Genomic DNA, 110,849 nt, shown 5'->3' on the forward strand with positions numbered 1-110,849 from the left:
AGTGATTCATGACTGGGGTGAAGTCGTAACAAGGTAGCCGTAGGGGAACCTGCGGCTGGATCACCTCCTTAATCGAAGATCCCGGCTTTTCATAAGCTCCCACACGAATTGCTTGATTCACTAGCGAAAAGCGATTGGGTCTAGACCCGAGAGTGAGACGATTGGGTCTGTAGCTCAGTTGGTTAGAGCGCACCCCTGATAAGGGTGAGGTCGGCAGTTCGAATCTGCCCAGACCCACCAATTGTCAAGGGGCGTGGCCGGTCATGACCTCGAGAGAGGGTAGAGGGGCCATAGCTCAGCTGGGAGAGCGCCTGCTTTGCACGCAGGAGGTCAGGAGTTCGATCCTCCTTGGCTCCACCAACCACTCATCAATCGCTGAAAGCTCAGAAACGAGCATTTCCTGAAGGCAACGGCCCCAGTGAATGCTGATTTCTGGTCTTTGCGCCAGATTCGTTCTTTAAAAATTCGGGTATGTGATAGAAGTAGACTGATCGATTGTTTCACTGCAATCGATGAGGTCAAGGTAAATTTGCGAGTTCAAGCGCGAATTTTCGGCGAATGTCGTCTTCACCCCATCCAGGCAAGGCCGCGAGGCCGCAGATTGCTTGGGGTTATATGGTCAAGTGAAGAAGCGCATACGGTGGATGCCTTGGCAGTCAGAGGCGATGAAAGACGTGGTAGCCTGCGATAAGCTTCGGGGAGTCGGCAAACAGACTGTGATCCGGAGATCTCTGAATGGGGAAACCCACCCAGCACAAGCTGGGTATCTTGTACTGAATCCATAGGTGCAAGAGGCGAACCAGGGGAACTGAAACATCTAAGTACCCTGAGGAAAAGAAATCAACCGAGATTCCCTTAGTAGTGGCGAGCGAACGGGGACTAGCCCTTAAGCTTGCCTGATTCTAGTAGAAGGCTCTGGAAAGTGCCGCCGTAGTGGGTGATAGCCCCGTATACGAAAGGATCTGGCAAGTGAAATCGAGTAGGACGGCGCACGTGAAACGTTGTCTGAACATGGGGGGACCATCCTCCAAGGCTAAATACTCCTGACTGACCGATAGTGAACCAGTACCGTGAGGGAAAGGCGAAAAGAACCCCGGAGAGGGGAGTGAAATAGAACCTGAAACCGTATGCGTACAAGCAGTGGGAGCCCACTTTGTTGGGTGACTGCGTACCTTTTGTATAATGGGTCAGCGACTTATATTCAGTGGCAAGCTTAACCGAATAGGGGAGGCGTAGCGAAAGCGAGTCTTAATAGGGCGTTTAGTCGCTGGGTATAGACCCGAAACCGGGCGATCTATCCATGAGCAGGTTGAAGGTTAGGTAACACTGACTGGAGGACCGAACCGACTCCCGTTGAAAAGGTAGCGGATGACTTGTGGATCGGAGTGAAAGGCTAATCAAGCTCGGAGATAGCTGGTTCTCCTCGAAAGCTATTTAGGTAGCGCCTCGTGTATCACTGCTGGGGGTAGAGCACTGTTTCGGCTAGGGGGTCATCCCGACTTACCAAACCGATGCAAACTCCGAATACCGGCAAGTGTCAGCACGGGAGACACACGGCGGGTGCTAACGTCCGTCGTGAAAAGGGAAACAACCCAGACCGTCAGCTAAGGTCCCAAAGTCCTGGTTAAGTGGGAAACGATGTGGGAAGGCTTAGACAGCTAGGAGGTTGGCTTAGAAGCAGCCACCCTTTAAAGAAAGCGTAATAGCTCACTAGTCGAGTCGGCCTGCGCGGAAGATGTAACGGGGCTCAAACCAGGCACCGAAGCTACGGGTTCATCTTCGGATGAGCGGTAGAGGAGCGTTCTGTAAGCCTGTGAAGGTGAGTCGAGAGGCTTGCTGGAGGTATCAGAAGTGCGAATGCTGACATGAGTAACGACAATGGGTGTGAAAAACACCCACGCCGAAAGACCAAGGGTTCCTGCGCAACGTTAATCGACGCAGGGTGAGTCGGTCCCTAAGGCGAGGCTGAAGAGCGTAGTCGATGGGAAACGGGTTAATATTCCCGTACTTCTGGTTACTGCGATGGGGGGACGGAGAAGGCTAGGCCAGCTTGGCGTTGGTTGTCCAAGTTTAAGGTGGTAGGCCGAACACTTAGGCAAATCCGGGTGTTCAAGGCCGAGAGCTGATGACGAGCCTTCTTTTACGAAGGCGAAGTGGTTGATGCCCTGCTTCCAGGAAAAGCCTCTAAGCTTCAGGTAATCAGGAACCGTACCCCAAACCGACACAGGTGGTTGGGTAGAGAATACCAAGGCGCTTGAGAGAACTCGGGTGAAGGAACTAGGCAAAATGGCACCGTAACTTCGGGAGAAGGTGCGCCGGTGAGGGTGAAGGATTTACTCCATAAGCCCATGCCGGTCGAAGATACCAGGCCGCTGCGACTGTTTATTAAAAACACAGCACTCTGCAAACACGAAAGTGGACGTATAGGGTGTGACGCCTGCCCGGTGCCGGAAGGTTAATTGATGGGGTTAGCGCAAGCGAAGCTCTTGATCGAAGCCCCGGTAAACGGCGGCCGTAACTATAACGGTCCTAAGGTAGCGAAATTCCTTGTCGGGTAAGTTCCGACCTGCACGAATGGCGTAACGATGGCGGCGCTGTCTCCACCCGAGACTCAGTGAAATTGAAATCGCTGTGAAGATGCAGTGTATCCGCGGCTAGACGGAAAGACCCCGTGAACCTTTACTGTAGCTTTGCACTGGACTTTGAGCCTGCTTGTGTAGGATAGGTGGGAGGCTTTGAAGTGGGGACGCCAGTTCCCATGGAGCCATCCTTGAAATACCACCCTGGCATGCTTGAGGTTCTAACTCTGGTCCGTCATCCGGATCGAGGACAGTGTATGGTGGGCAGTTTGACTGGGGCGGTCTCCTCCCAAAGAGTAACGGAGGAGTACGAAGGTGCGCTCAGACCGGTCGGAAATCGGTCGCAGAGTATAAAGGCAAAAGCGCGCTTGACTGCGAGACAGACACGTCGAGCAGGTACGAAAGTAGGTCTTAGTGATCCGGTGGTTCTGTATGGAAGGGCCATCGCTCAACGGATAAAAGGTACTCCGGGGATAACAGGCTGATACCGCCCAAGAGTTCATATCGACGGCGGTGTTTGGCACCTCGATGTCGGCTCATCACATCCTGGGGCTGAAGCCGGTCCCAAGGGTATGGCTGTTCGCCATTTAAAGTGGTACGCGAGCTGGGTTTAGAACGTCGTGAGACAGTTCGGTCCCTATCTGCCGTGGACGTTTGAGATTTGAGAGGGGCTGACCTTAGTACGAGAGGACCGGGTTGGACGAACCTCTGGTGTTCCGGTTGTCACGCCAGTGGCACTGCCGGGTAGCTATGTTCGGAAAAGATAACCGCTGAAAGCATCTAAGCGGGAAACTTGCCTCAAGATGAGATCTCACTGGAGCCTCGAGCTCCCTGAAGGGCCGTCGAAGACTACGACGTTGATAGGTGGGGTGTGTAAGCGTTGTGAGGCGTTGAGCTAACCCATACTAATTGCCCGTGAGGCTTGACCATATAACACCCAAACAATCTGGCCGACCGGAAGGATCGGCACAGCGGGTGAGGTCGAAGCCGACTAAACCGAAAATCCGGCTGAACCGCAAAGCCACCGAGACACAGACATCACATGCCCGATTCGGGATGGCGCCGCAACGCGACATCCCAACCGAATTGCTTGACGACCATAGAGCGTTGGAACCACCTGATCCCATCCCGAACTCAGCAGTGAAACGACGCATCGCCGATGGTAGTGTGGGGTTTCCCCATGCGAGAGTAGGTCATCGTCAAGCGCCTATTGCAAACCCCCGAGCCAGCCATGGCTCGGGGGTTTTTGCTTGATGGCCTAGTGGCACTCTACGAGCTATCTAGGCTCGTTTAGAATGGGCGGCCGTTTCACCTGGGCAGTTGCCATGCATGATTCGAGTCGGTCTCACGACTTGAGGGAGTTTCCCTTGGACAAACTGGTCGCCTGCCATGAGTGCGACCTGCTGATGCTCAAGCCCGAGCTCGCGCCGGGTGAGCGCGCCGAATGCCCCCGCTGCGGTTTCGAGTTGTTCAGCCATCAGCCTCATATGCTGGGACGCAGTCTGGCATTGGTCATCGCCGCCTTGCTGCTCTATGTGCCGGCCAACTTCTTGCCGATTTTGCAGCTACGCCTTTTGGGGCAGACGAGCCAAGACACAGTCTGGAGCGCTGTTGTCGCTCTTTATGAAAGTGGCCTGCAGGGCATTGGGGTGGTCGTCTTTCTCTGCAGTATGGGGATTCCACTGCTCAAGCTGCTCTGCCAGTTAGCGGTCTTGTTGAGCATCCGCTGGGGTGTGGGGCGCGGTTATGGCTTGCTGCTGTATCGCATCTATCACCATCTACGCGAGTGGGGAATGCTGGAGGTTTACTTCATGGGCATTCTGGTTTCGATCGTCAAGCTGGTCTCCCTTGCCGACCTGGCCGTTGGGGCCGGCTTGATCTGTTTCGTCTGCCTGCTGCTGGTACAGGTCTGGCTCGAGATCACCATGTCTCCGCACCAGGTTTGGGAAGCCCTGTCTCGGGGGAGGACCCATGCGAGCCATTGATGCAGGTATCCTGGTTTGCCCGGAGTGCCATCAGCTCAATCGCCACGAAAGCGGTCTGCATGGACAGCAATGCATTCGCTGTGGTGCGCGCGTGCATGCGCGTCATCCGAATAGCCTGGCCCGCACCTGGGCACTGCTGATTACCGCCGCCATCCTGTATATCCCGGCCAATCTGCTGCCCATCATGACCGTCAGGTCCCTGGGCAAGGGAGAGCCGGACACCATCATGTCCGGTGTGATTGCCCTGGTGCATATGGGGTCCCTGCCCGTCGCGCTGGTAGTATTCGTGGCGAGCATTCTGGTGCCGACCTTCAAGCTGGTCGGCATTGCCCTGCTGCTGATTTCCGTGCAGCGTCACCAGCCGCTCTCCGCACGCCAGCGCATCTTCATGTTCCGCTTCATCGAGTGGATCGGCCGCTGGTCGATGCTGGATATCTTCGTCATCGCCATCCTGGTCGCCGTGGTCAATTTCGGCACCCTGGCCAGGGTCGAGCCGAACCTGGGAGCTGTGGCCTTCGCCACAGTGGTGATTCTGACCATGCTGGCGGCCCTTACCTTCGATCCTCGCCTGATTTGGGACAACACGGAGTCCGACGATGACCATGAGTGATCTGCCAGAGGCCAGAACCCGCCCGGCCTCCACCTGGTCGGCGATCTGGGTGCTGCCGCTGATCGCCCTGTTGATCGGCGCCTGGCTGGCCTGGAATGCCTATAGCCAGGCCGGCATCGAGGTCCAGGTACGCTTCACCAGCGGCGAGGGCATTCAGGTCAACAAGACCGAGGTGATCTACAAGGGAATGCCGGTCGGCAAGGTCGTGGAACTTACCCTGGATGACGAAGGCTCGAACAAGGGAGTGATCGCCACGCTGGAAATGAACAAGAAGGTCGAGTCCTATCTGCGCAGCAATACGCGCTTCTGGCTGGTCAGGCCGCGGGTCACCTTGGCCGGCATCACCGGTCTGGAAACCCTGGTGTCGGGTAACTACATCGCAGTCAGTCCGGGAGATGGCGAGCCGAGCAAGAAGTTCACCGCCTTGTCCGAAGAGCCACCGCTGCCGGATACCACGCCAGGCTTGCATGTCACCCTGAAGGCCGAGCGGCTGGGCTCGCTGAATCGCGACAGTCCGGTGTTCTACAAGCAGATCCAGGTCGGCCGGGTGAAGAGCTACCGGCTGGCCGAGGATCTGAGCACTGTGGAGATCAAGATTTTCATCGAGCCGGCCTATGCCCATCTGGTGCGCAAGCACACGCGTTTCTGGAACGCCAGTGGTATCACGGTCGATGCCGGGCTCGGCGGCGTCAAGTTCCGTACCGAGTCCCTGGCCAGCATCGTGGCTGGCGGCATTGCCTTTGCCACGCCGGAGAATCGCCAGGACAGCCCGCCCACCGATCCGCGCCTGCCGTTTCGTCTCTATGACAGCTTCGATGCTGCCCAGACCGGCATCAAGGTCATGCTCGAATTGAGCGATTTCGAGGGGCTGCAGGCCGGACGCACGCCAGTGGTGTACAAGGGCATCCAGGTTGGCATCCTGAAGACGCTGAAGATCGAGTCCGGCCTGTCCAGCGCCACGGCCGAGCTGACCATGGACCCGCTGGCCGAGGACTTCCTGGTCGAGGGAAGCGACTTCTGGGTGGTCAAGCCCTCGATTTCCCTGGGCGGTGTCACCGGCCTCGAGGCGCTGGTGAAGGGCAACTACATCGGCATGCGTCCGGGCGAGAAGGGCGCTGCGCTCAAGCGCGAATTCGTCGCCCGGCCCAAGGCTCCGCCGCTGGATCTTGGCGCCCCCGGTCTGCATCTGGTGCTGACCAGCGATACCCTGGGCTCGCTGGATATCGGCAGCCCGATACTCTACCGACAGATCAAGGTCGGCTCGGTGCAGAGTTACCAGTTGTCCCGCAACCGTCGCCGCGTGCTGCTGGGCGTGCACATCGAGCCGGAATACTCCAGCCTGGTGAATGGCTCGACGCGTTTCTGGAATGCCAGCGGCATCACCCTGACTGGCGGCCTGTCCGGGGTCGAGGTGAAGAGCGAGTCTCTGCAGAGCCTGCTGGCCGGCGGCGTCGCCTTCGAAACGCCGGATCCCGAGGCGCCCGCCAGTACCCGGCGGATTCCGCGCTATGCGCTGCATGCCGACCGCGAGAGCGCCCTGCAGGCGGGGATGGAGTTGCAGATCCGCGTGGACAGCGGCGATGGGCTGAAGGCTGGTACGCCGATCCGCTACAAGGGGCTGGACGTCGGCAAGGTGGAGCGGGTCGAGTTGAGCGAGGACCTGCAGTCGGTGCTTCTCAAGGCCCGGATCACCCAGGCCGGCGAACGCATCGCCCGCGCCGGCAGCCTGTTCTGGGTGGTCAGGCCCGAGTTGGGGCTGATGCGCACGGCCAACCTGGACACCCTGGTCAGCGGCCCCTACATCGAGGTGCGTCCGGATCCGGGCAACTCCCCCCGGCAGACCCATTTCGTCGCTGCGTCCCAAACGCCGGCCGCCTCCATCAAGGAGGCCGGACTCCGGCTGGTGCTCAGCACGCCGCGACGCGGTTCGCTCAAGGCGGGCGTGCCGGTCACCTATCGGGAGGTGACGGTCGGCAAGGTCACCGGATTCGAACTGGGTCCGAACGCCGACCGGGTGCTGATCGGCATCCTCATCGAGCCGCGCTACGCGCCGCTGGTGCGCAGCGGCAGCCGTTTCTGGAATACCAGCGGCTTCGGCTTCGATTTCGGCCTGCTCAAGGGGGCGCAACTGCGTACCGAGTCGCTGGAAACCCTGCTCGAGGGCGGCATCGCCTTCGCCACCCCGGAGGGCGAGCAGATGGGCAGGCTGGCGACCCCGGGACAGACCTTCCCGCTGTTCGATGAGGCGAACAGCGAATGGCTGCAGTGGGCGCCGAAGATCGCTCTGGAGAGGGAGAGGAAATAACGCCGGCTGTGGGGCGCATCGCCTTGAGCGAAGGGCCCGCCGCTGCGGCTTTTCGCCGTTTCCGAGGGCAGGCCTTCGACGCGAAGGCCTCTTCGATTCGGTTCCGGTGGCTTTCCGCCTGCCAGGTTTCCGGCCACAATTCCGCTATTGGCTTGCCCGCCGGCAAGCGTTAAACAAGCCCGAACCCCGCCGCTCGCCCGGCGGGGCCGTGAGGAGCCCGCAATGAGCAGCAAAGACCGCGTCATCATCTTCGACACCACCCTGCGCGACGGCGAACAGAGCCCCGGCGCCTCCATGACCAAGGACGAGAAGCTGCGCATCGCCAAGGTGCTGGAGCGGCTCAGGGTAGACGTGATCGAGGCCGGCTTCGCGATTGCCAGCCCGGGCGACTTCGAGGCAGTCAAGGCGATCGCCGAGAGCATCAAGGACAGCACCGTGTGCAGCCTGGCGCGCGCCGTGGATGCCGACATCGAGCGCGCTGCCGAGGCGCTGAAGAACGCCAATTCGGGGCGTATCCACACCTTCATCGCCACCAGTCCGATCCACATGCAATACAAGCTGCGCATGCAGCCCGACCAGGTGGTCGAGCAGGCCGTGCGGGCGGTGAGGAAGGCGCGCAGCCTGTGTGCCGACGTGGAGTTCTCCTGCGAGGACGCCGGCCGTTCGGAAATCGACTTCCTCTGCCGGATCATCGAGGCAGCCATCGCCGCCGGCGCGCGCACCATCAACATTCCGGACACCGTCGGCTACGCCATCCCGCACCAGTACGGCGAGATGATCGGCCAACTGCTCGCGCGCATCCCCAACGCCGACCAGGCGGTGTTCTCGGTGCACTGCCACAACGACCTGGGCCTGGCCGTGGCCAATTCGCTGGCCGCGGTGGTGGCCGGGGCGCGCCAGGTGGAATGCACCATCAATGGCCTCGGCGAGCGTGCCGGCAATGCCGCGCTGGAGGAGATCGTCATGGCGATCAAGACCCGCCACGACCTGCTTGGCGTCTACACCAACATCGACACTCCGCACATCCTCGCCGCCTCGCGGCTGGTTTCGGGAATCACCGGCTTTCCGGTACAGCCGAACAAGGCCATCGTCGGCGCCAACGCCTTCGCCCACGAGTCGGGCATCCACCAGGACGGCGTGCTCAAGCACCGCGAGACCTACGAGATCATGTCGGCGCAGTCGGTCGGCTGGCACACCAACAAGATGGTGCTGGGCAAGCACTCCGGGCGCAACGCCTTCCGTACCCGTCTGGAGGAGCTGGGCATCCAGCTCGCCGACGACGCTGCGCTGAATGCGGCCTTCGCCCGCTTCAAGGCACTGGCCGACAAGAAGCACGAGATCTTCGACGAGGACCTGCAGGCGCTGGTCTCCGAAACCCAGGACGAGGAGGCCCCGGAACACTACCGGCTGCACGCCCTGGAGGTCGTCTCGAAGAGCGGTACGGTGCCGCGGGCGCACCTGCGGCTCACCGTCGCCGGCAGCGACCAGGAGGCGACGGCCGAGGGTGCCGGCCCGGTGGACGCGATCTTCAAGGCCATCGAGTCGGTCGCCGCTTCCCAGGCCAGCCTGCAGCTCTATTCGGTCAACGCCATCACCGAGGGCACCGACTCCCAGGGCGAGGTCACCGTGCGTCTGGAGAAGGGCGGGCGCATCGTCAACGGCAACGGCGCCGACATCGACATCCTGGTGGCCTCGGCCAAGGCCTACATCAACGCGCTGAACCTGATGCGTGCCGGCGTGCCCAAGGCCCATCCGCAGGCGGCCGACGTTTGATCGACGAAGCCCGCCGCCGCGCCTATCTCGGCGCCATGCAGGTGGTCAGCTGGCTGCCGCGGGTGGCGCTGCCGTTCGCTGCGCCGTCGCGGCCGGAGCTGCTCGAACCGCTCGAGCCGCTCGAGCCGCAGGTGCCGCCGCCAGCTCCGGTGCGCCCTGGCGTAGAACTCAAGATCGTGCCCGAGGCTCCGCCGCGCCCGCGGCCGGTCGAGCGGGCGAAGATCGAGATACCGCGCCCTGCGGCCCGCGTCGAGGCGCCAGCCGCCGCCAGCGAGGGGGCAGTCGAGCCCGTCGAGCCCGTCGCGCCCAAGGCCGCGCCGCTGCCGCCGCCGCGCTTCGCCCTGCAGCTGCTGCGTGCCGGACGCTGCGCCCTGCTGGTCGAGCTGCCCACCGGCGAGCCCTTCCAGAGTCGCGACCCGGGCTATCTGCTGCTCCGCGATCTGCTGCGCGCCGCCGGTCTGGCGGACAGTCCGCGCCCGCTCGGCGAGCCGGTGCGCTGGCCGCTGCTCAGGGGCGGCAATCTGGACCAGGGGCCGCAGGCGGCGCGGGAGTACGTGCAGACCTTCGTCGCCGCGCGGCTGGAGGAGGAGGGCGACTGCGCCTGCCTGTGGCTGGTCGGCCTGCCGGCCCTGCGTTTTGCCGCCGCGCTCGAGGCCGATGCCTTCAATCGCGAACTGCAGGTCGAGGGCCTGCCGCCAGTCTGGGCGTTGCCCGGTCTGGAAACCCTGATGGAAGAGCCGGCCCGCAAGGCCGAGCTGTGGCGCGCGATGCGCCAGGTACGTGTGCGCTGGATATCTGCGAATGAGTGATGCGATTAGCTTCCGCCCGATGACCGAGGCGGATCTGGAAACCGTGCTGAAGGTTGAATACGCCGCCTTCAGCCACCCCTGGACGCGCGGCATTTTCCAGGATGCCCTGAAGTCCTACGAATGCTGGCTGATGTTCGAGGGCGGCCAGCAGGTCGGTCATGGCGTGATCCAGGTGATCCTCGACGAGGCGCACCTGCTGAACATCACCGTCAAACCGCAGAACCAGGGTCGCGGACTCGGCCTGCGGCTGCTGGAGCACCTGATGAGGCGGGCGCGAGAGCGTCAGGCCGCCGAGTGCTTCCTTGAGGTACGGGCCAGCAACGGCGGCGCCTACCGGCTCTACGAGCGCTACGGTTTCAACGAGGTTGGCCGGCGCCGAGACTACTACCCGGCCGCCAGCGGGCGCGAGGACGCCCTGGTGATGGTCTGCACCCTGCTCGATTGAGCGCTCAGGGCTCCCGGTCGCGCGACGAGTGCAGCGGCTCGGGGCCTTTGAGTTCTTCGTCGGAAAGAACCTCCTCGTTCTCTTCCTCGTCTTCGTCCGACGAAGCCTCCGTGTCTGTACGGCCATCCCAGGGCTGTCCGTCGAGGGGAAGGATACGTGCCGCCTCGGCCTCGTCCAGACCGCCACCCGCGCCGATCCGGTCGGCGGAGACGATGCTCAGATCCTTGTCGGCCGGCAGACCGTGACCACGTTCGTTCGGCGAGCGGGCGCCATCCTCAGGGATGAGGATCTCCGGGTCCGCATCATCCATGGTCGGCTCGCCGCCAGGCATTTCTCCACCCGTCATGCCGGCTTCACGAACCCGCTGTGGCGGGAACTCCTCATGCACTTCCTCGGCCGGTCGCACGTCGCCGATACGCCCTTGGCGCTCGTCCCTCCGGCTGCTGAAGTCCAGCGGCTCCAGCGAACCCATGCGATCCTCGAGGTCATCGATTTCCTGCGCCTGGGGTTTGCGATCTTTCATGGGAACCTCCTGCCGGGGCTGCGCTCTTGCTGAGTGTGACCCGTGCCGCCGCCGATGATTCAGGCGGGCCGCCGGCCGGCATGGACAGCCGCTCTGCGCCAGTGATGCATGTTTGGCGAAACTGAACCGCTGATTGGCGGTCCCAATCAATATGAACGGTCAATGCTCCCCCAGTGCGCAGGACCTTCAGAACTGCGCCTTCTTCTTCGATGTGGACGGAACGCTTGCCGAAATACAGCCCCGTCCCGAGCTGGTATTCATTCCTCCCGCCACCCTCGCTGCCCTCGACCGGCTGCAGGCCGTCGGCGTGCCGATCGCGGTGATCTCCGGACGCCGGCTGGCGGATCTCGACCGCCTGTTCGAGCCGCTGCGCCTGCCGGCCGCCGGGGTCCATGGCGCCGAACGCCGCGCTGCCGACGGTCGGCTGCGGCGGCTGGATCTGGATCTGGAGGCCCTGCGCCAGATCGAGGACGAACTGGTGCAGGCCTGTGCCCGGCACCCCGGACTGCGCCTGGAGAACAAGGGCCTGGCCTTCGCGCTGCATTTTCGCCTGGCGCCCGAGCTGGAGGAGGCCGCTCGCACCCTGGCCGAGGACTTCAGCCGGAGGCATGCCAGGCTGCTGACCCTGCAGCCGGGCAAGTGCGTGTTCGAGCTCAAGCCCCGTGGCGCCAGCAAGGGGGAAGTGATCCGCGAATTCATGCACGAGCCGCCGTTCAGTGGGCGGGTGCCGGTATTCATCGGCGACGACCTCACCGACGAGGCCGGTTTCCAGACGGTCAACGCCCTGGGCGGGCATTCGTTCAAGGTAGGTCCGGGCGAGACGATCGCGCAACGGCGGCTGGACTCCGTCATGGCGGTGGAAAAATGGCTGGACGAGCTGGTCCGGCCTCTCAAAACGGAGGTTTATCCATGAGCCGTCTAGTCGTGGTTTCCAATCGGGTCGCTCCCATCCGCCAGGGCAAGGCCACTGCGGGGGGGCTGGCCGTGGGCCTGCACGATGCCTTGCGGCAGAGTGGCGGCATCTGGTTCGGCTGGAACGGGGAGGTCAGCAAGCGACCGGAAACGGCCTGCGAGACCATCGGCAATATCACCTACGTCACCCTGGACCTCAGCAAGCCGGACTACGACCAGTACTACCGCGGCTTTTCCAATGCCACGCTCTGGCCGGTCTTCCACTACCGCATCGATCTGGCGCGCTACTGCCGCAAGGAGTACGAGGGCTACCGGCGGGTCAACGCCATGCTGGCGGAAAAGCTCAAGCCCTTGCTGCGCCCCGATGATATCCTCTGGGTCCACGATTACCACCTGATTCCCTTCGCCGCCGCCTGTCGTCAGCTGGGCATCGGCAACCGCATCGGCTTCTTCCTGCACATCCCCTTTCCGGCGCCGGAAGTCCTCACCGCCATCCCCCCGCACGAGGATCTGTTCCGAAGCTTCTGCTACTACGACCTGATCGGCTTCCAGACCGAGACAGACCGGCTGGCCTTCCAGGACTACATCAGCCGCGAAGCCGGTGGGAGGGTAGAGGCGGACGGCAGCCTGAGCGCCTACGGGCAGAGCTTTTGCGCCGGTGTCTATCCCATCGGCGTGATGCCCGACGAGATCCGCCGTCAGGCCGAGTCCTACCGGGGCCGCCGTCCCATTATCGGGTTGACCACGGAAGGCAGGCGGCGCAAGACGCTCATCAGCGTCGACCGGCTGGACTACTCCAAGGGGCTGGTCGAGCGCTTCCAGGCCTACGAGCGTTTTCTCGAGCACTTTCCCGAGCATCGGCACAACGTGGAGTTCATCCAGATCGCTCCGACCTCACGCTCGGACGTGAAGACCTATCAGGCCATCCGCAAGCAGCTGGAGACCGTGGCTGGACATGTCAACGGGCGTCTGTCGGACCTCGACTGGACGCCGCTGCACTATCTCAACAAGAGCCTCGACCGGCGTACCCTGATTGGGCTGTTCCGCACCGCCAATGTCGGTCTGGTCACCCCGCTGCGCGACGGCATGAACCTGGTGGCCAAGGAGTATGTCGCCGCGCAGAACCCGGCCGACCCGGGCGTGCTGGTGCTGTCGCGCTTCGCCGGTGCGGCCCGTGAGCTGAGCGCGGCACTGATCGTCAATCCCTACGACTGCCTCGGCATGGCCGAGGCTCTGGACCGCGCCCTACGCATGCCGCTGGAGGAGCGCAAGGAGCGCTACGAGGACATGATGCAGGCCCTGCGCGCGGCGGACCTGAACGCCTGGCGGGACACCTTCCTCCGCGACCTGCGTAGCTTTGGCCGGCACCGGGTGGTGACGGCGCGCCGGGCTGCCGCCTTCTGAGCCATGCTGCGCCGGCGAAAAGCCGGCCTGCCGGGCTTCAGCGCAGTTGTATCTGCAGGTCCGCCGCGGCCGGCAGCACCAGCGACAGGCCGTACCAGGTGAGCATCAGCGCCAGGCCGCCGAGCCAGACACCGAGGGCGATCTGCAGCACCTGGCTGCCGTTTCTGCTCCGGCGGCGCTCGGTGAAACGGGGTTGCTCAACCTCCAGGTCGAAGTCTTCCGGTTCATCCTCGCGGGCGCTGAAGCCTTCCAGTCTGTTTAGCTTGTTCATCAACTTGCCCTGCTGCGCCGTGCTCCGCTGTCGCTGGAGCCGGCCGTGTCGAGTACGAATGCAAAGGCGATCCGTGCTTGCGTGAGAGTCGGGGAATCATCTGCGGGGGATAAGGCATGTTGTCTGCAGGTTCCGGATGAATCTTACCGCATCTTGCCCGGATGTTTTCCCGCCGCACGGCGGAAGAGGGGATGAACCGGCGTTCCGGGACTTGTCGCGGTGGACCAAGACGTCGGAGGGCGAATGGAGAAACAGAGGGGATGGACAGGGTGCCCGGAAACAAGAAAGCCCGCACGAGGCGGGCTTTCTTGATACAGCGATATGGTGGCTACACCGGGACTTGAACCTGGGACATCAGCATTATGAATGCTGCGCTCTAACCGACTGAGCTATGTAGCCAAGTGGCGCGCATTATTCTCGCCGCAGATTCGGGTGTCAACCCTCATTCGATAAAAAAATCAGGAAAATCCGGATGTTGCCGGGCGTTCGAATCGTCAGCCTCGCACGAAGTACCAGGCTGACATTTGTTGATCAAGGCCCGGTTGTTCATTCCTGACGAGGTTGACGTGTACTACTCACTCCTTCCCGGCCGCCAGCAGCCCGGCCAGCAGGCTCTTCGGCATCCAGCCCGTCTTGTGCAGGATCAGGTAGGCGAGGGCGCCGATCACCACGCCCCAGAAGGCCGAACCCAGGCCGAAGAAGCTCATCCCCGACGCCGTGGCCAGGAAGGTCAGCATGGACGCCTCGCGGTGGTCTTCCTCGTTCACCGCGCCCATCACGTTGCTGGTGATGGCGCCGATCAGCGCCAGGCCGGCGAGCACGGCGACGAAGGTCTTCGGCATGGCGCTGAACAGCAGGATGATGGTGCCGGCGAAGGTGCCGCCGAGCAGGTAGAAGACGCCGTTGGCGATGCCGGCGACGTAGCGCTTGTCCGAGTCCTCGTGGGCGTCCCGGCCGGTGCACAGGGCGGCGGTGATGGCGGCGATGACGATGCTGATGCCGCCGAAGCAGGCCACGGCCAGCGAGGCCAGCCCGGTGGTGGCGAGCACCGGCCTGGCCGGGGTGTCGTAGCCGGCATTGCGCAGGATGGCCATGCCGGGCAGGAACTGTCCGGTCAGGCTGACCAGCACCAGCGGGATCGCCAGGCTCAGGGTCGAACTCCAGCTCCAGGCCGGCGCGATGAACTGCGGTGCGGCCAGGCTCGCGCCGATGCCGGCGAGGTTGCTGCCTTCCAGGCCGACGGCCAGGGCCACGCCGACGACCAGCAGCAGCACCAGGCAGTAGCGCGGGAACAGGCGCTTGAAGATCAGGTAGGCGAGGAGCATGCCGAAGGCCAGCGCCGGCATCGAGGCCACCGACTGGAAGGCGCCGATGCCGAACTGGAACAGGATGCCGGCCATCATGGCGTAGGCGATGCCTTTGGGGATGGCCTGCACCAGCCGGTCGAACCAGCCGGAGATGCCGATCAAAAAGAGGATCGCGCCGGCCGTGAGGTAGGCGCCCACCGCCTCGTTGAGGCTGAGCGCCGGGAACAGCGTGACCAGCATGGCGGTGCCGGGCGCGGACCAGGCGGTCACCACCGGCACCCTGAGCCAGAGGCTGAGCAGGATGCCGGACAGCGCCGCGCCGATGGAGATGGCCCAGACCCAGGAGGACATCATTCCGGCGGAAATCCCGGCGCTCTGCGCGGCCTGGAAGAAGATCACCAGCGGGCCAGAGTAGGAGATCAGCACGGCGAGAAAGCCGGCGGTGACGGCGGAAATCGACAAATCCTTGTGGATGCTGATGGGCTTCATGCGGGCTCGGCTCCTGGCGGCTGTGCGGACGAGGCCTCCACCTTATTGTCATTGCCCGGCTGGATAAACCTGCGAAAGCCGGCAACACTGTTCGGCCTTAGTGAACAAAGGCCCGCGCCATGGACCGCTTCCAGGCCATGCAGCTCTTCGCCCGCATCGTCGAACTCGGCAGCTTCAGCAAGGCCGCCGAGCAGCAGGGCATGTCCCGCGCCTCGGCCAGCGCGCTGATCCGGCAACTGGAGAGCCATCTCGGAGTGCGCCTCTTGCAGCGCACCACCCGGCAGGTCAGCGCCACCCTCGACGGGCGCTCCTACTACCAGCACTGCCTGTCGGTGCTCGGCGAGATCGAGGAAGTGGAGAGCGTGCTGTCGCAGAGCGCCGGGCACCCGCGCGGCCGGCTGAAGATCGACCTGCCGGCCTCGCTCGGCCGCCTGCTGGTGATCCCGGCGCTGCCGGACTTCTACGCCCGCTACCCGGAAATCGTCCTGGAAATCGGCATCGGCGACCGGATGATCGACCTGGTGCGCGAAGGGGTGGACTGCGTGGTGCGGATCGGCGGGCTGAGCGACTCGACGCTGATCGCCCGCAGCCTGCCGGCGCTGCCCCAGATCACCTGCGCCAGCGCCGGCTACCTGGCCCGCCACGGCCTGCCGTCCAGCCTCGACGAGCTGGAGGGGCACCGCTGCATCGACTACCTCTCGGCCACCACCGGCCGGCTGGCGCCGCTGGAGTTCGCCGTCGACGGCCGCATCGAGACGCGCAGCCTGCCGGCCAGCCTGGCGGTCAACCACGGCGAAGCCTACGTGGCGGCCTGCGAGGCGGGACTCGGCATCGTCCAGGTGCCGCGCTACCACGTCGAACGCCAGCTGGCCGCCGGCAGCCTGGTCGAGCTATTGCCGCAACACCCGCCGCCGGCCCTGCCGATGACTGTGCTCTATCCCCATCACCGGCATCTGACGCCGCGCCTGCGGGTGTTCATCGACTGGCTGGTGGCGCTGTTCGGCTGAGGGCCGGGCGGCAACCATCGACTCGCGGCTGGCCTTTGAGCCGAATAGCTCCCCTTAATCGGCTCACCGAATGAGCCGAATAGCATCCGTAATCGGCTCACCACCCGCCACCTTGGCGACCTGCTCGACAAGGGCTGCCTCGTCCGCCTGCCTGGCGGCGGGCGCAGCACCCGTTACCGGATCGACTGGCCGGCCGCCGGCGGGTCCGATATTCCCCTGTAGCAGTCATCGGCAAGACTGGAAGCGTCGCGAATGCCCGACACCCGGCGCCGCGTTTGCGGGTGTTCATCGATTGGTTGATGGGGGTGTTCGGGTGAGGGTGAAAGCGGGGTTTCATCCCAAGGCGAGCGGGAGCTCGGGCGCGTGGATGAGACCCAGGCTTGGTGCCTGGGGCCTGTGTCGTATCAGGCAATCGAGGCGAATCGCTCTATGCGAGGCTGCTCGCGGTGCCGGGCTTGCCACAGGTCGTAATCGGCCTGTACGCCAAGCCAGGTACGTGCCGTACCGATACCGGCCATTTCCAGGCGAACGGCCAGATCCGGGCTGACAGGGGCGTGTCCGTGCAGGATGCGAGACAGGGTTTCTCGCGCGAAGCCCAGCCGACGGGCAAGCTCGGCAATGCTGATATCCAGCTCGGGGAGCACGTCTTCGAGGAGCGTTTCCCCCGGATGCGGTGGGTTGAACATGACCATGTTGCCCTCCTGTTCAGTGGTAATCGAGGTAGTCGACCAGTTCGATATCGTTGCCGGCAAAGCGGAAAATCACCCGCCAATTGCCGCTGACGGTCAGCGACCAGAACTCCGCGCGATCCCCTTCAGGGGGTGGAGTCTCCAGCCCGGAAGGTCGAGGTCTCCCGGCGCTGTGGCTCGATCCATGAAGGCCAGCATGCGGGCCAGACGCTTGGCATGATCGGCGCGAATCCCCTTGGTCGAACCCGTTTCGTAAAAGAGGCGAAGCCCCTTGTGCTGAAAGCTGATGATCATGGGTTTGCAGTGTGACTTATCGCATCACGGTTCGCAATCGTAACGCATGCTCATCGGCAAGAACGGAAGCGTCGCGAATGAATTCGCTCCTACCGAAATGCTATCGACCTCACTTGAAAAGACTGGCAATGGACGCCCGAAACGCCTCCGGCCGCAGGGCTGGCCGCCATCCGATGGCTGGCCCTGTCCCCCTCGAATCCGTAACATCCGAAGCCTTTTTTCCAGCCATCCCTCTGCGGCCGGCTTCCCCGGCCAACCGTTCAGGTAAGTCATGAAATCGAAATCCCTGCGCGCCGATGTCCTGGCCGGGCTCACCACGTCTTTCGCCCTGGTGCCCGAGTGCATCGCCTTCGCCCTGGTCGCCCACCTCAACCCGCTGATGGGGCTGTATGGCGCCTTCATCATCTGCACCCTGACCGCCCTGTTCGGCGGCCGTCCGGGCATGGTGTCCGGCGCCGCCGGCTCGATGGCGGTGGTGATCGTCGCGCTGGTGGTGCAGCACGGCGTGCAGTACCTGCTCGCCACCGTGCTGCTCGGCGGGCTGATCATGGTCGCCTTCGGCCTGTTGCGCCTGGGCAAGCTGATCCGCATGGTGCCGCATCCGGTGATGCTCGGCTTCGTCAACGGCCTGGCGATCATCATCGCCCTGGCCCAGCTGGAGCACTTCAAGGACGGCGAGGCCTGGCTGAGCGGCACGCCGCTCTACCTGATGCTCGGACTGGTGGCGCTGACCATGGCCATCGTCTACCTGCTGCCGCGCCTGACCCGCGCCGTGCCGCCGGCGCTGGCGGCGATCCTCGGCGTCGGTCTGGCCGTCTACCTGCTCGGCCTGCCGACCCACACCCTCGGCGACATGGCGCACATCGCCGGCGGCCTGCCCGTCCCGGCCGTGCCGGACGTGCCCTGGAACCTGGAAACCCTGGGCATCGTCGCGCCCTACGCGGTGCTGATGGCGCTGGTCGGCCTGCTGGAAACCCTGCTGACCCTGAACCTCACCGACGAGATCACCGAGAGCCGCGGCTACCCGGACCGCGAGTGCACGGCGCTGGGCGCGGCCAACCTGGTGTCCGGCCTGTTCGGCGGCATGGGCGGCTGCGCGATGATCGGCCAGACCATGATCAACCTCGGCTCCGGCGGCCGCGGCCGGCTCTCCGGGGTGGTCGCCGGGGTGATGATCCTGCTGTTCGTGCTGTTCCTCTCGCCGCTGATCGAGCGCATCCCGCTCGCCGCGCTGGTCGGGGTGATGTTCGTGGTGGCGCAGCAGACCTTCGCCTGGGCCTCGCTGCGGGTGCTCGACAAGGTGCCGCTGAACGACGCGCTGGTGATCGTCGCGGTGACCATCGTCACCGTGTTCACCGACCTGGCCACTGCCGTGCTCTGCGGGATCGTCATCGCCGCGCTCAACTTCGCCTGGCAGCAGGCCCGCGAGCTGTACGCCGACACCCATCGGGAAGCCGACGGCAGCAAGCTCTACCGCCTGCACGGCACGCTGTTCTTCGCTTCCACGACGCCCTTCCTCAACCAGTTCGACCCCGCCGGCGATCCGCCCCAGGTGACCCTGGACTGCCGCCACCTGAGCTTCGTCGACTACTCGGCCATCGCCGCGCTGAAGACCCTGCGCGAGCGCTACGCCAAGGCCGGCAAGCACCTGCGCGTGCTGCACCTGTCCGAGCGCTGCCGGCAACTGCTCAAGCGGGCGGGGGTGCAGCATGAGTGAGGGGAGGGGCTGTGGGGCCGGTTTTTGTGGGTGCGATGGGGCGGCGCTGAAAACTGGGGACCGCCGTTGCCCAGTCGTTTGGTAGTGATCCCGGTCCTGCCGGATTTCTATGCGTGCTACCTGGAAATTGCCCTGGAGATCGGCTTCGCCGACTGGGTGCGCGAAGGGGGGAACCGCGTGGTGCGGCTCGGTGGGGCGAGCGATTCGGTGCTGATCGCCCGCAGTCTGGTCGAACTGCTGCTGCAATACCCGCCGCCGGCGCTGCCGATGACTGTGCTCTATCCCCATCACTGACATCTGACGCTGTGCCTGCGGGTGTTCATGGGGTTTGAGGAGCAACGGAACAGAAAGTGCACTTAAGCCCGGTGCCGGCCCGCAAACCCTTGTGGCGTCTGGTGAGTTCGGAAAAACCACCGTTTTCTGAATATGCTGAAACACTCATAAGCGCTCGTGCTGATGCTTGAATGACCTTTGGATATTCATTATTATCATGAATATCCGAATTATTCAGGCCGCCTATGTCTAGCATCCTTCCCCAACCATCCGCCTACTACGCCCAAGCACCAGAAGTGCAGCGGCATGAAATCGCGCGCATTCGCCAATTCATGCACGAATTGGAGCTGCACCGAGCGAACATGTATCGGCAGCTATCCATTCTGGCCACCCGAATAGCTACCCCAGAGCAGCAATTGGAGTACGTCGGCCTCATCCAAAAAATCCGTGAGACCGAGCAAGTACTCATCCAGCACAACGATTACTTGAACCAGATGCTGGCGATGGTTCCAATGGAGTACTCGCGGCAAATCCCCGACCAAGTGAAGCGCGAGATCTATCACCTCTATCACGCTGGGCGATACACCCAAGAACAGCTGGCAGCCCACTACGGTGTTTCTCAGTCCACAGTTCACCGGATCGTGGCTGGGGACGCTCCTCCGCAACTGGCAGGTGTGAACCCCAACAGCCTCGCGTAGCCAAGCATGCAGCCCATTCGGTCGCCTGAGCTTCGGGCTCAGGCCGGCGTTCCTTCGGGAATTCAACGATCTTCGTCATGGTGGCTCTCCTTGAGACGCTGACGTGCTCGCTCGGCTATGGCCTGCACCTGGGCGATATAGGCGGCATCCCCGGTCTGTTCGGCATCGGCCAGAAAAGCCGCGATGGCCTCGGTGGTGGTCAAGCTGTCGGCTGGGTCGTAGGCGTGTAGCTGGTCTGTCATGTGCAGGTCATCCGTCACGGTGGGGGGCTGATTCGGCGTGCATGTTTCGCGGCCTCCAGCCCTGCAAAGTCGCCTCCGGCGGCCCTCCGGGGGCATCTCGCCGCGCGTGGCAAGGGTGCGCAGGGGAAAAGCTCTCCCTGCACCCCTGGCCGAGGCTGGGGGTCACTCCTGGGGGTCAAGGCCGAGGCCGCTGCGTGGTGGCCTGCGGCCAGCCTTGACCCCCTCCGTTCCGGGTGCCTACCACAGCCCCGCGACAGTGTGGGGGTTTGGAGAGCAACGGAACCAAAAACCAACGTAAGGCGGGATTAGAGTTCGGCGCCGCCGTGAACACGGGAAGTTTTCAGAACTTTGATTTGACGAACGGGTTTTCTGCACGACTACCGCCGCCTTTCTCTGGCAAAGACGGCGCCCCTGGTCGGGTTCTGCAAAACGGTGGTTTTTCCGAACTCACCAGATGCCATAAGGGATTGCGGGCCGGCACCGGGCTTAAGTGCACTTTCTGTTCCGTTGCTCCCCAAACCCCTTCATCGACTGGCTCGGAACGACCCTTTTCTGCCCGTCATGGCCATGAAGCGTGCTGGCCATCTTGTGCCAATGAAATGGCGCGTCGCAGATTGATGACCACGAAATCCAGCAATCACAGGGCTTTCGACGAGTAGGCTTTGACGAGCTGGTACGTAAAATCATGAAAAAGGTCATTTTTGAACCATTAAGTGCTATTTTTCGACTTAAAGGATCAAATATGATCCTCTGTGCTATCATTTTTCCATGCCACCTAGAATAATTGATACGGGTCAAATATGATCAATTTTTCGCGTTTTTCAGGTATAACGGGTCAGATTTAGCCCGTATAGAGCATAAATCCTGTAGGAGGTCAGCTATGTCCCTCATGCATTTCCTGTATTCGCCGGCAGAGATAGCCCGCGAGGTGGGTAAGAATGCCCAGACTTTACGTCTATCGAAGAATCTTTCCCGGAAAACACTCGCAGAGCAGTCCGGAGTATCCGAATCCTCGATTAAGCGGTTTGAGCTCACCGGCTCAATCACCCTTGAGGCGATGATCCTTCTAGCCACCTCACTCGATGAGCTGACTCCGATATCGAGGCTCTTCAAACCGTCTCAGCCAAATTCTTATGAAGAGCTGAAAAACTCCAAGCGCAAGCGAGGCACTAAATGAGTAGCGAGCGGGCCTCTCGGAAGCTAAAGCACATCGAGTCCCTAGTTGTCACTACAAACGGTATCAAGGTTGGTGAACTATATAAAGCGGAAGCGAAAGGGATCTATTTCACTTACGACAAAGCATGGCTCATGAACGGGTACAACCTGTCCCCCTTCACGATGAAGTTTGACGACAAACCTCAGTTGGCTCAGGACAATCTGTTTCTCGGTTTGCACGGCCCGTTTGCAGACTCGCTCCCAGATGGCTGGGGGCTATTGTTGATGGATCGTTTTTTCAACAGCTATTTTGGTCAGGGCACTTCACTCACGCTCACCCAGCTGGATCGCCTGGCGTACATGGGAGATCGGGCAATGGGAGCTTTTGAATACCATCCAAAAGCCGAAAAGGAAGAGCTCACGGGGCCAATTAACTTGGCTCAACTCTTCGAGGCATCTGTTGAAATTCAAGAGGGCGAGACCACGAGAGTGCTCAAGAGCCTCCGCTTGGCGGGCGGATCACCAGGTGGTGCGCGCCCCAAAGCCATCGTTGCTCTCTCGCCAGATGGAGTTCGTGCAACGTCTGCATTCGGCCATATTCCCGATGGATATGATCACTGGATAGTCAAATTCAGGGCTATAGAAGAGGCTCCAGAAACAGGGAAAATTGAGCAGGCATACGCCCTAATGGCCAGGGAGGCAGGAGTCATCATGGCCCACTCCATGCTGTTGAATGTTTCGATGGCGAACGGCAACGTCGAAAGTTTTTTCACTACTAAGAGATTTGATCGTCAAGGTGACAGAAGGCTGCACATGATGACTGCTTCAGCCCTTATGTACGCAGATTTCAGAGCCCCGACCATGGATTACAGCGGAATGCTTAAGTTGACCAACGTGTTGACGAGAAGCGCCAAAGAGGTCGAGAAAATGGCCAGACTGATGATCTTCAACGCGCTGTCGCACAATTATGATGATCACACCAAGAATTTTGCGTTTCTCTACAACGAGTCCGAAAACCCAGGCGAAGAAGGTAGATGGACGCTTGCTCCAGCATACGATCTGACTTTCTCGGAAGCACGGGGTGAGCACACTACGGCATTTTCAGGACATGGGAAACCGACCAGGAAAATCATTCAGGAGCTTTGTAAAGATTACAAATATCTGAAGCCAGACGAGTACATCGATCAGACTCTGCTTGCACTATCTAAGTGGGAAGACATGTTTAAGTACCTGCAGATTCCAGTCTATGCAGGTGCAGGTATGTTCCGTGTCCTAGGCGACCTTCATAAAGACTTTGAGGGCCCCAAGCGTAGGCGCTGAATCAAAGATGACAAGGGGGGTGATGGACGCGATCAATGCACCGTGGGGGAGGGGGCGGTACGACCGGTTGGGGTGTCGGCCGTACTAGGTTGGGGAATGAAGTGAGAACTGCTGAGTCAGTCAGCGTTTTACAGCCAATACTTATGATCTATGGGGGGCAATAAGAAAACACTACTCATCGTCATCTGCAGCATTGGAGCTATTTGAGTATGCTTTGCCCTGCGTAACTTCGAGACCATCTCTATAAAGGGTGAATGCAGAAACTAAGTGCAATACGGTTTCTGCCTGTCACGGTCGTTCGGTAGGATATGCGGAGTACCCGCCACTGCGCACAACCACCCAGTCGACTCAGGAAGAAGCTTTATATTCATTCCTCCCAACTTGAGGTGGCGAACATGCCCTATTTTTTCAACACATCTTCGACATTGATAGTGTCTTTATCAACTTGGTAGTCCTCACCATTCATGACTTTGCGAAGCAAATCAACGGCTGCGTCGGTGTACTTATGGGTCCAGTTGGTCGATTTGTGACCCATCTTTACCTTAATGTGGTATTTATTGTCTGTGGCTGTCATGTCGAAGCCCGACTGCTCACGAAGAATTGTTATTAAGTCACGTGCTTTGTGCCAAGTCGAAAAACCAAGCTTCTGAGCCACTCCAGTAAGTACGTACTTATAGTTAAGGTTTACCTTCGACGGATCAGATAGCGATGTCACACCGAACAGCGTCGCAAAGGTTTCCCCTGACTCGACGGCGTGCTCAAGTTGTTTAAAGTCGATTTCTACATGCTTCTTGGGTATGTCGGAGCGGATTAAGTCGACTGATCTGGCCATAAGCGAACGAAGAAGCTTAGTGTTGATCTTCTCAAGGTCGCCTGCTTGACCAAATGCTTTAAATACCCATTCGAACGATGAGGCGCTGATACTCTTGATCCGAATGTTGACATCGGTGGCTACCGAAATCACCTTGTCACGGGCTGGATACGATTTATCGTCGATTTTTGGATCCCACTCCAAGATATAGATATTGGGAACTAGTTGATACTTGGCACGAACCATCCTATCTACATCATAGAGTATCGCTTTAATATTTGGATCCTCGGCACGGTAACCGATAAAAATCAGTGGGTGCTCTATGAAGTATGTCAGAAGCTTGGCGCTAAGATACTTGTGATCCTCCTCGAAGCGCGTATAGTCCGATTCGTTGATGACAATCGATTCCGGGATTGTACGGCAGCCATGAATCTTGAAAATTTCCCCAATCGACAGGTATCCCTTCCGCATAATCTGTTGCCCGATAATGCGCTCATAGTCGGGAAATAGCGGCTCAATAAGCTCGTCGTAGTTGGTCGTAATGATGGCGTGCGCGCTGATATTCTTCAGCGCATTGATCTCTGTATCACGTTCAACTGAGCCATATGAGCCCGTCGAGTCAGGTCCAAAGTCCTTCAGTAGTTCAGCGATCGCATGTTTTATGAAGATGTCACTCGGTGCCTCAGCTGTGAAGTAGGCGTCTGGAAAGTTCGACTTACCAGTACCCCACGCCCACTCACGGTATAAGTCGGAAAATACGGATCCTATTCTCTTGAGATCACCTTGGTGCATCTGCTTGTAGTAAGCGAAATCCTTGTCAATCAGCGGACAGTTTTTAGCAAGTAACGTGAGCAACTCCTCCCAGTTGGGGCCATCCGCATAACGTTTTGTGAAGCCTGAACCGACGAATAGGATTGGTTGACACTGAGCATTACTCAGAACCTCGGCGATATCGGCAGTAACTTCGTCCTGATATTGCTTGTAATCCATCGGCATAGGGCGCCCCTCGTTGTTTGCTGCGCCAGTATGCCCGAGCACGGTGTAAATGCGTAATGCACAGTAGCCTCGCTGCTTTCTACCTGTCACGGTTACTCAGTTGGGAGTATGGAGCCTCATCAGTCCGCACGATCTCCTGGCCAACTCTTCAACGCCATCCCGCCCCTAGCCCAGTAGGCGAAGCGGCCCCCGCCGCTCCGCGCCGTCCCCCTCGTCAATGCGGCGAAACAATGATCTTGACGTTGTGTTCCTTGTTGTTGACCAGTTCCTCGAAGCCGCGGCCGACGATTTCCTCCAGGCCGATGCGGCCGGTGATCAGCGGTTTGACGTCCAGGCGGCCGTCGGCGATGAAGGCGATCACGTCGGCGAATTCGCCGTTGTAGGCCAGGGCGCCGATGACCTGTTTCTCGGTGGAGACCAGTTCGAAGAAGTTGAACGAACTGGGTTCCTCGAAGATGCCGACCAGCACGCTCTTGCCGGCGTTGCGGATGACGTCGATGGCCAGCTTGGCGGTGTGCTTGTTGCCGATGCACTCGAAGCTGACGTCGGCGCCGAGGCCGTTGGTGCGGGCGCGGATTTCCGCCAGCGCGTCGCATTCCTTGGGATCGAGCACCAGGCTCGCGCCCACTTCCAGCGCCTTGGCCTTGCGTGCCGAGGACATTTCCAGGGCGATCACCTGGGCCGCGCCGGCCGCCCTGGCGCACATGATGGTGCACAGGCCGATGGTCCCGGCGCCGACCACCACCACGTTCTGGCCGAGCAGGCTGCCGGCCTTCTTCACCGCGTGCATGCCCACCGCCAGCGGCTCGATCAGCGCGCCGGCCTCGACGGGGAAGCCGGCCGGCAGCTTGTAGAGCAGTTCGGCCGGCACGTTCACCAGCTCGGCGAAGGCGCCGTTGTTCATCAGCCCGGTGAAGGCCAGCTGCTCGCAGAGGTTGTACAGGCCGCTGCGGCAGTAGTAGCAGGTGCCGCAGTGCTGGCAGGCGTCGGCGGCGATCCGCTCGCCGGGGGCGAAGCCGCTCACGCCGGCACCGAGCTTGACGATCTCGCCGCTGAATTCGTGGCCGAGGATGCACTGGCCCTGGATGCCGGTGAGCGGGTGGGGCTTCTCGACCGGGATGAACACCGGGCCGGCGACGTATTCGTGCAGGTCCGAGCCGCAGATGCCGCACCAGTCGACGCGGATCTGCACCCAGCCGGGCGGCGGGTCGGCGGGCAGCGGCACGTCTTCGACGCGGATGTCCTGACGGCCATGCCAGACGGCGGCGCGCATGGTTGCACCAAGGGATGTTGTCATTGTTCTTTTCTCCTTCAGGGCTTGCGATGAGCGGGCGACCGATCTCGGGGACCGGCCGCCGCCGGTTTCAGTGTTTGGCGAGGAAGGCCTGGATCAGCTTGTTGACCTCGTCGGCCGCTTCCATCTGCACCATGTGCGCCTGGCCGGGCAGGATCTCCACCTGCGCCGGCAGGCCCTGGGCATGGGCGGCGGGAATGATCGCGTCGTCGCTGCCCCAGATCACCAGCGCCGGATGGCGGCCCTGTTCCAGCACGCCGCGCAGGTCGATCTGCTGGCGGCCACCGGCGGACAGCCGCTCGACCAGCTGGCGCAGCGCCGCCTCGACGCCCTCCAGGCGCTTGTACTTGAGCATGTCTTCCAGCATCTGCCGGGTGACCAGCGCGGGGTCAGAGAACAGCTGCACCAGTTGCGGCTTGAGGGCGTTGCGGTTGCTCGCCTCGACGAAGCCGTTGAGGTAGTCGCCGTTGATCTCCGCGCCGAGGCCGGCGCTGCAGATCAGGGTCAGCGAGAGCACCCGCTCGGGTGCCAGGCGCGCCAGGTTCAGCGACACCGCGCCGCCCATCGAGTGGCCGGCGAGGTGCGCGCGCTGGATGTCCAGGTGGTCGAGCAGGGCCAGCGCGGCCCGGCTCAGCTCGTCGAGGTCGCCGCTCTTGAGCGTCTTGCCCGACTCGCCGTGGCCCGGCAGGTCGAGGGCGATCACCCGGCGGCCGGCGGCCAGTGCCTCGTGGTTGAACAGCCAGTTGTTCAGGTCGCCGCCGAAGCCGTGGATCAGCAGCAGCGGGGCGCCGCCCTCGCCGCGGTCGAAGAAGCGGATGGTGCGGCCGTCCAGTTCGACCTTCTGCGGCGCCGGGCCGCAGTCTTGCTCGTCTTCGCCGCCGGGCACGAACTCGGCCTGGAAGCGTTGCACCACGGCGTCGATCTCCTCGTCGGAGGCCTCGCCTTCCACCACCACGGCGAGCAGGGCGCCGACCGGCAGGGTTTCGTCCTCCTGGGCGACGATGCGCCGCAGCACGCCGGAGAAGGGCGCCTCGACGCTGCTGGAGATCTTGTCGGTTTCCACGTCGAGCACGTCATCACCCTTGGCGATGCTGGCGCCTTCTTCCTTGAGCCAGGCGTTGACCTTGCCCTCGGTCATCGAGAGACCCCACTTCGGCATGGTCAGGGTATGGATCTGGCTCATGCAACCTTCCTCTTGTCGACGATCTTCAGGACCGCGGCTTCGATCTTCGCCGCGTTGGGGATGTACAGGTCTTCCAGGGAGTCGGTGAAGGGCACCGGGGTGTGCGGCGCGGTGACCATCTCGATCGGCGCCTTGAGGGCGGCGAAGGCCTTCTGCGCGACCAGCGCTGAGATGTCGGTGGCCACCGAGCAGCGCGGGTTGGCCTCGTCGATCACCACCAGGCGGCCGGTCTTCTCGACGCTTTCGAGGATGCTGTCCTCGTCCAGCGGGCTGGTGGTGCGCAGGTCGAGCACCTCGCAGCCGATGCCCTGGCGCGCCAGGCTGGCGGCGGCGTCCATCGCCAGGTGGACCATCCGGCCGTAGGTGACCAGGGTCACGTCGTCGCCCTCGCGCAGGAAGTTGGCCTCGCCGAAGGGCACGGTGTAGAGCTCTTCCGGCACCTCGCCCTGCATGCCGTAGAGCATCTTGTGCTCGAGGAAGATCACCGGGTCGTTGTCGCGGATCGCCTGGATCAACAGGCCCTTGGCGTCGTAGGGCGAGGAGGGGCAGACCACCTTGAGGCCGGGGATGTGGGTCCACAGCGAGGTGAGCATCTGCGAGTGCTGGGCGGCGGCGCGCAGGCCGGCGCCGTACATGGCGCGCAGCACGAAGGGGGTGACCGCCTTGCCGCCGAACATGTAGCGGAATTTCGCCGCCTGGTTGAGGATCTGGTCCAGGCAGCAGCCGGCGAAGTCGACGAACATCAGTTCGCACACCGGACGCATGCCGCGGGTGGCGGCGCCGACCGCCGCGCCGACGTAGCCGATCTCCGACAGCGGGGCGTCGAGCACCCGGCCGGGGAACTGGTGGTAGAGCCCCTTAGTGACGCCGAGCACGCCGCCCCAGGCGTCCTGCTCGCCCGGTGCGCCGGCGCCGCCGGCGATGTCCTGGCCGATCAGGAAGACGGTCTCGTCGCGGCGCATTTCCTGGGCCATGGCTTCGTTGATGGCCTGCTGGTAGCTGATTTTTCTTGCCATGATGGTTCTCCTAGGAATGGGGGCTCAGGGGTAGGACACGTAGACGTCGGCGAGCAGATCGGCCGCCGGCGGCTTGGGATCGCTCTTGGCCTTGATCACGCTGTCCTCGATCTGCCGTTCCACCTCGCCGTCGATGTCGTCGAGTTGCGAGATGTCGAGCAGGCCGGCGGCGACGGTGTGGTCGCGGAACTGCTTCAGGCAGTCGCGCACCTCGCGCATCTCCTTGAGTTCGTCCATGTCGCGGTAGGTCTGGGCGTCGCCCTCGAAGTGGCCGTAGTAGCGGGTCAGCTTCACCTCGATCAGCGACGGGCCTTCGCCGGCGCGGGCGCGGGCCACGGCGGCACCGGCGGCCTCGTGGACGGCGAAGAAGTCGAAGCCGTCCACCGTCACCCCGGGCATGCCGAAGCCGGCGGCGCGGTCGGCGATGTGGTCGCAGGACACCGACCAGTTGGAGGCGGTGGCCTCGGCGTAGCCGTTGTTCTCGGCGACGAAGATGCACGGCAGGTTCATGATCGCGGCGAGGTTCATCGCCTCGAACACCGCGCCCTCGTTGGAGGCGCCGTCGCCGAAGAAGGCCACGGCCACCGCGTCGCTGCCCTTGAGCTTGGCGGCCAGCGCCGCGCCGGCGACCAGCGGCGCACCGGCGCCGACGATGCCGTTGGCGCCGAGCATGCCCTTGGACAGGTCGGCGATGTGCATGGAGCCGCCCTTGCCCTGGCAGACGCCGGTCTTCTTGCCGTAGATCTCGGCCATCATCCCGTGCACGTCCACGCCCTTGGCGATGCAGTGGCCGTGGCCGCGGTGGTTGGAGGCGATGCAGTCGTCGTCGCGCAGGTGGGCCATGACTCCGGCGGCGGAGGCTTCCTCGCCGGCATAGAGGTGGACGAAGCCGGGAATCTCGCCGGTGGCGAATTCGATGTGCAGGCGCTCCTCGAAGACGCGGATGGTGCGCATCACCCGGTAGGCATGCAGCAGCTGCTCGGCTGACAGGTGGGTGGTCATTGTTGTTCTCCTGGGTTGTTTCAACACGAAAGGTTCACGGGGTGTTGCGGGTGTTCGCGGCCGATGGACAGCAGGCGGTGGCGCGCCGCGTAGGCGAGGGCGGCCTCCACGTCGATGCTCAGCGGGCCGTGGGAATCGAGGGTGACGGTCGGCCGGTCGCCGGCGGCGAAGGCGATCTCGCGCTCGCCGTCCAGCGCCAGGGTGCCGCCGTTCAGGCTGGGCGCATGGGCCACGCCCGGCTCCAGGGTGCCGGCGGCGACCACCCCGCAGCCCTGCAGCAGGCCGGGGGCGAGCGGCGCCAGCAGGGCGTCGCGGGCCTCTGGGTGCAGGCGCATCCAGGCGCCTTCGGGGGCCTGCCGGGACACCGGGCACCACAGCCCGCAGAGCGCCGACAGGCCGATGGCGTGGGGTTCGGCGAAGGTCACGAAGACTTCGGCGAGGTCCTCGGCGCGGCTGATCGCCCGGCCGCCGACGAAGCGCAGCGGCGATACCGCCACGTCCACCAGCGCCCATTCGCAGAGGCCGCGGCGCGCCTCGCGGACCAGCAGGCGCTTGTTGCGGCGCAGGCCGATCTCCGGCGGAATCCGCCCGCTGGCGAAGAGCCCGCCGGCGAGCCCGGCGCCGGTCGCCTCGCGCAGCTCGGGAAAGGCGTTGTTGGTGCCGGTGGAGAGGGTCAAGAGGGGAATGTCGCCGACCTCGGCGGCCACCGCCTTGTGGGTGCCGTCGCCGCCGAGCACGGCGATCAGCGCGACGCCGCGCTCGGCCATCAGGCGCGCCGCCAGGCGGGTGTCCTCGACGGTCTGGCGCAGGCGGATATCGAGGATTTCCAGCTCCGGCCAGCGGTTGTCCAGGGCGTGGCGGCCGCGGCTGGCCTTGAGCACCGCGGCGGCGATGCCGGTCATGTCGGTCGGCAGCAGCACGCGCTGGATGCCGGTGGCGCCGAAGGCACCGAGCAGGCGCTGCACCACCGAGGCCTTGTCGGTGCTGGAGAACAGCCCGGCGTTGGCGGTCAGGCGGCGCAGGTCGCGGCCGGAGGCCGGGTTGGGAATGATCCCCACGGTCAGCGGAGGTTGGTTCATGGCGGCGTTCCCCGGAGTCAGAGCGAGAAGCCGCCGTCGACGGCGATGGCCTGGCCGGTGACGTGCGGGGCACAGGCCAGGTAGACGGCGAGCTGGCCCATGTCCTCGGCGGTCTGCGCCTCGCCCTGCGGCAGCAGGCTGGCCTGGTGGCGTTCCCAGGACTGCGCCTCGCTCTCGCCGGCCTGCCGCCAGCGGCTGGCCAGGCCCTGCTCGCCGCGCCACATGCCGGTGCCGACGATGCCGGGGCAGAGCGCGTTGACGGTGATGCCCTCGCGGGCGACCTCCTTGGCCAGGGCGTTGCTGAAGCCGACCACCGCGAACTTCGAGGCGCAGTAGTGGGACAGGTCGGGAAAGCCGACCTTGCCGGCGATCGAGGCGACGTTGACGATCCGCCCCCAGCGCTGCGCGCGCATCGGCTCCAGCTCGGCCTGGCAGCAGAGGAACACGCCGCGGGCGTTGACGTTCAGCACCCGGTCCCATTCCTCGACGGTCAGCTCGCCGACCTTGTGGATGCCGATCACCCCGGCGTTGTTGACCGCCACGTCGAGGCGGCCGAAGCCTTCGACGATCTTGGCGACCATGGCCTGCACGCTGTCCTGGCGGGCGACGTCGACCGCCAGCGCCAGGCTGCGCCGGCCGAGGGCCCGGACCTGGGCGGCGGTTTCCTCGGCGCCGGCCGGATCGAGGTCGGCCACCGCCACGTCGGCGCCGGCGCGGGCCAGGCTCAGGGCGATGCCCTGGCCGAGGCCGCGGCCGGCCCCGGTGACCAGGGCGACTTTGCCGGACAGGGAGAATTCGGGAAGGGATGACTCGGACATGGGGCACCTGTGCTTGTTGTTATGGGCCGGGGCTGCCGGCCGCTTCTGCCAGGGGAGAGAGCAAGGGCGGTGCCAGAGTGCTGGATGTTGCCGAAAAGCCCCGTGCTAGAGCGGTTTTCTCGGTAGGCTGGCGGGCTTGGCGGAGGCTCGGGCGAGACGCCGGGTGTCAGCGCGACGGCCGTTGCGCTGAGATGCCGAGACGCTCCGTCTCAGCGTCGGGCTTCTCCGCTCCGGCGCTTGTCGCTGCGGGGGGAAGGGTGCTTAATGGGGAAACAACAACAAGACGACGAGAAACGGAGACAGCATGCTTTCCGCACACTCGAAAGCCCACGTGGACTGTGTCAGCCGCGTGTTGAAGAACGCCTCCGGCCTGCCCCAGGCGCCGGTTCCCGCACCCATCCTCGATTCCTGGCGCCGCTCGGAGCAGCACCGGCTCGACCCCGGCTCCCTGCAGGGGCCGCGCATCCTCGACCAGACCCTGCTCAAGGAGTGCCGCGAACGCGCCGAGCTGTTCCTGCGCATCGCCAGCGAGGAGGTCGGCCGCCTGCACGGCCAGGTGCGCGGCGCCGACTACTGCGTGCTGCTCGCCGATGCCCAGGGGCGGACCCTCGACTACCGGGTCGATTCGGCGATCCGCAGCGACTGCCGCAAGGCCGGTCTCGACCTCGGCACCTGGTGGTCGGAGGGCGAGGAGGGCACCTGCGGGGTGGCCACCGTGCTGGCCAGCAAGATGCCGCTGACGGTGCACAAGCGCGACCACTTCCGCGCCGCCTTCATCGGCCTGACCTGCTCGGCGGCGCCGGTCTTCGACCCGCAGGGCGAACTGCTCGGGGTGCTCGACGTCTCGGCGGTGCAGTCGCCCGACGACCGCCGCAGCCAGACCCTGGTCCGCCAGCTGGTGGCGCAGAGCGCCCGGCAGATCGAGAACGCCTTCTTCATGCACAGCGCCGGCGGGCACTGGATACTGCGCGCCCACGCCGCGCCGGGCTACGTCGACAGCCAGCCCGACTACCTGTTCGCCTGGGACGCCGACGGCCGCCTGCTGGCGCTCAACCCGGCGGCGCGCCGCTACCTGCGCCAGCGCTTCGGCGAGGTGCCGGGCCACATCGCCGAGGTGTTCGATCCGGACGCCCTGCGTGCCGCCGGGGACGGGGTTGCCCAGCCGCTGCTCGGGCGCGGCGACGCGCCGGCCCTGTACGTCCGCCTGAGCGCACCGCCGCGCCAGAGCCGGCCGGTGCCGCGGGTCGCGGCGCGCGGCGCCGAGCTCGATCCGCGCATCGCCGAGCACCTGCGCCTGGCGGTACGGGTCAAGGACCGCAACCTGCCGGTGCTGATCCAGGGCGAGACCGGCGCCGGCAAGGAAGTCTTCGCCCGCCAGGTGCACGAGGCCAGCGCCCGCCGCGGCAAGCCCTTCGTCGCCCTGAACTGCGCGGCGATCCCGGAGAGCCTGATCGAGAGCGAGCTGTTCGGCTACGCTGCCGGCGCTTTCACCGGCGCCTCCAGCAAGGGCATGCGCGGCCTGTTGCAGCAGGCCGACGGCGGCACCCTGTTCCTCGACGAGATCGGCGACATGCCGCTGACCCTGCAGACCCGCCTGCTGCGCGTGCTCGCCGAGGGCGAGGTGGCGCCTTTGGGCGCGGCGCGGCGCCAGGCGGTGGACATCCAGGTGATCTGCGCCACCCACCGCGACCTGGCGGCGATGGTCGCCGACGGCAGCTTCCGCGAGGACCTGTATTTTCGAATCGGCGGCGCGCGCTTCGAGCTGCCGCCGCTGCGCGAACGCAGCGACCGTCTGGCGCTGATCAACCGCGTGCTGGAGGAGGAGGCGGAGTCCTGCGGCGAGCCCGTTGGCCTGAGCGCCGCGGCGCTGGAGTGCCTGCTCGGCTACCGCTGGCCGGGCAACGTGCGCCAGCTCCGCCACGCCCTGCGCTACGCCTGCGCGGTGTGCGCCGGCGGAGTGATCCAGCCGGGCGACCTGCCGGCCGAACTGCGCGGCGGGCGCCTGGCCACCGGCGAGGACGCCGCCGCCCTGGCCTCCGACCCGGAGCGCCAGGCGCTGCTCGACGCGCTGGTCCGCCACCGCTGGAAGCCGGGGCCGGCGGCCGAATCCCTCGGCATCTCCCGCGCCACCCTGTACCGCCGGGTGAACCAGCATGGCATCGAGATGCCGGGGAAAAGGCGCGGCTGAGGGCGGCTCCGGCCGCCCGGGGCCTTTTCTTCTTTAATGGAAAGAAGAGCCGTGGCTGCCAAGGCCGCTCGTTCGCCTGTCGGACGCCAGGCGTTCCTTGCCGGCATTCCGAACGGATCGCTGCATGTCCCGTCGAAATAGTCGGAACGGGATGAACCTGACCCACCACCACGCACTTGCAAGGAGTCTGTCATGTGGACCAAACCCGCCTTCACTGACCTGCGCATCGGTTTCGAAGTGACCCTGTATTTCGCCAACCGTTGAACGAGTGGCCCCGGCGTGCCGGGGCCTTCCCCAGACGGAACTGCCATGCATATCCGAATTCTCGGCTCGGCCGCCGGCGGCGGTTTTCCCCAGTGGAACTGCAACTGCCGCAACTGCCGCGGCCTGCGCGAGGGCACCCTGAGGGCCACGGCGCGCAGCCAATCCTCCATCGCCCTGTCCGACGACGGGGAGAACTGGATTCTCTGCAACGCCTCGCCGGACATCCGCGCGCAGATCGAGGCCTTCCCGGCCCTGCAGCCGGCCCGCGCAGTGCGCGACACGGCGATCCGCGCGCTGATCCTCCTCGACAGCCAGATCGACCACACCACCGGCCTGCTCAGCCTGCGCGAGGGCTGCCCCCACGAGGTGTGGTGCAGCGAGATGGTCCACCAGGACCTGACCAGCGGCTTCCCGCTGTTTCGCATGCTCGGCCACTGGAACGGCGGCCTGCGCTGGAAGCCCATCGAGCTGGACCGGCCGTTCGTGATCGATGCCTGCCCGGCCCTGCGCTTCACGCCGATTCCCCTGCGCAGTGCGGCGCCGCCGTACTCGCCGCACCGTAACGACCCGCACCCGGGCGACAACCTCGGCCTGCTGGTCGAGGACAGCCGCACCGGCGGCGTGCTGTTCTACGCCCCCGGCCTCGGCCAGGTGGATGCGCCGCTGCTCAACTGGTGGATGCGCCGCGCCGACTGCCTGCTGGTCGACGGCACCCTGTGGCGCGACGACGAGATGATCCATGCCGGCTGCGGCAGCAAGCTGGGCAGCGAGATGGGCCACCTGCCGCAGAGCGGCGCAGGCGGCATGCTCGAAGTGCTCGACGGCCTGCGCGGGCGCAAGGTGCTCATCCATATCAACAACACCAACCCGATCCTCGACGAGGACTCGCCCGAGCGCGCCGAACTGACCGCGCGCGGCGTCGAGGTCGCCTGGGACGGCATGAGCATCGAGCTGTAAGGCGGATCGTAGGGTGGGTTAGCCGCGTAGCGGCGTAACCCACCAACGATGCCGTCAGGCGTCGCGATTGCCGGCCTTGCAGCCGGTTGGTGGGTTACGGCCTCTGGCCTAACCCACCCTACGCAAGGTGCCAGGCACCACCAGAACAACAACGTGCCGCGCCGGTCGCGGCCGCCGAGGAGCCACGATGACCGAGCCAGCCATGAGCCCTGCCGAATTCGAGCAGGCGCTGCGCGCCAAGGGCGCCTACTACCACATCCACCACCCGTTCCACGTCGCCATGTACGAGGGCCGCTCGACCCGCGAGCAGATCCGGGGCTGGGTGGCCAACCGCTTCTACTATCAGGTGAACATCCCCCTGAAGGATGCCGCGATCCTGGCCAACTGCCCGGACCGCGAAACCCGCCGCGAGTGGATCCAGCGGATCATCGACCACGACGGCGCGCCCGGCGAGGAGGGCGGCATCGAGGCCTGGCTGCGCCTCGGCGAGGCGGTCGGGCTCAGGCGCGAGCAGTTGCTCTCCCAGGAGCTGGTGCTGCCCGGAGTGCGCTTCGCGGTGGACGCCTACGTCAACTTCGCCCGCCGCGCCAGCTGGCAGGAGGCGGCAAGCAGCTCGCTGACCGAGCTGTTCGCCCCGACCATCCACCAGTCACGCCTCGACACCTGGCCGGCGCACTACCCTTGGATCGAGGCCGGCGGCTACGACTACTTCCGCAAGCGCCTGAGCGAGGCGCGCCGCGATGTCGAGCACGGCCTGCGCATCACCCTCGCGCACTACACCACCCGCGAGGCCCAGGCGCGCATGCTGGAGATCCTGCAATTCAAGCTGGACATCCTCTGGAGCATGCTCGACGCCATGAGCATGGCCTACGAACTGAACCGTCCGCCCTACCACACGGTGACCGGCGAACGGGTCTGGCATCGGGGGATCGCCCTGTGATCCCGAATGTAGGGTGGAAAACGACCGCAGGTCTTTTCCACCGTCGCAGCCAGTGGTGGGAAAGCGCTGCGCGCGTTTCCCACCCTACGCAGGGGACATGCCCATGAGCGAGGACCTTCTGCAAAAGGTACCGGTGCTGCGCCGCGGCTTTCGCTTCCAGTGGGAGCCGGCGCAGGACTGCCACGTGCTGCTCTATCCCGAGGGGATGATCAAGCTCAACGGCAGCGCCGGGGCGATCCTCGCCGAGGTCGACGGGGTGCGCAGCGTCGCCGCGATCGTCGCCGGCCTGCGCGAGCGCTTCCCGGAGGCCGAGGGCATCGAGACGGACATCCTGGAATTTCTGGAGGTGGCGCGTGAGCGATTCTGGATCGAGCTTCGCTAAGCCCGGCTACGTGCCCGGCCCGCCGCTGTGGCTGCTCGCCGAGCTGACCTACCGCTGCCCGCTGCAGTGCCCGTACTGCTCCAACCCGCTGGACTTCGCCCGCCACGGCGAGGAGCTCTCCACCGCGCAGTGGATCGAGGTGTTCCGCCAGGCCCGCGAGCTGGGCGCCGCCCAGCTCGGCTTCTCCGGCGGCGAGCCCTTGGTGCGCCAGGACCTGACCGAGCTGATTCGCGCCGCCCGCGGCATGGGCTACTACACCAACCTGATCACCTCCGGCATCGGCCTCAGCGAGGCGCGCATCGCCGAGTTCGCCGAGGCCGGCCTCGACCATATCCAGGTCAGCTTCCAGGCCGCCGACGAGGAGCTGAACAACCTGCTGGCCGGATCAAGCAAGGCCTTCGCCCAGAAGCTGGCGATGGCCCGCGCGGTCAAGGCCCACGGCTACCCGATGGTGCTCAACTTCGTCACCCACCGGCACAACATCGACGATATCGAGCGGATCATCGAGCTGTGCCTCGAACTGGAGGCCGACTTCGTCGAGCTGGCGACCTGCCAGTTCTACGGCTGGGCCGAGCTCAATCGTGCCGGGCTGCTGCCGACCCGGGCGCAGCTGGAGCGCGCCGAGCGCATCACCAATCAGTGGCGGGAGAAGCTCGCCGCGCAGAAGCATCCGTGCAAGCTGATCTTCGTCACCCCGGACTACTACGAGGAGCGCCCCAAGGCCTGCATGGGCGGCTGGGGCAGCCTGTTCCTCGACATCGCCCCGGACGGCACCGCGCTGCCGTGCCACAGCGCGAAGCTGCTGCCGGTGCAGTTCCCCAACGTGCGCGAGCACAGCCTGCGGCACATCTGGTTCGACTCCTTCGGCTTCAACCGCTTTCGCGGCGACGACTGGCTGCCCGAGCCGTGCCGCTCCTGCGACGAGAAGGACCGCGACTTCGGCGGCTGCCGCTGCCAGGCTTTCCTGCTCACCGGCGACGCCGAGGCGACCGACCCGGTGTGCGGCAAGTCGGCTCATCACGGCCTGATCCTTGACGCCCGCCGCGAGGCGGAGGAGGCGCCGAAGGGGCTGGACGAGCTGGTTCAGCGCAACGTCCGCGCCTCGCAGATCATCTGCAAGGGCTGAGGGGCGAGGCCGATGGGGAGTGCCAAGAGGCCGATCGTTCCCACGCTCCCGCATGGGAACGCTGCCGTGGACGCTCTGGCGTCCGGGGAGCGTTCGAGTCGCGCGGGTATGGCTCCCACGCAGGAGCGTGGGAGCCATCGACAGGCTGAGGCTGCCGAGCCGCTGCCCTGCGGCGACTGGCCCAGTCGCTGGTCGGCCGGCGACGCCGCCGCGGCCAGCCGCGACTTCGCCGAGCTGCGCACCGGTCTTGGCGGGCTGCTCTGGCTGCAGTTCGACCCGCAGGAGGCGGGCTGCAGCCTGTGGCTGTGGCGCGAGGGCGCCGCGCGGCGGCTGACCCCGCCCGGCCGCTCGGTGCGCAGCCGGGTCTACGAATACGGCGGCGGCGCCTTCTGCGTCGTCGGGGACGGCGTGGTTCTGGTCGACGAGGCGGACCAGCAGCTCTACCGCCTGGGCGGCGCCGCCGGCAGCGTCCCCGAAGCGCTGAGCGCGCGTTCCCACTGCCGCTACGGCGACCTGCAGTTCACCCCGGCCTGGAACGCGGTGCTGGCGGTGGAGGAAAGCCGCGAACAGGACCGCGTGATCCATCGCCTGGTCGGTCTGGGCTTGGCCGACGGCACGCGGCGGGTGCTGGCCGAGGGCGCCGACTTCTATGCCGCGCCGCGGCTGAGCGACGACGGCCGGCGCCTGGCCTGGATCGAGTGGGACCGTCCCGAACTGCCGTGGACCGCCACCCGCCTATGCCTGGCGGCGGTACTTGCCGATGGTTCGCTTGGCGCCCGCGAGGTGCTGGCCGGCGCGGCGGGCGACGATTCGCTGCAGCAACCGATGTTCACCGACGACGGCCGGCTGACCTGCCTGAGTGACCGCGCCGGCTGGTGGCAGCCGTGGGCGGAGCGGGGCGGGCAATGGCATCCGGCTCCTGGGGCCGGCCACCCGGTGGGCAACGGCGCCGCCTTGTCCAGCACCGGCACCGCTGGCTGGAGCGAGCCTCGGCTCATGGCGGAGGCCGACCACGCCCCGGCGCCCTGGCAACTGGGCACTGTCAGCCACCTGCCACTGGAAGATGGCGGCTGGCTGCTGGCGCGCCTTGAAGAAGGCTGGGGCCTGCTGGTCGAGCGCACCGCCGATGGCCGCGAGCGGCGCCTGGCTGCCGAGTTCTCGCGCTTCCGTCAGTTGGCCAGCGACGCGCAGCACTTCTACTGCATCGCGGCGGCGCCCGACCGCCTGCCGGCCGTGCTGGCCATCGCCCGCGATTCCGGTCGCGTGCACGTGCTGGCCGGCGGGGAGCGGCCGCTCTCCGCGGAGGAGCTGTCGCGCCCTGCGTCGATCCGCTTCGCCACGGACGAGGGCGAGTCCGCCCAGGCTTTCTTCTATCCGCCGCGCAATGCCGCCTGCAGCGTGCCCGCGGATGAGCGGCCGCCGCTGGTGGTGTTCCTCCATGGCGGGCCGACCTCGGCCTGCTACCCGGTGTTCGATCCGCGCATCCAGTTCTGGACCCAGCGCGGCTTCGCCGTGGCCGATCTCAACTACCGCGGCTCCAGCGGCTTCGGGCGGGCCTTCCGGCTGCGCCTGGCGGGCGAGTGGGGGCGGATCGAGGTGGAGGACGCCTGTGCGCTGGCCCGCCATCTGGGCGAGGCGGGGCTGATCGACCCGGCGCGGGCCTTCGTCCGCGGCGCCAGCGCCGGCGGCTACACCGCGCTGTGCGCACTGGCCTTCCATCAGCTGTTTCGCGGCGGCGCCAGCCTGTACGGGGTCAGCGATCCGTTGAGCCTGCGCCGGGTCACCCACAAGTTCGAGGGCGACTACCTGGACTGGCTGATCGGCGATCCCGCGCGCGACGCCGAACGCTACCGGCAGCGCACGCCGCTGCTGCACGCCGGGCGCATCGCGGCGCCGGTGATCTTCTTCCAGGGCGGGCTGGACGCGGTGGTGGTGCCGGAGCAGACCGAGGCGATGGTCGCCGCCCTGCGCGCGCGGGGCGTGCCGGTGGAGTACCGCCTGTATCCCGACGAGCGCCACGGCTTTCGCCAGGCCGCCCATCTGGCCGATGCGCTGGAGCGCGAATGGCGCTTCTATGTGGATCTGCTGGATTGAGGGGCCAGGCCATGGGGGAACTGCCGGCGCTGCGCCAACGCAGCCTGCGCCTGGACAACGGCGTGCAGGCGACCCTGCTGCACGACCCGCAGGCCAGCCGCGTGGCCCTGGCCGCCGGGGTGGACGCCGGCAGCCTGCACGAACCCGAGTCCTGGCCGGGACTGGCGCACTTTCTCGAACATTGCCTGTTCCTCGGCAGCGCAGGCTTCGCCGAGGTCGGCGCCTTCGCCGGGTACGTGCACGGCCGCGGCGGGCGCTACAACGCCCGCACCCTTGGCCTTCATACCCAGTACTACCTGGAGATGCCGGCGGGCGAGCTGGTCCCGGCCCTCGAACGGTTCTGCGCCCTGCTGGCGCGGCCGCTGCTGCTGCCCGAGCGGCTGCTCGCCGAGCGCGAGGTGCTGCATGCCGAGTACCTGGCGCGTTGCCAGGACGGCGACAGCCAGCTGTTCGGTGCGCTGGCCGGTCTGCTCGATCCGGCCCATCCGCTGGCGCATTTTCATGCCGGCGCGCGCGACAGCCTCGATCCGCAGGCCCCCGGTTTTCTCGCCGAGCTGCGCGCCTGGCATGCCCGGCATTACCGGGGCGAAAACCTGCGCCTGCTGCTTTGCGGGCCGCAGTCCCTGGGCGAGTTGGAGACGCAGGCCTGCGCCATTGCCGGCGCGCTGCCGGGCGGCGTCCCTGTGCCGGCGCCCGCCTGGCCGTCGCCCTGGCCGACAGGACAGAGTCCTCTGCGCCTGGAGCTGGAGCAGCCGAAGCGGCGGCGCATGAGCCTGTGGTGGTTGCTGGCGCATATCCCCATGCGCGACGAACCGGCCCTCGAGCGGTTGCGCCAGGCGCTGCAGCGCAGCGACGCCGGCAGTCTGTTTGGCGTGCTGCGTGCCCGTGGTCTGGCGCAGCAGGCCCGTCTGGAGCTGCATCCGGTGGATGCCGGGCGGGCGCTGCTGGCCCTGCATCTGGAGCTGCTGGAGGAGGGCAGTGGCCGCGAGGAAGAGATCGCCGCCCTCTGCCGGGATTGGCTGGCCTGGCTGCAGGCGGCGCCGGAGCGGATCGGCGATCCGCTCCTGGCCGAAAACGGGCGCATCAGCCAGGCCTGGGACGAGTACGAGCGGGCGCCGCTGGAGCGCGCCGCGCTCTGGCTGGAGCGCTGGCAGCGCCAGGGCGGCGCCGTGCCGGCGCTGTGGCCGGCACCGACGGCCGGTGCCGAGCTGGGCGAATGGCTGAACCCGCTGGCGCAGCCGCCGCTGGTCCTGCAGTGCTGCCGCGCCGCCCTGCCGCAGGGCGAGTTCACTCCGCGCTTTCCGGTGCGCCGGCTGGTGATGCCGCTGGCCGAGCTGCCGCCGGTGCAGGAGGCGTGGCAGCTCGCGCCGGCCAATCCTTTCCAGGCGCCACCGCTTCAGGCCGCTGCGGGAGACTGGCCGGCGGTGTGGCGCAGCACCGGCGCGGAGCTGCTGCGTCCGGGCCATGCCGCATTGCTGCTCGTCTGGCAGGCGGCAGAGTCGGGCGTGGAGGCGCAACTGGCGGCGGAACTGGCGGAGCTGGCGCTGGCCGAGCGCTGGGCCGCGCTGCTTGGCGAAGCGCAGCCGTTCGGTCTCGATTGCCAGCTGTCGAGCGGTGCCGGACGCCTGAGCCTGTGCCTGAGCGGACCGCCAGCTGCTTTGCCGCTGGCGCTGGAGCGCCTGCTGGCGGCGTTGCGCGAGGGCGACGCGGCATGCTGGCGCGAGGCCTGGCAGCGGCGCCGCGACGCGCAGGCGCGGCAGATCCTCCTGCGCCGCCTGTTGGCCCATCCGGCAGCGCGGACGCGCCAGCCGGTCGACGAGGATGCGCTCGCCCGCCGGCTGGAGGCGCTGGACGAGGCCGGCCTGTCTGCACGGGTTGCCGAGTGCCTGATGGCCGCCGGCCTGTGCGGCTGGCGCATGGGCGAGGTGCCGCCCGCCGTGCTGCCGCTGCTGCAGGGAATGTGTCGTCCCGCGGCACCGGCTCCGCCGCGGCTGGCGGCCGGCGGCGAACGCGAACTGCATCTGGGGATCGCGGGGAGCGAACAGGCGGTCCTCCTGCGTCTGCTGGCGCCGCCCGGCGAGCCGCGCCGGGAGGCGGCCTGGCGCCTGCTGGCGATCCTCTGGCCGGGCGCCTTCCATCAGGCCCTGCGCGTCGAGCAGGGGCTGGGCTATGCGCTGTTCTGCCGTTTCGTCGACGCCGAGGAGGGCGCCGAGCTGCAATTGGGTGTGCAATCGCCGCACGTTCCGGCCGCGCGTCTGCAGCAGGCGATCCGGGAGTTTCTCGTCGTGCAGCAGCTCCGCCTCGCCGGTCTGGATGCCGAGCGACTGGCTTCGGCCCGTCGGGCGGCGCTGGAGGCCCTCGACGCGGGCAGCCGGCCGGCGCGACTGCAGCGCGCCGCCACGGCCTGGCGCTGCGGCCGGCCGGACGACTGGCCGCAGCGGCTGCGCGCCGAGCTGGAGCGGCTGCAGGTGGGGGACCTGCTTGCGGCGTTGGCGGGAGCGGACATTGGCTGGCGTTGGGTGATGTCCGGCTGAGAGGACAGCCCCGTGCGACATTCTGGCCGGCCGGCTGCCGCGCGATGTGACGAATTTGCCAACCGACCGGGCAAAGGCGCCAGCGGTTTTCTGGACAATACCGGTAACCATTGAGCTTTCCCCGGGACGATTTTTGTGGAACACGACGCGGACAAGCGGAGCGGACAGGAGCTGCAGATCGTGCAGGCCTTCTCCTCCGTGGAGGTTTCCGAGCAGATCATCCGCTCGGCCGACATCAAGGGACTGGTCGGCGGCATGCTGTCCGCCCAGGACGAGGTCGGCCGGAGCGCCGAGGAACTGGAGCGGGCGCGCCAGGAGAAGAAGGGCGGCAGCCTGATCGGCAACTGGTGGAAGGACCGCGACGACAAGCTGCAGGACGCGCAGATCGATCTGCAGAAGTCGATCGGCAGCCTGTCGCAGAAGTCCTCGCAACTGCTGATCGTCAATGCGGCGATCTCCAAGGTCCTGAGCGACCAGCAGCAGGTTCTCCTGCAGCAGCAGAACATGCTCAGGCAGCAGGCCGACCTCCTCGAGGAGCAGAACCGCAGGATTCTCGGTCAGCAGCGGGCGCTCGAGCAGCAGCAGCAGGAGATCGACCTGGCCAACCGGGGCCTGCTGGAGGCCCGGGACGTCACGGCGGAGCAGACCGACCGGCTGGTCGGCAGCGTGAAGCGCCTGGAGCAGGCCGAGTCGCAGATGGAGGCGCTCAACCAGCAGATGGTCGTCTGCGTGGCCGAGGATCTGGTCACCGCGGTCAGCGACTGGCGCACCCGGCTCGACGACCTGGGCCGCGACTTCACCCAGCGCCAGGCCGGGCTGGAGAAGAAGCTGTTCGACGAGTTCCGCGATCATATCGACCAGGTGCGGACGGAGCTGGAGGCCGCTGCGGACAGGGCCGCCGCCGGTGCGGTAGAGCTGGAGCGGAAGCTGCAGCAGCAGGCGCAGGCGGGCCAGGCGCGGATCGAGGCCCAGGAGGCGGCGGCCCGGCAACTGCGCGAGGCGCTGTCGGAGCGGCTGGCGAAGTTTCGCCAGGAAGTCGTCGCCACCCTGGAACAGAACGTCCTGCCGCTGCGCAAGGCGCTCGGCAACCTCGAGCTGCGCCAGGGGGCCTGGCAGCAGGAGCAGGCCCGGCTCCTGGAGGCGCAGCGCAAGGCGCTGCTGCAACTGGAGGGCGAGCTGAGGCTCCGGGGCGAGGCACTGGCGCAACTGGCGGACGAGTCGAAGCGCAAGGACGAGGCGCTGGAACGGCTGGAGAGCGAGCTGAAGGCCAGGGCCGAGGCGCTGGGCAATGTGGAGGCTCGTTTGCAGTTTCTGGAGGAGGCGCAGGATCGGAACGCCGGACGCAATCGCCTGGCCCTGGCAGCGGTCGCCGGACTGGCGCTGGTGTCGCTGGGCTGGCAGTTGCTCGGGCAGCTGGGAGGGAGGTAAGAGGGCTGCCTGCAGGCGGGCTGCCGGTATGTGGCTGTCAGTCCGACAGACATCCCGCTTCGTGAGTCCGCCACTGTGCAGGCAGTGTTCGCCGTGCTGTCCGGCGCATGCAAGATTGCTGACGAACACCGCGGACATCGTTGCCGCCTCCCATCGAGGGTATCGACCTCGGGAGCGGACAAGCCATCCATGGCTGTCTCGGATACATCGAAGGAGTTGGCCTATGCGGCCCTTTGCGGGAGGTAGAGTCAGGCGGCGATCTGCTGATTGTCCTGAAGGGGCAAGTGGGGCAGGGGAGAAAGCTTTTTGCCGGCTGGTGCGCTCTTGCGCATCATGCTGCGCAGAAGTGCGATGAATACTCCGAGCATGCCTCCCAGAAGCGCGCCCAGAGCGAGGATCAGGACTCTCTTGGGCTTGACAGGCTTGAGCGGCTCGATCGCCAGTTGATCGATTTTCACCAGGGATAGATTGGAAAAGTCGACCTTCAGGTTGCGAAGGCGGGCCGCCTCGCCAATCAACTGGTCCAGATCATTCAGAAACAGATCCTCGTCCTTGTCCTTGCGCTGCTTGAGCAGTTCGACCTGCCGGTTCGTTTCCAGCAGGCGCAACCTCTTCTGGATTTCAGCGATGCGTGGCGAGGTGAAGTCGTCGGAGCGGCGCTTTTCCAGCACATCACGCTCTGCCTCCAGTGCATCCACACCCATGAAATACAGGGGAATCTCCCGGTTGTTGACTTCCGTACGGATCATATTGCCCTGAGCAGACTTGCCGTTCTCTCCCATGGCATTCGGAGTGGTCGGCTTGCGGATATTCAGAGCGGTCGCAATGCGGATCGCCTCGTTCAGCTGGGCTATGCGATTGTCGCGACGGGTACGCAGCTCGTTGCGCAGGGCCTCCAGTTCATCCTGCAACTGGGCACGCTCAAGGGCGTCCGCCTCCAGCAATTTGGCAACCTGGGCATCCTTGGCCGACAGGTATCTGGCGCGTTCGGCTTCGATCCGGCGCTCCACCAGGGCCAGTTTGTTCTGTACGACCGTGGCAAAGTCGTCCTCGATCTTCTTGCGCTCCGAGGCAATGGCGAAGTCCACGAAGTCGTTGGTCAGGCGCACGCCGTCCACTCCTTCGGGGTAGGTGAAGGAAATTCCTACATGGGGCGACAGCCCTTCGTTTTTCTTCGGGTCGGGTTGCAGCATCTTGAATGCTTCCAGGTTGAAGACATCGAAGAACTGCCCAAAGGTTTGATTTGTCTTGAGGAGAAAGGCGAACTGCTCTTCGTGGGCTTTGAAGAAGGCGAGGCGATTCGTGTAGGACGCCAGCGCAGCCCCGACACGTTTTAGGGCGGTTTCAGCATCCAGGGAGTACACGCCGGTCGAGTTGAGCTCATCGAGTGCCTTGAGCACCGGAGGATGCAGCACGCTCCTGACCTCATAGTAGGGCCTGGCCAGAAAGGCGTAGGCGGCTGCCGTCGCACTGATCAGCAGCGCGACTGCGACTATCAGGAAGCGCTCGGACCACAGGCTTGCCAACAGCTCCCGAAGATCGATCTCGTCGGCGGGGGGAGGGGCTTTCACATACATAGGCTCCACTTTTTGCTCCTTTTGATATGCTGGCAAAAGGAAGGCATCTTATTTTCGTGTGGAACTTTTTCCAATATGAGATGTCGCCGCATCTGGCGGCTAAGATGTTGATCGGCTTGAAATTCTATTGGGCATCGAGGGCGGAGGGGTGAAGGGCTGCTCGATACGGTTGTGCATACAGGTGGGGGTTGCTTACCGCGCGTGAAGCTATGGCTGGGTCAGCCACCCTCTGCGAAGACAAGGTTTTCACAGGGGGTGACGAGGTACTTCGTTGGTCCTCGAGGGGCCGGGTCGGACGATCAGACGTTGAACCGGAAGTGCATCACGTCGCCATCTTTCACGATGTAGTCCTTGCCTTCCAGGCGCCACTTGCCGGCTTCCTTGGCGCCGGCTTCGCCCTTGTACTGGATGAAGTCGTCGTAGGCGATGACTTCGGCGCGGATGAAGCCTTTCTCGAAGTCGGTGTGGATCACCGCGGCGGCCTGCGGCGCGGTGGCGCCGATCTTGACGGTCCAGGCGCGCACTTCCTTCACGCCGGCGGTGAAGTAGGTCTGCAGGTTGAGAAGCTGGTAGCCGGCGCGGATCACGCGGTTCAGGCCCGGTTCCTCCATGCCCATGGACTCGAGGAACATCTGCTTTTCCTCGTCGTCGTCGAGTTCGGCGATTTCCGCTTCGATCTTGTTGCACACCGGCACCACGATGGCGCCTTCTTCCTCGGCGATGGCTTTCACCACGTCGAGATGCGGGTTGTTCTCGAAGCCGTCCTCGGCGACGTTGGCGATGTACATCACCGGCTTGCTGGTGAGCAGATGGAAGCCCTTGATCAGGCGCTTTTCCTCGTCGCCCAAGCTCTTCATCAGTGAGCGGGCCGGCTTGCCGGCGCTGAAGTGGGGAATCAGCTTTTCCAGCAGGGCCTTCTGCGCGAGGGCTTCCTTGTCACCGCCCTTGGCGTTGCGCGCGACCTTCTGCAGTTGCTTCTCGCAGCTGTCGAGGTCGGCGAAGATCAGTTCGAGGTCGATGATCTCGATGTCGCGCCTGGGATCGACGCTGTTGGACACGTGGAGCACGTTGTCGTCCTCGAAGCAGCGCACCACGTGGGCGATCGCATCGGTCTCGCGGATGTTGGCGAGGAACTTGTTGCCCAGGCCCTCACCCTTGGAGGCGCCCGCCACCAGGCCGGCGATGTCGACGAACTCCATGGTGGTCGGCAGCACGCGCTCGGGCTTGACGATCTCGGCCAGGGCGTCGAGGCGCGAGTCGGGCATCGGCACGATGCCGCTGTTCGGCTCGATGGTGCAGAACGGGAAGTTCTCGGCGGCGATGCCGGACTTGGTGAGGGCGTTGAACAGGGTGGACTTGCCGACGTTGGGCAGGCCGACGATGCCGCAGTTGAATCCCATGGTGTGTCCCTCGCAGAGCTGAAGTCGGTGGAAAAGGGTGGCTCAGGCTTTCCTGCTGTGCAGCTGCTGCATGGCGCGGGTCCAGTGGCCGTCGAGCATGTCCGGCAGCACGTCGAGGGCGAAGTCGATGCTGGCCTCGAGCTTTTCCTGTTCGCTGCGCGGAGCCCGGCTGAGCACGAAGCCGGAGACGAGAGTCTTGTCGCCGGGGTGGCCGATGCCGAGCCGCAGGCGATGGAAGGAATTCTGGTTGCCGAGCTGGGCGATGATGTCCCTGAGCCCGTTGTGCCCGCCATGGCCGCCACCCTGCTTGAGTCGGGCGGTGCCGGGGGGCATGTCGAGTTCGTCGTGGGCCACCAGGATGGCCGCTGGCGGGATGCGGAAGAAGTTCGCCAGCGCCGCCACGGACTGGCCGCTGCGGTTCATGTAGGTGGTGGGGATGAGCAGACGAACGTCGCGGCCCTGGTGGCTGAACTTGCCGACCAGGCCGAAATACTTCTTGTCGGCGCTGAGGCCGACGCCCTTGGCGGACGCCACGCGCTCGACGAAGAGGGCCCCTGCGTTGTGCCGGGTCTGCTCGTATTCATGGCCGGGATTTCCCAGGCCGACGATCAGTTGCACGGCAGTCATCGCAGGGGCCCTCCTGGACTCCGAGGAATTACTCGGCGCCTTCTTCCTTCACGCGGGAAGCGTGGATGTTGGCCACCGCCAGGTCGTTGCCGTGGGCCAGGGCCACCAGCTCGACGCCGGCCGGAACGCTCAGGTTGGACAGGTGGACGATCTGACCGACTTCGACGTTGGCCAGGTCGACTTCGATGAACTCCGGCAGGTCCTTCGGCAGGCAGGACACTTCCACTTCGGAGATGGTGTGGGAGACTTCGCCACCCTGCTGCTTCACGCCGACCGAGTTCTCGGCGTTGACGAAGTGCAGCGGCACGTGGGCGGTCAGCTTGTGGTCGGCAACCACGCGCAGGAAGTCGGCGTGCATCACGACGGCCTTGGACGGATGGCGCTGCAGGGCCTTGATCAGCACGGTCTCGGTGGTGCCGGCGACGTTCAGGGCGATCACGTGGCTGAAGGCGGCCTCGTCTTCGATCAGCTTGGCGATTTCCTTGGCCAGCACGCTGATGGACAGCGGAGCCTTGTCGCCACCGTAGATCACGGCGGGAACCAGGCTGGCGTTACGACGCAGGCGGCGGCTCGCACCTTTCCCCAGGTCGGAACGCACTTCGGCATTCAGGGCAAAATTGGTCATTGCGTTTCTCCAGAATGACAGCATCGCCCGCGATGCTTGCGACCAGCATCCGGGCGATGGCTGAGGGCCCCGCATTTGGCGGGGCGGTGATATCGGCGCCCGCTCCTAGCGGAACATGGCGCTGATGGATTCCTCGTTGCTGATGCGGCGCACTGCTTCGGCTACCACCGGGGCGATGTCCAGCTGGCGGATGCGCGGGCAGGCCTGGGCAGCGGCGGACAGCGGAATGGTGTTGGTCACCACCAGCTCGTCCATCACCGAGCCCTCGAGGTTCTCGATGGCGCGACCGGACAGCACCGGGTGGGTGCAGTAGGCATATACCTTGGCGGCGCCGTGTTCCTTGAGGGCCTTGGCCGCGTGGCACAGGGTACCGGCGGTGTCGACCATGTCGTCGACCAGGATGCAGGTACGGCCCTCCACGTCGCCGATGATGTGCATGACTTCCGACTGGTTGGCCTTCGGCCGGCGCTTGTCGATGATTGCCAGATCCACGCCCAGGGACTTGGCGACGGCACGGGCGCGCACCACGCCACCGATGTCCGGGGAGACGATCATCAGGTTCTCGAAGCGCTGCGCCTGGATGTCGTCGACCAGCACCGGCGAGCCGTAGATGTTGTCCACCGGGATGTCGAAGAAGCCCTGGATCTGATCGGCGTGCAGGTCGACGGTGAGCACGCGGTTGACGCCGACCACGTCGAGCATGTCGGCCACCACCTTGGCGCTGATCGCCACGCGGGCGGAGCGCGGGCGGCGGTCCTGGCGGGCATAGCCGAAGTAGGGGACGACCGCGGTGATCCGCGAGGCCGAGGAGCGGCGGAAGGCGTCGGCCATCACCACCAGTTCCATGAGGTTGTCGTTGGTCGGCGCGCAAGTCGGTTGAATCAGGAAGACGTCCTTGCCGCGGACGTTCTCGTTGATTTCAACGCTGATTTCGCCATCGGAGAACTTGCCTACGGAGGCATCGCCGAGGGGGATATGCAGCTGACGTACGACGCGACGCGCCAGATCGGGGTTGGCATTCCCCGTGAAGACCATCATCTTGGACACGCGCAGTACCTGCCGGCTGAGGGTGGACCCGATGAAATTAAAAAGCTGCTCAAAAAGGCGGCGTGATTGCGGCATTTTTGAACAGCTTCCTGAGATATGGCAGGGGCGGCTGGATTCGAACCAACGCATGGCAGGATCAAAACCTGCTGCCTTACCGCTTGGCGACGCCCCTGTGGCGTTACATCCTTGAATGCCCGGCGATGCATGCGAACTCCGGGAGGGAGATGGCAGGGGCGGCTGGATTCGAACCAACGCATGGCAGGATCAAAACCTGCTGCCTTACCGCTTGGCGACGCCCCTGTAGCGCACAATCATCGAATGCTAGGCATTCACTCCCTGCACCAGCGCTTCTAGCCTGCGATGCAACATGGAAATGTTGCGACCTTGGGCGACGAAACCCGGCATGGTCACTGGAAGTTGGCGGGCGACTTTATCAGCATCATCCCGGTTTGGGAAGCTCCCAAACACGCAAGCTCCAGTCCCGGTCATTCTGGCCGGGACGAATTTGTTCAGCCAGTTCAAAGCGTTACGGACTTCCGGATAGCGCTTTTCGACGACTGGCTGGCAGTCGTTATGACCATCCCCAGCAAGGAGGCTGCGAACTGTAATGGCCGGTGTGTTGCGTGTCAACTCCGGGTCGGAAAAAATTTCTGCTGTGCTGACAGTGACTTGCGGTGCCACGACGAGGAACCAGGGCTCTTCCAGTTCGACCGGTTGCAGGCGTTCGCCGACGCCCTCGGCGAAGGCTGCGCGGCCGCGCACGAAGACCGGCACGTCGGCGCCCAGGGCCAGACCCAGTTCGGCCAGGCGGTCCTCGCCCCAGTCCAGCTGCCAGAGGTGGTCGAGGGCGAGCAGGGTGGTCGCCGCGTCCGAACTGCCGCCGCCGATGCCGCCGCCCATCGGCAGGCGCTTGTCCAGCCAGATGTCGGCGCCCCGCCGGCAGCCGCTCTGCCGCTGCAGCTGGCGTGCGGCGCGGACGATCAGGTTGCTGTCGTGGGGCACGCCGGGAATCTCCGTGTGCAGACGGATCATGCCGTCCTCGCGCACGGCAAAGCCGAGTTCGTCGCCATGGTCGAGGAACTGGAACAGGGTCTGCAGCTCGTGGTAGCCGTCGGCGCGGCGGCCGAGGATGTGCAGCATCAGGTTGAGCTTGGCCGGTGCCGGCAGGATCAGTGGTGCGTGCTGCATGGCGTTCAGAGTCCCAGTCGGCGCGGTTGCCAGTCCTTGATCACCAGGGTGATGACCAGGTCCTGGCCGTACAGCTTCAGGCGCTCGGGCAGCCAGAAGCCGTTCTGCTCGGCGTAGCGCTGGTATTCGACCTGCCAGCCGTCCTGGCGCAGGCGGGCCAGATGGCTGTCGCCGTCGAGGGTGAGCTGGCTGCGGCTGCCGGGAGCCGGCAGGCCGCGCACCCACCAGAGCAGGTGGGAAACCGGCAGGCGCCAGCCGAGCTGCTGCTCGAGCAGGGCTTCCGGCGATTCGGCCTGGTAGCGTCCCTGGCCGGCGACCTCCAGTTCGATGCCGCCGGGGCGCCCGGTCAGCCGCGCCGCACCGCGGCCGAGCGGACCGGACAGGCGGATGTCGTAGTAGTCCTGGCGCTGCAGCCAGAACAGGGTGCCGCTGCCGGATTCGCGGGGCGCCTGGATGCCGACCTTGCCGCTGATTTGCCAGGCGTCGAGGGCGCCGATCTCGCGCTTGTGCGCTCGCCAGCGTTCGGGGTCGCCCTGGCCCTCGAGGGCTTCCCGGGAGGTCAGGCCCGCGCAGCCGGCGAGCAGGGCGAGCAGGGCGAAGAGCAGGCCGTGGCGAAGAAAGGGGGTGGGCATGGCTCAGAAGGTCTCGGATCCGGTCAGGCGCAGCAGCGTGCTGCGCAGGATGGCGCTGTCGGGCTGCTCCTCGAGGGCCCTGGCCCAGACCTTGCGGGCCTCGCGCTGCTTGCCGCGGGCCCAGAGCACTTCGCCCAGGTGGGCGGCGATTTCGTGGTCGGAGATGCGTTCGGCGGCCTGGCGCAGCAGGCGCTCGGCCTCGGCCAGTTGGCCCAGGCGGTAATGCACCCAGCCGAGGCTGTCGAGAATCGCCGGGTCGTCCGGGTTCAGCCGGTGGGCCTGCTCGATCAGCGCCTTGGCCTCGGCGTAGCGGGTGGTGCGGTCGGCCAGGGTGTAGCCGAGGGCGTTGAGGGCCATGGCGTTATCCGGCTCGCGCGCGATGATGAAGCGCAGGTCGCTCTCCAGCTGGGCCAGGTCGCCACGCTTCTCGGCCAGCATGGCGCGGGTGTAGAGCAGGTTGAGGTCGCCCGGGAACTGCTTCAGAGCACGGTCGATGACCTGCCAGGCCTCCTCGAGGCGATCGCGGTTGGTCAGCGCCTCGGCCTCGATCAGGTAGAGCTGTAGGGCGTAGTCCGGCTGGTTGTCGCGGGAGCGCGCCAGGCGCACCGAGGCTTCCTCGGGGCGCCCGCGCTCGAAGAGAATCTCGGTCTGGCGCAGCTGCGCCGGCAGGTAGTGGTTGCCGGGGCTGACCAGGGCGTATTCGATCAGCGCGCTTTCCGGGTCCTCGCGCTCCTCGTAGACGCGACCCAACTGGTAGTGCGCGGCATCCGCGTAGCTGCCGCGCTCGATCAGCTCCTCCAGGTAGACCGCCGCCTCGTCCCAGGCCTGGGCCTCCAGACAGACCAGCGCCATGGACAGGCGCAGGTCGTCGTCCTCGGGGAACTGCTCGACCAGGGTGGCGAACTCGTCCTTGGCATCGTCGAGGCGGTCCTGCTCGACCAGCAGGCGGGCGTAGGTCAGGCGCAGGCGCTTGTCGTCGGGGTGCTGGCGCATGCCCTTCTTCAGCAGGGCGGTGGCCTCGTCGCTGCGCTCCAGGCCCTGCAGCAGGCGCACGCGCAGCAGCAGCGGGGCGATTTCCTGCTCGCTCGCCGGGTGCTCCTCGAGCAGCTCGAGGGCCTCTTCCGGGCGATTATCCTGCTGCAGCAGCAGCGCCTTGCCGAACAGCAGCTGGCCGTTCTCCGGCGACTTGGCGAGCAGCCGGTCGAAGCTCTGCAGCAGCCCGGCGCGGGTTTCCGGGTCGCTCTCCGCGGCGGCCAGGGCGAGGAAGTCGAAATGGGTATCGCCCTGGGCCTGCAGGACCTTCTCCATGTAGCGCATGGATTCGTCGTAGCGGCCGTTGCGCGCCAGCTGGATGGCGGCGGCGCGCTGCGCGTCGAGGTTGGCCGGGGCGTTGTCCGCCCAGATCAGCACGCTGTCCAGGGCGCTCTGGTCGGCGCCGAGGTATTCGGCGATGCGGAAGGCCCGTTCGGCGATGCCGGGGTCCTGGGTGGTCTGGGCCTGTGCGGCGTAGTTTTCCAGGGCGATGTCGAAGCGGTTGCGCTGCCCGGCCAGTTCGCCGACCAGCAGGCTGTAGAGGGTGTCTTCGCGGAACGAGCCGACCGGCTGCGGCGGCGGTGGGCTGGCCGGGGCGGGCGACGGTGCGAGCGCCTCTTTCGCCGGCGGTCTGCTACCCGGCTGGGAGAGGCTTTGACAGCCGCCGAGAAACATCATGACGGCCAGCGAGGCGAAGATTTTATTCATAGGGAGGGGAAAGCGATGGTTGCACCGGAAAAGTGGGAGGCATCATGACACAAGCCGCCGGTCAAGCCCATGGCTACGGGGGCCGGCGGGGCGCAGGGCAGGCGGGCGGAGGTTGTTCTCCATCTGACGAAGTAGGACAATCGCGTGCTTTCCCTGTTCGGATCTGCGCACCTGAATGGCATTCATCGCCCTCGGTATCAACCACAAGACCGCCTCGGTGGATGTCCGCGAGCGCGTGGCGTTCACTCCCGCGCAGCTCGCCGAGGCACTGCAGCAGCTCTGCCGGCATACCGACAGCCGCGAGGCGGCGATCCTCTCTACCTGCAACCGCAGCGAACTCTATCTGGAGCAGGATAGCCCGGGGGTCGATACGGTGCTGCAATGGCTGGCCGACTACCACCGGCTGAGCCTGGACGAGCTGCGCGCCTGCGCCTACGTGCATCAGGACGAATCCGCGGTGCGCCACATGATGCGCGTCGCCTCCGGGCTCGACTCCCTGGTGCTCGGCGAGCCGCAGATCCTTGGCCAGATGAAGACCGCCTATGCCGTGGCGCGCGAGGCCGGCACCGTCGGCCCGTTGCTCGGCCGGCTGTTCCAGGCCACCTTCAGCACCGCCAAGGCGGTGCGCACCGACACCGCCATCGGCGAGAATCCGGTGTCGGTGGCCTTCGCCGCGGTCAGCCTGGCCAAGCAGATCTTCAGCGACCTGCAGCGCAGCCAGGCGCTGCTGATCGGCGCCGGCGAAACCATCACCCTGGTCGCCCGCCACCTGCACGAACAGGGCGTCAAGCGCATCGTCGTCGCTAACCGCACCCTGGAGCGCGGTCGGTTCCTGGCCGAACAGGTCGGCGGCCAGGCGATCATGCTCGCCGACATCGGCCAGGAGTTGGCCAACAGCGACATCGTCATCAGCTCCACCGCCAGCCAGCTGCCGATCCTCGGCAAGGGCGCAGTCGAGCGCGCCCTGAAGCAGCGCAAGCACAAACCGATGTTCATGGTCGACATCGCCGTGCCGCGCGACATCGAGCCGGAAGTGGGCGAGCTGGACGACATCTACCTGTACAGCGTCGACGACCTCCACGAGGTCATCGAGGAAAACCTGAGGAGCCGCCAGGGCGCGGCGCAGGCGGCGGAGGAGCTGGTCGCCGCCGGCGCCGACGACTTCATGCTGCGCCTGCGCGAGCTGGCCGCGGTGGACGTGCTCAAGGCCTACCGCCAGCAGGCCGAGCGTCTGCGCGACGAGGAGCTGGCCAAGGCCCAGCGCCTGCTGGCCAATGGTTCCGATCCGCTGGAGGTGGCTGCCGCCCTGGCGCGCGGGCTGACCAACAAGCTGCTGCATGCGCCCAGCGTGCAGCTGAAGAAACTCTCCGCCGACGGCCGCCTCGATGCGCTGGCCGTGGCCCAGGAACTCTTTGCCCTCGACGAGGGTGAGTCGAAACGATGAAAGCTTCCCTGCTGAACAAACTGGACCTGCTGCACGACCGTTACGAGGAACTCACCGCGCTGCTCGGCGATGCCGAGGTGATCGCCGAACAGACCCGGTTCCGCGCCTACTCCAAGGAGTACGCCGAGGTCGAGCCGGTGGTCGCCGCCTACCGCGAATTCCGCAAGGTGCAAGACGACCTGGCGGGCGCCCAGGCGCTGCTCAAGGACAGCGATCCGGACCTGCGCGAGATGGCCGCCGAGGAGGTGGCCGAGGCCCGCGAGCGGCTGGTCGGCCTGGAGGACCGCCTGCAGCGCATGCTGCTGCCCAAGGACCCCAACGACGGGCGCAACGTGTTCCTGGAAGTCCGCGCCGGCACCGGCGGCGACGAGGCGGCGATCTTCGCCGGCGACCTGTTCCGCATGTACTCGCGCTATGCCGAGAAGCAGGGCTGGCGGATCGAGATCCTCTCCGAGAACCCCGGCGAGCACGGCGGCTACAAGGAGATCATCACCCGCGTCGAGGGCGACCACGTCTACGGCAAGCTGAAGTTCGAGTCCGGCGCCCATCGCGTGCAGCGCGTGCCGGAAACCGAGTCGCAGGGCCGCATCCACACCTCGGCCTGCACCGTCGCGGTGCTGCCGGAGCCGGACGAGCAGGCGGCGATCGAGATCAACCCGGCCGAGCTGCGCGTCGATACCTACCGCTCCTCGGGCGCCGGCGGCCAGCACGTCAACAAGACCGACTCGGCGATCCGCATCACCCACCTGCCCACCGGCATCGTCGTCGAGTGCCAGGAGGAGCGCTCGCAGCACAAGAACCGCGCCAAGGCCATGGCCTGGCTGGCGGCCAAGCTGCAGGACCGCCAGGACGCCGCCGCGCACAAGGAAATCTCCGAGACGCGCAAGCTGCTGGTCGGTTCGGGCGACCGTTCCGAACGCATCCGCACCTACAACTTCCCGCAGGGGCGGGTCACCGACCACCGCATCAACCTGACCCTTTACGCTCTCGACGAGGTCATGGCCGGCGGCGTGGACGCAGTGATCGAGCCCCTGCTCAGCGAATACCAGGCCGACCAGCTGGCCGCGCTGGGCGATTGATGCGTAGGGCGGGTGAAACCCGCCGAACATGGCGCGGGGACGCACCGAAATCGGCGGGTTTCACCCGCCCTACGACGCCTACGGAATCGACGCATGCCGACCATCGAGAACCTGCTGAACAGCGCCGAGCTGCCCGACTCGCCGAGCCCGCGGCTGGATGCCGAGTGGCTGCTCGCCGCGGCGCTGGGCAAGCCGGCCAGCTACCTGCGCACCTGGCCCGAGCGCGAAGTGCCGGCGGAGGTGGCTGCACGTTTCGCCGCCGACCTGGCGCGCCGCCGGGCCGGCGAGCCGGTGGCCTACATCCTCGGCCGGCAGGGCTTCTGGAGCCTCGATCTGGAGGTGGCGCCGGCGACCCTGATTCCCCGCCCGGACACCGAGCTGCTGGTGGAGACCGCGCTGGCGCTGCTGCCGGCGAGCGATGCCGCGGTGCTCGACCTCGGCACCGGCACGGGCGCCATCGCCCTGGCGCTGGCCGCGGAGCGCCCGGCCTGGCGGCTGACCGGCGTCGACCGGGTTGTCGACGCGGTCGAACTGGCCGAGCGCAACCGCCGGCGGCTGGGGCTGGGCAACGCCGCGTTCCTGCAGAGCGACTGGTTTTCCGCGCTGGACGGCCGGCGTTTCGAGCTGATCGCCAGCAATCCGCCGTACATCGCCGCCGACGATCCGCATCTGGTGCTGGGCGACCTGCGCTTCGAGCCGGCCAGCGCGCTGGTGGCCGGCGCCGACGGGCTGGACGACATCCGCCGGATCGTCGCCGCGGCGCCCGACCATCTCGCCGCCGGCGGTTGGCTGCTGCTCGAGCATGGCTTCGAGCAGGCCGGCGCGGTGCGCGCGCTGCTGGCGGCCGGCGGCTTCGTCGAGGTGCACAGCCGCCGCGACCTCGGCGGCCACGAGCGCATCAGCCTGGGACGGCTGGCGGCGTGAGGCCGGAGGTGTGCGACGGAGCCGCCGGGCTCCCAGGTTCGCCCATTCATCGAATCCATCTTTCGTCAGGACAAATCCATGCTCAGTGATCAAGAACTGCTGCGCTACAGCCGCCAGATCCTCCTGCCGCAGATCGACGTGGACGGCCAGCTGCGCCTGAAGCAGAGCCGCGCGCTGATCGTCGGCCTCGGCGGGCTGGGCTCGCCGGTGGCGCTCTACCTGGCGGCGGCGGGGGTCGGCGAGCTGCATCTGGCGGACTTCGACAGCGTGGACCTGACCAACCTGCAGCGGCAGGTCCTGCACGACACGCCGAGCGTCGGCCAGTCCAAGGTGGATTCGGCGCTGGCCCGGCTGGCGGCGCTCAATCCCGAGGTCGTCCTGCACCCGCTGCGCGGCGCCCTGGACGCCGACTCGCTGGCCGCAGCGGTGGCAGCGGTGGACCTGGTGCTCGACTGCAGCGACAACTTCGCCACCCGCGAGGCGGTCAACGCCGCCTGCGTGGCCGCCGGCAAGCCCTTGGTCAGCGGCGCGGCGATCCGCCTCGAGGGCCAGCTCTCGGTGTTCGACCCGCGAGGCGAGGACAGTCCCTGCTACCACTGCCTCTACGGCCACGGCAGCGAGGCCGAGCTGACCTGCAGCGAGGCCGGAGTGGTCGGTCCGCTGGTCGGCCTGGTCGGCAGCCTGCAGGCACTGGAGGCGCTCAAGCTGCTGGCCGGCTTCGGCGAGCCGCTGGTCGGCCGCCTGCTGCTGGTCGATGCGCTGACCAGCCGCTTCCGCGAGCTGCGCGTGCGGCGCGATCCGCAGTGCCCGGTCTGTGGAGTGCGGCATGGCCAGTGAGGCGCCGGTCGGCGTCTTCGATTCCGGGGTCGGCGGCCTGTCGGTGCTGGGCGAGATCCGCGCCCGGCTGCCCCGGGAATCGCTGTGCTACGTCGCCGACAGCGGCCACGTGCCCTATGGCGAGAAGAGTCCCGAGTACATCCGCGAGCGCTGTCGGCAGATCGCCGCCTTCCTCCTCGAGCAGGGCGCCAAGGCACTGGTGCTGGCCTGCAACACCGCCACCGCGGCGGCGGTGGCCGAACTGCGCGAGCTGTATCCCGAGCTGCCGGTGGTCGGCATGGAGCCGGCGGTGAAGCCGGCGGCGGCGGCCACCCGCAGCGGCCAGGTCGGCGTGCTGGCGACCACCGGCACCTTGAAGAGTGCCCGCTTCGCCGCGCTGCTCGACCGCTTCGCCGGCGATGTGCGGGTGATCACCCAGCCCTGCCCCGGCCTGGTGGAGCGGATCGAGGCCGGCGAGCTGGACGGGCCGCAGACCCGTGAACTGCTGCAGGGCCTGGTTGCGCCGCTGCTGGCCGAGGGCTGCGACACCCTGATCCTCGGCTGCACCCATTACCCCTTCGTCAGGCCGCTGCTCAGGGAGCTGGTGCCGGAGTCGGTCAGCCTGATCGACACCGGCGCCGCGGTGGCCCGCCAGCTCGAGCGCCTGCTTGAGGCCCGCGATCTGCTGGCCGCCGGGCCGGCCACGGCGCGTTTCTGGTCGAGCGGCGATCCGGCCGAACTGGCGCGGGTGCTGCCGCGGCTGTGGGGCGCGGCCACGGCGGTCGAGGCGCTGCCCGGCTGACTGCTCAGCCGCGGCGGGGCAGGGCCTTGAAGGCGGCCAGGACGCGTTCGCGGCTGGAGGGCAGCTCGACGATCGGCGGCGGATAGCCGGCGGGACGCAGCAGTCCCGGCGGCATGTGGATGTCGCGTTTGTCCAGGTCCTCCAGCTCCGGCAGCCACTGGCGGATGAAGCGCCCCTCCGGATCGAATTTGCGCGACTGGGCGAGCGGGTTGAACAGGCGGAAGTAGGGCACCGCATCGGTGCCGGTGGAGGCGCTCCACTGCCAGCCGCCGTTGTTGGCGGCGAGGTCGCCGTCGATCAGGTGGCGCATGAACCAGCGCTCGCCGTGCCGCCAGTCGATCAGCAGGTTCTTGCTCAGGAACATGGCGACCACCATGCGCAGGCGGTTGTGCATCCAGCCGCTGGCGAGCAGCTGGCGCATCGCCGCATCGACCAGCGGAAAGCCGGTGCGCCCCTGCTGCCAGGCCGCCAGTTCCGCCGGGGCATCGCGCCAGGGCAGGGCCTCGGTTTCCGCGAGGAAGGCGCGGCCCATCGACACCCGCGGATAGCCGACCAGCACATGCTTGTAGAACTCGCGCCAGAGCAGCTCGTCGAGCCAGGCGGAGACGCCCGGGCGGTCGAAGTCGCCGCCACCGGCCTGCAATGCTGCGTGCAGGCACTGGCGCGGCGACAGCACGCCGGCGGCGAGGTAGGGCGACAGCCGGCTGGTGCCGGGCTCGGCGGGAAAGTCGCGGGCTTCGGCGTAGGCGGCGAGGCGGTTCTCGGCGAATTCGTGCAGGCGCCGCTGCGCGGCTGTCTCGCCAGCCGGCCAGAGCCGGCGCAGCGATTCCGGCGGCGTGGCGAAGCCCTTGACCGCAGCGGGGACGGCATCGCCGGCGATGCCCAGCGGAGGCTGCGCGGCGGGCAGACCGGCGACTGCAGGGAGGTTGCCGGCCAGGCGCTGGTGGCAGGCCCGGCGGAACTGGCCGAACACCTGGAAGCAGCCGCCGGCGCGGGTCAGCAGGCTGCCCGGGGTGAACAGCAGCTGATCCAGGTGCCGCTGCAGGCCGATGCCCTGCGCCTTCAGCTCGGCCTCCACCGCTGCGTCGCGGCGGCTTTCGTGAACCCCGTATTCGTCGTTGACGTGCACCTGGACGATGTCCTGTTCGCGGCACAGGCGGGCGAGGGCGGCGGGCGCCTCGTCCCAGCGCTCGACCTGACGGATCAGCAGCGGCACGCCCAGGCGCACCAGGCTGTGCGACAGCTCGGCCAGGTTGCGCAGCCAGAAATCGACCTTGCACGCGGCGTCGTCGTGGGCGCGCCACTGGCCGGGGCTGGGCAGGTAGAGGGCGAGGGTCGGTCCGGCGGCCATCGCGGCGCCCAGGGCGCGGTTGTCGTGGACGCGCAGATCGCTGCGCAGCCAGATCAGCTGGCGCATGGCGGCTTTTCGGGGGCGCGCGCGGGCAGGTTCTGCAGGGCCTGCAGCGCGGCAGGCGGATCTTCGGCCAGCAGCAGGCCGGGCAGTGAGGCGAGCGCTTCCCGCTGGACGGCCGCTGCCGGGCCGGCCAGCAGCAGTGGCAGTGTGCTGCCGTGGGCCAGGCGGCCCAGCTGGCGCAGCTGCGCCGCGGTCAGCGGCTGGGCGGCATGGAGCAGCAGGGCGCGCGGCGCGAGGCGTGGCAGCGCCAGTTCCAGTTCGGTAAGGGATACGGGGCCGTCGAGCACTTCCAGCGGGCTGCCGGTCGCCGTGGCGAGCCAGGCGCAGAGCCACAGGCCGGGCTCGAGCGGCGGCCCGCCGAGTCCGGCCAGCAGCAGCGGCGCGCCGTTGCCCTGGCGATTGTGCTGGTGCACGCGGGCAGCGAGCCGGGTGCGCAGCCAGGACAGGAAGAACGCGCGCTCCAGCCCGGCCCCGGCCCGTTCGCGCCGCTCCAGCTCGGCGAGCAGCGGCTGGAGCAGGCGCGCGCAGAGCAGGGGTGCCGGGTAGAGCGCGCCGGCCTGGTCGAAGAGGCCATCGAGACGGCGGCTGGCCAGCGCCTCGGTGGCGGCGAGCAGTTCCGTCTGCAATACCTGCCAGGGGCTGTCGGGGGCCGCTTCGGCGTCGCTCGGCGGCTCGCGGTCGAGCAACTCGCGGACCTGGCCGACCGCCACGCCGCGGTTCAGCCAGGCGAGCACCGCATGGATGCGCGCCACATGGGCATCGTTGTACAGGCGGTGCCCCTTGGGTGTGCGGCGCGGCAGGATCAGGCCGTAGCGGCGCTCCCAGGCGCGCAGGGTGACCGGGTTGACCCCGGTCTGCCGGGCGACCTCGCGGATCGGCAGCCAGCCGGGCTCGGGGGATGCTTCGGGCTCGTCGAGCGGCGAGGCGGGCAGTTGTTTTTCGGACATCGTTCAAATCGCGTTGCGCAGGCCGAGTTCTTCAGGGTGCGGCTGCAGGTAGACTTGCCGGGCCACGTAGGGGTGGGGATGGCGGCGGAAATGGTGCTTGAGCAGGGTCAGGGGCACCACCAGCGGCAGCATGCCGAGACGGTATTGCTCGATCAGCTGCTGGAGCTCCGCGCGTTCGTCCGGCTCCAGGGCCGGCCGAAGGTAGCCGCAAAGGTGCTGCAGCACGTTGCCGTGACTGCCGCGGCTGGCGCACTGGCGCAGCGCCGCCATCAGCTGGGCGAAGTAGCGCGGGCCGAGTTCCTCCGGCGCATGCCGGCCGACCTCGCCGAGCAGCCGGCCGAGCGCCCGGTACTGTTGCGGATGGCTGGCCATCAGCAGGTATTTGTGGCGGGCATGGAAGTCGAGGAGCGCCTGGCGGCTCAGGCCCTCGCCCAGCAGGCGTCGCCAGTCGGCATGCACGAACACCCGGGTGACGAAGTTCTCGCGCAGCACCGGGTCGTGCAGGCGGCCGTCCTCCTCCACCGGCAGTTCCGGACGGCGTGCGCAGAAGGCGGCGGCGAACAGGCCGCGGCCGCCGCCCTCGGCCGGGTGGCCATTGGCTTGGTAGACCTTGACCCGCTCCAGGCCGCAGGACGGCGATTTCTGCATGAAGATGAAGCCGTCGATGTCGTCCAGCTCGCCGGCCATGCGCTCGCCGTAGGCACTGAGCGGCGCGCTGACGTCGAGCCCGGCATCGCGCGTGCCGACCGCCCGCGGACGGGACGGATCGCCGACCAGGCGGATCGGCTGGCGCGGCGCGCCGAGGCCGATGGCCATTTCCGGGCAGAGCGGCACGAAGTCGAAGTGGCTGGCGAGCACGCGGCTGCACAACGGCGACTCCTTGTGGCCGGCGTTGAAGCGCACCCGCTCGCCGAGCAGGCAGGCGCTGATGGCGATCTTCGGTCTGGCGGTGGGCATGGGCGACCTCGCAAATAGCTGTACATGGTCTTTTATTTGTATAAGTATGCGCCAGCTTAGGAGTATTCCTATACATGATCAACTGTTTGTATAGCTTTTGGCCGCTGGTGCCGGGGAGGAGCGAGACATGGGGGCGGCATGGCTGCGCGGCAGTCGGGCGGCTGGGCAGGCATCGGTGACGGCCGCCTTGCGGTGGCCGTCGGGCAGGTGTGCTTCGGGAGGGGGGCGGCGTTCAGTTCGCGCGGTGTTGCAGCAGCTTGCGGGCGGCCTCCTGGCCGCTGAGCCAGGCGCCTTCGACGCGCCCGGACAGGCACCAGTCGCCGCAGGCGTAGAGGCCCAGGCTGGAATCGGCCAGGGCACCCCAGCCGTGGCTGCCGACCGGCCGGCCGTAGAGCCAGCGGTGGGCGAGGGCGAACACCGGTTCGGGCACGGTGCAGCCGATCATTTCGGCGAAGGCGCCGTACAGCTGTTCGATCACCTGCTCCCTGGGCAGATCGAGGTGCTGCCGGGTCCAGCGGCTGCCGGCCTGCAGCACCCAGGTGTCCGGCTGGCTGGCGCGGCCGGGCTTGCCGCGGTTGCGCGACGCCCATTCGAGCGGGCTGTCCTGGATGAAGCAGCCGTCCACTGGGGTGTCCAGCGTCTGCTCGAAGGACAGGGCGACCGCCCAGTTCGGCTCCATCGCCACGCTGGCCACGCTGCTGGCCAGCTTGGGGGCCGCCGCCAGCAGCTGCGCCGCCTGGGGCGAGGGCGTGGCCACCACCACCTGGCTGAACGGGCCGTAGGCCTTGCCGTCGGCATCCTGCAGCATCCAGTGCTGCTGGCCGTGGAAGACCTCGGTGATGCGGCAGGAAAAGCGTGCCGGCATGTCGCCGAGCAGGCCGCGGGTCAGGGCGCTCATGCGCGGCGTGCCGATCCAGCGGATCTGCTCGTCCTGGGACGGGCGCAGCATGCCGTTGGCGGAGTCGTAAAGACTGGGCTGCCATTCGGCGACCCAGCCGTGGCTGCGCCATTGCTGGACCGCCTCGGCGAAGCGGCGGTCGCGGCAGGTGAAATACTGGGCGCCCAGGTCGAGGGTGCCGACCTCGGTGCGCTTGCTGGCCATGCGGCCGCCGCTGCCGCGGCCCTTGTCGAACAGCTGAACCTCGAGTCCCGCCGCGTGCAGTGCCCCCGCCGCGGAGAGCCCCGCGATACCCGTGCCAATGATGGCAATAGGAAAAGTCATGGTTTACCTCGTACCCCTTCAGCAGGCGCGCCGCCGACGGACTCCCCGCTCCGTGCACCCGGCGCAGATCACAACGGTTGGTGCTCCTTCATCTGTACTCCTAAATCCACAAGTGCGAAAGCGTAAAAGCGTCATAAATTCAAAGTAGGGCCATGCGTGCCTTTGGGCAATGCGAGGAGAGGACAATGCACATTTTGCTGACTGGCGGTACCGGACTGATGGGGCGTTCCCTGTGTCGGCACTGGAGTGCCCAGGGGCACCGGCTGACGGTGTGGAGCCGCTCGCCGGAGCAGGTTCCCGGCCTCTGCGGATCTGCCGTGCGCGGAATCGGGCGGCTCGAGGAACTGGACGGCGAGACGCTGGATGCGGTGATCAACCTGGCCGGCGCGCCCATCGCCGAACGGCCCTGGACGCGCCGGCGCAAGGCCGTGCTCTGGTCCAGCCGGATCACCTTGACCGAGCAGCTGGTCGGCTGGCTGCAGACGCGTCTGCAGCGGCCGCGGGTGCTGATTTCCGGCTCGGCGGTGGGCTGGTACGGCGATGGCGGCGAGCGCGAGCTGCGCGAGAACATGGGGCCGGTCGGCACGGATTTCGCCAGCCAGCTGTGCGGCGCCTGGGAGGATTCGGCGCGGCGCGCCGAGGAGCTGGGCATCCGCGTCGTGCTGCTGCGCAGCGGGCTGGTGCTGGCGCCCGACGGCGGCTTTCTGCAGCGCCTGCGGCCGGTGTTCCGCCTGGGGCTGGGCGGGCCGCTCGGCAACGGCCGGCAGTGGATGCCCTGGGTGCACATCGCCGACCAGGTCGCGCTGATCGACTTTCTCCTGCACCGGGAGGATGCGCAGGGTCCCTATAATGCCTGCGCGCCGCAGCCGGTGCGCAACGGCGAGTTCGCCCGCGCCCTGGGCCAGGTACTGCACCGGCCGGCGCGGCTGTCGGCGCCGGCCTTCGCCCTGCGCCTGGGCCTCGGCGAACTCGCCGGACTGCTGCTCGGCAGCCAGCGCGCCGTGCCGGCCCGCCTGTCCGACGCGGGCTTCGCGTTTCGTTTCACCGATCTCAACGCCGCCCTGGCCGATCTGCTGGGCGACCACCGACTCAAGGATGCCGCATGACCGATCACGCGCTGCTGCTGGTCAATCTGGGTTCGCCCGATTCCCCCGAGGTGGCCGACGTGCGCCGCTACCTCGACCAGTTCCTCATGGACCCCTACGTGATCGACCTGCCCTGGCCGCTGCGCCGCCTGCTGGTCTCGCTGATCCTGCGCAAGCGGCCGGAGCAGTCGGCGCATGCCTATGCCTCGATCTGGTGGCCGGAGGGCTCGCCGCTGGTCGCCCTCAGCCGCCGCCTGCAGGAGGCGGTGCAGGCCCACTGGCACGAGGGACCCGTGGAGCTGGCGATGCGCTACGGCAGCCTGTCCATCGAGGCGGCGCTGAACCGGCTGGCGGAGGATGGCGTGCGCCGGGTGACCCTGGCGCCGCTCTATCCGCAGTTCGCCGACAGCACCGTGACCACCGTGGTGGAGGAGACCCGGCGGGTGCTGCGCGCGAGCGGTCTGGAACTGGAGCTGGAGGTGCTGGCGCCCTTCTTCGGCCGGGCGGAGTACCTCGAGGCCCTGGTGCAGAGCGCCAGGCCCCACCTGCAGCAGGGCTTCGACCATCTGCTGCTGAGTTTTCACGGCCTTCCGGAGCGGCATCTGCGCAAGGCCGATCCGAGCGGCAGGCATTGCCTGAGCGGCGCCGACTGCTGCCGCCAGGCGCCGCCGGAGGTGCTGGCGCGCTGCTACCGGGCGCAGTGCCTGCGCAGCGCCGAGGGCTTCGTTCGGCAGATGGGGCTGAGCGAGGGGCAGTGGTCGGTAGCCTTCCAGTCGCGCCTGGGCCGCGCCAAGTGGATCGGCCCCTACACCGAGGAGCAGCTCGACGCGCTGGCCGCGCGCGGGGTGAAGAAGCTGCTGGTGATGTGTCCGGCGTTCGTCACCGACTGCATCGAGACCCTGGAGGAAATCGGCCAGCGCGGTCGCGAGCAGTTCCGGGCGGCCGGCGGCGAGGAACTGCTCCTGGTGCCCTGCCTCAACGACCATCCGGCGTGGGCGGCCGCGCTGGCGCAGATGTGCCGCACGCCGGCCTGAGAGCCTGTCCATGATCTGCTGCGCGTCGGCCATGCTGCGTTGAAATCGGGTTCGGAATGCTCATTTACCGCTCGTAAACTCCGCTTCCTCACCCGATTTCGCCTTGCTTGACCTTAGCTCGCTAGATCGTGAACAGGCTCAGAGCCTCAACTCGGCTTCTGCTTGGTGCCGAAGACCTTGTCGCCGGCATCGCCGAGGCCGGGGATGATGTAGCCGTTCTCGTTGAGGCGCTGGTCGATGGCCGCAGTGTAGATGGTCACGTCGGGGTGGGTCTGCTCGAGCAGGCGGATGCCCTCCGGCGCGGCGACCAGCACCAGGGCGCGGATCTCCTTGCAGCCGGCCTTCTTCAGCATGTCGATGGTGGCGATCATGGAGCCGCCGGTGGCGAGCATGGGGTCGATGATCAGCGCCAGGCGCTGGTCGATCTCGCCCACCAGCTTCTCGACGTAGGTGTGCGCGACCAGGGTTTCCTCGTCCCGCGACAGGCCGACCACGCTGACCTTGGCGCTCGGGATCAGCCGCAGCACGCCGTCCAGCATGCCGATCCCGGCGCGCAGGATGGGCACCACGGTGATCTTCTTGCCGGCGATCTTGTCCACCTCCACCGGACCGCACCAGCCCTCGATCTGGCAGCTCTCCAGGGGTAGGTCCTGGGTGGCCTCGTAGGTGAGCAGGGCGCCAACCTCCTGGGCCAGTTCGCGGAAGCTCTTGGTGCTGATATCGGCGCGGCGCATCAGGCCGAGCTTGTGGCGGATCAGCGGGTGGCGGATTTCGTGGATGGGCATGAAGGGCTCCGGCGTTCGGGGATGGTGCCCGAATTAAAACACCGGCCCGGCGGAGAATGAATGGGCAGTGTTGTGCGGTCCGGCCGCGGGGCTTGCCCGCGCCGGGGACGCTGGGTAACGTTCCCGCTCCGATTGCCGGGGCCGGCCTGCTGCGGCAGGCCTTCAGTGCTCCACCCACCCGAGGAAAATGCCATGTCCGTCGATCTCGCCCATATCCGCCAAGTCATGGCGGAGGCCGACTGCCTGTTCAACCATGCCGAAGTCGAGGCGGCGATCGGGCGCGTCGCCGAGGCGATCAACGCCGAGCTGGTCGAGCGCAATCCGGTGGTGTTCTGCGTGATGAACGGCGGGCTGGTCTTCGCCGGCAAGCTGTTGCCGCTGCTGGGCTTCCCCCTGGAGCTGTCCTATCTGCATGCCACCCGCTACCGCAACGAGACCCGCGGCGGCGACCTGTTCTGGAAGGCCAAGCCGGAGATCTCCTTGATCGACCGCGACGTGCTGATCATCGACGACATTCTCGACGAGGGGCACACGCTGGCGGCGATCATCGACTTCTGCCGCCACGAGGGGGCCAGCACCGTGCATACCGCGGTGCTGGTGGACAAGCAGCACCAGCGCAAGGCCTCGCCCGGTCTCAAGGCCGATTACGTCGGACTGAGCTGCGCGGACCGCTATGTCTTCGGCTACGGCATGGACTACAAGGGCTACTGGCGCAACGCGGCCGGCATCTATGCGGTCAAGGGGCTGTGAGGCGCCGCGCGTCGAGCGCGGCTAAACTGCCACCCCTTCGAAATCGGTCAATGGAGCGAAACATGCGCAAGAAAGACAAGAAGCAGGTGATTGGCGAGGAAATCAGCGAGGAGAAGATCCGCCTGTTCCTCGATGTCGAGCCGGCCGACGCCACGCCGCCCGCCCTGCACAAGCTGGTCAAGGCCTACCGGGGGCTGCGGGTGGACGATTTCGAGCGCTTCGTGGGCTTCTTCGTCGAGGCCGGCTACGACCTCGCGGCGCAGGACGTCCAGGGCCGCGACTTCATCGCGCTGGTTCAGGACCAGCGTCTTGCCGAGCCCTACATCGACATCGTGCGGGCTGCCGCCCAGCGCTGAAGCGGGCGATTCCTGGAAACGAAAAAACCGCCTGTTCAGGCGGTTTTTTCATGGCCGGCGGTTTACTCAGCTGTCGACGCTGGCTGCCGCGGGTGCGGTCTTGGCCGGAGCGGGAGTGAACAGGCCCAGGCGCTGGTTCGAGGCGGCCTGCACGCTGCGGTACAGTTCGGCGTCGTTCTCCAGTTCCTTGCCGGAGGCCTTGAAGATCTCCTTGAGACGGCCGTTCCAGGCTTCGGACTGCATGCGCTCGGCGAAGCAGCGCTGCAGCAGGTCGAGCATGGCCGACACGGAAACCGAGGCACCCGGCGAGGCGCCCAGCAGAGCGGCGATGGAGCCGTCCGCGGCCGCGACGATCTCGGTGCCGAACTCCAGCTTGCCGCCGCGCTCGGCATCCTTCTTGATGATCTGCACGCGCTGGCCGGCGACTTCCAGGCGCCAGTCCTGGGGGTTGAGCTCGGGGTAGAAGCCGCGCAGGGTTTCCAGGCGATCGCCCATGGACTGTTTCACTTCCTTGATCAGGTAGCGGGTCAGGTCCATGTTGTCGCGGGCCACCGCCAGCATCGGGCCGATGTTGCCCAGGCGGATCGACTTGGGCAGGTCGAGGAAGGAGCCACGCTTGAGGAACTTGGTGGTGAAGCCGGCGTAGGGCCCGAACAGCAGGGACTTCTTGCCGTCGACCACGCGGGTGTCGAGGTGCGGCACCGACATCGGCGGCGCGCCGACCGCGGCCAGGCTGTAGACCTTGGCCTGATGCTGCTTGACCACCTCGGGATTGTCGCAGCGCAGCCACTGGCCGCTGACCGGGAAGCCGCCGTAGCCGTGGCCTTCCGGAATGTCGGACATCTGCAGGAGGGGCAGGGCGCCGCCGCCGGCACCGAGAAACACAAAGCCGGCCTTGATGTCGCGGCTCTCGCCGGACTTGCTGTCCTTGACGGTGACCTTCCAGCCGCTGTCGGCGCGCTCGAGGCCGGTGACCTTGTGGTCGTAGCTGACGGTGACGTCGGCCTTGCCGGTCAGGTGCTGCAGCAGCTGGCCGGTCAGGGCGCCGAAGTTGACGTCGGTGCCGCCGAGGGCGCGGGTCGCGGCCAGGCGCTCGTTCGGGTCGCGGCCGGCCATCATCAGCGGCATCCACTCCTCGAGGGTCGCCTTGTCCTCGGTGTATTCCATGTCGGCGAAGCAGTGATGCTTCTTCAGCACCTCGAAGCGCGTCTTGAGGAAGCCGATGTCCTTCTCGCCGCGCACGAAGCTCAGGTGCGGAACGGGATTGATGAAGGACTGCGCCGAGCCGAAGCTGCCCTGCTCCAGCAGGTAGGCCCAGAACTGCTTGGAAACCTCGAACTTGGCGTTGATCTCGACGGCCTTCTGCGCCTTGACCGAGCCGTCTGCCGCCTGCGGGGTGTAGTTCAGCTCGCACAGGCCGGCATGTCCGGTACCGGCATTGTTCCAGGGGTTGGAACTTTCCAGGGCATCGGAGTCCTGCATTTCGATGATTTCCAGCTTGATGCCGGGATCGAGTTCCTTCAGCAGCACGCCCAGTGTCGCGCTCATGATGCCGGCACCGACCAGCACCACATCGACTTCGTAGTTTTTATGCGCCATTAACGCCTCCAAATCTGCAACACCAAATTGGCAGTACGACCTTGCGCCTGTTCCTCAGGCAGCTGGCTGCGCCGTTGCACCACTCGAGGATGCTCCGGCCGCCCGGTCGGCCTGTTATCCGTTGTTCCTTGACGGGCACCTGCCGAACACTCGGCTGTGCTCACATGGGACACCTGCGTGGCTGCCGGGAAAGCGGGCGGGTTTTCCGTCCCGGCAATTAGCGACTCTCGTCGCGGCATCCATTCGGCCGGCCCTAGCGGGTAGACCCCGATCTCTCGGTCACTGGATTGTCGATGGGCGAAGGAGCATCAATGTTCGCTCGGGACGCATCGTCGTTCATTGCTCGCCACACTCTTTTGAAGTAGTGAAAAAACCGCATTGCCACGCTCTTTTGAAGTCGTGGCCCTTGTTCAATCGTTGTCTCGGGCACGCCGATACCCGGGCGTAGCGAGACAGGCTGCGTCCTTGCAAGCGACAGTGTTCTGCGCGATGGGCGGAAAATAAAACCGATGCCGACAGTGGCGGCGGGTGGCGACTCTCTGCGGGAAGTCGTGCCAAATGGCGCTGCACGGCTGTGCATGACGATGCCCGATCAGGAGCAACCTTATAATCGGGGGTCGAGTATAGCGCCAAATCAACAAAGTTGACCCTTTGGCTTTAGTTTTATTCCGGGGCTCCCCGCGCGGTGCGAAGGGCTGCGCTCCGGGGCCGTGACGCCGGCTGCGGGCGGCTGCCGAGGCCGTTATACTGCGCTTCCCTCGCCACTTCTGGAGAATCGAGCATGCTGCATCGTCTGTTGCTGGGCCTGGTCGCCGTCGCCAGCTTGGGACTGGCCGGCTGCGCCCTCAGCCCGCAACAAATCACCCCCGAGCCCAAGCTCAACGCGTCACTCGTTGCGGTCGGCAGCGGCCAGCCCGTCGTCGTGCGGGTGGTCGACGGACGCGCCTCGCCGAACCTGGGCACCCGCGGCGGAATGTATCCGGAAACCAGCATGATCGTCGTGCGCGGCCAGGATGTGCTGCCCCGGCTGCAGACCCAGGCCGAGACGGCGGTGCGCCTGCTCGGTTTCACCCCTTCGCCCAATGCCTACAATGCGCCGCAGCTGACCCTGACCCTGGCCGAGCTGAAGTACCAGTCGCCGAAGAAGGGGATGTATGTCACCGAGGCGGATATCGGCGCGACCTTGCGGGTCGATGTGCAGAACAGCGGGCGTCGTTACAGCGGCCGCTATGGCGCCGCGCTGAACCAGCGCTTCGGCATGGCGCCGAACCAGCAGACCAACACCAAGCTGGTCGGCGATGTGCTCAGCGATGCCCTGACCCGTGCCTTCAAGGATCCGGCCATCGGCCAGTTGCTGCTGGGGCGCTGAGGCGGGGATTCGTGCAGCCCGGTCCGCTTGCCGGAGCCGGGCTCGCTTCCAGGGGCTGGCGCTCGTGGCGGTGCTGGTACCCGGCTGTGCGGCTTGTCAGGCGGCCTTGGCGTAGCGTCTCTTCGGCCGACTGGCGGCGGGCAGTTCGTAGTGCTCGTGGCCGCCCAGCCGGCAGTAGTCCAGCCAGTCCTGGTCGTGGACGCAGAAGTCCAGTCCGATGCGCTCCTCCAACTCGTCCTGCAACTCGGACGGGCGTTCGAGAGATTCGGCGTGCTGCATGTCGGTTCCTCCGTGGCTGATCGGATGCCTTGCCCCATGGCCAGGACTTCGGACTGTAGAACGGTCGGATGACCGTTTCCCGACGGAATCAGAACTTCAAGGACTTATTGGGTATTTGGTCGAAAGCAGCGCTTATAAGGCGCTCGGCTTGCGTAGAATATATCCGAGTCTTCTCTGTCCGCGCCGAGGCTTCATGCAAGCCATCGGCCAGCCGCCCCCGCGGGGCGTGCGGACGTCGCCAGGCCACTCTGCGACAGGGGTTTCCCGGTTGCGGCTGCGGGCAGTGACGTTTTCCACCCGCCGCCGAGCGGCTCCGTCTTTCCCAGTTGTGGTGCGCGCGGCTCCTCCGTGCACCTTGCCGATGCGGAGGTTTCGATGTTATTGCCGGCTCTTGGGGTTTCCCTGCCGCTTCCCCCGTCACTGCTGCTGAATACCGTGGCCCTGTTCTTTGCCCTCGCCGGGAGCTGGCTGCTGCTCGCCACCCGTCTGCGCGAGCAGCGTGCCCTGGCGCGTCTGGCCGGCGAAGGGGAGTTGGACGAGGAGGGAGCCTGGGCACTGGAGGCGGCGACCGGACGGGTCAACCGCTTCTTCTACCGCTTCGGCGCCGGCACCCTGCTGCTGGCGCTGTTCCTCTCCTGGAGCAGCACCCGGCTCTGACGGGGTGCGCCGCCGTCGCTCCTACAGCGGCAGGCCGGCCTTGACCCGGTACTGGTTGCGCACCGGGTTGGCGTATTGCAGGACCAGGTAGGGCCGCTGCTCCTCAGGACAGGCGGCCAGGCGCTTTTGCCACTCCGCTTCGGCGCGGGCGACTTCGTCGGCCGGAAACAGCTGCGCCGCCTCCGGAACCTGCAGTCCGGGATCGCGTCCGGCATGCATGGCATAGGCCAGGTAGTGGACGGGAAACAGCCGGTAGTTGCCGAGGATCTGCCGGTCGATCTCCGCGGCGAGCTGCTTGGCATCCTCCGGAAGGGTTTCCGGCGGCGTGCCGAAGTGGATGTGCACCCGGCCCTTGTAACCGGTGATGCCGAGGGCGATGCTCTGGTCGTCCTCGCCCGGCGCCTTGGTGTAGCTGCCGGTGCTGGCGCGGATGTACAGCTCGCGGGCCTTGGCCTGATCGCAGGGGTCGTATTCGTAGCTGATCGACACCGGCGTCAGGTTGAGGGACTTCACCACCTCGGCGAAGGCTTCGTCCTTGCGGCTCATGTGGAACATCTTGAGGATCGCCGAGTCGGTACGGTCGTCGCCGTCCTTGGCGCGGCCCTCGGCCTGGGCGATCCAGATCGACTCGTCCTCCACCCGGATCGAATGGTTGATGTAGGCGGAGAGCAGCTGGTAGGCGGCGAGTTTTTCCCGCCGTCCGCTCAGCGAGCGATGCACGATGAAGCTCTTGTTCAGGCGCATCAGGTCGCTGACGAAGGGCTTCTGCAGCAGGTTGTCGCCAATCGCGATGCGCGGCGTGGGCAGTCCGGCGTGGTAGATCGCATAGTTGACGAAGGCCGGGTCCATGACGATGTCGCGGTGGTTGGCGAGAAAGAGCCGGGCCTTGCCGGGCCGGAGCTGCTCGACACCGCTGTAGGTCACGCCATCCGTGGCGCGCTCGATGGTGTGGTCGACATAGGTCTCGATCTTCGTCTGCAGGGCCGCGATGCTGTCGATGCGGGTGAACTCGGCACGCAGGCGCAAGGCGATGAGCGGCTTGAGCAGCCAGCCGAGCGGCCCGGCCAGGCGCGGAAAGCGAAAGCGGGTAAGAATGTCGAGAAAGTCGGCGTCGGCGATCAGCCGTTGCAGGACAGCAGGGACTTCGGCGTCGGCATAGGGTCGGATGGCATCGAATTCGCCCATCATGTGCTCTTGATCAGGACTGGGTAGATAAAAAAGAGGCGGAGGCGCGGGCCTGCGCCTCCTGTCGCGGGGAAAAATCGGTCGAGCATTATAGCGGCAACTCGGGAGAGTCCACGATGCTGGAAATGCAGAGCTATCAATGTCCCTGTTGCGGCGAGACGGTCGAGGCGCTGCTCGATCTCTCCGCCGGCGACCAGCAGTATATCGAGGACTGCCCGGTGTGCTGCCGTCCGCTGCTGTTCGAGCTGCATACCGATGGCGTCGACTGGACTTTGGCGGTCCGTCGGGAGGATGACTGAGGCGTGGGCGGGGCAGCGCCGCTACAATGGCCGATGCCTTTGCCAATCCTGTCCCGAGAGCTTGCCGCCATGACTGGACGTTACGCCCTGTTTCGCTGGCCGCCGGCCCTGGCGGGCCTGCGCGGATTTCCCGCGGACCTGGCGCCGCACTGGAGCATCGCCCCGGCCGCCCAGGTGCTGATGCTGCGCGGCGTGGCCGACGCGCGGGAGGCGGCGCTGGCGCGCTGGGGGCTGACCCCGGCCTGGCTGACCGACCTGTCGCGCGCCCCGGCCCATGCCCGGGCGGAAACCCTGGTCGAGCAGCCGATGTTCCGCGAGGCCTTCCGGTCGCGCCGCTGCCTGCTGCCGGCCAACGGTTTCTACGAGTGGCGCGGCGCTGCGCGCAAGCGCCCCTACTGGTTGACCGGCGCGGCGCCGCTGCTGCATTTCGCAGCGGTCTGGGAGGCCTATCCGGTCGGCGGACAGGTCTACCTGAGCGTCGCCATGATCACCCTCGCGGTGGCCGCCCAGCGCCGGCCGCTGATCCTCGACGAAGCAGAACAGGCGCTCTGGCTGGATGCTGCCAGTCCCCCGGCCTCCCTGCAGGCGCTGCTGCTGCGGCCTGCCCCGGCGCTGCGCGAGCGGGCCCTGGCGGCGCTGGTCAACGACCCGCAGCTGGACGCCCCGGAGTGTCTGACACCCGCCTGAGCCGCGGCGCGGCGGGAACTTTCCAGTCTGGCGGAGTTCTCTTGCCGGCTCCGTTTGCGGAGCTGGCTCATAGCCATTATTCAATCCTCCGCCCCGGTTGCCGCCCCTGTGCCGGCGACCTAGCATACGGGCCGTGTTCGTCAGGAGTACCCACATGGGCAAGTCTTCCTATCTCACCGCTGTGGCCACCGCCCTGCTGCTGGCCGGCTGCCAGCCCGTCCAGACCACCAGCGGCGGTGCCGTGGGGGTCGAGCGCAAGCAGTACATGTTCAGCATGCTCTCCACCGAGCAGGTCAACCAGATGTATGCCCAGTCCTACCAGCAGACCCTGGGCGAGGCCTCCACCAAGGGCGTCCTGGACACCAGTAGCGAGAATGCCCGGCGCCTGAACGCCATCGCCCAGCGGCTGATCGCCAAGGCGCCGCTGTTCCGCGCCGACGCCGCGCAGTGGCAGTGGGAGGTCGCGCTGATCGACAGCGACGAGCTGAACGCCAGCTGCGGGCCGGGCGGCAAGATCATCTTCTACAGCGGGCTGATCGAGAAGCTGCGCCTGACCGACGACGAGATCGCCGCGGTCATGGGCCACGAGATCGCCCATGCCCTGCGCGAGCACGGCCGTGAGGCGATGTCCAAGGCCTACGGCGTGCAGATGGCCAAGCAGGGCGCCGGCGCACTGCTCGGCGTGGGCGAGAGCGGCATGGCCATGGCGGACGTGGCGGTGCAGTACGGCATGACCCTGCCCAACAGCCGCAGCAACGAGAACGAGGCCGATCTGATCGGCCTGGAGCTGGCCGCGCGCGCCGGCTACGACCCGAATGCGGCGATCACCCTGTGGCAGAAGATGAGCCAGGCGGGCAACAACGGCACCCCGCAGTTCATGAGCACCCACCCCGCGCCCGGCAACCGCACCGCGGCGCTGGAGGCGGCGATTCCCAAGGTCATGCCGCTGTACCGGCAGGCCCGGGGCGGCAACTGAGCCGACGCGCTGCCCCGCTCGGGGGCAGCGCTGCCGGCATTACAGCCAGCCGGCCAGCTTCGCTGTTTCGTAGCCCGAATACACCGCCAGGCAGATGAAGGCCAGGGCGGCGATCCGGCGGATCAGCTTCAGCGGCAGGTTCTGGGCGACGAAGTTGCCGGCCAGCAGCACCACCGGCGCGTTGGAGATCACGATGCCCAGCGTCGTGCCGACCGCCACGAAGAAGGGGTATTCGTACTGCGCGGCCAGCACCAGGGTGGCGACCTGGGTCTTGTCGGCCATCTCGGCGAAGAAGAAGGCGACCGTGCTGGTCAGGAACGGACCGTAGCGCTTGAGCTTGGAGTCGTCGTCGTCGCCGCGCTGGTCCGGCAGCAGGGTCCACACGGCGATCGCGGCGAAGGCCAGGGCGAGCATGCCGTTCAGTGCGACTTCCGAGAGATAGCCGGCGGCCAGGTGGCCGACTTCGGCGGCGAGGATGTGGTTGCCGAGGATGCCGACAAGCATGCCCCAGACGATCGGCCAGGGCTTGCGAAAGCGCAGGGTCAGCAGCATGGCCAGCAGCTGGGTCTTGTCGCCGATCTCGGCGAGGATGGAGATCTGGGTGGGGATGAAGAGTGATTCCATCGGATTTCCTGGGGGCGGGTCGACAGTCTTCCAGGACACGCACGCCTTCCCGCCCCGGGTGTGAGGGACGCGTGTCATACCTTGGGCATGTATACGACGGGCCTGGATTGCACGCGTCATGGCCGAACCTGGCGACAGGCCCGGGCGGGCGGGAGATAACTCCCCTAGGACGGCGGGCATTGTGCCCAAGGGGGCCGCACCGGGCAAGCGCGGTCCCCTTGGACGAAAGGGTTAGGGTCTGTTCGTGAAACACCGGCTCAAGACTGCAGCGATCTTTGGGAGCGACGGCCTTCAGCGCCCTCTCCCATGCCTGGGAGAGGGGGAAGTCCGGGCATTCCTTGAGCCCGAGTACCGTGAAACGGCCCTAGACCCAGCCGGCCAGCTGCAGCGCCTGGTAGCCGGTGTAGACCGCCAGGGCGGCGAAGCCGGCAGCGGCGATGCGGCGGATCAGGGTCAGCGGCAGGCGGTCGGCGGCGAAGTTGCCGGCCAGCACCACCGGCACGTTGGCGATCAGCATGCCCAGCGTGGTGCCCATCACCACCAGGACGAAGTGCGGATACTGCGCGGCCAGCATCACCGTGGCAATCTGCGTCTTGTCGCCCATCTCGGCGAGGAAGAAGGCGATCAGGGTGGTGACGAAGGGGCCGTAGCGCTTGAGGGCGGATTCTTCGTCGTCGTCCAGCTTGTCCGGAACCAGCGTCCAGACCGCCACGGCGGCGAAGGCAGCGGCAAGGATGGCGCTCAGCGTGGCCGGCGAGAAGAAGCCGGCGACCCAGCTGCCGACCGCGCCGGCGGCGAAGTGGTTGGCCAGGGTGGCGACGACGATGCCCCAGATGATCGGCCAGGGCTGGCGGAAGCGGGCGGCGAGGAGCAGGGCGAGCAGTTGCGTCTTGTCGCCGATTTCGGCCAGGGCAACGATCAGGGTAGGGACGAAGAGGGATTCCATCGGATTTCCTGCGGGGCGGGTCGACACATTTCCATGACACGCGCACCTCCCGCCCCGGCGTAAGGTGTACGTGTCATGGGTCTTGTCAAACCCTGCGGCCTGCGTGGCGGGCCGGGGTCGCACCCGCCATGGCCGGTGGGCCAAGCATGTTGACGGGTGCCGGGCGAGCGGGCGCTCGCGGGAGACTACTCCCCCAGGACGGCGCGCATTGTGCCCAAGCTGCCGATGACGGGCAAGCTCAGCGCGCCCGGACGGCGCGGTAGATGCGAAAGCCGTGGGCCTCGGCGAGCACCTGGCAGGGGCCGAGGTGGCGCTCGATCAGCGGCGGATACTTGAGGAAGCTGTTGGCGACCAGGCGCAGCTCGCCGCCGGGGCGCAGGTGCCGGGCGGCCTCGCGCAGCAGCTCCTCGGTGGCCTGGTAGTCGGTGTGCACGCCCTGATGGAACGGCGGGTTGCTGATGATCGCCGCCAGCCCGTCGGGCGCCGCCCCGATGCCGTCGCCGCCGATCAGCTCCGCTTCCAGGCCATTGGCGGCCAGGGTCAGGCGGCTGCTGGCCAGGGCGAAGGCGTCGACGTCCAGCAGGTTCACCCGGCTCTGCGGATGGCGCCGCTTGAGCACCGCGCCGAGCACTCCGGCACCGCAGCCGAAGTCGAGCAGATCGCCCGGCGGCAGCCCGTCGAGATGCTCGAGGAGCAGGGCGCTGCCGCGATCGAGGCGGCCGTGGCTGAACGCCCCCGGCAGGCTGACCACCTCGAGCGGACCGTCGGTCAGCTCCAGCCGGTAGCGCTGGGCGCGCTCCTCCAGCACGGGCGCTGGTGGGGCCTGTTCCACCGTCACCTGCCAGAGCTGGCAGTGCCGCGCGCTGTCCAGCTTGCGCGGCTGGCCGAAAGCCTGCAGCTGGCGGGCGGCGCTCTCGATGCCGCCGCGCTTTTCTCCCACCAGGTACAGCTCGCCGCCGGGCAGGCGGGCAGCGAGGGCGTCGAGCAGATAGCGGGCCAGCTCGACGGACTTGGGCAGAAACAGCACGGCGGCGGCGAAGGGCCGCTCGCCGGGAACGACGCCGAACTGACAGCGTCCGGCGAAGCGCGCAGCCAGCGCGGCGTGCTCCCCGGCCTGCCAGCTCCAGCCGTGGGCGGCGGGCAGCTGGCCGAGCAGGTCGTCGGCGGGCAGGCCGGCCAGCAGCAGGTCGCCGCCGAACAGTTCGGCCTGGCGCAACAGCACTTCGCTACGCGGGTCCATGAAACCTCCTCGGAAAAAACCGGCAGCTTAGCAGAGCCCTTTCCGGCTCAGAGGTTGTGAAAAAATCGAGCGCCGTCGCGAGACCGTCTCCAAGCGTTCGCGGCAAGGCGCGCTACATGAAAAGCGGGGGAGTTTAGCGAGCTAAATGACCTTGCTTTTCACGTAGCGCAACGCAGCAGCGGGCGTTTGGAGTCGGTCGCAGTAGGCGGGAGTTTTTTCACAGCCTCTCAGTCGACCCGGCGCTTCGGCGTGCCGGCGAAATGGGCCAGGGCGTTTTCCGTCAGCTGGCCGACGATGCGCTGGCGCGCCTCGCGGCTGCCCCAGGCGCTGTGGGGGGTGAGGATCAGCCGCGGGATGTCCGGCGCCAGCAGCGGATTGCCGTGGCGCGGCGGCTCCTCGCTGAGCACGTCGCAGGCCGCGCCGCCCAGCTGGCCGCGGCGCAGGGCATCGGCCAGCGCCTGTTCGTCGACCAGCCCGCCGCGGCCGGTGTTGATCAGGAAGGCGCCGGGCTTCATCGCCTGCAACTGTTCGGTGCCGATCAGGTTGCGGGTCTGCTCGGTCAGTGGGCAGTGCAGGGTCAGGGCATCGACCTGCGGCAGCAGCTCGGCCAGCGGCAGGCGGTCGGCGCGTTCCGGGCGGCCCGGCAGCTGGCCGAGCAGCACGCGCATGCCGAAGGCTTCCGCCAGCCGGGCGACGGCGCTGCCCAGCTCGCCGTGGCCGAGCAGGCCGAGGGACTTGCCCTCCAGCTCGACGATGGGGAAGTCGAGCAGGCAGAACTGCGTCGCCTGCTGCCAGCGCCCGGCGCGGATCGCCGCCTGGTAGTCGGGCAGGCGGGTGGCCAGGGCGAGCAGCAGCATCAGGGTGTGCTGGGCCACCGAGGGTGTGCCATAGCCCTGGCAGTTGCACACCGCAATGCCCCGCGCCCGGGCGGCGGCGAGGTCGACGTTGTTGGTGCCGGTGGCGGAGACCAGCACCAGCTCCAGGTCGGGGCAGGCGGCCAGGGTCTCCGCACTCAGTACTACCTTGTTGACGATCGCCACCCGGGCGCCGGCGAGCCGCCCGGCCGCCTCGCCGGCGCTGCTGGCCTCGTGCAGCACCAGCTCGTCGAAGGCCAGGCGCAGCGGGGCGAGATCGAGGTCGCCGAGATCGAGGGAGGCATGGTCGAGGAAGACGGCACGGCACTTGTTCATCGGGGGTTCCTTGGCTGGAGGTAGGGCAGGGGCGAGCCTAGCAGAGATGTTCCGTTCGGCGCGAAGGACGCTTCGGGCTGGCGGCGGCCCGGGGGAGACAGGGACAATAGGCGCTTTGCCTGCCGCTCCCTGGAGTCGCCTCGATGCCATCCCTTCCCGTCCTCCGGCCCCTGGCCGTCGCCTGTGCCGCCTCGCTGGCCGCGCCGGCCGGCGCCGTGAGCTTCAATATCGGTCCGCTCGAGGCACAGCTCGACTCCAGCCTGACGCTGGAGGCCGGCTGGTCGACGGACAAGGCGGACAAGGACCTGATCGGCGCCGACGGCGGGCGCGGCCTGTCGCCGATCAGCGACGACGGCCGGCGCAACTTCAAGCGCGGCGAAACTTTCGCCAAACGCCTGCGCGGTGTGCACGGCCTGGAGCTGAAGCGCGGCGACAGCGGCCTGTTCCTGCGCGGCGACTACTGGTACGACTTCGAGCTGAAGGACGAGCAGCGCCCGTTCAAGGACATCGACGACAGCAACCGCAAGGAGGGCGTGCGCTCCTCCGGCGCCCGGCTGCTCGACGCCTTCGTCTACCGCAACTACCTCGTCGGCGAGCTGCCGGGTTCGCTGCGCCTCGGCCGGCAGGTGGTGAACTGGGGCGAGGGCCTCTTTCTGCAGGGCGGCATCGATGCGATCAATCCCCTCGATGCGCAGACCTTCCGCCGCCCCGTCACCGAGGTCCGCGAGGGACGGCTGCCGGTCGCCCTGCTGCACCTCGCCCAGAGCCTGAACGATGCCTTCAGCCTGGAGGCCTTCTACCAGGTGGCCTGGGACCAGACCCTGAGCGACAACTGCGGCACCTTCTTTTCCCAGGCGGACATGCTGGCCGACGGCTGCGACCGCAACCTGGCGGTGCTCAGCCGGGCCGGCGCCCTGAGCGCCGCCGACATCGCCGCGCTCGAGGCCCAGGGCGTCGCCTGGACCTCGCCCGACGAGGGCGTGCTGGTGCGCCGCGGCGGCGACCGCGATGCCCGCGACGGCGGCCAGTGGGGGATCGCCCTGCGCTATTTCGCCGAGCCGCTGGATACCGAGTTCGGCGCCTACTTCATGAACTATCACAGCCGCGCGGCGATCTTCAGCACCGGCGCCGCCGGCCCGGCGGCGTTCGCCGCCAACCTGCCGCAGGCGTTGCGGCCGCTGGCGGCGGCCGGCAACGCGCGCTATTTCGTCGAATACCCCGAGGACATCCGCCTGTTCGGCCTGAGCTTTTCCACCACGCTGGCGGCCGGGACCCGCTGGCGCGGCGAATTGAGCTACCGGCCGAACGCCCCGGTGCAGCTCAACATCAACGATCTGCTCGGCGCCACCCTGACCCCGCTGGAGCCGAGCGCGGCGCTGCTGCAGGCGAGTCCGGGGCAGGATGTCCGCGGCTACCGGCGCAAGGAAATCATCCAGCTGCAGACCGGCTTCAGCCAGGAGTTCGATGGGCTGATGGGCGCCAGCCGCCTGACCCTGGAGGGTGAGGTCGGCTGGACCCACGTCGGCGGTCTGGAAGGGGCGAGCCGGCTGCGTTACGGCCGCGATCCGGTGTTTGGCGCCGGTCCGCTGCCGGAGGGGGCCTGCCAGGCACAGAATGCCGCGACTCTGGCCGGTGGTTCGCAGAAGAACCTCGGCCGCTATTGCGAGAACGACGGCTTCACCACCCGCGACTCCTGGGGCTACCGGCTGCGCGCGACCTGGGAGTACCGCGACGTCCTGCCGGGGCTGGACCTCAAGCCGGGGATCGCCTGGTCCCACGACGTGGACGGCTATTCCCCCGGCCCCGAAGGCAACTTCGTGGAGGGCCGCAAGGCGCTCGGCCTCGGCCTGGATGTCGACTACCTGGACACCTACAGCGCCGGGCTGTCCTACACCGACTTCTTCGGCGGCGAGTACAGCACCCTGGTGGATCGCGACTACCTGCTGCTCAGCCTTGGCGTGCGCTTCTAGTCCGGGCGTCCGCCGCTCAGCGCGAGGCCTGCAGCGCCGCGAGGACCTTCTCGTCGTGGGCGTAGATGTCCGGGCGGAAGGTCAACTGGCCGCTGTCGTCGACCTGGGCGGTCCAGTAGGCCAGCAGAATCGGCACCGGCCTCGGCAGGTTCAGGTTGCGGGTCTTGCCGCTGGCGAGGAGCTCCTCGAAACGCTGGCGCTCGGCCGGGCTGGCGCCCTCCAGCAGCAGGTCGGTGAGCTGCATCGCCCGCTCCACGCGCACGCAGCCGGAACTCAGGGTGCGCGTCTCCCGGGTGAACAGGTGCTGGCTCGGTGTGTCGTGCAGGTATACCGAGAAGGGGTTCGGAAAGCGGATGGCGATCTGCCCGAGCGGATTGTGCGGGCCGGGGTCCTGGCGCAGCATGATGCCGCTGGGATTGTGCCAGTCGACGCTGTGCGGGTTGACCTCGTTGCCCTGGTAGTCGATCACCTTGAGGTTCTGGCTGGCCAGAAAACCGATGTTGCGCTGGATCTGCGGCAGCTTGTCCTCGCGCAGGATGGTCGGCGGTATGGTCCAGGTCGGGTTCAGGGTCAGGTGGGTGACCTGCGACTTGAGCAGCGGCGTGGGGCGGGCCGGACGCCCCACCTGGGTGCGCGTCTGCCAGCGTGCCTGGCGGTCGCGGAAGAGGGTCAGCTGGGCGCCGGCAACATCCACCAGCAGCAGGGTCGGCTCCATTTCCCGGGCCAGCCAGCGGAAGCGTTCGAGGTTGACGCGGACCTGCTCCAGGCGCGCGGCGGGGGTGACGTTCAGCTCCGCCAGGGTGGACGGGCCGACGACGCCGTCGTCCTCGAGGAAGTGCCGGGCCTGGAAGCGCTTCACAGCCTCGACCAGGCGCGGCGTGTAACGTTGCTGGTCGGGGCCGGAGCGCGCCGTTTCGGTCAGATAGCCTTCGTCGGCCAGGCGCCGCTCGAGCAGGGGCACGCGCTCGTCCGCCATGCCCGGGCGCAGCAGGTCGCCTGCCGGCACGCGCCGCCAGTTGCGCGGCGGATTCTGGCGCAGCGCCGCATGGGCGCGACGCAGCGCGAGATAGGGCTCGAAGTCCGGACGGGCCGCGGCGAAGGCGGCGGGCAGGTCGTCCAGGTGGGTCACGGCGAAGGTCGGAAACAGCGCAGGCGGTGCTGGTGCGCGGCTGTTCGAAGAGCGCCAGAGCGGTTCCGCCTGGGTCTGGTCGAGCTGGCCGTAGGTAAGATGGCGCAAGGCTTGCAAATAAGCATGGGTGGCGAGGACCTCGGTGCAGGCGCTGCGCTGCGGATAGCTGGCCGGGTCGCTGGCGAGCCGGCGCAGGGTGGCGAGCTGGTAGTTGGCCGGGTCCAGGCCGTCGTCGACCAGTTGGGCGAGCTGCTCGAGCAGCTTTTCCAGGCGGGCATCGGCGGCCCAGACGCGCTGGTAGTCGAGTTGGCGATAGAAGGCCGTCAGCGCCTCCAGGGCGAAGGCATCGGGGACGACGGCGGGGGAGACGCAACTCAGCGACGGCTGCGCCAGCTGCTGGCGGATCGCCTCGTCGCCGGGCAGGGGGTCACCCGGGGCTGCCAGGGCGAGCCTGGTTGCCAGGAACAGACCGGTTAACAGAACTGTGCACTTTTTATACAATGGCTGGCTCCCACGCCTGCGGAACATTCGGATCGCAGGTTGCCGGCTAGACTGCAATCATCTGGCGTCCATCATCAACCCTATTGGCCGGCAAGGCAAAGGGGAGCCCGGATCGTTCGCCACTCAACCAGAAAGAGGCGCGTTTTTCATGTCCAGTCTTTTCCGGCTGCTCATTTTGGCGCTGGCGGGCTTTGCTGTTTCCGTCCACGCGGCACCGGCCCCCCATTCCCTGCTCGACAGTCTGTCCAGGGCTGCCCCGAAACTGAACCGCAAGGTGCTGGACAGCGCGCTGGCGGCCATGCAGTGCGCCATCAACAACGGCTCGGCGCCGGCCCAGCGGCTGGCGGTGATCGACTTCTCCCTGCCGTCGTCCAGGCGCCGCCTGTGGATCTTCGACCTGCAGCGTCGCAGCCTGTTGCTGGAAGACTATGTCGCCCACGGGCAGCAATCCGGGGAGGACTACGCCACGCGCTTCTCCAATATCGAAGGCAGCCATCAGTCGAGCATCGGCCTGTTCCGCACCCAGGAAAGCTACGAGGGTCAGCACGGCTACTCGCTGCGCATGGACGGGCTTGAGCCGGGCATCAACGACCGGGCGCGCGAGCGGGCCATCGTCATCCATGCCGCCCACTACGTGAGCCCGACCTGGATCGCCCGGGAGGGACGCCTCGGACGCAGCCACGGCTGTCCGGCGGTGCGCCCGGAAGTGGCGCGCATGGTAGTCGACAGCCTCAAGGGCGGGCAGTTCATGTTCTCCTACTATCCCGACCAGAAGTGGCTGGCCTCGTCTCTCTACCTGAACTGCCGGCCTGCGCGGGTCGCCGCCATCCTGGCGTCGACGGCGGGGGTGGATGGCTGAGCACGCGCCTGCCCCTCGTGAACCGGGGGGCAGGGGAGTCGTCATTCGCGGCGCGGCAGCCCTGCGCACGCAAAATGCTCAACCTTCCAGCGCAGTGTGCCAAGATGGCGCACCGAAGCTTCCGGAGCCTTTCCCCCATGACCGCGCCCACCGCGATGATCCGCGAAACCTTCCCCGTCGGCCCCCTGCAGTGCAACTGCACCATCATCGGCGATCCCGTCAGCAAGAAGGCCATCGTCGTCGATCCGGGCGGCAATCCGGAGCTGATCCTGGCGCGTCTGCAGCGCCACGGGCTGAGGGTGGTGAGCATCGTCCACACCCATGCCCATCTCGACCACTTCCTCGCCGCCGGACAGCTCAAGGAGCTGACCGGCGCGACCCTGCACCTGCACCAGGGCGACCAGTTCCTCTGGGACAACCTGGAGATGCAGTGCCGCATGTTCGGCGTGCCCTACACTCCGGTGCCGGCGCCCGATCAGTGGCTGAGCGATGACGAGGAGCTGGCCTGCGGCTGCGGCGTCGCGCTGCACACGCCGGGGCATACGCCCGGCTCGATGAGCTTCTGGTTCGCCGAGGCCAAGCTGCTGATCGCCGGCGACACCCTGTTCCACCGCAGCGTCGGCCGCACCGACCTGTGGGGCGGGGATGCGGCCGCGCTCAAGCGCTCGATCAAGGAGCGCCTCTACAGTCTGGACGAGGAGGCCACGGTGGTCACTGGTCACGGCCCCGATACCTGCCTGGGCGACGAGATGCGGGAGAATCCCTTTGTCCGGGCCTGAAGGCGTCGGGCGGCGTGTCCGTTCGGCCTTGACGAGGCACGGCACGCCCCGTGGATAGCGGGTAGACTTCCTTTTTGGAACCCTGCGGATTGTGTAAGGAATTTCCCGCCGTGTTCATGTTCCAATCGCCCTCCCTTTTCAAGGGGCCGATGAATCTCTGAGGAGCTGTACTGCAATGTTTACTCCGTCTCGCCTGTTGATCGCCGCGACTGCCATGGCGCTGCTGGCCGGTTGTGCTACCAACAACAATCCCTACCAGACTCAGGACCAGACCCAGACCGGGCAGCAGGGTGGCATCGGCCGCACCGCCAAGTACGGCGGTCTCGGTGCGCTGGCCGGTGCCGCCGCCGGTGCGCTGATCGACCATGACAACCGTGGCAAGGGCGCGCTGATCGGCGCTGCGGTGGGCGGTGCCGCCGGTGCCGGCTACGGCTACTACGCGGACAAGCAGGAAGCCCAGCTGCGCCAGCAGATGGCCGGCACCGGCGTCGAAGTCCAGCGCCAGGGCGACGACATCAAGCTGATCATGCCCGGCAACATCACCTTCGCCACCGGTTCGGCGGAAATCGCCAGCAACTTCTACACCCCGCTGAACGATCTGGCGACCTCCTTCAAGCAGTACGACCAGAACAGCATCGAGATCGTCGGTCACACCGACAGCACCGGTTCCTACCAGAACAACCTGAGCCTGTCGCAGCGCCGTGCGCAGAGCGTCGCCAACTACCTGGTTGCCCAGGGCGTCAACGGCGCGCGGGTAAGCACCCGCGGCCTCGGCCCGGACAGCCCGGTGGCCAGCAACGCCACCGAGTCCGGCCGTTCGCAGAACCGCCGCGTGGAGATCAACCTGCGGCCGCTGCCGGGGGCTGCCCAGCAGCCGTAAGCCGAAAGGCCATGCGCAGTGGGGAAGCCCGGCCGATGTCGGGCTTCTTCGTTTTCAGCCGGCGGCGGTTTCGGCCTGGATCGCGGTGAGGGCGATGGTGAAGACGATGTCGTCGACCAGCGCGCCGCGGGAGAGGTCGTTCACCGGCTTGCGCAGGCCCTGCAGCATGGGGCCGACGCTGACGCAGTTGGCGCTGCGCTGCACCGCCTTGTAGGTGGTGTTGCCGGTGTTCAGGTCGGGGAACACGAACACCGTGGCGCGGCCGGCCACCGGACTGTCCGGGGCCTTCTGCCGGGCGACCGCGGCGATCGCCGCGGCGTCGTACTGCAGCGGGCCATCGATCGGCAGGTCCGGACGCGCCTGGCGGGCCAGGCGGGTGGCCTCGCGGACCTTCTCCACGTCGACGCCCTCGCCGGAGGCGCCGGTGGAATAGCTGATCATCGCCACCCGCGGCGGGATGCCGAAGGCCTCCGCCGAAGCCGCGCTCTGCAGGGCGATGTCGGCCAGTTCCGCGGCGCTCGGGTCGGGATTCACCGCGCAGTCGCCGTAGACCAGCACCTGGTCGGGCAGCAGCATGAAGAACACCGAGGACACCAGGCGGCAGCTGGGCGCGGTCTTGATCAGCTGCAGCGCCGGGCGGATGGTGTTGGCGGTGGTGTGCACGGCGCCGGAAACCAGGCCGTCGACCTCGTCCAGGGCCAGCATCATGGTGCCGAGCACCACGTTGTCCTCCAGCAGGGCGCGCGCCGCCGGGGCGCTCAGGCCCTTGTGCCGGCGCCGCTCGACCATCGGCTCGACATAGCGCTCGCGGATTCGCTCGGGGTCGACGATTTCCAGGCCGGCGGGCAGCTCGATGCCCTGCGCCCGGGCCACCGCCTGCACCTCCTCGGGCCGGGCCAGCAGCACGCAGCGGGCGATGCCGCGCTGCTGGCAGATCGCCGCGGCCTGCACGGTGCGCGGCTCGCTGCCTTCCGGCAGGACGATGCGCCGGTTTGCCGCCTTGGCCCGCCTGACCAGCTGGTAGCGGAACGCCGGTGGCGACAGGCGCGGCTCGCGGGGCGTGCCGCAGCGCCGGGCGAACCAGGCGTGGTCGAGGTGACTGGCCACGTAGTCGCTGATCCGTTCGGCGCGCTCCTGGTCGTCGAGGGGGATCTCCCGGTTCAGCCGCTCCAGTTCGTGCAGGGTTTCCTCGGGGGTGCGCTCCACGGCGAGCACCGGCAGGCCGTCGGCCATGGCCGGGCGGCACAGCTCGAGCACCCGCTCATCGGCGGGCAGTTCGCCGCACAGCAGCAGGCCGGCCAGCGCCATGCCGTTGCGGCTGGCCAGGCCGGCGGCGAGGATCACGTCGTGGCGGTCGCCGGGCACCAGCAGCAGGGTGCCCGGCCTGAAGCGCGGCAGCAGGCTCGGCGCGGCGGCGGCGCACAGCAGGCTGTGCTGCACCCGTCGCTGGCGGTAGTCGCCGGGGTTGAGCAGGCGCGCGCCGAGCAGGTCGGCGATGTCGCTGGTGCGCGGGGTGTTCAGCGTGTCGTGCCAGGGCACGCAGCCGAGCAGGCGCAGGGTCTTGCCGAGCGGTTCGGGCTGGCACAGGCGCTCGGCCAAAGGCCCTGGGCGCACCTTGTTGAGGATCGCCCCGGCGACCGGCGTGTCCTGGCCGGCGCCGAGCAGGCGGGCCTGGATCTCCAGGCGGTCGCGCAGCTCTTCGAGGCTTTCCTCGGCCGGCGTGGAGACCAGGACGACGTCGGCGTTCAGGCTGCGCGCCAGATGCCCGTTGAGGCGTATGGCGTAGCCGACCTGCGGGCTCGGCACCAGGCCCTCGACGATCAGCACGTCGTGGCCGTTCTCCATCTGCTGCAGGCGACCGATGATGTCCTCCAGCAGCTCGTCCAACTGGCCGTCGCCGAGGCGCCGCTCCACCTGGGCCAGCGGCAGCGGCTCTGGCGGGTTCAGGTGATGGGTGCGGGCGATCAGCGCGGTGGAGCGCTCCGGACCGCTATCGCCGGGCTGCGGCTGGGCGACCGGCTTGAAGAAGCCGACTTTCAGGCCGCGCCGTTCCAGGGCGCGGACCAGGCCGAGGCTGGCCGAGGTGAGGCCGACGCCGTAGCCGCTGGGGACGATCAGGAAGGTCTGCATGCGCTGTCCTTGTCAGGGGCGGGGGAGTCGAGCAGCGCCAGGGTGTCTAGGGCGATCTGCTTCTCCTCGTTGGTGGGGATCACCAGCAGGCGCGGGTGGCCGGGGGCGTTGATCGCCCCGCTGACCCCGCCGACGCAGCGGGCGTTGGCGGTGTTGTCGATGGCCAGGCCGAGCAGCCCCAGGTGGGTGACGCTCCTGGCGCGCACCAGCGGCGAGTTCTCGCCGATGCCGCCGGTGAAGATCACCCCGTCCAGGCGCGGCAGGGCGCAGGACAGCGCGGCCAGCGACTTGGCCAGGCGGTAGCAGAACACCTCGATGGCCAGGGTCGCCTGGCGGTGGCCCCGGGCGCGCGCCTGCTCCAGGCTGCGCATGTCGTTGGACAGCCCGGACAGGCCGAGCAGGCCGCTCTCGCTGTTCAGCAGGTGGTCGATCTCCTTGAGGCTCCAGCCCAGCACGCGGGCCAGGTGGCTGTGCAGGTTGGGGTCGACGTCGCCGCTGCGGGTGCCCATCGCCAGGCCTTCCAGCGGGGTCAGGCCCATGCTGGTGTCGCGGCTCTGGCCGTCGACGATGGCGCAGGTCGAGCAGCCGTTGCCCAGGTGGGCGGTCAGCCAGCAGCTGTCGCCGACCTCCAGCCCGGTGAGCTCCGCGGCGCGCTGGCCGACATAGCGGTGGCTGGTGCCGTGGAAGCCGTAGCGGCGTACGCCGTGCTCGCGGTAGAAGCGCTCCGGGATGGCATAGCGGTAGGCGTGCTCCGGCATGCTCTGGTGGAAGGCGGTGTCGAACACCGCGACCTGCGGCAGGTCGGGGAACAGCGCAAGGGCGGTCTCGATGCCGAGCAGGTTCTGCGGATTGTGCAGCGGCGCCAGCGGCACCGTGGCGCGGATCGCCGCGAGCGCCCGCGCGTCGATCAGGCAGGACTGGGTGAACTGCTCGCCGCCGTGCACCACCCGGTGGCCGATGCCGTGCAGCCGGCCACTGCAGGCTTCCTCGACCAGCGGCAGCAGCGCCTCGAGCGCGGCGCGGTGGTCGGCGCCGGGCAGCTCGCGCCGCTGGCGCAGATTGGCGGCCCGCCACCAGTGCAGCACGGCCTGCGGGCTGCCCAGGAGTTCGGCCTGGCCGGCGAGCAGGGGCGTGGAGTGCGCCTGGCTGATCAGGGCGAACTTGAGCGACGAGCTGCCGCAGTTGAGCACGAGTATGTTGCGTGTGGCCATCAGTCCTCCCGGAGTCGTTCCTTCAGGCACCAGCCGCAGGGAAAGGGTTGACCGAGCAGGCGCCGGTGATGTTCCGGGTATAGGGCCTGTTGACGTTTTGGCGTGAGCCGCGTTGCCGCGTCAAATGCCGCCAGTCAAGGCGCGGGTCGCCGGCAATGGTCATTCCCTTGCCAAGTCCCGCAACGCCGCATGGCGGCATTTGCCGCGCAACCCGCAGGGACGGGGCCCGTTTGGCGCAGCACGGCGTTGCTCGTCGTTCATTTGGAGTGACCAAACTTCTCTCCTCGCTCCTTGTTCTGCGCCAAACGGGCCGCCGGCGCGGCCTACGCCAAAACGTCAACAGGCCCTGGCACCCAGGGGCGGTTCTGCCAAGGCGGCTGGTGGCGCAGATGCTGGGTATGCCCGCAGGACAGCAGCGCCACCCAGTGGCCGTCGGCGTCCTGGCGGAAGCCCGTCAGGCGCGGCGGCCCGGCCCGCTCGTCCCCGCCCGGTTCGCTTTCCCGCGAGGCGGCGGTTACACTCGTTGCTTCATTCTTCTTTTGCAAAAGGTTGTTCGCCCATGCTGATTGCCGCCAACAAGGCTGTCTCTATCGACTATACCCTGACCAACGATGCCGGTGAGGTGATCGACAGTTCCGCCGGCGGTGCACCGCTGGTCTACCTGCATGGGGCCGGGAGCATCATCGTCGGCCTGGAGAAGGCGCTGGAAGGCAAGCAGGCCGGAGACGAGCTGAAGGTCGCCATCGAGCCGGAAGAGGCCTACGGCGAGTACAGCCCCGAACTGGTCGCCGTCCTCAACCGCGGCATGTTCGAAGGCGTCGACGAGCTGGCGGTGGGCATGCAGTTCCACGCCTCCGGCCCGGACGGCAGCATGCAGATCGTCACCATCCGCGATCTGGACGGCGATGACGTGACCGTCGACGGCAACCACCCGCTGGCCGGCCAGCGGCTGACCTTCCAGGTCAAGGTGGTCAACGTGCGCGATGCCAATCCGGAAGAGATCGCCCACGGCCACATCCATGGCGAGGGTGGTCACCACCACTGAGGCCGGCTGCCGGTCGACCGAAGACACACCGAAAGGGCGCCGTTTGGCGCCTTTTCTCTGTCAAGCAGGGGAGTCGAGAGATGAGTGCGTTCCATGATCTGTCCTTGCGCGGACTGGACGGGCAGGACCTGCCGCTGGCGCAGTTCCGCGACCGGGTGCTGCTGCTGGTCAACGTCGCCTCCAAGTGTGGCCTGACGCCCCAGTACGCCGGCCTGGAGAAGCTCCACCAGCAGTACCGCGAGCGCGGCTTCAGCGTGCTCGGCCTGCCGTGCAACCAGTTCGCCAGGCAGGAGCCGGGCAGCGAGGCACAGATCCGCGAGTTCTGCGCCCTCAACTACGGTGTGACCTTCCCCCTGGCGGCCAAGCTCGAGGTCAACGGCCCCGGCCGCCATCCCCTGTACCAGCTGCTGGCGGGGGAGGGCGCGGCGTTTCCCGGCGACATCGGCTGGAATTTCGAGAAGTTCCTCGTGGGGCGCGATGGCCGCGTGCTGGCGCGCTTTTCGCCGCGCACCGCGCCGGACGATCCGGCGCTGCTGCAGGCGATCGAGAAGGCCCTCGGCTGATCAGGAGCGCTGCTGCGCCTTGAGCAGGTCGCGGATCTCCTCGAGCAGCTGCTGGTCGCGGGTCGGCGCCGGTGGCAGGCTCGGCGCCTCGGCCTCCTTGCGCTTGAGCTGGTTGACCGCCTTGATGCCGATGAAGATGGCGAAGGCGACGATCAGAAAGTCGATCACCGTCTGGATGAACTTGCCGTAGGCCAGCACCACCGCCGGCGCAGCGCCCTCGGCCTGCTTGAGAGTGATGGCCAGGTCGGAGAAGTCCACCCCGCCGATCAGCAGGCCGAGCGGCGGCATGATCAGGTCCCCGACGAAGGACGAGACGATCTTGCCGAAGGCGGCGCCGATGATGATCCCCACCGCCATGTCCACCACGTTGCCCTTGGCGGCGAAGGCCTTGAACTCGCTGAGCATGCCCATGGAAGCGCTCCTGGTTGAGGTGACGCTTGCAGTCTAGTCCGGGCCTCGGGGAGGCCTGCGGAAGCCCGGGCCGGCGGCGCCGGGCGCGGCTCAGCCCAGTACCTCGGCAAACCCCGTGCGGATCTCCTCCTCGGGCAGGTTGTCGCCGATGAACACCAGCACGCTCTCGCGCACCTCGTCCGCGCCCCATTCCTCCGCCCAGTCGAAGCCGTAGAGGCGCAGCACGCCCTGGAACACCATGCGCCGCGACTCGCCGGCCAGGCTCAGCACGCCCTTGTAGCGCAGCAGCGAATCGCCATAGCGCGCCAGCAGGCCCTCCATGAACAGACCGAGGCGCTCCAGGTCCAGCGCCTGCTCGCTGCGCAGCACGAGGGTGGCGATACGGTCCTTGCTGGTGGCCGGGACGAGCGGGCGCAGGGTCAGGGCCTGGCCGAAGTCGGCGTTGAGGTTGAAGCCGCGCACGTCGAGCAGCTCGCCCAGGTCGATGCGCCCGTGCTCGACGATGCGGATCGGCGCGCGGCGGTTGATGCGCTGCAGGCGCTGGCTCAGCGCCTCGACCGCTTCGCTCGCCACCAGGTCGGTCTTGCTTAGCAGGATGCGGTCGGCGAAGCCGACCTGGGCTTGGGCGATGGCTTCCTGCAGGTGGCGCTCGGCATTGGCGGCATCCACCAGGGTGATGATGCCGTCGAGCACGTAGCGGTCGCACAGCTCGTCGTCGGCGAAGAAGGTCTGCGCCACCGGCGCCGGGTCGGCCAGCCCGGTGCACTCGATGACCAGGCGGTCGAAGGCCAGCTCGCCGGCGTCCAGGCGCTCGAGCAGGAGGAACAGGGCCTTTTCCAGCTCGACATGGATGGAGCAGCATACGCAGCCGTTGGCCAGGGTCATCAGCTCGACCGGCGCGGCGCCGAGCAGTTGGCCGTCGATCGGCGTCTCGCTGAACTCGTTCTCGATCACCGCGATCTTCAGGCCGTGCTCGGCCTCGAGCAGGTACTGCAGCAGGGTGGTCTTGCCGGCGCCGAGAAAGCCGCTGAGCACGGTGACCGGGATGGGGGGTTGGGACATGAAGCGTTCCTCGAAACGAAACGCGCCACGGCGGAGCGTGGCGCGGGGATTCAATGCCAGGTGCAACGATCTGACAAGGGCGTAGGGGGGCAACCCGCCGGACATGGTGCGGAACCACACCGGAGTCGGCGGGTTTCACCCGCCCTACCCCAGGTCAACAGCAGCGTACCGGCCTGCCCTTGCCGCCGCCATAGCGGGCGTCCTGGCGCTCGCGGAAGAAATCCTCGTAGCTCATCACCGGCTGGTCCGGATGCTTGCTGCGCATGTGCTCGACGTAGGTGTCGTAGTCGGGCATGCCGACCAGCATGCGGGCGGCCTGGCCGAGATACTTGCCCATGCGGCTGAGATCGTTGAACACGGAACCTCTCCTCTCTCTAGCTCGGGACCGGGCTCCCGAAGGAGCCCGGGGCTGGGTCAGGCGCCGGGAATCGCCTGGAAGGGCGTTTCCTTGTCGGTGCGCTCTTCGACGATCCAGGCGGCACGGCCGACCTTCAGCGCGTAGAACAGGATGCTGAACACCACCACCAGGAACAGCACGCTGAGACCGGCGTTGGTATAGGCATTCATGATCACGTTCTGCATCTGGCCGAGGTCCTTGGCCGGGGCCAGGACCTGGCCGGCGTCCAGCGCCACGGCGTACTTGTTGGCCAGGGCGAGGAAGCCGACCGCCGGGTTCGGATCGAACAGCTTGATCAGGCTCGCCACCGTGGTGCAGATCAGCAGCCAGGCGGCCGGCAGCAGGGTGACCCAGACGTAGCGCTGGCGCTTCATCTTGATCAGCACCACGCTGCAGAGCATCAGGGCGATGCCGGCGAGCATCTGGTTGGAGATGCCGAACAGCGGCCACAGGGTGTTGATGCCGCCCAGCGGGTCGACCACGCCCTGGTACAGCAGGTAGCCCCAGAGCGCCACGCAGCCGGCGGTGGCCAGCATGTTGGCGCTCCAGGAGTCGGTGCGGCGCAGGGCCGGCACGAAGTTGCCGAGCAGGTCCTGGAGCATGAAGCGCCCGGCACGGGTGCCGGCGTCCACCGCGGTGAGGATGAACAGCGCCTCGAACAGAATGGCGAAGTGATACCAGAACGCCATGGAGCCGGCGCTCGGCAGCACCTGATGGAGGATCTGCGCGATGCCCACGGCCAGGGTCGGCGCACCGCCGGCACGGGCCAGGATGGTGGTTTCGCCGATGTCGCGGGCCACGCCCTCAAGCGCTTCGGGGGTGATGGCGAAGCCCCAGTTGCTGACCGCCGCCGCCACGCTGGCGGCATCGGCACCGACGATGGCCGGCGGGCTGTTCATGGCGAAGTACACGCCAGGCTCGATCACCGCGGCAGCGACCATGGCCATGATTGCCACCATCGACTCCATCAGCATGCCGCCGTAGCCGATGTAGCGGGCGTGGCTCTCGCTGGCCAGCAGCTTGGGCGTGGTGCCGGAGGCGATCAGCGCGTGGAAGCCCGATACCGCGCCGCAGGCGATGGTGATGAACAGGAAGGGGAACAGCGCGCCCTTCCACACCGGGCCGCTGCCGTCGACGAACTGGGTCACGGCCGGCATCTTCAGGTCGGGGTTGAGAATCACGATGCCGACCGCCAGGGCGGCGATGGTGCCGATCTTCAGAAAGGTCGACAGGTAGTCGCGCGGGGCGAGGATCAGCCATACCGGCAGCACCGCTGCGACGAAGCCGTAGCCGATCAGCATCCAGGTGATCTGCACGCCGCTGAAGGTGAACACCTCGCTCCAGTAGGGGTCGGTGGAAATCGCGCCGCCCAGCCAGATCGAGCCCAGCAGCAGGACGATGCCGACCAGCGAGATCTCGCCGATGCGTCCCGGGCGGATGTAGCGCATGTACAGGCCCATGAACATGGCGATCGGGATGGTCGCGATCACCGTGAACATGCCCCACGGGCTGTGGGCCAGGGCCTTGACCACGATCAGCGCCAGCACCGCGAGGATGATGACCATGATCAGGAAGCAGCCGAACAGCGCGATGGTGCCGGGAATCCGGCCCATTTCCTCGCGCACCATGTCGCCCAGCGAGCGGGCGTTGCGGCGGGTGGAGATGCACAGGACCAGGAAGTCCTGCACCGCACCGGCCAGCACCACCCCGGCGATCAGCCACAGGGTGCCGGGCAGGTAGCCCATCTGCGCGGCGAGTACCGGGCCGACCAGCGGGCCCGCGCCGGCGATGGCGGCGAAGTGATGGCCGAAGAGCACGTGCTGGTTGGTCGGCACGAAGTCCAGGCCGTCGTTGTTGAGCACCGCCGGGGTGGCGCGGCGCGGATCGAGCTGCATCACCCGGGTGGCGATGAACAGGCTGTAGTAGCGGTAGGCGACCAGGTAGATGGCCGTCGCGGCGACCACGATCCACAGGGCGTTGATGGCTTCGCCGCGGCGCAGGGCCACGATGCCCAGGGCGGTGGCGCCCAGCAGCGCCAGGGCGAGCCAGGCGAGATGAGTGACCAGTCGGTTCATTGCGTTCTCCTGCCAGCGGCCGGGCGGCCTGTGGCGTCATTGTTGGAATTGTCGCGCTCCGGAGATGGAGCCTTGCTACTATCGCCACATCTCGCATGCGCCGATATTCGCAGTGCTACTCAGGGCCACTGCGTAGAACTACGCAGAGGTGGCAAGGGCGGCGTGTCACGCCCCGTCCCCGGACGCCTCCGGCAGCCCTCTGGCGCGGCGCCTGGCGGGAGGCGGCAGGCAGACGGGCGGCAGCGTCCGGCAGAAACGCTCCTGCCGAAAATCCTAGGACAGAATCGCCCGGCCCGGCGGTCTCGGCCCCCTCCGCCCGGGTGTCCGCGAGCCGGCCACCGTTCTCCGTTCCCGACGAGAAGCTCCCATGCAGCTCAAACACAAGATCGTCGCCCTCAGCATCCTGCCGCTGCTGCTGGCCGTGGCGCTGATCTGCGCCCTGGTCATCGTCCAGAACCAGCGGCTGGGGGAGGAGCAGGTCCGGCTGATCGAGAACGCCATCCTTTCCAGCAAGCGGGCCGAGCTGAAGAACTACGTGGCCATGGCGCTGAGCGTCATCGCCCCGCTGCAGGCCGGCGGGCAGGACGATGCCCAGGCTCGCCGGCAGGCCTTGGAGGCCCTGGCCAGGATCGACTTCGGCCAGGACGGCTACTTCTTCGTCTACGACACCCGGGGCCGCAACCTGATGCATCCCCGCCAGGCCGAGCTGGTCGGCCGCGACCTGTGGAACCTGACCGATCCCCATGGCCTGCCCGCCGTCCAGGCGCTGATCGAGAGCGCCACCCATGGCGACGGCTTCCAGCGCTATGCCTGGCAGAAGCCCTCGACCGGCCGGGTGACCGACAAGCTGGCCCATGTGGTGATGCTCGAACCCTGGGGCTGGATGCTCGGCACTGGGATCTACCTCGAGGATGTGGAGCAGGCGACCCGCCAGGTCCGCGAGGAGGTGGCCGGCGGGATACGCTCCACCATGGCCGCCATCGCCACCATCGCGCTGGTGGCGGTGCTGCTGGTCTTCGCCGGCGGCCTGGCCCTGAGCGTCCGCGAGCACCGGCTGGCCGACAGCAAGCTGCAGTCGCTCAACCGGCGCATCGTCCATCTGCAGGAGGAGGAGCGCTCGCGGGTCTCGCGGGAACTGCACGACGGTATCAGCCAGCTGCTGGTGTCGATCAAGTTCCAGTTCGAGCTGGCCGGCCACCAGCTGGAGGCGGGGCAGTCCAGCGGCCTCGTCACGCTCGGCACGGCCATCGAGCGGCTGGGCGGCGCCATCGGCGAGATCCGCCGCATCTCCCACGACCTGCGCCCCTCGCTGCTCGACACCCTGGGGCTGCCGGCCGCCATCGGCCAGCTGGCGACCGAGTTCGAGCAGCGCTGCGGCCTGGCGGTCGTCTACCGCAACGGCCTGCCCGACGCCCGGCTGCCCGACGGGGTGGCGGTGGCGCTGTTCCGCATCGTCCAGGAGGCGCTGACCAACATCGAACGTCACGCCGGGGCCGGCACGGTGCTCGTCGAACTCGAGCCCTGCGTGAAGGGCGTGCAGCTGCGGGTGGAGGACGACGGCATCGGCTTCGATCCGCGGACCATCGAACAGCCGCAGGAGGGCATCGGCCTGCGCAACATGCGCGAACGGATCGAGCATCTCGGCGGCCGCTTCAGCCTATCGTCCAGCTCTGGCCACACCGGGATCTGTGTAATATTGCCCGTGCCGGCCGCCTCAGCGGCCGGCACCTCGTTCACCCTATAAGAAGAGCTGCAGCATGAACTCCAGCAACCCGACCCGGATCGTCCTGGTCGACGACCATGCACTGGTACGCGAGGGCATTCGGGCCTTGCTGGCCGTCATGCCGCGGATCGAGGTGGTCGGCGAGGCGGAAAGCGCCGCCGAGGCGCTCGAACTGCTCGGCCGGGTGCCGGCGGACCTGCTGCTGCTCGACATCGGCCTGAAGGACACCAACGGCCTGGAGCTGACCCGCAGCCTGGGCCGCCAGCACCCCGACCTCAAGGTGCTGATCCTCAGCATGTACGACAACATCGAATACGTGCGCACCGCGATCCGCGCCGGGGCCTGCGGCTATGTCCTGAAGGACGCCTCGTCGCGGGAAATCGTCGCCGCCATCGAGGCCATCGCCGCCGGCGGCAGCTTCTACAGTTCGGAAATCGCCCGCAAGCTCGCCGAGCGGACCGCGGAGCCCCACAACCTGACGCCACGGGAGTGCCAGATCCTGCAGATGCTTGCCCAGGGGCTGGACAGCAAGGCCATGGCCCGTGAACTCGACATCAGCGTGCGCACCGTGGAAACCCATCGCCTGAGCATCCGCCGCAAGCTGAACATCGACGGCTCGGCGGCGCTGATCAGGTACGCCCTGAGCGCTTCCCGGCTCTGAGCGGAACCGCTCAAATCCAGCGCCGCACCCGGCTCTGGTAGGCCCGATAGGCGTCGCCGAACAGCTCGGTCAACAGCGCCTCCTCGTGGCGGATCACCGTGCGGTTCATGCAGAGGATCAGCGCCGGCAGCAGCAGCCAGGGCCAGAGGCTGGCCAGCAGCAGGGCGATGCCGGCGTAGACCAGGGTGTCGGCCAGGTAGATGGGGTTGCGCGACAGGCGGAACGGCCCCTCTTCGAGCAGCTTCGCCGGGGTGCCGTAGGGATTGACGGTGGTGCGCTGCCAGGCCATCTGCAGCACCGTCAAGAGCATCAGCACCAGGCCGGCGTCGATCAGGCCCCAGCCGGCCCAGTGCGTCCAGTCGTTGTCCGGCAGCGGCACCGGCAGCAGGGCATGCAGTCCCCAGGCGAGGCCGACGAAGAGCAGGTAGATGACCGGCGGCGGCAGGATGCGGGGGATGAGGCGGCAGGGCATGACGGCACTCCTTAGGGCCAATCCTTTCAAGGTCTTTTGCTTTTCGGGGCTTTGATCGTGCCCGCGCTTCCGCGTGGGCGCACTACAGGGGCACTGGGGCCCCTGCGGCGCCGGAGCGCCCGGCCCTGGGCTCCCACGCAAAAGCGTGGGAGCCATCAAACGACGGGGATGATCGTGCCCACGCTCCTGCGTGGGCACGTTGCAGGGGACGCTTCGGTGCCTTTCCTCCCGATCGATTATCGGGGGAGTTCACGCAAAGACCTTGAAAGAACTGCTCCTTAGGGCCTGTTGACGTTTTGGCGTGAGCCGCGTTGCCGCGCCAAAACGTCAACAGGCCCTAGGGTCTGTTGACGTTTTGGCGTAGGCCGCGACGGAGGCCCGTTTGGCGCAGAACAAGGAACGAGGAAAGAAGTTTGGTCATTCCAAATGAACGACGAGCGACGCCGTGCTGCGCCAAACGGGCCCCGTCCCTGCGGGTTGCGCGGCAAATGCCGCCATGCGGCGTTGCGGGTCTTGGCAAGGGAATGACCATTGCCGGCGACCCGCGCCTTGCCTGGCGGCATTTGGCGCGGCAACGCGGCTCACGCCAAAACGTCAACAGACCCTAGAGAAAAGGCCTGATTGTAGCGCCCTCCGTCGGCAAAGCCGACCGCCCGGTCTCACTCGAACAGCGCATCCAGTGCCTGCTCCAGGCGCGTCACCGGAATCACCGCCAGCCCCTCCGGCGCCTCCTTGGGCGTGTTGCCGCGGGGCACGATGGCGCGCTTGAAACCATGCTTGGCGGCTTCCTTGAGGCGCTCCTGGCCGCTCGGCACCGGGCGGATCTCGCCGGACAGGCCGATCTCGCCGAACACCAGGAGATCGTGGGGCAGGGGCCGGTTGCGCAGGCTGGAGATCACCGCGGCGAGCAGCGCCAGGTCGGAGGCGGTCTCCAGCACCTTGACCCCGCCGACCACGTTGAGGAACACGTCCTGGTCGTAGGTGGGGATGCCGCCGTGGCGGTGCAGCACGGCCAGCAGCATGGCCAGGCGGTTCTGGTCCAGGCCCAGGGTGACGCGGCGCGGGTTGCCCATATGGCTGGTGTCGACCAGCGCCTGCACTTCCACCAGCATCGGCCGGGTGCCTTCCCAGGTGGCCATCACCACGCTGCCGGGCACTTCCTCCTGGGCGCGGGTGAGGAAGATCGCCGAGGGGTTGGACACCTCCTTCAGGCCCTTGTCGGTCATGCCGAACACGCCCAGCTCGTTGATCGCGCCGAAGCGGTTCTTCACCGCCCGCAACAGGCGCAGGCGACCGTCGGATTCGCCCTCGAAATACAGCACGGTGTCGACCATGTGCTCGAGCACCCGCGGGCCGGCCAGTGCGCCCTCCTTGGTCACGTGGCCGACCAGGAACACCGCCGTGCCGCTCTGCTTGGCGAAGCGCACCAGCAGCGCCGCGCTCTCGCGCACCTGGGCGACGCCGCCGGGGGCCGACTGCAGCTGCTCGGTGAAGATCGTCTGGATCGAGTCGATCACCATCACCTTGGGCTTTTCCAGGCGGGCGGTGGCGATGATCGCCTCGATGCAGGTCTCGGTCATCACCTTGAGCTTGTCCTGCGGCAGGTCGAGGCGGCGGGCGCGCATCGCGACCTGCTGCTGGGACTCCTCGCCGGTGACGTAGAGCGCCGGGAAGCGCTCGGCGACGTTGCACAGGGTCTGCAGGAGGATGGTCGACTTGCCGATCCCGGGGTCGCCGCCGATCAGCACCACCGAGCCGTCCACCAGGCCGCCGCCGAGCACCCGGTCGAGTTCCTTGGAGGCGGTGGAGAAGCGCGGCAGCTCCTCGACGCTGACTTCCGCCAGGGTCCTGACGTTGGCCTGCTGGCCGGCCCAGCCGCCGCGACCGTTCGGCGTCGCCGCGCCCTCCAGCAGGGTTTCCACCAGGGTGTTCCAGGCGCCGCACTCGCCGCACTGGCCGGCCCATTTGGGGAAGGTGGCGCCGCACTCGGTGCAGCCGTACATGCGCTTGGCCTTGGCCATGGGAACTCCGCTCCGGGGAAAGCCCCCATGATAGCGGCCGGGCGGCGGCCTGTGTCCCGGCGCGCTGCGAATCAGCCTCCGCGGTTGTTGCCGAGGGCCTTGCGGAGCTGGCGGGCGATGTCGTCCTTCATCACCACCCGCTCCTGCTTCAGCGCGTTCAGCTGCAGATCGTCCATGTTCTCCGTGCCGCCCTCGACGCGGCAGATGCGCTTGTCCAGCACCTCGTAGGACTCGACCAGGCGGGAAAAGCCGGCGTCCGTCTGCCGCAGTCGCTGCAACGCCTCGCTCATTTCCGGAAAGTCCTTGCTCAGGGGATGGGTATCGACGTGCATGAGGCGCTCCTCCTGTGGTCGTGAACGGACCCTTTCACCTTAGCAGCCGGCGCCCGCGCCTGCCGGCGGCCCGGGGCGGGCGGAGCGGCCCGCGCGCCGGGTTCTCCCGCGTGGCGCCGAAGGCATCGCTGGCCGCCAGGTCGGTACCGAGCCAGCACCGTGTTTCAGGCAGTTCCCGGTGCCGGCAAGGCAGCGTGGGGGGGAATCCTCGGCCGGGTGTGCCGGCCGAGGCGGGAGTGGCGGTCAGGCGGAGATCAGCGCGCGCCAGTCGTCGGAGCCGGAGGTGCCGGACACCTCGTGGGTCCAGACGATCTTGCGGTACGTGAAGTAGACGTCCTCCAGGTGGGTGAAGTGCGCCATGTTCGGGTCCTGGCAGTTCGGCATGCGCGATTGCACGTCGACGATCACCGCGTCCTCCAGCTCGATGGTGAAGTAGTGCTCCTGGGTGCCGGTGGCCGAGGTGCGGAACCACTCCAGGCGGCACTTGGCCAGGCGCTCGCCGGAGGTCAGGGCGTTGAAGATCAGCGGCGAGGACTTGTCGAACACCTTGGTGATCATCAGCGGCTTGTGCACCCGCTGGCCGGTGGGCTGGCCGGATTGCGGGTCGCGGGGAATGATCACCTGGTGGTTGAAGGCCTGGACCAGGATCTGGTCCTCGTGGCCTTCCTGGAAGATGTTGCCGACCGAATCCTCGGTGAAGGTGCCGGCAGTGATCAGGCCCTGCTTGGTGCCTTCGAGGGACAGGTACGCGGGTGTTGGCATGGAGGCTCTCCTGGCTGGATGGTGGACCGATGCGGTCCGGAGGCCGGAACCGGACAAGATGCGTGCCGCGTGAATTACTTTTTTTAAATCAATGACATGGTTTGAGGTGGCGGGCGTTGTGTGACGGCCGTCGGCAAGCGCTGCGCAGCTTCCTGCGTAGGGGCGGGCGGGAAGTTGCCGCTCGCCGCCGGCCGCGGCCGCCGGGGCCGGCGGCTGTTGCCGGGGGCCACGGGGGGATTCGGCGGTGCAACGGCTTGCGCAGCGGGGGATGTGTGGCCCGCAACGAAAAAGCCCGGCGCGGGGCCGGGCTTTTCCTGACGGGCGGGGCTTACTTGCCGTACACCGGCAGGCGGGTGCAGACGGCCTTGACCTTCTCGCGCACGGCGTCGATCACCGCGGCGTTGTTGAGGTCGGCGAGGATGTCGCAGATCCAGCCGGCCAGCTCGCGGCACTCGGCTTCCTTGAAGCCGCGGGTGGTCACCGCCGGGGTGCCGATGCGCAGGCCGGAGGTGACGAAGGGCGAGCGCGGGTCGTTCGGCACGCTGTTCTTGTTCACGGTGATGAAGGCGCGACCGAGGGCGGCGTCGGCGTCCTTGCCGGTGATGTCCTGCTTGATCAGCGACAGCAGGAACAGGTGGTTCTGGGTGCCGCCGGACACCACGTCGAAGCCGCGCTCGATGAACACCTGGGCCATGGCCTGGGCGTTCTTCACCACCTGCTGCTGGTATTCCTTGAACTCCGGCTGCAGGGCTTCCTTGAAGCACACCGCCTTGGCGGCGATCACGTGCTCCAGCGGGCCGCCCTGGGCGCCCGGGAAGACCGCGGAGTTGAGCTTCTTCTCGATCTCCTCGTTCTTGCGGGCGAGGATCAGGCCGCCGCGCGGGCCGCGCAGGGTCTTGTGGGTGGTGGTGGTGACCACGTCGGCGAAGGGCACCGGGTTGGGGTACACGCCGGCGGCGACCAGGCCGGCGACGTGGGCCATGTCGACGAACAGGTAGGCACCGACCTTGTCGGCGATGGCGCGGAAGCGCGGGAAGTCCAGCACCTGGGAGTAGGCGGAGAAGCCGGCGACGATCATCTTCGGCTTGTGCTCGACGGCCAGGCGCTCGACTTCGTCGTAGTCGATCAGGCCGTTGCCGTCGATGCCGTACTGCACGGCATGGTACAGCTTGCCGGAGGAGGACACGCTGGCGCCGTGGGTCAGGTGGCCGCCGTGGGCCAGGCTCATGCCGAGGAGGGTGTCGCCGGCATTCAGCAGGGCCAGGTAGACTGCGGCGTTGGCCTGCGATCCGGCATGCGGCTGGACGTTGGCGTAGTCGGCGCCGAACAGCTGCTTGGCGCGGTCGATGGCCAGCTGCTCGACGATGTCGACGTATTCGCAGCCGCCGTAGTAGCGCTTGCCCGGGTAGCCTTCGGCGTACTTGTTGGTGAGCACCGAACCCTGGGCCTCCATCACGGCGGGGCTGGTGTAGTTCTCGGAGGCGATCAGCTCGATGTGATCTTCCTGACGCTGGGCTTCTTGCTCCATGGCGGCGAACAGTTCGGCGTCGTAGCGGGCGAGGGTCAAATCACGGCTGAACATGGCAATCCCCTGGGTTCGGCTGGGCGGTAGATTCAAAGAGGGCGCGAATTCTACCCTATCCGCAGCAGGCCGGCACATGAAACGCGATCAACTGTGGAAGAGCCGGGCTCATCCGGCGGGTCGCGTCATCCCTCTTCCAGTAAAGCCGCTCGCCGCCCGGGGCGCCCCTCGTCTGGCTTGCCCGGCGCATTTCGGGTAGCTTTGCCGCCACGCGCGGGGGCCGGGCAGCCGGTGTCGCCGGAGCTGTCGCGGAGTGCCGTTCGGCCGCGCCCCGCCTTCCCGTTTCCATTTCCTGGTCGAAACCAAGGTCATCCATGGCTCAATACGTCTACACCATGCATCGGGTCAGCAAGGTCGTGCCCCCGAAGCGTGAAATCCTCAAGGACATCTCCCTGTCGTTCTTCCCCGGCGCCAAGATCGGCGTGCTCGGCCTCAACGGCGCGGGCAAGTCGACCCTGCTGCGGATCATGGCCGGGGTCGACACCGAGTTCGACGGCGAGGCCCGGCCGATGCCCGGCATCAAGGTCGGCTACCTGCCGCAGGAGCCGCAGCTCGATCCGGAGAAGACCGTGCGCGACATCGTCGAGGAGGCGGTGGGCGAGATCAAGCAGGCCCAGGCCCGCCTCGACGAGGTCTACGCCGCCTACGCCGAACCGGACGCCGACTTCGACGCGCTGGCCGCCGAGCAGGCCAAGCTGGAGGCGATCCTCCAGGCGTCCGACGGCCACAACCTCGAGCGTCAGCTGGAGGTCGCCGCCGACGCCCTGCGCCTGCCACCGTGGGAGGCGAAGATCGAGCACCTCTCCGGCGGCGAGAAGCGCCGCGTGGCGCTGTGCCGCCTGCTGCTGTCGGCCCCCGACATGCTGCTGCTGGACGAGCCGACCAACCACCTGGACGCCGACTCGGTGGCCTGGCTGGAGCACTTCCTCCACGACTTCCCGGGCACCGTGGTGGCGATCACCCACGACCGCTACTTCCTCGACAACGTCGCCGGCTGGATTCTCGAACTGGACCGCGGCCACGGCATCCCCTTCGAGGGCAACTACTCGCAGTGGCTGGAATCCAAGGCCGCCCGCCTGACCCAGGAAGCCAAGGCCGAGGCTGCCCACGCCAAGGCCATGAAGGCCGAGCTGGAATGGGTGCGCCAGGGCGCCAAGGCCCGCCAGGCCAAGTCCAAGGCGCGCCTGCAGCGTTTCGAGGAGATGCAGTCGCAGGAATTCCAGAAGCGCAGCGAGACCAACGAGATCTACATCCCGGCCGGACCGCGCCTGGGCGACAAGGTCATCGAGTTCAGCCACGTGCGCAAGGGTTACGGCGACCGCGTGCTGATCGACGACCTGTCCTTCGCCGTGCCCAAGGGCGCCATCGTCGGGGTGATCGGCGGCAACGGCGCGGGCAAGTCGACCCTGTTCCGCATGATCCTCGGCCGGGAAACCCCGGACGCCGGCACCATCGACCTCGGCGACAGCGTGCAGGTCGCCAGCGTCGACCAGAGCCGCGACAGCCTGGACGGCAGCAAGACCGTCTGGGAGCAGGTCTCCGACGGATTCGACTCGATCCGCATCGGCAACTACGAGGTACCCTCGCGCAGCTACGTGGGCCGCTTCAACTTCAAGGGCGCCGACCAGCAGAAGTTCGTCAAGGATCTCTCCGGCGGTGAGCGCGGTCGCCTGCACCTGGCGCTGACCCTGAAGCAGGGCGGCAACGTGCTGCTGCTCGACGAACCCTCCAACGACCTCGACGTGGAAACCCTGCGCGCCCTGGAAGAGGCGCTGCTGGACTTCCCCGGCTCGGCCATCGTGATCTCCCACGACCGCTGGTTCCTCGACCGCATCGCCACCCACATCCTCTCCTACGAGGACGACTCCAGCGTGGTGTTCTTCGAGGGCAACTACACCGAGTACGAGGCCGACCGCAAGAAGCGCCTCGGCGACGCCGCGGCCCAGCCGCACCGGGTGCGCTACAAGAAGCTGGCGTAACCGTCGCGATACGCCGCAAGCAAAAAGCCCCGCGCCGAATGGCCGGGGCTTTTTGCTGGTGCCTGCGGGAGGGGATGACCCGTCGGGCGGCGGCGTGGCCCGGCCTCCGCTGGCGGGTTCGGCCAGGCTTCAGGAGTGGCGCGGCACCGGCTGGAGCAGTTCGGCCGGCGGCATCTCGCACTGGATCTTGCGGCCGATCAGCGCCTCGATCGGCGGCAGGGCGAAGGCGTCGTCCTCGCCGGCGAAGCTGATCGAGGTGCCGCTCGAGCCGGCCCGGCCGGTGCGGCCGATGCGGTGCACGTAGTCGTCCGGATCTTCCGGCAGGGTGTAGTTGATCACGTGGCTGACAGCCTCGACGTGGATGCCGCGGCCGGCCACGTCGGTGGCCACCAGCACGCGGATCTTGCCCTCGCGAAAGCCCTCGAGGACCTTGATGCGCTTGTGCTGCGGCACGTCGCCGGACATCTGCGCGGCGCTGATGCCGTCCTTGGTCAGGCGTTCCTCGATGCGCCGCACCTCGTCCTTGCGGTTGGCGAACACCATCACCCGTTCCCAGTTGTTCTGGCTCACCAGGTTGTACAGCAGCCGGTACTTGTCGCTGCCGGCCACTGCGTAGACGTGCTGCTCGACGGTGTCGCTGGCGACCTGCTCCGGCTCGATCTCGACGATGGCCGGATCGACCGTCCACTGCTTGGCCAGATTCATCACGTCCTCGGTGAAGGTCGCCGAGAACAGCAGGGTCTGCCGCTCGCCCTTGTAGGGGGTCTGGCGGATGATCTGCCGCACCTGCGGGATGAAGCCCATGTCGAGCATGCGGTCGGCTTCGTCCAGCACCATCACCTCGACCATGTCCAGATGCACCTCGCCGCGCTGGTTGAAGTCCAGCAGGCGGCCGGGGGTGGCCACCAGGATGTCGCAGAACTTCTCCTCCAGCTGCTTGAGCTGCTTGTCGAAGTCCATGCCGCCGACGAAGCTCATCACGTTGAGGCCGGTGTAGCGGGTCAGCGCCAGGGCGTCCTTGGCGATCTGCACCACCAGCTCGCGGGTCGGCGCGATGATCAGCGCGCGCGGCTCGCCCATGTAGCGCTCCTTGGGCGGCGGGGTCTGCAGCAGCTGGCTGATGATCGAGACGAGGAAGGCGGCGGTCTTGCCGGTGCCGGTCTGGGCGCGGCCGATGGCGTCCTGGCCCTTGAGGGTGTAGCCGAGCACCTGGGCCTGGATCGGCGTGCAGTAGGGGAAGCCGACGTCGTGGATGGCGTGCATCAGCCGCGGGTCGAGGGCGAAGTCGTGGAAGCGGGTCTTGCCCGGCACGGGCTCGACGACGAAGTCCTCCAGCCGCCATTCCGCCGCCGGCTTGCTCGGCGGCGGCTCGCGGCGCGGCCGCTCGACCCTGGGCTTGGCGGCCGCCTTGCGCTCGCCGGCGGGCTTGTCGGAAGAGGTCTTTTTGCCGGCGGGCCTGGTTTCGGTGCGGGGAGGCTTGGCTTTCTGCCGGGGCGGCTTGGGTGGGGTGGTGGGTGCGGCGGAGCGGGTGGCGGGGGCTGAAGCTGGCGTGTCGGCGACGACAGACGGTTGCGTCTGTTCGCCCATGCCTAGAAGTTTCTTGAGTGCCTTGAGCACGATTATCTCGTCGATAAAGGAGGAATGTATTATCACCAGTGTAAAGCAAGACGCCGGTCCGGCGAAGGGTTGCCGACCGCGAGGTGCAGCGGTCGTCGGTTAGGGTCTGTTGACGTTTTGGCGTGAGTCGCGTTGCTGCGTCAAATGCCGCCAGGCAAGGCGCGGGTCGCCGGCAATGGTCATTCCCTTGCCAAGACCCGCAACGCCGCATGGCGGCATTTGCCGCGCAACCCGCAGGGACGGGCCTCCGTCGCGGCCTACGCCAAAACGTCAACAGACCCTATGGCAGGCTGGCCAGCAGCAGGCGGCGTACGTTGCCGCCCATGATCGCGGCGATCTCGGCCTCGTCGAAGCCGGCGGCGAGCAGGCCTTCGGTCAGTAGCGGCAGGCCGCTGGCGTCGAAGGCGGTGCGCACCGTGCCGTTGAAGTCCGAGCCTAGCGCCACGTGTTCGACGCCGATCAGGTCGGCGGCATGGCGGATCGCCCTGACGATGGCCGCCACCGAGGCGTCGCAGACGGCGATGTCCCAGAAGCCGATGCCGACCAGCCCGCCGTTGGCGGCGATGCGCCGCAACTGCTCGTCGGACAGGTTGCGGGTGCCCGGGCAGGTGCCCTGCACGCCGCTGTGGGAGACCAGCACGGGACGCCGGGCCATGGCCAGCACCTCGTCGATCACCGCGGGCGAGGCGTGGGCCAGGTCGATCAGCATGCGCTTGTCCTCCAGGCGCGCGATCACCTGACGACCGAAGGGGCTGAGGCCGCCCTTTTCCAGGCCGTGGGCCGAGCCGCCCACCTCGTTATCGAAATAGTGGGTGATCCCGGCGATGCGAAAGCCCGCGTCATAGAGATGATCGAGGTTCTCCAGGCGGCCTTCCAGCGGATGCAGGCCCTCGGCGGCGAGCACGGCGGCGACCCGGCCGCGGTGGTTTGCGCGCTGCTCGAGAAAGGCCTGCAGTTCGGCCCGGCTGCGGATCGGCACCAGGCGCCCGTCGCTGGCGGCGGCCGCTTCGCGCAGGCGTTCGGCCTGGTACAGGGCGCGTTCGAGCAGGCTGTTCCAGGTCGCCGGCGGCCAGCGCTGGGCGATGGCCAGCAGGGTGATGTCGTCGCTGTCGGCGGCGTTGCGCTCCTGGTTCAGCCCGTGCGGGCTCTTGGTCACGGTGGAGAACACCGTGAGCGCGACATTGCCCTCGAGCAGGCGCGGCAGGTCGCTGTGGCCGTAGTGCGCGCGTTCGAGCAGGTCGCGGTTCCACAGCAGCGCGTCGTTGTGCAGGTCGGCGACGAACAGGCGCTCGTGCAACTGGCGCGCCGCCGCGCCGACCGGGTAGGGCGGCGCCTTGGCCACGGCGTTCAGGCGCCAGTCGGCCACGACCGGCACGAGGAAGAAGCCGCCCAGTCCGAGCAGGACGAGCAGCGGCAGGGCGATCGACAGTGTGCGCTTCATGGGGCGTCCGTGCGGAACAGGGGCTCAGCGGGCCAGGCGCTCGGCGAGCCAGAGGCCGATGTCGTGGATCTCGTCGGCGATCACCTCGTGGCCCATCGGATACTCCTGCCACTCCACCGGCACGCCGCGGGCGGCGAGGGCGTCGTGGGCGGCGCGGCCGAGGGCCGGCGGCACCACCTCGTCGTGGCGGCCGTGCAGGTGCAGCACCGGCAAGCGGGCCTGCTCCGCGTCGAGTTCGAGCCGGGTGAAGGTCGGCGCATAGGTGGAGAGCGCCAGCACACCGGCCAGCGGGCCTTTCCAGCGCAGGAAGGCGGTGTGCAGGACCACCGCGCCGCCCTGCGAGAAGCCGGCGAGGACGATCCGCGCCGGGTCGATGCCGGCGACGCGCTGCGCCTCGATCAGCTCGATGACGTGGCGCGACGACTCCTCCAGTTGGTCCTCGTCGATGGCCCGGGAGCTCGGGCTCATGGCGAGGATGTCGTACCAGCTGGGCATACTCCAGCCGCCGTTGATGGTCACCGGCCGGCTCGGCGCCTGCGGCAGGACGAAGCGCACGCTGCTCAGGCGGCGCTGCAGGAGGCGGGCGACCGGCTCGAAGTCGTGGCGGTCGGCGCCGAGGCCGTGCAGCCAGATGACGCAGGCATCGGCGGCGACCGGCGGTTCGAGGATCAGGGGTAGGGTCATGGTGGGCTCCGGGCTGTGCTCTGGCGCCAAGGGTACACAAGTTTGCCGCGCGGCTCCGCGCTTTGCCGCCGGCGATTGGAGATCGGCCGGATAATCGCCTACCCTCGCCCCAGACCCTTTCACCGGCCGGCCGCGATGATCGTCCTCTACCAGTTTCCCGCCGCCTTCGGCGTGCCCAACCCCAGTCCCTACTGCCTCAAGCTGGAGACCTTCCTGCGTCTGGCCGGCCTCGACTACCAGGTGCGCAGCGTCGGCAATCCGCGCCGGGCGCCGAAGGGCAAGCTGCCCTACATCGAGCTGGACGGCGAGGCCATCGCCGACTCGGCGATCATCCAGCGGCGTCTCGCCGAGCGCTTTCCGCTGAGCCTCGACGCCCATCTGGACGCCGCCGATCGGGGCCGGGCGCTGGTCATCACGCGGCTGTGCGACGAGCACCTGGCCCTGCTGCTGCTGTATTTCCGCTGGCTCGATGGCGAAGGCTGGCGACAGGTCCGCAGCAGCTTCTTCGGCGGCCTGCCGGCGCCGCTGCGCCTGCTGCTGCCGCCCCTGGTGCAGCGGCGGATGCGCCAGGCGCTGTGGGCCCAGGGCTTGGGGCGGCACAGTCCCGACGAACTGCTGAGCTTCGCCCGCGAGGATCTGCAGGCGCTGGCCGACCTGCTCGGCACGGCGCCGTTCTTCGGCGGCGAGCGGCCATGCAGCGCCGACGCGGCGGCCTACGGCATTCTCGCCAACCTGCTGCTGTGTCTCCTGGATACCCCGCTGAACCGTCTGGCGCGCGAGTTCCCGCCGCTGCTGGCCTACTGCGAACGGCTGCGTGCGAGGGTCTGGGCATGAGCGCGGAACTGTCCCGACCCTGGTTCGTCTACCTGGTACGTGCCGCCAACGGCGCGCTCTACTGCGGCATCAGCGACGATCCGCAGCGGCGCTTCGCCATGCACCAGCGTGGCCGCGGCGCGCGCTTCTTCCATACCAGCCCGGCCCGCGAGCTGGCCTATGTCGAGGCCTGCGCCGACAAGGGTACCGCCCTGCGCCGCGAGCGGGCGATCAAGCGCCTGGCCAAGCCGGCCAAGGAAGCCCTGGTGGCCGCCGGCGCCGGCGACTGCCTGTAGCTACCCGATCCCCCCTGGAGAAAGCCGCGATGCACGAGCCCGTCCTGCACCATTACCCGAGTTCGCCGTTCGCCGAGAAGGTGCGCCTGATCCTCGGCTTCAAGCAGCTGTCCTGGCGTTCGGTGATCATTCCACGGGTGATGCCCAAGCCCGATCTGCTGGCCCTGACCGGCGGCTACCGGCGCACTCCGGTGCTGCAGATCGGCGCCGACATCTACTGCGACAGCGCGCTGATCGCCCGTCGTCTGGAGGCGGAGAAGGCCTTGCCGCCGCTGCTTCCGGAAGGGCAGGAGTTCAACGTCGCCAGCCTCGCCGCCTGGGCCGACGGCCAACTGTTCCTGCACGCGGCGAGCCTGGCCTTCCAGGCCGAGGCGGTCGCCCAGCGCTTCGCCCAGTCGCTGCCGGGCGAGCTCAAGGCCTTCGTCGCGGATCGCGCCGCGCTGTTCAAAGGCGGCACCTTCGATCGCCTGCCGCTGGAGCAGGCCCGCCAGCAGTGGCCGACCTTGATGGCGCGCTTGGAGCAGCAACTGTCGCATGCGGACGGCGACTACCTGTTCGGCGAACCCTCGCTGGCCGACTTCGCCGTGGCCCATTCGCTCTGGCTGCTGCGCGCCATGCCGCTCACCGCCGGGCTGGTCGACGCCTGGCCGGCGGTGGCCGCCTGGCTCGACCGGGTGCTGGGCTTCGGTCATGGCTCGTACAGCGAGCTGTCCGCTGCCGAGGCCATCGAGATCGCCCGCACGGCGACTCCTGCGCCGCTGCCAGCCGAGCCCGGCCTCGAGAGCAACGGCTGGCGCGTCGGCCAGCAGGTGGCCGTCGCCGCCACCGACTACGGCGTCGACCCGGTGGAGGGCGAGCTGCTGCATGCCGGGCTCGAGGAGCTGATCGTGCGCCGCGAGGACCCGCGCGCCGGGGTGCTGCACGTGCACCTGCCGCGCCTGGGCTTCCGCGTCACCGGCCGCTGAACCCGCGCGGGCAGCGGGTTACTGATCCTTGCGGCGCTTGAGCTGATCCTTCAACTGGCTCGGCAACTGGCGGATGGTCAGGGTGTCGTGCGCCTCGTCGTACTCGACCCGCGAGCCGAGCAGGTGCGCCTCGAAGCTGATCGACAGGCCCTCGGCGCGCCCGGTGAAGCGGCGGAACTGGCTGAGGGTGCGCTTGTCCGGCGGAATCTCCGGCGACAGGCCGTAGTCCTTGTTGCGGATGTGCTCGAAGAAGGCCCGCGGGCGCTCCTCGTCGATCAGCCCGGACAGCTCCTCCAGGGCGATCGGCGCGCCGAGGCGGGCCTGGGTGCTGGCGTAGTCGACCAGTGCGCTGGTCTTCTCGCGGGCCTCTTCCTCGGCCAGCTCCTCGCTCTCGACGAAGTCGCTGAAGGCCTTGAGTAGGGTGCGCGTCTCGCCGGGCGCGTCGACGCCCTCCCGGCAGCCGATGAAGTCGCGGAAGTAGTCCGAAACCTTCTTGCCGTTCTTGCCCTTGATGAAGGAGATGTACTGCTTCGACTGCTGGTTGTTCTGCCACTCGGAGATATTGATCCGCGCCGCCAGGTGCAGCTGGGCGAGGTCCAGGTGCTTGGCCGGCGCGACGTCGAGGCTGTCGGTGACGGTCACCCCCTCGCTGTGGTGGAGCAGGGCGATGGCCAGGTAGTCGGTCATGCCCTGCTGGTAGTGGGCGAACAGCACATGGCCGCCGGTGGACAGGTTGGACTCCTCCATCAGCGCCTTCAGGTGCTCGACGGCCTGGCGGCTGAAGGCGACGAAGTCCCGGGCACCGTCCAGGTAGCCGCTCAGCCAGCCGCTGAAGGGATAGGCGCCGGACTCTTCCTGGAACAGCCCCCAGGCCTTGCCCTGCTTGGCGTTGTAGCTGTCGTTGAGGTCGGCGAGCAGGTTCTCCAGGGCCTGCGACTCGGCCAGTGCCGAATCGCGGGCATGCAGCACGGCGGGGCTGCCGTCGGGTTTCTTGTCGATCAGGTGGACGATGCAGTGGCGTATCGGCACGGCGGTCTCGGGCAGTGGAAAGAGGGACGCGGAAGTTTACCCGAGGAGTGGCGCAGGTGTGGGGCGGGGCCCCGGCAAAAGCGCCGTGGGATCTCTGGAGGGACTGGCGGAGGGTGGTTCGGCGGTATGTCTCGTAGCTCTGCGCATTCGCGCGGGTCGTGCTTCACGCAGCCTGAAAAGCCCGCGTCCTGCGGGCTTTTCGCTTTTTGCCTGCCTCCTATCGTCTTCTCTTGCGGTCCGCCAGCTGTTGCAGGTGCTGCCAGGCCTGTTCCTGCGCAACGATCTCTTGCCGGTCCCATGGATCGTTCCGCGTACCGTCGAATTGATGTGACGCCCTCGCTCGCATCCCTCGATTCAGATACAGCCTCCGGCCAATCAGGGCGCAGCCCAACAGCGCAAGAATAAGAGTGGTACTGATCGTGAGCATCGGTCGCTCTCCATTGCGGGATGTTCCTTAACTGTAGCAGGCGGTCGCAAGGGGCTCGGCGGATGGAGGGAGAGCGGCTGTTTTTCCCTCTCCGCGGGGGAGAGGGAACTGGTGCCCGGGGTAATGGGCGAATGTTCAGGCGGAGGTTTCGGCAGTTCTGAGGTAGCGCAATCTATCCACCAGCGCCGGCAACTCGCGCATGTCGTGCAGCAGGTGCTCGACGCCCAGTCCGCGTAGAACCTCGCCCTGCTCGGGGGGGATGTGGCTGGCGCCGAGGAAGCCGATCACCTGCATGCCGGCAGTCAGGGCGGCGGTCGCTCCGGTAGCGCTGTCTTCGACGACCAGGCAACGCTGCGGGTCCACGCCGGCCGTGTTGGCTGCCAGCAGGTAGACGTCCGGTGCCGGCTTGGGGTGCTTGACCAGGTCGGCGCTGAACACGCCCACATCGACCCGGCCGGTCAGCCCGGTGCGCTCGAGCGCATGGCGCACCGCCTCGTGCTGGCTGTTGGAGGCAATCGCCAGCGGCAGGTCGATGGCGTGGAGCGCCTCGCGCACGCCGGCGATCGCCTGCACTTCGGCGCGGATGATTTCCTCGGCGCGGCGGCGCACGTTGGGATGGAAGTCCTCCGGCAGGTCGAGGCCGAAATGCATGGCGGCACGAGCGATGATCTCGCGGCTCTGCAGGCCGAAGGAGCCGTGGAGCTGCGCGTCCAGCTCGTGTTCCGGCACCAGCGCGGCGAGCGCCTCGCGGATCACGCGGCCGGTGATGATCTCGCTGTCGATCAGTACGCCGTCGCAGTCGCAGATCAACAGGTCGATATGGCTGGTTCGATTCATGGGCAAGGGCCTCTTCGCATCGGGTTGTTGTTGTGCAAAGGGGCATCTAACCCTTGTAGTGGAGCGATGCGCAAGGCATCAGGACGCGCGTTCCGTCCCGCCGGTCAGCGCAGCCACGCCGGGCGGGCGGCGAAGGACTCGACCAGGTAGTCGAGCATCGCCCGGACCTTGGCCGGCGGGCGGCGCTCGGGCGGGTAGAGGGCGTGGATGCCGCCCAGGGGATGCGGCGGGTGGTCGAATTCCAGGGGCACCAGCGCGCCGCGCTCGAGGGCGTCGGCGACGATGAACAGCGGCTGGTAGATCAGCCCCTGGCCGCCGAGCGCGGCGGCCAGCAGGGCGTCGCCGTTGTTCGCCGCCAGGTCGCCGGAAACCGCCACGCGCACGCTGCCGTCGCGGCCGAAGGCCCATTCCCGGCGCCCGCCCCAGGACGACAGGGTGTAGCCCAGGCAGTTGTGCTGGCCCAGCTCGGCGACCCGCCGCGGCACGCCGCGCCGCTCGAGGTAGTCCGGCGCGGCGCAGACCAGCATCGGGCAGTCGCCGAGGCGGCGCGCCTGCAGCAGGCTGTCGGCGAGCCGGCCGATGCGCACCGCCAGGTCCCAGCGCTCCTCGATGAGATCGACCTGGCTGTCGGTCAGGCCCAGTTCGACCTGCACCGCCGGATGGCGGCGGGCGAAGGCCGGCAGCAGCGGGGCGATGAAGCGGCTGCCGAAGCTCAGCGGCACGTTCATGCGCAGCAGGCCGCTGGCCTCGACCCGTTGCGAGACCAGCGTCGCCTCGGCCTCGTCGAGTTCGGCGAGGAGGCGCTGGCAGGCCTCCAGGTACTGGCTGCCGGCGTCGGTGAGGCCGAGGCGCCGGGTGCTGCGCTGGAACAGCTTGAGGCCGAGGCGCCGCTCCAGGGCGTCCACATGCTTGGTCGCCATGGCCGGCGACATCTCCAGCTGGCGGGCGGCGGCGGACAGGCTGCCGGCGCTGGCGGCACGGACGAAGACGCGCATGCCGGTGATGCGGTCGAGCATGGTGGTCTCCTACTCTCAGTGAGAACTGCTGCTGCGGACTGGCAGATTATCCCTTCGCAGGCGCAGGTCCATACTCCTTGCCACTTACCGCTCAGGAGCCTGCCATGTCCGTCCGCGAAACGACCCTGCCGACCCTGTTCGTGCCCCACGGCGCCGGTCCCTGCTTCTTCATGGACTGGAATCCGCCGGATGCCTGGAATGCCATGGCCGCCTTCCTCAAGAGCGTGGCGGGCAGCCTGCCGCAACCGCCGCGGGCGATCCTGATGGTTTCGGCGCACTGGCTGGAGCCGGCGTTCGCCGTCACAGCCGCCCGCCAGCCGGGGCTGATCTACGACTACTACGGCTTTCCGCCGCACACCTACGAGCTGCGCTATCCCGCGCCCGGCGATCCGGCGCTGGCCGCGCGGGTCGCCGGACTGCTCGGTGCGGCGGGTTTGCCCAGCCGGCAGGATGCGGAGCGCGGCTTCGACCACGGCATGTTCATTCCGCTGAAGCTGATGTTCCCCGCCGCCGAGATCCCGGTGGTGCAGCTGTCGCTGCGCGGGGACCTCGACCCGCAGGCGCACCTCGACGCCGGCCGTGCGCTGGCGCCACTGCGCGAGGAGGGCGTGCTGATCGTCGGCAGCGGCATGAGCTTCCACAACATGCGCGGCTACGGCGACCCGCATTTTGGCCCGGTTTCCGACCAGTTCGACCAGTGGCTGACCGCCACGGTGGCGGCCGAACCCGCACAGCGCGCGGCCCTGCTGGCGCGCTGGG

At 67.2% G+C, this 110,849-nt stretch carries 100 protein-coding genes, 5 tRNA genes, 3 rRNA genes and 3 pseudogenes (2 of these 111 running past the window's edge); 56 read left to right on the forward strand and 55 right to left on the reverse strand.

The features are described 5' to 3' along the window. The 11 genes from ACG10_RS04200 to rimI all read left to right on the forward strand — a co-directional run. A 16S ribosomal RNA gene (locus tag ACG10_RS04200) occupies positions 1-71 on the forward strand (it extends 1,465 nt beyond the left edge of the window). 92 nt (positions 72-163) lie between these two features. Beyond that, positions 164-240, forward strand: a tRNA-Ile gene (locus tag ACG10_RS04205). A 44-nt stretch (positions 241-284) separates the two neighbouring features. Then, positions 285-360 (forward strand) — tRNA-Ala (locus tag ACG10_RS04210). A gap of 257 nt (positions 361-617) precedes the next feature. After that, positions 618-3,509 (forward strand): 23S ribosomal RNA (locus ACG10_RS04215). 159 nt (positions 3,510-3,668) lie between these two features. Continuing rightward, a 5S ribosomal RNA gene (gene rrf, locus ACG10_RS04220) occupies positions 3,669-3,784 on the forward strand. The 16S, 23S and 5S rRNA genes sit together here with 2 tRNA genes alongside, the layout of an rRNA operon. A gap of 120 nt (positions 3,785-3,904) precedes the next feature. Beyond that, positions 3,905-4,564, forward strand: coding sequence for a paraquat-inducible protein A (locus ACG10_RS04225; protein WP_089167257.1), 660 nt, complete (start codon positions 3,905-3,907; stop codon positions 4,562-4,564). Further along, entirely contained in the window at positions 4,551-5,174 is a 624-nt protein-coding gene (locus ACG10_RS04230) for a paraquat-inducible protein A (protein WP_039802121.1), read from the forward strand. The genes ACG10_RS04225 and ACG10_RS04230 overlap by 14 nt, the downstream gene beginning before the upstream one ends. Further along, a complete protein-coding gene (locus tag ACG10_RS04235) occupies positions 5,167-7,479 on the forward strand; it encodes a PqiB family protein (protein ID WP_089169789.1) in 2,313 nt (770 codons plus the stop codon). Before ACG10_RS04230 ends, ACG10_RS04235 begins: the two co-directional genes overlap by 8 nt. Positions 7,480-7,701: 222 nt before the next feature. Continuing rightward, entirely contained in the window at positions 7,702-9,252 is a 1,551-nt protein-coding gene (locus ACG10_RS04240; RefSeq protein WP_089167258.1) for a 2-isopropylmalate synthase, read from the forward strand. Beyond that, positions 9,249-10,061 carry an energy transducer TonB gene (locus ACG10_RS04245; RefSeq protein WP_089167259.1) on the forward strand — a complete coding sequence of 271 codons (813 nt, stop codon included), beginning with the start codon at positions 9,249-9,251 and terminating at the stop codon, positions 10,059-10,061. The genes ACG10_RS04240 and ACG10_RS04245 overlap by 4 nt, the downstream gene beginning before the upstream one ends. Then, entirely contained in the window at positions 10,054-10,506 is a 453-nt protein-coding gene (gene rimI / locus ACG10_RS04250; protein ID WP_089167260.1) for a ribosomal protein S18-alanine N-acetyltransferase, read from the forward strand. The genes ACG10_RS04245 and rimI overlap by 8 nt, the downstream gene beginning before the upstream one ends. A 4-nt stretch (positions 10,507-10,510) precedes the next feature. Here the strand turns inward: rimI and ACG10_RS04255 are convergent, their stop codons facing one another. Then, positions 10,511-11,029 carry a hypothetical protein gene (locus ACG10_RS04255; protein ID WP_089167261.1) on the reverse strand — a complete coding sequence of 173 codons (519 nt, stop codon included), beginning with the start codon at positions 11,027-11,029 and terminating at the stop codon, positions 10,511-10,513. Between the two features lie 151 nt (positions 11,030-11,180). Here ACG10_RS04255 and otsB point away from each other — a divergent pair, with 151 nt between their 5' ends. Next, positions 11,181-11,942, forward strand: coding sequence for a trehalose-phosphatase (otsB, locus tag ACG10_RS04260; protein ID WP_089167262.1), 762 nt, complete (start codon positions 11,181-11,183; stop codon positions 11,940-11,942). Beyond that, positions 11,939-13,345, forward strand: a complete 1,407-nt coding sequence (gene otsA / locus ACG10_RS04265; protein ID WP_089167263.1) for an alpha,alpha-trehalose-phosphate synthase (UDP-forming) — start codon at positions 11,939-11,941, stop codon at positions 13,343-13,345. Before otsB ends, otsA begins: the two co-directional genes overlap by 4 nt. A 37-nt stretch (positions 13,346-13,382) precedes the next feature. On the opposite strand, the gene ACG10_RS04270 is transcribed toward otsA, so the two are convergent. The 3 genes from ACG10_RS04270 to ACG10_RS04280 all read right to left on the reverse strand — a co-directional run bounded on the left by ACG10_RS04270 (position 13,383) and on the right by ACG10_RS04280 (position 15,412). Continuing rightward, a complete protein-coding gene (locus tag ACG10_RS04270) occupies positions 13,383-13,616 on the reverse strand; it encodes a hypothetical protein (protein ID WP_089167264.1) in 234 nt (77 codons plus the stop codon). Between the two features lie 322 nt (positions 13,617-13,938). Continuing rightward, positions 13,939-14,015: transfer RNA gene (locus tag ACG10_RS04275), tRNA-Met, on the reverse strand. A gap of 176 nt (positions 14,016-14,191) precedes the next feature. Continuing rightward, positions 14,192-15,412, reverse strand: a complete 1,221-nt coding sequence (locus tag ACG10_RS04280; RefSeq protein ID WP_089167265.1) for a benzoate/H(+) symporter BenE family transporter — start codon at positions 15,410-15,412, stop codon at positions 14,192-14,194. Between the two features lie 119 nt (positions 15,413-15,531). On the opposite strand from ACG10_RS04280, the gene ACG10_RS04285 reads away from it, so the two are divergent. Continuing rightward, a complete protein-coding gene (locus ACG10_RS04285) occupies positions 15,532-16,419 on the forward strand; it encodes a LysR family transcriptional regulator (RefSeq protein WP_089167266.1) in 888 nt (295 codons plus the stop codon). A gap of 102 nt (positions 16,420-16,521) precedes the next feature. Beyond that, positions 16,522-16,641 (forward strand): annotated as a pseudogene (locus ACG10_RS24270) (DUF4172 domain-containing protein); the annotation flags it as partial. Positions 16,642-16,823: 182 nt separating this feature from the next. On the opposite strand, the gene ACG10_RS04290 reads toward ACG10_RS24270, so the two are convergent. After that, on the reverse strand, positions 16,824-17,111 hold the full coding sequence (locus ACG10_RS04290) for a HigA family addiction module antitoxin (RefSeq protein ID WP_089167267.1): 288 nt from the start codon (positions 17,109-17,111) through the stop codon (positions 16,824-16,826). 13 nt (positions 17,112-17,124) lie between these two features. Beyond that, positions 17,125-17,402, reverse strand: a pseudogene (locus tag ACG10_RS04295) (type II toxin-antitoxin system RelE/ParE family toxin). Between the two features lie 271 nt (positions 17,403-17,673). Here ACG10_RS04295 and ACG10_RS04300 point away from each other — a divergent pair. From ACG10_RS04300 to ACG10_RS04310, 3 genes are all read left to right on the forward strand, one after another. Continuing rightward, a complete protein-coding gene (locus ACG10_RS04300; RefSeq protein WP_089167268.1) occupies positions 17,674-19,119 on the forward strand; it encodes a SulP family inorganic anion transporter in 1,446 nt (481 codons plus the stop codon). Positions 19,120-19,185: 66 nt separating this feature from the next. Next, positions 19,186-19,413, forward strand: coding sequence for a type 2 periplasmic-binding domain-containing protein (locus tag ACG10_RS04305; protein ID WP_232487190.1), 228 nt, complete (start codon positions 19,186-19,188; stop codon positions 19,411-19,413). A 224-nt stretch (positions 19,414-19,637) separates the two neighbouring features. Further along, positions 19,638-20,090 (forward strand): helix-turn-helix domain-containing protein, encoded by a 453-nt coding sequence (locus tag ACG10_RS04310; protein WP_089167269.1) that lies wholly within the window; start codon positions 19,638-19,640, stop codon positions 20,088-20,090. Between the two features lie 62 nt (positions 20,091-20,152). Here ACG10_RS04310 and ACG10_RS04315 read toward each other — a convergent pair whose 3' ends face one another. Beyond that, positions 20,153-20,332 (reverse strand): helix-turn-helix domain-containing protein, encoded by a 180-nt coding sequence (locus tag ACG10_RS04315; protein WP_089167270.1) that lies wholly within the window; start codon positions 20,330-20,332, stop codon positions 20,153-20,155. 880 nt (positions 20,333-21,212) lie between these two features. Here ACG10_RS04315 and ACG10_RS04320 point away from each other — a divergent pair. Both ACG10_RS04320 and ACG10_RS04325 read left to right on the forward strand, forming a co-directional pair. After that, a complete protein-coding gene (locus ACG10_RS04320; protein WP_089167271.1) occupies positions 21,213-21,509 on the forward strand; it encodes a helix-turn-helix domain-containing protein in 297 nt (98 codons plus the stop codon). After that, entirely contained in the window at positions 21,506-22,807 is a 1,302-nt protein-coding gene (locus tag ACG10_RS04325) for a type II toxin-antitoxin system HipA family toxin (protein WP_089167272.1), read from the forward strand. The genes ACG10_RS04320 and ACG10_RS04325 overlap by 4 nt, the downstream gene beginning before the upstream one ends. Positions 22,808-23,207: 400 nt before the next feature. Here the strand turns inward: ACG10_RS04325 and ACG10_RS04330 are convergent, their stop codons facing one another. The 7 genes from ACG10_RS04330 to ACG10_RS04360 form a co-directional block, all read right to left on the reverse strand. Beyond that, a complete protein-coding gene (locus ACG10_RS04330) occupies positions 23,208-24,704 on the reverse strand; it encodes an SIR2 family protein (protein ID WP_198319013.1) in 1,497 nt (498 codons plus the stop codon). Positions 24,705-24,828: 124 nt separating this feature from the next. Further along, entirely contained in the window at positions 24,829-25,887 is a 1,059-nt protein-coding gene (locus tag ACG10_RS04335; protein ID WP_232487251.1) for a 2,3-butanediol dehydrogenase, read from the reverse strand. Positions 25,888-25,978: 91 nt separating this feature from the next. Further along, entirely contained in the window at positions 25,979-27,091 is a 1,113-nt protein-coding gene (locus ACG10_RS04340; protein WP_089167275.1) for an acetoin dehydrogenase dihydrolipoyllysine-residue acetyltransferase subunit, read from the reverse strand. Continuing rightward, a complete protein-coding gene (locus tag ACG10_RS04345) occupies positions 27,088-28,107 on the reverse strand; it encodes an alpha-ketoacid dehydrogenase subunit beta (RefSeq protein ID WP_089167276.1) in 1,020 nt (339 codons plus the stop codon). The genes ACG10_RS04340 and ACG10_RS04345 overlap by 4 nt, the downstream gene beginning before the upstream one ends. A gap of 24 nt (positions 28,108-28,131) precedes the next feature. After that, on the reverse strand, positions 28,132-29,109 hold the full coding sequence (locus ACG10_RS04350) for a thiamine pyrophosphate-dependent dehydrogenase E1 component subunit alpha (RefSeq protein ID WP_039802190.1): 978 nt from the start codon (positions 29,107-29,109) through the stop codon (positions 28,132-28,134). A 20-nt stretch (positions 29,110-29,129) separates the two neighbouring features. Beyond that, positions 29,130-30,188: an ATP-NAD kinase family protein gene (locus ACG10_RS04355; RefSeq protein ID WP_089167277.1), complete on the reverse strand. Its 1,059-nt coding sequence runs from the start codon at positions 30,186-30,188 to the stop codon at positions 29,130-29,132. Between the two features lie 17 nt (positions 30,189-30,205). Then, on the reverse strand, positions 30,206-31,006 hold the full coding sequence (locus tag ACG10_RS04360) for an SDR family NAD(P)-dependent oxidoreductase (protein ID WP_089167278.1): 801 nt from the start codon (positions 31,004-31,006) through the stop codon (positions 30,206-30,208). A gap of 304 nt (positions 31,007-31,310) precedes the next feature. Here ACG10_RS04360 and ACG10_RS04365 point away from each other — a divergent pair, with 304 nt between their 5' ends. From ACG10_RS04365 to ACG10_RS04405, 9 genes are all read left to right on the forward strand, one after another. Further along, positions 31,311-33,194, forward strand: coding sequence for a sigma-54-dependent Fis family transcriptional regulator (locus tag ACG10_RS04365; RefSeq protein WP_089167279.1), 1,884 nt, complete (start codon positions 31,311-31,313; stop codon positions 33,192-33,194). Between the two features lie 192 nt (positions 33,195-33,386). Beyond that, a complete protein-coding gene (gene pqqA / locus ACG10_RS04370; RefSeq protein ID WP_072432761.1) occupies positions 33,387-33,458 on the forward strand; it encodes a pyrroloquinoline quinone precursor peptide PqqA in 72 nt (23 codons plus the stop codon). Between the two features lie 45 nt (positions 33,459-33,503). Further along, on the forward strand, positions 33,504-34,415 hold the full coding sequence (gene pqqB / locus ACG10_RS04375; protein ID WP_089167280.1) for a pyrroloquinoline quinone biosynthesis protein PqqB: 912 nt from the start codon (positions 33,504-33,506) through the stop codon (positions 34,413-34,415). A gap of 187 nt (positions 34,416-34,602) precedes the next feature. Continuing rightward, entirely contained in the window at positions 34,603-35,355 is a 753-nt protein-coding gene (gene pqqC / locus ACG10_RS04380) for a pyrroloquinoline-quinone synthase PqqC (protein WP_089167281.1), read from the forward strand. Between the two features lie 103 nt (positions 35,356-35,458). Next, positions 35,459-35,737 (forward strand): pyrroloquinoline quinone biosynthesis peptide chaperone PqqD, encoded by a 279-nt coding sequence (pqqD, locus tag ACG10_RS04385; RefSeq protein ID WP_089167282.1) that lies wholly within the window; start codon positions 35,459-35,461, stop codon positions 35,735-35,737. After that, positions 35,709-36,863, forward strand: coding sequence for a pyrroloquinoline quinone biosynthesis protein PqqE (gene pqqE, locus ACG10_RS04390; RefSeq protein ID WP_089167283.1), 1,155 nt, complete (start codon positions 35,709-35,711; stop codon positions 36,861-36,863). The genes pqqD and pqqE overlap by 29 nt, the downstream gene beginning before the upstream one ends. Positions 36,864-36,971: 108 nt before the next feature. Then, positions 36,972-38,957 (forward strand): alpha/beta hydrolase family protein, encoded by a 1,986-nt coding sequence (locus tag ACG10_RS04395; protein ID WP_089167284.1) that lies wholly within the window; start codon positions 36,972-36,974, stop codon positions 38,955-38,957. Positions 38,958-38,968: 11 nt separating this feature from the next. Next, a complete protein-coding gene (locus ACG10_RS04400) occupies positions 38,969-41,491 on the forward strand; it encodes an insulinase family protein (protein ID WP_089167285.1) in 2,523 nt (840 codons plus the stop codon). Positions 41,492-41,626: 135 nt separating this feature from the next. Continuing rightward, positions 41,627-42,919, forward strand: a complete 1,293-nt coding sequence (locus ACG10_RS04405; protein ID WP_089167286.1) for a coiled-coil domain-containing protein — start codon at positions 41,627-41,629, stop codon at positions 42,917-42,919. 248 nt (positions 42,920-43,167) lie between these two features. Here ACG10_RS04405 and ACG10_RS04410 read toward each other — a convergent pair whose 3' ends face one another. The 10 genes from ACG10_RS04410 to ACG10_RS04455 form a co-directional block, all read right to left on the reverse strand. After that, complete coding sequence (locus tag ACG10_RS04410; protein ID WP_089167287.1) at positions 43,168-44,496, reverse strand: Wzz/FepE/Etk N-terminal domain-containing protein; 1,329 nt, start codon at positions 44,494-44,496, stop codon at positions 43,168-43,170. A 299-nt stretch (positions 44,497-44,795) separates the two neighbouring features. Further along, on the reverse strand, positions 44,796-45,896 hold the full coding sequence (gene ychF / locus ACG10_RS04415; RefSeq protein ID WP_089167288.1) for a redox-regulated ATPase YchF: 1,101 nt from the start codon (positions 45,894-45,896) through the stop codon (positions 44,796-44,798). Positions 45,897-45,938: 42 nt separating this feature from the next. Further along, positions 45,939-46,523 carry an aminoacyl-tRNA hydrolase gene (gene pth / locus ACG10_RS04420; protein ID WP_039802217.1) on the reverse strand — a complete coding sequence of 195 codons (585 nt, stop codon included), beginning with the start codon at positions 46,521-46,523 and terminating at the stop codon, positions 45,939-45,941. A 28-nt stretch (positions 46,524-46,551) separates the two neighbouring features. Further along, positions 46,552-47,148, reverse strand: a complete 597-nt coding sequence (locus ACG10_RS04425; RefSeq protein ID WP_039802219.1) for a 50S ribosomal protein L25/general stress protein Ctc — start codon at positions 47,146-47,148, stop codon at positions 46,552-46,554. Between the two features lie 105 nt (positions 47,149-47,253). Further along, positions 47,254-48,195, reverse strand: a complete 942-nt coding sequence (locus tag ACG10_RS04430) for a ribose-phosphate pyrophosphokinase (RefSeq protein ID WP_089169790.1) — start codon at positions 48,193-48,195, stop codon at positions 47,254-47,256. A 97-nt stretch (positions 48,196-48,292) separates the two neighbouring features. After that, positions 48,293-48,367: transfer RNA gene (locus ACG10_RS04435), tRNA-Gln, on the reverse strand. Positions 48,368-48,420: 53 nt separating this feature from the next. Next, positions 48,421-48,495, reverse strand: a tRNA-Gln gene (locus ACG10_RS04440). A gap of 21 nt (positions 48,496-48,516) precedes the next feature. Next, positions 48,517-49,383, reverse strand: coding sequence for a 4-(cytidine 5'-diphospho)-2-C-methyl-D-erythritol kinase (gene ispE / locus ACG10_RS04445; protein ID WP_089167289.1), 867 nt, complete (start codon positions 49,381-49,383; stop codon positions 48,517-48,519). 5 nt (positions 49,384-49,388) lie between these two features. Beyond that, positions 49,389-50,015 (reverse strand): lipoprotein insertase outer membrane protein LolB, encoded by a 627-nt coding sequence (gene lolB, locus ACG10_RS04450; RefSeq protein ID WP_039802223.1) that lies wholly within the window; start codon positions 50,013-50,015, stop codon positions 49,389-49,391. Positions 50,016-50,018: 3 nt separating this feature from the next. Then, positions 50,019-51,755, reverse strand: coding sequence for a tetratricopeptide repeat protein (locus ACG10_RS04455; protein WP_039802226.1), 1,737 nt, complete (start codon positions 51,753-51,755; stop codon positions 50,019-50,021). Positions 51,756-51,930: 175 nt separating this feature from the next. On the opposite strand from ACG10_RS04455, the gene hemA reads away from it, so the two are divergent. From hemA to murI, 5 genes are all read left to right on the forward strand, one after another. After that, entirely contained in the window at positions 51,931-53,199 is a 1,269-nt protein-coding gene (hemA, locus tag ACG10_RS04460) for a glutamyl-tRNA reductase (RefSeq protein ID WP_089167290.1), read from the forward strand. Next, a complete protein-coding gene (prfA, locus tag ACG10_RS04465; RefSeq protein WP_089167291.1) occupies positions 53,196-54,278 on the forward strand; it encodes a peptide chain release factor 1 in 1,083 nt (360 codons plus the stop codon). The genes hemA and prfA overlap by 4 nt, the downstream gene beginning before the upstream one ends. Positions 54,279-54,371: 93 nt before the next feature. After that, on the forward strand, positions 54,372-55,202 hold the full coding sequence (prmC, locus tag ACG10_RS04470; RefSeq protein WP_089167292.1) for a peptide chain release factor N(5)-glutamine methyltransferase: 831 nt from the start codon (positions 54,372-54,374) through the stop codon (positions 55,200-55,202). A 78-nt stretch (positions 55,203-55,280) separates the two neighbouring features. Next, positions 55,281-56,039, forward strand: coding sequence for a molybdopterin-synthase adenylyltransferase MoeB (locus tag ACG10_RS04475; RefSeq protein WP_089167293.1), 759 nt, complete (start codon positions 55,281-55,283; stop codon positions 56,037-56,039). Further along, positions 56,029-56,820, forward strand: coding sequence for a glutamate racemase (gene murI / locus ACG10_RS04480; protein WP_089167294.1), 792 nt, complete (start codon positions 56,029-56,031; stop codon positions 56,818-56,820). Before ACG10_RS04475 ends, murI begins: the two co-directional genes overlap by 11 nt. A gap of 4 nt (positions 56,821-56,824) precedes the next feature. Here murI and ACG10_RS04485 read toward each other — a convergent pair whose 3' ends face one another. From ACG10_RS04485 to ACG10_RS04500, 4 genes are all read right to left on the reverse strand, one after another. Beyond that, the gene (locus ACG10_RS04485) at positions 56,825-58,237 is read right to left on the reverse strand and encodes a cryptochrome/photolyase family protein (RefSeq protein WP_089167295.1); all 1,413 of its coding nucleotides are present in this window, start codon (positions 58,235-58,237) and stop codon (positions 56,825-56,827) included. Further along, the gene (locus tag ACG10_RS04490) at positions 58,225-59,181 is read right to left on the reverse strand and encodes a MerR family transcriptional regulator (RefSeq protein WP_089167296.1); all 957 of its coding nucleotides are present in this window, start codon (positions 59,179-59,181) and stop codon (positions 58,225-58,227) included. Before ACG10_RS04490 ends, ACG10_RS04485 begins: the two co-directional genes overlap by 13 nt. 3 nt (positions 59,182-59,184) lie before the next feature. Continuing rightward, positions 59,185-60,138 carry a YbgA family protein gene (locus ACG10_RS04495; RefSeq protein WP_089167297.1) on the reverse strand — a complete coding sequence of 318 codons (954 nt, stop codon included), beginning with the start codon at positions 60,136-60,138 and terminating at the stop codon, positions 59,185-59,187. Between the two features lie 232 nt (positions 60,139-60,370). Continuing rightward, the gene (locus tag ACG10_RS04500) at positions 60,371-61,360 is read right to left on the reverse strand and encodes an NAD(P)/FAD-dependent oxidoreductase (RefSeq protein WP_089167298.1); all 990 of its coding nucleotides are present in this window, start codon (positions 61,358-61,360) and stop codon (positions 60,371-60,373) included. 185 nt (positions 61,361-61,545) lie between these two features. On the opposite strand from ACG10_RS04500, the gene ACG10_RS04505 reads away from it, so the two are divergent. Next, positions 61,546-62,466, forward strand: a complete 921-nt coding sequence (locus ACG10_RS04505) for a TIGR01777 family oxidoreductase (protein ID WP_198319014.1) — start codon at positions 61,546-61,548, stop codon at positions 62,464-62,466. After that, on the forward strand, positions 62,463-63,479 hold the full coding sequence (gene hemH, locus ACG10_RS04510; RefSeq protein WP_089167300.1) for a ferrochelatase: 1,017 nt from the start codon (positions 62,463-62,465) through the stop codon (positions 63,477-63,479). The genes ACG10_RS04505 and hemH overlap by 4 nt, the downstream gene beginning before the upstream one ends. A 146-nt stretch (positions 63,480-63,625) precedes the next feature. On the opposite strand, the gene upp is transcribed toward hemH, so the two are convergent. After that, entirely contained in the window at positions 63,626-64,264 is a 639-nt protein-coding gene (gene upp / locus ACG10_RS04515; RefSeq protein ID WP_039802249.1) for a uracil phosphoribosyltransferase, read from the reverse strand. Positions 64,265-64,456: 192 nt separating this feature from the next. Between upp and ACG10_RS04520 the strand changes: the two genes are divergently transcribed. Then, positions 64,457-65,014 carry a hypoxanthine-guanine phosphoribosyltransferase gene (locus tag ACG10_RS04520; RefSeq protein ID WP_089167301.1) on the forward strand — a complete coding sequence of 186 codons (558 nt, stop codon included), beginning with the start codon at positions 64,457-64,459 and terminating at the stop codon, positions 65,012-65,014. A 62-nt stretch (positions 65,015-65,076) separates the two neighbouring features. Then, positions 65,077-65,370, forward strand: a complete 294-nt coding sequence (locus ACG10_RS04525) for a PA4642 family protein (RefSeq protein ID WP_039802253.1) — start codon at positions 65,077-65,079, stop codon at positions 65,368-65,370. 66 nt (positions 65,371-65,436) lie between these two features. Here ACG10_RS04525 and mqo read toward each other — a convergent pair whose 3' ends face one another. Continuing rightward, positions 65,437-66,969 (reverse strand): malate dehydrogenase (quinone), encoded by a 1,533-nt coding sequence (gene mqo / locus ACG10_RS04530; RefSeq protein WP_089167302.1) that lies wholly within the window; start codon positions 66,967-66,969, stop codon positions 65,437-65,439. A gap of 781 nt (positions 66,970-67,750) precedes the next feature. On the opposite strand from mqo, the gene ACG10_RS04535 reads away from it, so the two are divergent. Continuing rightward, complete coding sequence (locus ACG10_RS04535; RefSeq protein WP_089167303.1) at positions 67,751-68,338, forward strand: YajG family lipoprotein; 588 nt, start codon at positions 67,751-67,753, stop codon at positions 68,336-68,338. A gap of 96 nt (positions 68,339-68,434) precedes the next feature. Here ACG10_RS04535 and ACG10_RS04540 read toward each other — a convergent pair whose 3' ends face one another. After that, complete coding sequence (locus tag ACG10_RS04540; RefSeq protein WP_089167304.1) at positions 68,435-68,617, reverse strand: hypothetical protein; 183 nt, start codon at positions 68,615-68,617, stop codon at positions 68,435-68,437. Between the two features lie 375 nt (positions 68,618-68,992). Between ACG10_RS04540 and ACG10_RS04545 the strand changes: the two genes are divergently transcribed. Beyond that, entirely contained in the window at positions 68,993-69,274 is a 282-nt protein-coding gene (locus ACG10_RS04545; RefSeq protein ID WP_089167305.1) for a hypothetical protein, read from the forward strand. Between the two features lie 21 nt (positions 69,275-69,295). Here ACG10_RS04545 and ACG10_RS04550 read toward each other — a convergent pair whose 3' ends face one another. Next, positions 69,296-70,459 carry a 1-acyl-sn-glycerol-3-phosphate acyltransferase gene (locus ACG10_RS04550; RefSeq protein ID WP_198319015.1) on the reverse strand — a complete coding sequence of 388 codons (1,164 nt, stop codon included), beginning with the start codon at positions 70,457-70,459 and terminating at the stop codon, positions 69,296-69,298. Between the two features lie 116 nt (positions 70,460-70,575). On the opposite strand from ACG10_RS04550, the gene ACG10_RS04555 reads away from it, so the two are divergent. From ACG10_RS04555 to ACG10_RS04565, 3 genes are all read left to right on the forward strand, one after another. Then, on the forward strand, positions 70,576-70,758 hold the full coding sequence (locus ACG10_RS04555) for a CPXCG motif-containing cysteine-rich protein (RefSeq protein ID WP_039802265.1): 183 nt from the start codon (positions 70,576-70,578) through the stop codon (positions 70,756-70,758). A 69-nt stretch (positions 70,759-70,827) separates the two neighbouring features. Then, complete coding sequence (locus ACG10_RS04560) at positions 70,828-71,445, forward strand: SOS response-associated peptidase (protein WP_039802266.1); 618 nt, start codon at positions 70,828-70,830, stop codon at positions 71,443-71,445. A gap of 154 nt (positions 71,446-71,599) precedes the next feature. Next, a complete protein-coding gene (locus ACG10_RS04565; RefSeq protein ID WP_089167307.1) occupies positions 71,600-72,421 on the forward strand; it encodes a M48 family metallopeptidase in 822 nt (273 codons plus the stop codon). Between the two features lie 39 nt (positions 72,422-72,460). Here ACG10_RS04565 and ACG10_RS04570 read toward each other — a convergent pair whose 3' ends face one another. The 4 genes from ACG10_RS04570 to ACG10_RS04585 all read right to left on the reverse strand — a co-directional run bounded on the left by ACG10_RS04570 (position 72,461) and on the right by ACG10_RS04585 (position 76,421). Beyond that, positions 72,461-73,045, reverse strand: coding sequence for a TMEM165/GDT1 family protein (locus ACG10_RS04570; protein WP_089167308.1), 585 nt, complete (start codon positions 73,043-73,045; stop codon positions 72,461-72,463). Between the two features lie 364 nt (positions 73,046-73,409). Further along, positions 73,410-73,991, reverse strand: coding sequence for a TMEM165/GDT1 family protein (locus ACG10_RS04575; protein ID WP_089167309.1), 582 nt, complete (start codon positions 73,989-73,991; stop codon positions 73,410-73,412). 238 nt (positions 73,992-74,229) lie between these two features. Then, on the reverse strand, positions 74,230-75,231 hold the full coding sequence (locus tag ACG10_RS04580; protein ID WP_089167310.1) for a class I SAM-dependent methyltransferase: 1,002 nt from the start codon (positions 75,229-75,231) through the stop codon (positions 74,230-74,232). Between the two features lie 227 nt (positions 75,232-75,458). Further along, a complete protein-coding gene (locus ACG10_RS04585) occupies positions 75,459-76,421 on the reverse strand; it encodes a 2-hydroxyacid dehydrogenase (RefSeq protein WP_089167311.1) in 963 nt (320 codons plus the stop codon). 143 nt (positions 76,422-76,564) lie between these two features. On the opposite strand from ACG10_RS04585, the gene ACG10_RS04590 reads away from it, so the two are divergent. Beyond that, positions 76,565-78,391, forward strand: coding sequence for a DUF1302 domain-containing protein (locus ACG10_RS04590; protein ID WP_089167312.1), 1,827 nt, complete (start codon positions 76,565-76,567; stop codon positions 78,389-78,391). Positions 78,392-78,407: 16 nt separating this feature from the next. Here ACG10_RS04590 and ACG10_RS04595 read toward each other — a convergent pair whose 3' ends face one another. Next, entirely contained in the window at positions 78,408-80,021 is a 1,614-nt protein-coding gene (locus ACG10_RS04595; protein ID WP_232487191.1) for a L,D-transpeptidase family protein, read from the reverse strand. Positions 80,022-80,169: 148 nt separating this feature from the next. Here ACG10_RS04595 and ACG10_RS04600 point away from each other — a divergent pair, with 148 nt between their 5' ends. From ACG10_RS04600 to ACG10_RS04610, 3 genes are all read left to right on the forward strand, one after another. Next, complete coding sequence (locus ACG10_RS04600) at positions 80,170-80,880, forward strand: murein L,D-transpeptidase catalytic domain family protein (protein ID WP_089167313.1); 711 nt, start codon at positions 80,170-80,172, stop codon at positions 80,878-80,880. Positions 80,881-81,017: 137 nt separating this feature from the next. Beyond that, entirely contained in the window at positions 81,018-81,659 is a 642-nt protein-coding gene (locus tag ACG10_RS04605) for an MBL fold metallo-hydrolase (RefSeq protein WP_089167314.1), read from the forward strand. Between the two features lie 175 nt (positions 81,660-81,834). Then, the gene (locus ACG10_RS04610; RefSeq protein WP_089167315.1) at positions 81,835-82,539 is read left to right on the forward strand and encodes an OmpA family protein; all 705 of its coding nucleotides are present in this window, start codon (positions 81,835-81,837) and stop codon (positions 82,537-82,539) included. A gap of 54 nt (positions 82,540-82,593) precedes the next feature. Here ACG10_RS04610 and pta read toward each other — a convergent pair whose 3' ends face one another. The 3 genes and pseudogenes from pta to ACG10_RS04625 form a co-directional block, all read right to left on the reverse strand. Continuing rightward, positions 82,594-84,669 (reverse strand): phosphate acetyltransferase, encoded by a 2,076-nt coding sequence (gene pta / locus ACG10_RS04615; protein WP_089167316.1) that lies wholly within the window; start codon positions 84,667-84,669, stop codon positions 82,594-82,596. Further along, positions 84,654-85,880 carry an acetate kinase gene (locus ACG10_RS04620; protein WP_089167317.1) on the reverse strand — a complete coding sequence of 409 codons (1,227 nt, stop codon included), beginning with the start codon at positions 85,878-85,880 and terminating at the stop codon, positions 84,654-84,656. Before ACG10_RS04620 ends, pta begins: the two co-directional genes overlap by 16 nt. 341 nt (positions 85,881-86,221) lie before the next feature. After that, positions 86,222-86,441, reverse strand: a pseudogene (locus tag ACG10_RS04625) (DUF3565 domain-containing protein); the annotation flags it as partial. Here ACG10_RS04625 and ACG10_RS04630 point away from each other — a divergent pair. Together ACG10_RS04630 and ACG10_RS04635 are read left to right on the forward strand one after the other, a co-directional pair. Next, positions 86,440-86,925, forward strand: a complete 486-nt coding sequence (locus ACG10_RS04630; protein WP_039802290.1) for an FKBP-type peptidyl-prolyl cis-trans isomerase — start codon at positions 86,440-86,442, stop codon at positions 86,923-86,925. The pseudogene ACG10_RS04625 and the gene ACG10_RS04630 sit on opposite strands and share 2 nt — an antisense overlap. 80 nt (positions 86,926-87,005) lie before the next feature. Further along, on the forward strand, positions 87,006-87,488 hold the full coding sequence (locus tag ACG10_RS04635) for a glutathione peroxidase (protein WP_089167318.1): 483 nt from the start codon (positions 87,006-87,008) through the stop codon (positions 87,486-87,488). On the opposite strand, the gene mscL is transcribed toward ACG10_RS04635, so the two are convergent. From mscL to ACG10_RS04655, 4 genes are all read right to left on the reverse strand, one after another. Then, complete coding sequence (mscL, locus tag ACG10_RS04640; RefSeq protein ID WP_039802293.1) at positions 87,489-87,899, reverse strand: large-conductance mechanosensitive channel protein MscL; 411 nt, start codon at positions 87,897-87,899, stop codon at positions 87,489-87,491. A 90-nt stretch (positions 87,900-87,989) separates the two neighbouring features. Further along, positions 87,990-88,961 (reverse strand): GTPase, encoded by a 972-nt coding sequence (yjiA, locus tag ACG10_RS04645; RefSeq protein WP_089167319.1) that lies wholly within the window; start codon positions 88,959-88,961, stop codon positions 87,990-87,992. A 154-nt stretch (positions 88,962-89,115) separates the two neighbouring features. Then, entirely contained in the window at positions 89,116-89,319 is a 204-nt protein-coding gene (locus ACG10_RS04650) for a YbdD/YjiX family protein (RefSeq protein ID WP_012702608.1), read from the reverse strand. A gap of 56 nt (positions 89,320-89,375) precedes the next feature. Then, positions 89,376-91,433, reverse strand: a complete 2,058-nt coding sequence (locus tag ACG10_RS04655; RefSeq protein WP_089167320.1) for a carbon starvation CstA family protein — start codon at positions 91,431-91,433, stop codon at positions 89,376-89,378. Positions 91,434-91,800: 367 nt separating this feature from the next. On the opposite strand from ACG10_RS04655, the gene ACG10_RS04660 reads away from it, so the two are divergent. Both ACG10_RS04660 and ACG10_RS04665 read left to right on the forward strand, forming a co-directional pair. Beyond that, positions 91,801-93,177 (forward strand): cache domain-containing protein, encoded by a 1,377-nt coding sequence (locus ACG10_RS04660; protein ID WP_089167321.1) that lies wholly within the window; start codon positions 91,801-91,803, stop codon positions 93,175-93,177. Between the two features lie 13 nt (positions 93,178-93,190). Continuing rightward, positions 93,191-93,817: a response regulator gene (locus tag ACG10_RS04665; RefSeq protein ID WP_039802306.1), complete on the forward strand. Its 627-nt coding sequence runs from the start codon at positions 93,191-93,193 to the stop codon at positions 93,815-93,817. Between the two features lie 10 nt (positions 93,818-93,827). On the opposite strand, the gene ACG10_RS04670 is transcribed toward ACG10_RS04665, so the two are convergent. The 5 genes from ACG10_RS04670 to glyA form a co-directional block, all read right to left on the reverse strand. Then, complete coding sequence (locus tag ACG10_RS04670; protein ID WP_089167322.1) at positions 93,828-94,289, reverse strand: methyltransferase family protein; 462 nt, start codon at positions 94,287-94,289, stop codon at positions 93,828-93,830. Positions 94,290-94,948: 659 nt separating this feature from the next. Then, positions 94,949-96,310: a DNA repair protein RadA gene (gene radA / locus ACG10_RS04675; protein ID WP_089167323.1), complete on the reverse strand. Its 1,362-nt coding sequence runs from the start codon at positions 96,308-96,310 to the stop codon at positions 94,949-94,951. Between the two features lie 71 nt (positions 96,311-96,381). Next, entirely contained in the window at positions 96,382-96,642 is a 261-nt protein-coding gene (locus ACG10_RS04680) for a YdcH family protein (protein WP_039802311.1), read from the reverse strand. 243 nt (positions 96,643-96,885) lie between these two features. After that, positions 96,886-97,404 (reverse strand): Hcp family type VI secretion system effector, encoded by a 519-nt coding sequence (locus ACG10_RS04685; RefSeq protein ID WP_089167324.1) that lies wholly within the window; start codon positions 97,402-97,404, stop codon positions 96,886-96,888. Between the two features lie 328 nt (positions 97,405-97,732). After that, on the reverse strand, positions 97,733-98,986 hold the full coding sequence (gene glyA, locus ACG10_RS04690) for a serine hydroxymethyltransferase (protein WP_039802315.1): 1,254 nt from the start codon (positions 98,984-98,986) through the stop codon (positions 97,733-97,735). A gap of 314 nt (positions 98,987-99,300) precedes the next feature. On the opposite strand from glyA, the gene ettA reads away from it, so the two are divergent. Next, positions 99,301-100,965: an energy-dependent translational throttle protein EttA gene (ettA, locus tag ACG10_RS04695; protein WP_039802317.1), complete on the forward strand. Its 1,665-nt coding sequence runs from the start codon at positions 99,301-99,303 to the stop codon at positions 100,963-100,965. 129 nt (positions 100,966-101,094) lie between these two features. Here ettA and rhlB read toward each other — a convergent pair whose 3' ends face one another. The 3 genes from rhlB to ACG10_RS04710 all read right to left on the reverse strand — a co-directional run bounded on the left by rhlB (position 101,095) and on the right by ACG10_RS04710 (position 104,707). Beyond that, a complete protein-coding gene (gene rhlB / locus ACG10_RS04700) occupies positions 101,095-102,582 on the reverse strand; it encodes an ATP-dependent RNA helicase RhlB (RefSeq protein ID WP_169531013.1) in 1,488 nt (495 codons plus the stop codon). Positions 102,583-102,862: 280 nt separating this feature from the next. Continuing rightward, the gene (locus tag ACG10_RS04705; RefSeq protein ID WP_089167326.1) at positions 102,863-104,023 is read right to left on the reverse strand and encodes a dipeptidase; all 1,161 of its coding nucleotides are present in this window, start codon (positions 104,021-104,023) and stop codon (positions 102,863-102,865) included. A gap of 24 nt (positions 104,024-104,047) precedes the next feature. Further along, on the reverse strand, positions 104,048-104,707 hold the full coding sequence (locus ACG10_RS04710) for an alpha/beta hydrolase (RefSeq protein ID WP_089167327.1): 660 nt from the start codon (positions 104,705-104,707) through the stop codon (positions 104,048-104,050). A 135-nt stretch (positions 104,708-104,842) separates the two neighbouring features. Between ACG10_RS04710 and ACG10_RS04715 the strand changes: the two genes are divergently transcribed. Genes ACG10_RS04715 through ACG10_RS04725 form a run of 3 tightly spaced genes read left to right on the forward strand, consistent with a single transcriptional unit; the run spans position 104,843 to position 106,781 of the window. Further along, positions 104,843-105,541 carry a glutathione S-transferase family protein gene (locus tag ACG10_RS04715; protein ID WP_089167328.1) on the forward strand — a complete coding sequence of 233 codons (699 nt, stop codon included), beginning with the start codon at positions 104,843-104,845 and terminating at the stop codon, positions 105,539-105,541. Then, on the forward strand, positions 105,538-105,816 hold the full coding sequence (locus ACG10_RS04720; RefSeq protein WP_089167329.1) for a GIY-YIG nuclease family protein: 279 nt from the start codon (positions 105,538-105,540) through the stop codon (positions 105,814-105,816). The genes ACG10_RS04715 and ACG10_RS04720 overlap by 4 nt, the downstream gene beginning before the upstream one ends. A gap of 29 nt (positions 105,817-105,845) precedes the next feature. Next, a complete protein-coding gene (locus ACG10_RS04725; RefSeq protein WP_089167330.1) occupies positions 105,846-106,781 on the forward strand; it encodes a glutathione S-transferase family protein in 936 nt (311 codons plus the stop codon). A gap of 18 nt (positions 106,782-106,799) precedes the next feature. Here ACG10_RS04725 and yejK read toward each other — a convergent pair whose 3' ends face one another. From yejK to ACG10_RS04745, 3 genes are all read right to left on the reverse strand, one after another. After that, positions 106,800-107,810, reverse strand: coding sequence for a nucleoid-associated protein YejK (gene yejK / locus ACG10_RS04730; protein WP_089167331.1), 1,011 nt, complete (start codon positions 107,808-107,810; stop codon positions 106,800-106,802). 562 nt (positions 107,811-108,372) lie between these two features. Continuing rightward, positions 108,373-109,074: an HAD family hydrolase gene (locus tag ACG10_RS04740; protein ID WP_089167332.1), complete on the reverse strand. Its 702-nt coding sequence runs from the start codon at positions 109,072-109,074 to the stop codon at positions 108,373-108,375. Positions 109,075-109,178: 104 nt separating this feature from the next. Beyond that, positions 109,179-110,090: a LysR family transcriptional regulator gene (locus ACG10_RS04745; protein WP_089167333.1), complete on the reverse strand. Its 912-nt coding sequence runs from the start codon at positions 110,088-110,090 to the stop codon at positions 109,179-109,181. Positions 110,091-110,194: 104 nt separating this feature from the next. On the opposite strand from ACG10_RS04745, the gene ACG10_RS04750 reads away from it, so the two are divergent. Further along, positions 110,195-110,849, forward strand: the 5' portion of a protein-coding gene (locus tag ACG10_RS04750; protein WP_089167334.1) for a DODA-type extradiol aromatic ring-opening family dioxygenase. 158 nt of this gene lie beyond the right edge of the window; the window shows 655 of its 813 coding nt (coding positions 1-655); its start codon is at positions 110,195-110,197; its stop codon lies beyond the right edge, outside the window.

Source organism: Azotobacter chroococcum (assembly GCF_002220155.1).
In the GTDB taxonomy this organism is placed as follows: domain Bacteria; phylum Pseudomonadota; class Gammaproteobacteria; order Pseudomonadales; family Pseudomonadaceae; genus Azotobacter; species Azotobacter chroococcum.

Bases quoted from the DNA above. Each gene is read 5' to 3' on its own strand.
- ACG10_RS04425 (WP_039802219.1), bottom strand. From the start codon at position 47,148: ATGACCAATTTTGCCCTGAATGCCGAAGTGCGTTCCGACCTGGGGAAA.
- ACG10_RS04315 (WP_089167270.1), bottom strand. From the start codon at position 20,332: ATGACAGACCAGCTACACGCCTACGACCCAGCCGACAGCTTGACCACC.
- ACG10_RS04410 (WP_089167287.1), bottom strand. From the start codon at position 44,496: ATGTATGTGAAAGCCCCTCCCCCCGCCGACGAGATCGATCTTCGGGAG.
- ACG10_RS04225 (WP_089167257.1), top strand. From the start codon at position 3,905: ATGCATGATTCGAGTCGGTCTCACGACTTGAGGGAGTTTCCCTTGGAC.
- ACG10_RS04505 (WP_198319014.1), top strand. From the start codon at position 61,546: ATGCACATTTTGCTGACTGGCGGTACCGGACTGATGGGGCGTTCCCTG.
- lolB (WP_039802223.1), bottom strand. From the start codon at position 50,015: ATGCCCACCCCCTTTCTTCGCCACGGCCTGCTCTTCGCCCTGCTCGCC.
- ACG10_RS04565 (WP_089167307.1), top strand. From the start codon at position 71,600: ATGGGCAAGTCTTCCTATCTCACCGCTGTGGCCACCGCCCTGCTGCTG.
- ACG10_RS04685 (WP_089167324.1), bottom strand. From the start codon at position 97,404: ATGCCAACACCCGCGTACCTGTCCCTCGAAGGCACCAAGCAGGGCCTG.
- ACG10_RS04740 (WP_089167332.1), bottom strand. From the start codon at position 109,074: ATGAATCGAACCAGCCATATCGACCTGTTGATCTGCGACTGCGACGGC.
- mscL (WP_039802293.1), bottom strand. From the start codon at position 87,899: ATGGGCATGCTCAGCGAGTTCAAGGCCTTCGCCGCCAAGGGCAACGTG.
- ACG10_RS04655 (WP_089167320.1), bottom strand. From the start codon at position 91,433: ATGAACCGACTGGTCACTCATCTCGCCTGGCTCGCCCTGGCGCTGCTG.
- ACG10_RS04665 (WP_039802306.1), top strand. From the start codon at position 93,191: ATGAACTCCAGCAACCCGACCCGGATCGTCCTGGTCGACGACCATGCA.
- ACG10_RS04490 (WP_089167296.1), bottom strand. From the start codon at position 59,181: ATGTCCGAAAAACAACTGCCCGCCTCGCCGCTCGACGAGCCCGAAGCA.
- ACG10_RS04585 (WP_089167311.1), bottom strand. From the start codon at position 76,421: ATGAACAAGTGCCGTGCCGTCTTCCTCGACCATGCCTCCCTCGATCTC.
- ACG10_RS04520 (WP_089167301.1), top strand. From the start codon at position 64,457: ATGTCCGTCGATCTCGCCCATATCCGCCAAGTCATGGCGGAGGCCGAC.
- ACG10_RS04550 (WP_198319015.1), bottom strand. From the start codon at position 70,459: ATGGGCGAATTCGATGCCATCCGACCCTATGCCGACGCCGAAGTCCCT.
- ACG10_RS04345 (WP_089167276.1), bottom strand. From the start codon at position 28,107: ATGGCAAGAAAAATCAGCTACCAGCAGGCCATCAACGAAGCCATGGCC.
- ACG10_RS04285 (WP_089167266.1), top strand. From the start codon at position 15,532: ATGGACCGCTTCCAGGCCATGCAGCTCTTCGCCCGCATCGTCGAACTC.
- pta (WP_089167316.1), bottom strand. From the start codon at position 84,669: ATGCAGACCTTCCTGATCGTCCCCAGCGGCTACGGCGTCGGCCTCACC.
- glyA (WP_039802315.1), bottom strand. From the start codon at position 98,986: ATGTTCAGCCGTGATTTGACCCTCGCCCGCTACGACGCCGAACTGTTC.
- ACG10_RS04500 (WP_089167298.1), bottom strand. From the start codon at position 61,360: ATGACTTTTCCTATTGCCATCATTGGCACGGGTATCGCGGGGCTCTCC.
- ACG10_RS04600 (WP_089167313.1), top strand. From the start codon at position 80,170: ATGTCCAGTCTTTTCCGGCTGCTCATTTTGGCGCTGGCGGGCTTTGCT.
- ACG10_RS04590 (WP_089167312.1), top strand. From the start codon at position 76,565: ATGCCATCCCTTCCCGTCCTCCGGCCCCTGGCCGTCGCCTGTGCCGCC.
- ACG10_RS04605 (WP_089167314.1), top strand. From the start codon at position 81,018: ATGACCGCGCCCACCGCGATGATCCGCGAAACCTTCCCCGTCGGCCCC.
- ACG10_RS04680 (WP_039802311.1), bottom strand. From the start codon at position 96,642: ATGCACGTCGATACCCATCCCCTGAGCAAGGACTTTCCGGAAATGAGC.
- ACG10_RS04290 (WP_089167267.1), bottom strand. From the start codon at position 17,111: ATGGTCATGTTCAACCCACCGCATCCGGGGGAAACGCTCCTCGAAGAC.
- ACG10_RS04310 (WP_089167269.1), top strand. From the start codon at position 19,638: ATGTCTAGCATCCTTCCCCAACCATCCGCCTACTACGCCCAAGCACCA.
- ACG10_RS04745 (WP_089167333.1), bottom strand. From the start codon at position 110,090: ATGCTCGACCGCATCACCGGCATGCGCGTCTTCGTCCGTGCCGCCAGC.
- ACG10_RS04395 (WP_089167284.1), top strand. From the start codon at position 36,972: ATGGCTCCCACGCAGGAGCGTGGGAGCCATCGACAGGCTGAGGCTGCC.
- ACG10_RS04540 (WP_089167304.1), bottom strand. From the start codon at position 68,617: ATGCAGCACGCCGAATCTCTCGAACGCCCGTCCGAGTTGCAGGACGAG.
- ACG10_RS04545 (WP_089167305.1), top strand. From the start codon at position 68,993: ATGTTATTGCCGGCTCTTGGGGTTTCCCTGCCGCTTCCCCCGTCACTG.
- ychF (WP_089167288.1), bottom strand. From the start codon at position 45,896: ATGGGATTCAACTGCGGCATCGTCGGCCTGCCCAACGTCGGCAAGTCC.
- upp (WP_039802249.1), bottom strand. From the start codon at position 64,264: ATGCCCATCCACGAAATCCGCCACCCGCTGATCCGCCACAAGCTCGGC.
- ACG10_RS04280 (WP_089167265.1), bottom strand. From the start codon at position 15,412: ATGAAGCCCATCAGCATCCACAAGGATTTGTCGATTTCCGCCGTCACC.
- ACG10_RS04255 (WP_089167261.1), bottom strand. From the start codon at position 11,029: ATGAAAGATCGCAAACCCCAGGCGCAGGAAATCGATGACCTCGAGGAT.
- ACG10_RS04660 (WP_089167321.1), top strand. From the start codon at position 91,801: ATGCAGCTCAAACACAAGATCGTCGCCCTCAGCATCCTGCCGCTGCTG.
- ACG10_RS04455 (WP_039802226.1), bottom strand. From the start codon at position 51,755: ATGAATAAAATCTTCGCCTCGCTGGCCGTCATGATGTTTCTCGGCGGC.
- rimI (WP_089167260.1), top strand. From the start codon at position 10,054: ATGAGTGATGCGATTAGCTTCCGCCCGATGACCGAGGCGGATCTGGAA.
- ispE (WP_089167289.1), bottom strand. From the start codon at position 49,383: ATGCAGCACGCACCACTGATCCTGCCGGCACCGGCCAAGCTCAACCTG.
- radA (WP_089167323.1), bottom strand. From the start codon at position 96,310: ATGGCCAAGGCCAAGCGCATGTACGGCTGCACCGAGTGCGGCGCCACC.
- pqqD (WP_089167282.1), top strand. From the start codon at position 35,459: ATGAGCGAGGACCTTCTGCAAAAGGTACCGGTGCTGCGCCGCGGCTTT.
- ACG10_RS04340 (WP_089167275.1), bottom strand. From the start codon at position 27,091: ATGAGCCAGATCCATACCCTGACCATGCCGAAGTGGGGTCTCTCGATG.
- ACG10_RS04715 (WP_089167328.1), top strand. From the start codon at position 104,843: ATGATCGTCCTCTACCAGTTTCCCGCCGCCTTCGGCGTGCCCAACCCC.
- ACG10_RS04575 (WP_089167309.1), bottom strand. From the start codon at position 73,991: ATGGAATCCCTCTTCGTCCCTACCCTGATCGTTGCCCTGGCCGAAATC.
- ACG10_RS04560 (WP_039802266.1), top strand. From the start codon at position 70,828: ATGACTGGACGTTACGCCCTGTTTCGCTGGCCGCCGGCCCTGGCGGGC.
- ACG10_RS04355 (WP_089167277.1), bottom strand. From the start codon at position 30,188: ATGAACCAACCTCCGCTGACCGTGGGGATCATTCCCAACCCGGCCTCC.
- pth (WP_039802217.1), bottom strand. From the start codon at position 46,523: ATGACTGCCGTGCAACTGATCGTCGGCCTGGGAAATCCCGGCCATGAA.
- ACG10_RS04485 (WP_089167295.1), bottom strand. From the start codon at position 58,237: ATGCGCCAGCTGATCTGGCTGCGCAGCGATCTGCGCGTCCACGACAAC.
- pqqC (WP_089167281.1), top strand. From the start codon at position 34,603: ATGACCGAGCCAGCCATGAGCCCTGCCGAATTCGAGCAGGCGCTGCGC.
- otsB (WP_089167262.1), top strand. From the start codon at position 11,181: ATGAACGGTCAATGCTCCCCCAGTGCGCAGGACCTTCAGAACTGCGCC.
- ettA (WP_039802317.1), top strand. From the start codon at position 99,301: ATGGCTCAATACGTCTACACCATGCATCGGGTCAGCAAGGTCGTGCCC.
- ACG10_RS04270 (WP_089167264.1), bottom strand. From the start codon at position 13,616: ATGAACAAGCTAAACAGACTGGAAGGCTTCAGCGCCCGCGAGGATGAA.
- hemH (WP_089167300.1), top strand. From the start codon at position 62,463: ATGACCGATCACGCGCTGCTGCTGGTCAATCTGGGTTCGCCCGATTCC.
- yjiA (WP_089167319.1), bottom strand. From the start codon at position 88,961: ATGTCCCAACCCCCCATCCCGGTCACCGTGCTCAGCGGCTTTCTCGGC.
- pqqB (WP_089167280.1), top strand. From the start codon at position 33,504: ATGCATATCCGAATTCTCGGCTCGGCCGCCGGCGGCGGTTTTCCCCAG.
- ACG10_RS04710 (WP_089167327.1), bottom strand. From the start codon at position 104,707: ATGACCCTACCCCTGATCCTCGAACCGCCGGTCGCCGCCGATGCCTGC.
- ACG10_RS04495 (WP_089167297.1), bottom strand. From the start codon at position 60,138: ATGCCCACCGCCAGACCGAAGATCGCCATCAGCGCCTGCCTGCTCGGC.
- ACG10_RS04555 (WP_039802265.1), top strand. From the start codon at position 70,576: ATGCTGGAAATGCAGAGCTATCAATGTCCCTGTTGCGGCGAGACGGTC.
- mqo (WP_089167302.1), bottom strand. From the start codon at position 66,969: ATGGCGCATAAAAACTACGAAGTCGATGTGGTGCTGGTCGGTGCCGGC.
- ACG10_RS04610 (WP_089167315.1), top strand. From the start codon at position 81,835: ATGTTTACTCCGTCTCGCCTGTTGATCGCCGCGACTGCCATGGCGCTG.
- ACG10_RS04570 (WP_089167308.1), bottom strand. From the start codon at position 73,045: ATGGAATCACTCTTCATCCCCACCCAGATCTCCATCCTCGCCGAGATC.
- ACG10_RS04705 (WP_089167326.1), bottom strand. From the start codon at position 104,023: ATGAAGCGCACACTGTCGATCGCCCTGCCGCTGCTCGTCCTGCTCGGA.
- ACG10_RS04475 (WP_089167293.1), top strand. From the start codon at position 55,281: ATGCTCAGTGATCAAGAACTGCTGCGCTACAGCCGCCAGATCCTCCTG.
- hemA (WP_089167290.1), top strand. From the start codon at position 51,931: ATGGCATTCATCGCCCTCGGTATCAACCACAAGACCGCCTCGGTGGAT.
- ACG10_RS04235 (WP_089169789.1), top strand. From the start codon at position 5,167: ATGAGTGATCTGCCAGAGGCCAGAACCCGCCCGGCCTCCACCTGGTCG.
- ACG10_RS04400 (WP_089167285.1), top strand. From the start codon at position 38,969: ATGGGGGAACTGCCGGCGCTGCGCCAACGCAGCCTGCGCCTGGACAAC.
- ACG10_RS04720 (WP_089167329.1), top strand. From the start codon at position 105,538: ATGAGCGCGGAACTGTCCCGACCCTGGTTCGTCTACCTGGTACGTGCC.
- prmC (WP_089167292.1), top strand. From the start codon at position 54,372: ATGCCGACCATCGAGAACCTGCTGAACAGCGCCGAGCTGCCCGACTCG.
- ACG10_RS04325 (WP_089167272.1), top strand. From the start codon at position 21,506: ATGAGTAGCGAGCGGGCCTCTCGGAAGCTAAAGCACATCGAGTCCCTA.
- ACG10_RS04350 (WP_039802190.1), bottom strand. From the start codon at position 29,109: ATGACCACCCACCTGTCAGCCGAGCAGCTGCTGCATGCCTACCGGGTG.
- ACG10_RS04630 (WP_039802290.1), top strand. From the start codon at position 86,440: ATGCTGATTGCCGCCAACAAGGCTGTCTCTATCGACTATACCCTGACC.
- ACG10_RS04240 (WP_089167258.1), top strand. From the start codon at position 7,702: ATGAGCAGCAAAGACCGCGTCATCATCTTCGACACCACCCTGCGCGAC.
- ACG10_RS04725 (WP_089167330.1), top strand. From the start codon at position 105,846: ATGCACGAGCCCGTCCTGCACCATTACCCGAGTTCGCCGTTCGCCGAG.
- ACG10_RS04365 (WP_089167279.1), top strand. From the start codon at position 31,311: ATGCTTTCCGCACACTCGAAAGCCCACGTGGACTGTGTCAGCCGCGTG.
- ACG10_RS04670 (WP_089167322.1), bottom strand. From the start codon at position 94,289: ATGCCCTGCCGCCTCATCCCCCGCATCCTGCCGCCGCCGGTCATCTAC.
- ACG10_RS04320 (WP_089167271.1), top strand. From the start codon at position 21,213: ATGTCCCTCATGCATTTCCTGTATTCGCCGGCAGAGATAGCCCGCGAG.
- ACG10_RS04230 (WP_039802121.1), top strand. From the start codon at position 4,551: ATGCGAGCCATTGATGCAGGTATCCTGGTTTGCCCGGAGTGCCATCAG.
- ACG10_RS04360 (WP_089167278.1), bottom strand. From the start codon at position 31,006: ATGTCCGAGTCATCCCTTCCCGAATTCTCCCTGTCCGGCAAAGTCGCC.
- murI (WP_089167294.1), top strand. From the start codon at position 56,029: ATGGCCAGTGAGGCGCCGGTCGGCGTCTTCGATTCCGGGGTCGGCGGC.
- prfA (WP_089167291.1), top strand. From the start codon at position 53,196: ATGAAAGCTTCCCTGCTGAACAAACTGGACCTGCTGCACGACCGTTAC.
- otsA (WP_089167263.1), top strand. From the start codon at position 11,939: ATGAGCCGTCTAGTCGTGGTTTCCAATCGGGTCGCTCCCATCCGCCAG.
- ACG10_RS04580 (WP_089167310.1), bottom strand. From the start codon at position 75,231: ATGGACCCGCGTAGCGAAGTGCTGTTGCGCCAGGCCGAACTGTTCGGC.
- ACG10_RS04525 (WP_039802253.1), top strand. From the start codon at position 65,077: ATGCGCAAGAAAGACAAGAAGCAGGTGATTGGCGAGGAAATCAGCGAG.
- ACG10_RS04620 (WP_089167317.1), bottom strand. From the start codon at position 85,880: ATGGCCACACGCAACATACTCGTGCTCAACTGCGGCAGCTCGTCGCTC.
- ACG10_RS04335 (WP_232487251.1), bottom strand. From the start codon at position 25,887: ATGCGCGCCGCCGTCTGGCATGGCCGTCAGGACATCCGCGTCGAAGAC.
- ACG10_RS04535 (WP_089167303.1), top strand. From the start codon at position 67,751: ATGCTGCATCGTCTGTTGCTGGGCCTGGTCGCCGTCGCCAGCTTGGGA.
- ACG10_RS04300 (WP_089167268.1), top strand. From the start codon at position 17,674: ATGAAATCGAAATCCCTGCGCGCCGATGTCCTGGCCGGGCTCACCACG.
- ACG10_RS04635 (WP_089167318.1), top strand. From the start codon at position 87,006: ATGAGTGCGTTCCATGATCTGTCCTTGCGCGGACTGGACGGGCAGGAC.